94 protein-coding genes, 1 tRNA gene, 3 rRNA genes and 2 pseudogenes (2 of these 100 running past the window's edge) are annotated in these 115,343 nt (G+C 65.2%); 48 read left to right on the forward strand and 52 right to left on the reverse strand.

Features of this window, described 5'->3' with window-relative positions:
- From QNM97_RS23255 to QNM97_RS23275, 5 genes are all read left to right on the forward strand, one after another.
- Positions 1 to 592: the 3' portion of a long-chain fatty acid--CoA ligase gene (locus QNM97_RS23255; RefSeq protein ID WP_283820523.1), read on the forward strand. It extends 1,028 nt beyond the left edge of the window; 592 of the gene's 1,620 nt are visible here — the last part of the coding sequence; its start codon lies off the left edge, out of view; its stop codon occupies positions 590 to 592.
- Positions 593 to 773: 181 nt separating this feature from the next.
- Positions 774 to 2,447 carry an ATP-binding protein gene (locus QNM97_RS23260; RefSeq protein WP_283820524.1) on the forward strand — a complete coding sequence of 558 codons (1,674 nt, stop codon included), beginning with the start codon at positions 774 to 776 and terminating at the stop codon, positions 2,445 to 2,447.
- Between the two features lie 99 nt (positions 2,448 to 2,546).
- Entirely contained in the window at positions 2,547 to 5,306 is a 2,760-nt protein-coding gene (locus QNM97_RS23265; protein WP_283820525.1) for a helix-turn-helix transcriptional regulator, read from the forward strand.
- A gap of 148 nt (positions 5,307 to 5,454) precedes the next feature.
- The gene (locus QNM97_RS23270) at positions 5,455 to 6,069 is read left to right on the forward strand and encodes a hypothetical protein (protein WP_283820526.1); all 615 of its coding nucleotides are present in this window, start codon (positions 5,455 to 5,457) and stop codon (positions 6,067 to 6,069) included.
- A 12-nt stretch (positions 6,070 to 6,081) separates the two neighbouring features.
- Positions 6,082 to 7,503 carry a carotenoid oxygenase family protein gene (locus QNM97_RS23275; protein ID WP_283820527.1) on the forward strand — a complete coding sequence of 474 codons (1,422 nt, stop codon included), beginning with the start codon at positions 6,082 to 6,084 and terminating at the stop codon, positions 7,501 to 7,503.
- Between the two features lie 249 nt (positions 7,504 to 7,752).
- On the opposite strand, the gene QNM97_RS23280 is transcribed toward QNM97_RS23275, so the two are convergent.
- On the reverse strand, positions 7,753 to 8,547 hold the full coding sequence (locus QNM97_RS23280) for an alpha/beta fold hydrolase (protein WP_283820528.1): 795 nt from the start codon (positions 8,545 to 8,547) through the stop codon (positions 7,753 to 7,755).
- 181 nt (positions 8,548 to 8,728) lie between these two features.
- Here QNM97_RS23280 and QNM97_RS23285 point away from each other — a divergent pair, with 181 nt between their 5' ends.
- From QNM97_RS23285 to QNM97_RS23295, 3 genes are all read left to right on the forward strand, one after another.
- Positions 8,729 to 9,877 carry a hypothetical protein gene (locus tag QNM97_RS23285; protein WP_283820529.1) on the forward strand — a complete coding sequence of 383 codons (1,149 nt, stop codon included), beginning with the start codon at positions 8,729 to 8,731 and terminating at the stop codon, positions 9,875 to 9,877.
- A gap of 192 nt (positions 9,878 to 10,069) precedes the next feature.
- On the forward strand, positions 10,070 to 10,309 hold the full coding sequence (locus QNM97_RS23290; protein WP_283820530.1) for a hypothetical protein: 240 nt from the start codon (positions 10,070 to 10,072) through the stop codon (positions 10,307 to 10,309).
- 289 nt (positions 10,310 to 10,598) lie between these two features.
- Positions 10,599 to 12,110 carry an MFS transporter gene (locus tag QNM97_RS23295; RefSeq protein WP_283820531.1) on the forward strand — a complete coding sequence of 504 codons (1,512 nt, stop codon included), beginning with the start codon at positions 10,599 to 10,601 and terminating at the stop codon, positions 12,108 to 12,110.
- A gap of 14 nt (positions 12,111 to 12,124) precedes the next feature.
- Here QNM97_RS23295 and QNM97_RS23300 read toward each other — a convergent pair whose 3' ends face one another.
- Complete coding sequence (locus QNM97_RS23300) at positions 12,125 to 12,424, reverse strand: hypothetical protein (RefSeq protein WP_283820532.1); 300 nt, start codon at positions 12,422 to 12,424, stop codon at positions 12,125 to 12,127.
- 204 nt (positions 12,425 to 12,628) lie between these two features.
- Positions 12,629 to 13,105, reverse strand: coding sequence for a hypothetical protein (locus tag QNM97_RS23305; RefSeq protein ID WP_244332535.1), 477 nt, complete (start codon positions 13,103 to 13,105; stop codon positions 12,629 to 12,631).
- 294 nt (positions 13,106 to 13,399) lie between these two features.
- Between QNM97_RS23305 and QNM97_RS23310 the strand changes: the two genes are divergently transcribed.
- The 8 genes from QNM97_RS23310 (at position 13,400) to QNM97_RS23345 (ending at position 22,511) form a co-directional block, all read left to right on the forward strand.
- A complete protein-coding gene (locus QNM97_RS23310) occupies positions 13,400 to 14,632 on the forward strand; it encodes a quaternary amine ABC transporter ATP-binding protein (RefSeq protein ID WP_283820533.1) in 1,233 nt (410 codons plus the stop codon).
- On the forward strand, positions 14,629 to 15,489 hold the full coding sequence (locus QNM97_RS23315) for an ABC transporter permease (RefSeq protein ID WP_208793478.1): 861 nt from the start codon (positions 14,629 to 14,631) through the stop codon (positions 15,487 to 15,489). The genes QNM97_RS23310 and QNM97_RS23315 overlap by 4 nt, the downstream gene beginning before the upstream one ends.
- A gap of 62 nt (positions 15,490 to 15,551) precedes the next feature.
- The gene (locus QNM97_RS23320; RefSeq protein ID WP_283820534.1) at positions 15,552 to 16,547 is read left to right on the forward strand and encodes a glycine betaine ABC transporter substrate-binding protein; all 996 of its coding nucleotides are present in this window, start codon (positions 15,552 to 15,554) and stop codon (positions 16,545 to 16,547) included.
- Positions 16,548 to 16,737: 190 nt separating this feature from the next.
- Positions 16,738 to 17,829, forward strand: a complete 1,092-nt coding sequence (locus QNM97_RS23325) for a DUF7159 family protein (protein WP_283820535.1) — start codon at positions 16,738 to 16,740, stop codon at positions 17,827 to 17,829.
- Between the two features lie 128 nt (positions 17,830 to 17,957).
- Positions 17,958 to 18,398, forward strand: a complete 441-nt coding sequence (locus tag QNM97_RS23330; protein ID WP_283823302.1) for a 5' nucleotidase, NT5C type — start codon at positions 17,958 to 17,960, stop codon at positions 18,396 to 18,398.
- 46 nt (positions 18,399 to 18,444) lie between these two features.
- Positions 18,445 to 19,947, forward strand: a complete 1,503-nt coding sequence (gtfA, locus tag QNM97_RS23335) for a sucrose phosphorylase (protein WP_283820536.1) — start codon at positions 18,445 to 18,447, stop codon at positions 19,945 to 19,947.
- Between the two features lie 91 nt (positions 19,948 to 20,038).
- On the forward strand, positions 20,039 to 21,235 hold the full coding sequence (locus tag QNM97_RS23340; protein WP_283820537.1) for a TY-Chap domain-containing protein: 1,197 nt from the start codon (positions 20,039 to 20,041) through the stop codon (positions 21,233 to 21,235).
- 94 nt (positions 21,236 to 21,329) lie between these two features.
- On the forward strand, positions 21,330 to 22,511 hold the full coding sequence (locus QNM97_RS23345; protein WP_283820538.1) for a Fic family protein: 1,182 nt from the start codon (positions 21,330 to 21,332) through the stop codon (positions 22,509 to 22,511).
- Positions 22,512 to 22,536: 25 nt separating this feature from the next.
- On the opposite strand, the gene QNM97_RS23350 is transcribed toward QNM97_RS23345, so the two are convergent.
- Positions 22,537 to 22,743, reverse strand: a complete 207-nt coding sequence (locus QNM97_RS23350; protein ID WP_208793473.1) for a hypervirulence associated TUDOR domain-containing protein — start codon at positions 22,741 to 22,743, stop codon at positions 22,537 to 22,539.
- A 99-nt stretch (positions 22,744 to 22,842) separates the two neighbouring features.
- On the reverse strand, positions 22,843 to 23,724 hold the full coding sequence (locus QNM97_RS23355; RefSeq protein ID WP_283823303.1) for an LLM class flavin-dependent oxidoreductase: 882 nt from the start codon (positions 23,722 to 23,724) through the stop codon (positions 22,843 to 22,845).
- Positions 23,725 to 23,930: 206 nt separating this feature from the next.
- Here QNM97_RS23355 and QNM97_RS23360 point away from each other — a divergent pair, with 206 nt between their 5' ends.
- Positions 23,931 to 24,392 carry a DinB family protein gene (locus QNM97_RS23360; protein ID WP_283820539.1) on the forward strand — a complete coding sequence of 154 codons (462 nt, stop codon included), beginning with the start codon at positions 23,931 to 23,933 and terminating at the stop codon, positions 24,390 to 24,392.
- Positions 24,393 to 24,417: 25 nt separating this feature from the next.
- Here QNM97_RS23360 and QNM97_RS23365 read toward each other — a convergent pair whose 3' ends face one another.
- The 3 genes and pseudogenes from QNM97_RS23365 to QNM97_RS23375 all read right to left on the reverse strand — a co-directional run.
- A complete protein-coding gene (locus tag QNM97_RS23365) occupies positions 24,418 to 25,311 on the reverse strand; it encodes an NAD(P)-dependent oxidoreductase (protein WP_283820540.1) in 894 nt (297 codons plus the stop codon).
- A 44-nt stretch (positions 25,312 to 25,355) separates the two neighbouring features.
- Entirely contained in the window at positions 25,356 to 26,168 is an 813-nt protein-coding gene (locus QNM97_RS23370; protein WP_283820541.1) for a hydroxypyruvate isomerase family protein, read from the reverse strand.
- 64 nt (positions 26,169 to 26,232) lie between these two features.
- Positions 26,233 to 26,571: pseudogene (locus tag QNM97_RS23375) on the reverse strand (AIR synthase-related protein); the annotation flags it as partial.
- Positions 26,572 to 26,600: 29 nt separating this feature from the next.
- Here QNM97_RS23375 and hypB point away from each other — a divergent pair.
- Positions 26,601 to 27,341 (forward strand): hydrogenase nickel incorporation protein HypB, encoded by a 741-nt coding sequence (gene hypB / locus QNM97_RS23380; RefSeq protein ID WP_283820542.1) that lies wholly within the window; start codon positions 26,601 to 26,603, stop codon positions 27,339 to 27,341.
- 65 nt (positions 27,342 to 27,406) lie between these two features.
- Here hypB and rrf read toward each other — a convergent pair.
- From rrf to QNM97_RS23395, 3 genes are all read right to left on the reverse strand, one after another.
- Positions 27,407 to 27,523 (reverse strand): 5S ribosomal RNA (rrf, locus tag QNM97_RS23385).
- Between the two features lie 156 nt (positions 27,524 to 27,679).
- A 23S ribosomal RNA gene (locus QNM97_RS23390) occupies positions 27,680 to 30,818 on the reverse strand.
- A 441-nt stretch (positions 30,819 to 31,259) separates the two neighbouring features.
- A 16S ribosomal RNA gene (locus QNM97_RS23395) occupies positions 31,260 to 32,784 on the reverse strand.
- The 16S, 23S and 5S rRNA genes sit together here, the layout of an rRNA operon.
- Positions 32,785 to 33,677: 893 nt before the next feature.
- Between QNM97_RS23395 and QNM97_RS23400 the strand changes: the two genes are divergently transcribed.
- Complete coding sequence (locus QNM97_RS23400; protein ID WP_014358215.1) at positions 33,678 to 33,950, forward strand: GlsB/YeaQ/YmgE family stress response membrane protein; 273 nt, start codon at positions 33,678 to 33,680, stop codon at positions 33,948 to 33,950.
- A 134-nt stretch (positions 33,951 to 34,084) separates the two neighbouring features.
- Here the strand turns inward: QNM97_RS23400 and QNM97_RS23405 are convergent, their stop codons facing one another.
- On the reverse strand, positions 34,085 to 34,402 hold the full coding sequence (locus QNM97_RS23405) for a DUF2853 family protein (RefSeq protein ID WP_014358214.1): 318 nt from the start codon (positions 34,400 to 34,402) through the stop codon (positions 34,085 to 34,087).
- Positions 34,403 to 34,523: 121 nt separating this feature from the next.
- Between QNM97_RS23405 and QNM97_RS23410 the strand changes: the two genes are divergently transcribed.
- Positions 34,524 to 35,279: a DUF72 domain-containing protein gene (locus QNM97_RS23410; RefSeq protein WP_283820543.1), complete on the forward strand. Its 756-nt coding sequence runs from the start codon at positions 34,524 to 34,526 to the stop codon at positions 35,277 to 35,279.
- Between the two features lie 51 nt (positions 35,280 to 35,330).
- Here QNM97_RS23410 and QNM97_RS23415 read toward each other — a convergent pair whose 3' ends face one another.
- Positions 35,331 to 36,707 carry an NAD-dependent succinate-semialdehyde dehydrogenase gene (locus QNM97_RS23415; RefSeq protein ID WP_283820544.1) on the reverse strand — a complete coding sequence of 459 codons (1,377 nt, stop codon included), beginning with the start codon at positions 36,705 to 36,707 and terminating at the stop codon, positions 35,331 to 35,333.
- 227 nt (positions 36,708 to 36,934) lie between these two features.
- Here QNM97_RS23415 and QNM97_RS23420 point away from each other — a divergent pair, with 227 nt between their 5' ends.
- The 3 genes from QNM97_RS23420 to QNM97_RS23430 are packed head-to-tail and all read left to right on the forward strand — an operon-like array spanning position 36,935 to position 39,503.
- Positions 36,935 to 37,495 carry a hypothetical protein gene (locus tag QNM97_RS23420; protein ID WP_283820545.1) on the forward strand — a complete coding sequence of 187 codons (561 nt, stop codon included), beginning with the start codon at positions 36,935 to 36,937 and terminating at the stop codon, positions 37,493 to 37,495.
- A 14-nt stretch (positions 37,496 to 37,509) separates the two neighbouring features.
- Positions 37,510 to 38,511 (forward strand): adenosine deaminase, encoded by a 1,002-nt coding sequence (locus QNM97_RS23425; RefSeq protein ID WP_283823304.1) that lies wholly within the window; start codon positions 37,510 to 37,512, stop codon positions 38,509 to 38,511.
- A 20-nt stretch (positions 38,512 to 38,531) separates the two neighbouring features.
- A complete protein-coding gene (locus tag QNM97_RS23430) occupies positions 38,532 to 39,503 on the forward strand; it encodes a ketopantoate reductase family protein (RefSeq protein ID WP_283820546.1) in 972 nt (323 codons plus the stop codon).
- Here the strand turns inward: QNM97_RS23430 and QNM97_RS23435 are convergent.
- The 6 genes from QNM97_RS23435 to QNM97_RS23460 form a co-directional block, all read right to left on the reverse strand.
- Positions 39,500 to 40,138, reverse strand: coding sequence for a histidine phosphatase family protein (locus QNM97_RS23435; protein WP_283820547.1), 639 nt, complete (start codon positions 40,136 to 40,138; stop codon positions 39,500 to 39,502). The two genes, QNM97_RS23430 and QNM97_RS23435, sit on opposite strands and share 4 nt — an antisense overlap.
- 6 nt (positions 40,139 to 40,144) lie before the next feature.
- Positions 40,145 to 41,269: a phosphotransferase family protein gene (locus tag QNM97_RS23440; RefSeq protein ID WP_283820548.1), complete on the reverse strand. Its 1,125-nt coding sequence runs from the start codon at positions 41,267 to 41,269 to the stop codon at positions 40,145 to 40,147.
- Positions 41,266 to 41,622, reverse strand: a complete 357-nt coding sequence (locus tag QNM97_RS23445) for a hypothetical protein (RefSeq protein ID WP_283820549.1) — start codon at positions 41,620 to 41,622, stop codon at positions 41,266 to 41,268. Before QNM97_RS23445 ends, QNM97_RS23440 begins: the two co-directional genes overlap by 4 nt.
- 9 nt (positions 41,623 to 41,631) lie before the next feature.
- Entirely contained in the window at positions 41,632 to 42,735 is a 1,104-nt protein-coding gene (locus QNM97_RS23450) for a TIGR03857 family LLM class F420-dependent oxidoreductase (RefSeq protein WP_283820550.1), read from the reverse strand.
- A complete protein-coding gene (locus tag QNM97_RS23455; protein ID WP_283820551.1) occupies positions 42,728 to 43,825 on the reverse strand; it encodes a phosphotransferase in 1,098 nt (365 codons plus the stop codon). Before QNM97_RS23455 ends, QNM97_RS23450 begins: the two co-directional genes overlap by 8 nt.
- Before the next feature lie 165 nt (positions 43,826 to 43,990).
- Positions 43,991 to 45,724 (reverse strand): PEP-utilizing enzyme, encoded by a 1,734-nt coding sequence (locus QNM97_RS23460; protein WP_283820552.1) that lies wholly within the window; start codon positions 45,722 to 45,724, stop codon positions 43,991 to 43,993.
- A gap of 248 nt (positions 45,725 to 45,972) precedes the next feature.
- On the opposite strand from QNM97_RS23460, the gene surE reads away from it, so the two are divergent.
- Positions 45,973 to 46,752 carry a 5'/3'-nucleotidase SurE gene (gene surE, locus QNM97_RS23465; RefSeq protein WP_283820553.1) on the forward strand — a complete coding sequence of 260 codons (780 nt, stop codon included), beginning with the start codon at positions 45,973 to 45,975 and terminating at the stop codon, positions 46,750 to 46,752.
- A gap of 35 nt (positions 46,753 to 46,787) precedes the next feature.
- Here the strand turns inward: surE and QNM97_RS23470 are convergent, their stop codons facing one another.
- Together QNM97_RS23470 and QNM97_RS23475 are read right to left on the reverse strand one after the other, a co-directional pair.
- Positions 46,788 to 47,426, reverse strand: a complete 639-nt coding sequence (locus QNM97_RS23470) for a MarR family transcriptional regulator (protein ID WP_283820554.1) — start codon at positions 47,424 to 47,426, stop codon at positions 46,788 to 46,790.
- On the reverse strand, positions 47,423 to 48,964 hold the full coding sequence (locus QNM97_RS23475) for an AMP-binding protein (protein ID WP_283820555.1): 1,542 nt from the start codon (positions 48,962 to 48,964) through the stop codon (positions 47,423 to 47,425). The genes QNM97_RS23470 and QNM97_RS23475 overlap by 4 nt, the downstream gene beginning before the upstream one ends.
- Positions 48,965 to 49,159: 195 nt before the next feature.
- Between QNM97_RS23475 and QNM97_RS23480 the strand changes: the two genes are divergently transcribed.
- From QNM97_RS23480 to QNM97_RS23505, 6 genes are read left to right on the forward strand one after another with little or no spacing between them, the layout of a single operon-like run.
- Positions 49,160 to 50,359, forward strand: coding sequence for a cytochrome P450 (locus QNM97_RS23480; RefSeq protein ID WP_283820556.1), 1,200 nt, complete (start codon positions 49,160 to 49,162; stop codon positions 50,357 to 50,359).
- Complete coding sequence (locus tag QNM97_RS23485) at positions 50,356 to 51,789, forward strand: aldehyde dehydrogenase family protein (RefSeq protein WP_283820557.1); 1,434 nt, start codon at positions 50,356 to 50,358, stop codon at positions 51,787 to 51,789. Before QNM97_RS23480 ends, QNM97_RS23485 begins: the two co-directional genes overlap by 4 nt.
- On the forward strand, positions 51,786 to 52,658 hold the full coding sequence (locus QNM97_RS23490) for a coniferyl-alcohol dehydrogenase (protein ID WP_283820558.1): 873 nt from the start codon (positions 51,786 to 51,788) through the stop codon (positions 52,656 to 52,658). Before QNM97_RS23485 ends, QNM97_RS23490 begins: the two co-directional genes overlap by 4 nt.
- Before the next feature lie 26 nt (positions 52,659 to 52,684).
- Positions 52,685 to 54,160 carry a pyruvate, phosphate dikinase gene (locus QNM97_RS23495; RefSeq protein WP_283820559.1) on the forward strand — a complete coding sequence of 492 codons (1,476 nt, stop codon included), beginning with the start codon at positions 52,685 to 52,687 and terminating at the stop codon, positions 54,158 to 54,160.
- Between the two features lie 11 nt (positions 54,161 to 54,171).
- Positions 54,172 to 54,888 (forward strand): TetR/AcrR family transcriptional regulator, encoded by a 717-nt coding sequence (locus QNM97_RS23500; RefSeq protein WP_283820560.1) that lies wholly within the window; start codon positions 54,172 to 54,174, stop codon positions 54,886 to 54,888.
- Positions 54,885 to 55,961 carry a 2Fe-2S iron-sulfur cluster-binding protein gene (locus QNM97_RS23505; RefSeq protein WP_502874958.1) on the forward strand — a complete coding sequence of 359 codons (1,077 nt, stop codon included), beginning with the start codon at positions 54,885 to 54,887 and terminating at the stop codon, positions 55,959 to 55,961. The genes QNM97_RS23500 and QNM97_RS23505 overlap by 4 nt, the downstream gene beginning before the upstream one ends.
- Positions 55,962 to 55,967: 6 nt before the next feature.
- On the opposite strand, the gene QNM97_RS23510 is transcribed toward QNM97_RS23505, so the two are convergent.
- Positions 55,968 to 57,275 carry a ricin-type beta-trefoil lectin domain protein gene (locus QNM97_RS23510; protein WP_208793464.1) on the reverse strand — a complete coding sequence of 436 codons (1,308 nt, stop codon included), beginning with the start codon at positions 57,273 to 57,275 and terminating at the stop codon, positions 55,968 to 55,970.
- Between the two features lie 193 nt (positions 57,276 to 57,468).
- On the opposite strand from QNM97_RS23510, the gene QNM97_RS23515 reads away from it, so the two are divergent.
- Together QNM97_RS23515 and QNM97_RS23520 are read left to right on the forward strand one after the other, a co-directional pair.
- Positions 57,469 to 58,584 carry a protein kinase domain-containing protein gene (locus tag QNM97_RS23515; protein ID WP_283820561.1) on the forward strand — a complete coding sequence of 372 codons (1,116 nt, stop codon included), beginning with the start codon at positions 57,469 to 57,471 and terminating at the stop codon, positions 58,582 to 58,584.
- A gap of 264 nt (positions 58,585 to 58,848) precedes the next feature.
- Complete coding sequence (locus tag QNM97_RS23520) at positions 58,849 to 59,841, forward strand: TY-Chap domain-containing protein (protein ID WP_283820562.1); 993 nt, start codon at positions 58,849 to 58,851, stop codon at positions 59,839 to 59,841.
- Positions 59,842 to 59,853: 12 nt separating this feature from the next.
- Here the strand turns inward: QNM97_RS23520 and QNM97_RS23525 are convergent, their stop codons facing one another.
- Positions 59,854 to 61,041: a lipase family protein gene (locus QNM97_RS23525; protein WP_502874959.1), complete on the reverse strand. Its 1,188-nt coding sequence runs from the start codon at positions 61,039 to 61,041 to the stop codon at positions 59,854 to 59,856.
- 197 nt (positions 61,042 to 61,238) lie between these two features.
- Between QNM97_RS23525 and QNM97_RS23530 the strand changes: the two genes are divergently transcribed.
- The 3 genes from QNM97_RS23530 to QNM97_RS23540 all read left to right on the forward strand — a co-directional run bounded on the left by QNM97_RS23530 (position 61,239) and on the right by QNM97_RS23540 (position 63,960).
- Complete coding sequence (locus QNM97_RS23530) at positions 61,239 to 62,099, forward strand: ERCC4 domain-containing protein (RefSeq protein WP_283820563.1); 861 nt, start codon at positions 61,239 to 61,241, stop codon at positions 62,097 to 62,099.
- Positions 62,100 to 62,295: 196 nt separating this feature from the next.
- Complete coding sequence (locus QNM97_RS23535) at positions 62,296 to 63,030, forward strand: polyadenylate binding domain-containing protein (RefSeq protein ID WP_283820564.1); 735 nt, start codon at positions 62,296 to 62,298, stop codon at positions 63,028 to 63,030.
- 441 nt (positions 63,031 to 63,471) lie between these two features.
- Positions 63,472 to 63,960 carry a hypothetical protein gene (locus QNM97_RS23540; RefSeq protein WP_283823307.1) on the forward strand — a complete coding sequence of 163 codons (489 nt, stop codon included), beginning with the start codon at positions 63,472 to 63,474 and terminating at the stop codon, positions 63,958 to 63,960.
- 20 nt (positions 63,961 to 63,980) lie between these two features.
- On the opposite strand, the gene QNM97_RS23545 is transcribed toward QNM97_RS23540, so the two are convergent.
- The 13 genes from QNM97_RS23545 to QNM97_RS23605 form a co-directional block, all read right to left on the reverse strand.
- Positions 63,981 to 64,808, reverse strand: coding sequence for a helix-turn-helix domain-containing protein (locus tag QNM97_RS23545; protein WP_283820565.1), 828 nt, complete (start codon positions 64,806 to 64,808; stop codon positions 63,981 to 63,983).
- Positions 64,809 to 64,830: 22 nt separating this feature from the next.
- Positions 64,831 to 66,021 carry an NAD(P)/FAD-dependent oxidoreductase gene (locus tag QNM97_RS23550; RefSeq protein WP_283820566.1) on the reverse strand — a complete coding sequence of 397 codons (1,191 nt, stop codon included), beginning with the start codon at positions 66,019 to 66,021 and terminating at the stop codon, positions 64,831 to 64,833.
- Complete coding sequence (locus QNM97_RS23555) at positions 66,018 to 67,349, reverse strand: FMN-binding glutamate synthase family protein (protein WP_014358171.1); 1,332 nt, start codon at positions 67,347 to 67,349, stop codon at positions 66,018 to 66,020. The genes QNM97_RS23550 and QNM97_RS23555 overlap by 4 nt, the downstream gene beginning before the upstream one ends.
- Before the next feature lie 62 nt (positions 67,350 to 67,411).
- Positions 67,412 to 68,107, reverse strand: a complete 696-nt coding sequence (locus QNM97_RS23560) for a GltB/FmdC/FwdC-like GXGXG domain-containing protein (protein ID WP_006368887.1) — start codon at positions 68,105 to 68,107, stop codon at positions 67,412 to 67,414.
- On the reverse strand, positions 68,095 to 68,991 hold the full coding sequence (locus QNM97_RS23565) for a class II glutamine amidotransferase domain-containing protein (protein WP_283820567.1): 897 nt from the start codon (positions 68,989 to 68,991) through the stop codon (positions 68,095 to 68,097). The genes QNM97_RS23560 and QNM97_RS23565 overlap by 13 nt, the downstream gene beginning before the upstream one ends.
- Before the next feature lie 60 nt (positions 68,992 to 69,051).
- Positions 69,052 to 70,398, reverse strand: coding sequence for a type III glutamate--ammonia ligase (gene glnT, locus QNM97_RS23570; protein ID WP_283820568.1), 1,347 nt, complete (start codon positions 70,396 to 70,398; stop codon positions 69,052 to 69,054).
- A 523-nt stretch (positions 70,399 to 70,921) separates the two neighbouring features.
- Complete coding sequence (locus tag QNM97_RS23575; RefSeq protein ID WP_283820569.1) at positions 70,922 to 72,271, reverse strand: ammonium transporter; 1,350 nt, start codon at positions 72,269 to 72,271, stop codon at positions 70,922 to 70,924.
- 42 nt (positions 72,272 to 72,313) lie between these two features.
- Positions 72,314 to 73,339, reverse strand: a complete 1,026-nt coding sequence (locus QNM97_RS23580; protein WP_283823308.1) for a heme-dependent oxidative N-demethylase family protein — start codon at positions 73,337 to 73,339, stop codon at positions 72,314 to 72,316.
- A gap of 50 nt (positions 73,340 to 73,389) precedes the next feature.
- Positions 73,390 to 74,454 (reverse strand): PDR/VanB family oxidoreductase, encoded by a 1,065-nt coding sequence (locus QNM97_RS23585; RefSeq protein ID WP_283820570.1) that lies wholly within the window; start codon positions 74,452 to 74,454, stop codon positions 73,390 to 73,392.
- A complete protein-coding gene (locus tag QNM97_RS23590; RefSeq protein WP_283820571.1) occupies positions 74,451 to 75,992 on the reverse strand; it encodes a heme-dependent oxidative N-demethylase subunit alpha family protein in 1,542 nt (513 codons plus the stop codon). Before QNM97_RS23590 ends, QNM97_RS23585 begins: the two co-directional genes overlap by 4 nt.
- The gene (locus QNM97_RS23595; protein WP_283820572.1) at positions 75,989 to 76,966 is read right to left on the reverse strand and encodes a PDR/VanB family oxidoreductase; all 978 of its coding nucleotides are present in this window, start codon (positions 76,964 to 76,966) and stop codon (positions 75,989 to 75,991) included. The genes QNM97_RS23590 and QNM97_RS23595 overlap by 4 nt, the downstream gene beginning before the upstream one ends.
- Positions 76,963 to 77,547, reverse strand: a complete 585-nt coding sequence (locus QNM97_RS23600) for a dimethylamine monooxygenase subunit DmmA family protein (protein WP_283820573.1) — start codon at positions 77,545 to 77,547, stop codon at positions 76,963 to 76,965. Before QNM97_RS23600 ends, QNM97_RS23595 begins: the two co-directional genes overlap by 4 nt.
- 33 nt (positions 77,548 to 77,580) lie before the next feature.
- On the reverse strand, positions 77,581 to 77,964 hold the full coding sequence (locus QNM97_RS23605; protein WP_265077220.1) for a cupin domain-containing protein: 384 nt from the start codon (positions 77,962 to 77,964) through the stop codon (positions 77,581 to 77,583).
- A gap of 251 nt (positions 77,965 to 78,215) precedes the next feature.
- Between QNM97_RS23605 and QNM97_RS23610 the strand changes: the two genes are divergently transcribed.
- Together QNM97_RS23610 and QNM97_RS23615 are read left to right on the forward strand one after the other, a co-directional pair.
- A complete protein-coding gene (locus QNM97_RS23610; protein ID WP_283820574.1) occupies positions 78,216 to 79,085 on the forward strand; it encodes a phosphatase PAP2 family protein in 870 nt (289 codons plus the stop codon).
- A gap of 86 nt (positions 79,086 to 79,171) precedes the next feature.
- On the forward strand, positions 79,172 to 80,080 hold the full coding sequence (locus QNM97_RS23615) for an AurF N-oxygenase family protein (protein ID WP_006368876.1): 909 nt from the start codon (positions 79,172 to 79,174) through the stop codon (positions 80,078 to 80,080).
- 770 nt (positions 80,081 to 80,850) lie between these two features.
- Here QNM97_RS23615 and QNM97_RS23620 read toward each other — a convergent pair.
- The 3 genes from QNM97_RS23620 to QNM97_RS23630 form a co-directional block, all read right to left on the reverse strand.
- On the reverse strand, positions 80,851 to 82,089 hold the full coding sequence (locus QNM97_RS23620) for a fatty acid desaturase family protein (RefSeq protein ID WP_283820575.1): 1,239 nt from the start codon (positions 82,087 to 82,089) through the stop codon (positions 80,851 to 80,853).
- A 94-nt stretch (positions 82,090 to 82,183) separates the two neighbouring features.
- Positions 82,184 to 83,296, reverse strand: coding sequence for a ferredoxin reductase (locus tag QNM97_RS23625; protein WP_283820576.1), 1,113 nt, complete (start codon positions 83,294 to 83,296; stop codon positions 82,184 to 82,186).
- 78 nt (positions 83,297 to 83,374) lie between these two features.
- Positions 83,375 to 84,847, reverse strand: a complete 1,473-nt coding sequence (locus tag QNM97_RS23630) for an alpha-amylase family protein (RefSeq protein ID WP_283820577.1) — start codon at positions 84,845 to 84,847, stop codon at positions 83,375 to 83,377.
- An 87-nt stretch (positions 84,848 to 84,934) separates the two neighbouring features.
- Here QNM97_RS23630 and QNM97_RS23635 point away from each other — a divergent pair, with 87 nt between their 5' ends.
- Complete coding sequence (locus QNM97_RS23635; protein ID WP_283820578.1) at positions 84,935 to 85,327, forward strand: hypothetical protein; 393 nt, start codon at positions 84,935 to 84,937, stop codon at positions 85,325 to 85,327.
- On the opposite strand, the gene QNM97_RS23640 is transcribed toward QNM97_RS23635, so the two are convergent.
- The 3 genes from QNM97_RS23640 to QNM97_RS23650 form a co-directional block, all read right to left on the reverse strand.
- A complete protein-coding gene (locus QNM97_RS23640) occupies positions 85,324 to 87,099 on the reverse strand; it encodes an ABC transporter ATP-binding protein (protein WP_283820579.1) in 1,776 nt (591 codons plus the stop codon). The two genes, QNM97_RS23635 and QNM97_RS23640, sit on opposite strands and share 4 nt — an antisense overlap.
- Positions 87,096 to 89,711: an ABC transporter ATP-binding protein/permease gene (locus QNM97_RS23645; protein WP_283820580.1), complete on the reverse strand. Its 2,616-nt coding sequence runs from the start codon at positions 89,709 to 89,711 to the stop codon at positions 87,096 to 87,098. The genes QNM97_RS23640 and QNM97_RS23645 overlap by 4 nt, the downstream gene beginning before the upstream one ends.
- Positions 89,712 to 89,840: 129 nt before the next feature.
- On the reverse strand, positions 89,841 to 90,452 hold the full coding sequence (locus tag QNM97_RS23650; RefSeq protein WP_283820581.1) for a hypothetical protein: 612 nt from the start codon (positions 90,450 to 90,452) through the stop codon (positions 89,841 to 89,843).
- A gap of 283 nt (positions 90,453 to 90,735) precedes the next feature.
- On the opposite strand from QNM97_RS23650, the gene arr reads away from it, so the two are divergent.
- Positions 90,736 to 91,164, forward strand: coding sequence for an NAD(+)--rifampin ADP-ribosyltransferase (gene arr / locus QNM97_RS23655; RefSeq protein ID WP_283820582.1), 429 nt, complete (start codon positions 90,736 to 90,738; stop codon positions 91,162 to 91,164).
- Positions 91,165 to 91,277: 113 nt separating this feature from the next.
- A complete protein-coding gene (locus QNM97_RS23660; RefSeq protein WP_283823309.1) occupies positions 91,278 to 92,918 on the forward strand; it encodes an FMN-binding glutamate synthase family protein in 1,641 nt (546 codons plus the stop codon).
- A gap of 374 nt (positions 92,919 to 93,292) precedes the next feature.
- Here the strand turns inward: QNM97_RS23660 and QNM97_RS23665 are convergent, their stop codons facing one another.
- Together QNM97_RS23665 and QNM97_RS23670 are read right to left on the reverse strand one after the other, a co-directional pair.
- Entirely contained in the window at positions 93,293 to 93,457 is a 165-nt protein-coding gene (locus tag QNM97_RS23665; protein WP_283820583.1) for a hypothetical protein, read from the reverse strand.
- 150 nt (positions 93,458 to 93,607) lie between these two features.
- Positions 93,608 to 93,784, reverse strand: a complete 177-nt coding sequence (locus QNM97_RS23670) for a hypothetical protein (RefSeq protein WP_283820584.1) — start codon at positions 93,782 to 93,784, stop codon at positions 93,608 to 93,610.
- Positions 93,785 to 94,865: 1,081 nt separating this feature from the next.
- Between QNM97_RS23670 and QNM97_RS23675 the strand changes: the two genes are divergently transcribed.
- Positions 94,866 to 95,972: a hypothetical protein gene (locus QNM97_RS23675; RefSeq protein WP_283820585.1), complete on the forward strand. Its 1,107-nt coding sequence runs from the start codon at positions 94,866 to 94,868 to the stop codon at positions 95,970 to 95,972.
- Here QNM97_RS23675 and QNM97_RS23680 read toward each other — a convergent pair.
- On the reverse strand, positions 95,969 to 98,419 hold the full coding sequence (locus QNM97_RS23680; protein WP_283820586.1) for a UvrD-helicase domain-containing protein: 2,451 nt from the start codon (positions 98,417 to 98,419) through the stop codon (positions 95,969 to 95,971). The genes QNM97_RS23675 and QNM97_RS23680 overlap by 4 nt on opposite strands.
- Before the next feature lie 378 nt (positions 98,420 to 98,797).
- Between QNM97_RS23680 and QNM97_RS23685 the strand changes: the two genes are divergently transcribed.
- The 4 genes and pseudogenes from QNM97_RS23685 (at position 98,798) to QNM97_RS23700 (ending at position 100,738) form a co-directional block, all read left to right on the forward strand.
- Complete coding sequence (locus tag QNM97_RS23685) at positions 98,798 to 99,289, forward strand: TIR domain-containing protein (protein WP_283820587.1); 492 nt, start codon at positions 98,798 to 98,800, stop codon at positions 99,287 to 99,289.
- Between the two features lie 59 nt (positions 99,290 to 99,348).
- A pseudogene (locus tag QNM97_RS23690) lies at positions 99,349 to 99,561 on the forward strand (HIT domain-containing protein); the annotation flags it as partial.
- Positions 99,562 to 99,628: 67 nt separating this feature from the next.
- On the forward strand, positions 99,629 to 100,315 hold the full coding sequence (locus tag QNM97_RS23695) for a hypothetical protein (RefSeq protein WP_283823345.1): 687 nt from the start codon (positions 99,629 to 99,631) through the stop codon (positions 100,313 to 100,315).
- A gap of 252 nt (positions 100,316 to 100,567) precedes the next feature.
- Complete coding sequence (locus tag QNM97_RS23700) at positions 100,568 to 100,738, forward strand: hypothetical protein (protein WP_283820588.1); 171 nt, start codon at positions 100,568 to 100,570, stop codon at positions 100,736 to 100,738.
- A 174-nt stretch (positions 100,739 to 100,912) separates the two neighbouring features.
- Here QNM97_RS23700 and QNM97_RS23705 read toward each other — a convergent pair whose 3' ends face one another.
- Both QNM97_RS23705 and QNM97_RS23710 read right to left on the reverse strand, forming a co-directional pair.
- On the reverse strand, positions 100,913 to 102,574 hold the full coding sequence (locus QNM97_RS23705; protein ID WP_283820589.1) for an ATP-binding protein: 1,662 nt from the start codon (positions 102,572 to 102,574) through the stop codon (positions 100,913 to 100,915).
- On the reverse strand, positions 102,571 to 103,182 hold the full coding sequence (locus QNM97_RS23710) for a hypothetical protein (protein ID WP_283820590.1): 612 nt from the start codon (positions 103,180 to 103,182) through the stop codon (positions 102,571 to 102,573). The genes QNM97_RS23705 and QNM97_RS23710 overlap by 4 nt, the downstream gene beginning before the upstream one ends.
- A gap of 75 nt (positions 103,183 to 103,257) precedes the next feature.
- Here QNM97_RS23710 and QNM97_RS23715 point away from each other — a divergent pair, with 75 nt between their 5' ends.
- Together QNM97_RS23715 and QNM97_RS23720 are read left to right on the forward strand one after the other, a co-directional pair.
- The gene (locus tag QNM97_RS23715) at positions 103,258 to 104,331 is read left to right on the forward strand and encodes a hypothetical protein (RefSeq protein WP_283820591.1); all 1,074 of its coding nucleotides are present in this window, start codon (positions 103,258 to 103,260) and stop codon (positions 104,329 to 104,331) included.
- Positions 104,328 to 105,761, forward strand: a complete 1,434-nt coding sequence (locus QNM97_RS23720; RefSeq protein WP_283820592.1) for a hypothetical protein — start codon at positions 104,328 to 104,330, stop codon at positions 105,759 to 105,761. Before QNM97_RS23715 ends, QNM97_RS23720 begins: the two co-directional genes overlap by 4 nt.
- A gap of 224 nt (positions 105,762 to 105,985) precedes the next feature.
- On the opposite strand, the gene QNM97_RS23725 is transcribed toward QNM97_RS23720, so the two are convergent.
- The 5 genes from QNM97_RS23725 to QNM97_RS23745 all read right to left on the reverse strand — a co-directional run bounded on the left by QNM97_RS23725 (position 105,986) and on the right by QNM97_RS23745 (position 114,244).
- Positions 105,986 to 107,467, reverse strand: a complete 1,482-nt coding sequence (locus QNM97_RS23725) for a P-loop ATPase, Sll1717 family (RefSeq protein ID WP_283820593.1) — start codon at positions 107,465 to 107,467, stop codon at positions 105,986 to 105,988.
- Positions 107,468 to 107,654: 187 nt separating this feature from the next.
- A complete protein-coding gene (locus QNM97_RS23730) occupies positions 107,655 to 110,981 on the reverse strand; it encodes a type I restriction endonuclease subunit R (RefSeq protein ID WP_283820594.1) in 3,327 nt (1,108 codons plus the stop codon).
- Positions 110,981 to 112,186, reverse strand: coding sequence for a restriction endonuclease subunit S (locus tag QNM97_RS23735; protein ID WP_283820595.1), 1,206 nt, complete (start codon positions 112,184 to 112,186; stop codon positions 110,981 to 110,983). The genes QNM97_RS23730 and QNM97_RS23735 overlap by 1 nt, the downstream gene beginning before the upstream one ends.
- 53 nt (positions 112,187 to 112,239) lie before the next feature.
- Positions 112,240 to 113,790: a type I restriction-modification system subunit M gene (locus tag QNM97_RS23740; protein WP_283820596.1), complete on the reverse strand. Its 1,551-nt coding sequence runs from the start codon at positions 113,788 to 113,790 to the stop codon at positions 112,240 to 112,242.
- Between the two features lie 368 nt (positions 113,791 to 114,158).
- Positions 114,159 to 114,244 (reverse strand) — tRNA-Leu (locus QNM97_RS23745).
- Between the two features lie 337 nt (positions 114,245 to 114,581).
- Between QNM97_RS23745 and QNM97_RS23750 the strand changes: the two genes are divergently transcribed.
- On the forward strand, positions 114,582 to 115,343 hold the 5' portion of the coding sequence (locus tag QNM97_RS23750) for an FHA domain-containing protein (protein WP_283820597.1). It continues 468 nt past the right edge of the window; the window shows 762 of its 1,230 coding nt (coding positions 1–762); the start codon lies at positions 114,582 to 114,584; the stop codon falls past the right edge of the window.

Here is a 115,343-nt window from a genome sequence, read left to right on the forward strand (position 1 = left end):
CACCGAGGGTGAGGAGCGCTGGCGCTACCGCTACACGCAGGGCCGGTTCCCGGCGTCGGTGCAGGCGCGCATCGTCGACGACGGCAAGGTATTGCCGAATGATGGTGAGAGCGTTGGAGAACTTGAGGTCCGCGGACCGTGGATCACCGGCGCCTACTACGGCGTCGACGCCCCCGAGAAGTTCGACGACGGCTGGCTGCGCACCGGCGACGTCGGCACCATCACCCCCGACGGCTACCTCACGCTGACCGACCGCACCAAGGACATCATCAAGTCCGGCGGCGAGTGGATCTCGTCGGTGGATCTGGAGAACGCCGTCATGGGGCATCCCGACGTCATCGAAGCCGCCGTCATCGGCGTGCCCGACCCCAAGTGGGACGAGCGGCCGCTGGTGGCCGTGGTGCTGCGCGAGGGCTCGGATGCGACGCCGGACTCGCTGCGAGAGTTCTTGTCCCACAAGGTCGCCAAGTGGCAGCTGCCGGAGAACTGGACCGTCATCAACGAGGTCCCGAAGACCAGTGTCGGCAAGTTCGACAAGAAGCGCCTGCGCTCGCAGTACCACGACGGCGGGCTGTCGGTGACGCAGCTCTGAGGGTGGGGGTCCCCTTGTGTGGTTGACGTGAGCTCCGCGCGCGCTATTCCTCACTGACATACTCAGTGATATACACTGAGCGCGTCACTTATATCACTGACATGCTCAGTGATATAAGTGAGAGGATCAGTGACACTCTCCGACAGGGGCAGGCATGCGGCCAACCGAGCTGCGAGAGCTGGTGACCACCGTCCGTCTACCTGGGACCGACACGTCATCAATCGAGGTCAAATCGACTGCAGCAGGAGTCGGAAAGAGCCTTTGGCCGACCTTGAGTGCGTTCAGCAACACCCGTGGGGGCGTCGTTGTTCTCGGCCTCGACGAGGCCACGGGCTTCGAACCCGCAACAGGTTTTGACGCCCGCAAGGTCATGAACCAGATCGCGGATGTAGCGCGACCGAGGGGCGGGAACGAGCCTTCGGGCCCTCTTTCTCCCTCCCCTGTAATGACGGTCGAGCAGATGGAGATCGACGGTTCGCCGGTCGTGGTTGTCGAGGTGGACGAATTGCCGGCCGCGGAGAAGCCCTGCTTCATCACCGCGCAAGGCAAAGAGCGCGGTACCTACATGCGCGTCGGTGATGGCGATCATCGTCTCGACACGTACTCGGTGTTTCAGTTGTCAGTACTGACCATCCCGAGCAACGACGATCGCGAGCCGGTAATCAAAGCTCGGATCGACGATCTCGACGCCGACCTCATCAGACGGACGGTGTCTCGTCTGAGGTCAAACCGCCCGCGCGCGTTGGATGGAGCGGACTCCGAAAGACAAGTACTCGAACGCATCGGGGTAATCGACCGCGATAGCGGCTGCCCCACCCTCGGAGGAGTGCTGGCGCTTGGCAGCTTTCCACAACAGTTCTTTCCCCAGCTCATGATCAGCTTCGCGTCATACCCCGGGGCTCAGAAAGACGTTGTTCTCGGAGACGAGCGTATGGTCGATCGCGCGGTACTCGAGGGATCGATACCTGACATGATCGACGACGCAGTCACCGCTGTTACGCGCAACCTACGCGTTCGACGAGTGTCCAAAGGCGCTGGAGCAAGTGATCTTCCAGAGATTCCAATCGATGCGATACGAGAAGCGATCACCAATGCAGTGACCCACCGTGACTACAGCGAGATGGCACGCGGCGACCAAGTACGTGTGGAGTTGTACCCGGACCGCCTCGAGGTGCACAGTCCCGGCGGACTATGGGGTGGGCGAGGAATCGATTCGATTTTCGACGGCGAATCACGCTCACGCAATCAGGTTCTCGCACGACTACTCACCGAGGTGCCATTCACCAATCGCGACGAGACGGTTGGAGAGAACGCTGGGTCCGGGATTCCTCGCATGCTCGGCGAGATGACTCAGAATGGCTTGCCGGCACCACGTTTCCACAGCACTCCAGCATCGTTTGTCACGGTGCTGGACAGATTTGGACTGCTCAATCCCGAGACACGGGATTGGCTCGATTCCATCGGTGGACGCCGCACGAACACGGGCGACAACGCGTTGGCTCTGATCCATCATCTGGGCAGCGTGACCGTTGACGACCTCAGACGACAGCTGGCGATCGATACATCCGTCGCCCAACAGACGCTGGACGATCTTGTGGCCGAAGGTATCGTCGAGCACAAGCAGGGGGAGTTTCAACTAGCTGCAATTCGTTCTGCCGATCCCCAGCTCAACCCCACTCAGCGTCGCGTAATCGATGAACTATCTGACGGAAGCACGCTCACCGTGCATGAATTGGCCGACAGACTGGCGATACCGGTCAACACCCTCAGGCCTGCGCTTCGCGCGCTGGTCAACGACGGCAGAGTCAGCGCCACAGCGCCGCCATCGAGCAGGCGGCGCGCATACCGTATCTGAGATGCCTCCCGAAAAGCGTTGCCCCGCTCGATCGAATACTCACCGCCTCGCCCCTTCGCGCGCCGTCACGACGATAGCCGTCCGTCTACCCTGAACCCCATGGCGCGAGTGCACAAGCAGGGCCGTCGCGAGCTGATCGACGATCTTCGCGCGGCCCTGTCCACGGCACTCGCGCCGACCGGCACCTCTCGGGGCGCCACAAAGGCCCCGGCGCCGACGACGCTGATCCTCACCGCCGGCCCGGGTGCCGGTAAGTCGCACACGCTGGCGCAGTTGCGGTCCGAGGTCGATGTGCGGACGACGTCGACCTCGGCCCACGAGTTGTCGTGGCGGCAGCCGTTTGCGGTGGCTGCCGCACTCGTCGGCGCCGACCTGCTGGCGGCCATTCCCGACGGTTACGGCGACACCCTCTACGACCACGTCGACGCGATGTGCGCCGACGGGCCACTGGCGCTGTTCCTCGACGACGCGCATCATGCCGATGCGGAGTCCCTCACCCTGCTCACGCGGTTGTCGGCGGCGGCGCGTGATCTGCCGCTGGTGGTGGTGTTCGGTCGCCGACCGCTGCCCGAGCGAGAACTGTTGACCCGCTTGGCCGCTCGCCCGACGGCGCGCGAATGGTCACTACCGCCGATGTCGGGCAAAGAGATCGCCGCAGTGTGCTGCGAGGTCATCGGCGCCGAGCCGGACCGCGCCCTGCTCGGCGCGCTCGCCGCCGCCCATGGCAATCCGATGCACGCGATCTCGCTGCTGCGCACCCTCGACCAGTCGGGCGACCTGATCATCACCGACGGCCGCGCCACCCTGGGCGCCGGGGCCAGTGCCCGCGTGTCGACGGGCGACCGCGATGCCGTCGCCGAGCATCTGGCACTGCTGGATTCGCGGGCTCGCGATCTGACGCAGAAGCTCGCGGTGTGGGGTGGACCGGCGACCCTCATCGACCTCGCCGCCATCGACAACGCGGCGCCGGCCTCTCTGATCGGTGCCGCCCAGTCGGCCACCGACGCCGGCATCCTCACCGCCGACGACGGCGGAACCCTGTCGTTCACCCACGACCTGTACGCCGACGTCACCTACCAGCAGCTCGCGCCGGCATTCCGCACGATCCTGCACGACGCCATCGCCGACCTGCCGCAGACCCGCGGCGATCACCAGCGCGAAACCCATCACCGACTCGCGTCCGGGACCGACCCGAACGCCATCACCGACGCGGTCCGCCGGGCCCGAGACGACCTCACCCACTCACCCGCAGTGGTCGTCGACCTCCTCGATCCCCTCGCCCGGCAGGGCGACACCGCAACGGGCGTGCACCTGCCGCTCTCGGTCGCCCTCGCGCGCACCGGCCAGCTCACTCGCGCGGCCACCACCGCCACCGAGGGGCTCGCGCACACCACCGACCCCGAGGAATTCGCCGGCCTGCGCGGCGTCCAGCTGTTCGCGCTCGTCGCGCGCGGCGAGACCCACCAAGCCCGGGCGCTCGTCGACGAGACCCTGGCCCTGCCGATCGACGACGCCGTCGCCGAACGCCTCGGTGACCTCCGACGACATGTCGGGCTCCTCGAGGGGCTCTCGCCGGTCCCGACGACTCCGTTCATCGACGTCTCCACCGACCTGAGCCGACGCTCGGCACCCGGTTTGACCACCGAAGGGCTGCGTCTGTTCCTCCTGGGACATCTCGACGCCGGGCTGCAGCTGACCTTGCAGGCCTCGGCCCGCGAGACCACCGACCCGGCCGGCCGTGGACCGCACCCCACCTCGGCCGACATCTGGCCGCCGCTGATCGAGCTCTACGCACGCGGCCCGGCCGCGGCCGCCGATCTCCTCACCGGCATGACCCGACTACGGACCAGCCGTGGCACCGACTGGATGACCGCATATCACGAATTCACCAGGGCTGGAATAGAACTCGGATTCGGCCACCTCGACGACGCGGCCGCCACGTGGGATGCCGGGCTGGAGCTCGCCGCCGGTGCCGACATGGGGTGGACGTCGCTGGCCGACGGCGGGCGCACGATGATCGACGTCCTGCGCGGTGACCTCGCCGCAGCAGCCACACGACTCGACGCCTGGGCATCCGGCGACGCGCCCGACCAGTTCGGCATCAAGGTGCACGAGCGCGTGCAGACCCTGCTGCTGGAATCCCGGCGCAAACTGCGCCCCGCCGCCGCGGCGGCCACCGCCAACTGGACCTCGCTGATGCAGCGACGGCTGTTCACCCACGCCACGATGTTCTCCGTCGATTTCGCGCGGATCGGCACCCGAGCCCAGGACCTGGCCCTCGTCGAGGCGGTGGCCGACGGCCTCGCCGCGTCCGGAGCCACCGAGCTGCCCTACCTCGCGGCCATCGCGGCGTTGGCCGGCGCCCGCTGCGATGCGTCGCTCGGGCGCGGCGATCTGCGCGCGGTGGTCGAGGTGGGCCGCGAATCGGCGGAGGTCCTGCACACCGCGGGTGATCAGTTGGTCGAGGCCTCCGCCTGGGAAGAAACTGCTTGTGCCGCAGCGGCTCTGGGCGATACCGAAGCCGCACGCGAGTATGCGCGGACCGCGCTGATGCTCACCCAGGGCATGGGCGCGGTCACCGCGTCATCCCGGATCGTCTCCCGCCTGCGGCCGATGGGTGTGCGCATGGACCCGAACACGGTCCGCGACCGGCCCACCCACGGCTGGGACAGTCTGACGCCCACCGAACGCACTGTCGCCGACCTCGTGGCGACGGGAGCCTCCGGCGCCGACGTCGCCGATCAACTGTTCATCTCTCCGCGCACCGTCCAAACCCATGTGTCGCACGCACTGGCGAAATTGGGGCTGAAAACCCGCGTCGAGCTGGCCGCTTACGTCGCCGGTCGGCATCGCGACTGACCCGACCCGGGTCTCGGTTGGCCGGAACAGCCCCGTGGTTGGCAGAGAAATCTCCGTGATGACGCAGATGTCTGCGTCACCGGCACGGACGAGAGTGGACGACAGAACGGCACACCACCGGCCGACCACTCCGACAAGGACACACGCCATGAACGCACTCCTCATGATCCTGGGGCTCGCCCCCTGGTTCGTCTTCTCGCTCGTCGCCCAGAACACCGGCGACAACGTCGCCCTCGCCGCAGGCGTCGCGTGCGCGATTGCCTTCGCGATGGCCGCGTGGGGCGCCTTCCGCGGCCGCAGCTGGAAGATCCTCGACGTCACCGCCATCGCCGTCTTCGGCATCCTTGCCGTGGTCGGGCTCTTCGCCGGCGATCAACTCAACGACACGCTCGCCAACTTCGCGCGCGGCGGACTGACGTTCGTGCTGGCGGCGATCATGCTGATCTCGGCATTCACCATTCCCTTCACCGAGCAGTACGCCCGCGAGAGCGTCGACCCGGCATTGTGGCATTCACCGATCTTCCGTGAGAAGAACCGTCGGATCAGCCTGCTGTGGGCGGCCGCGGTGTTCCTCATGGGCTGCTCCCACGTCGTCGCCGGAGTTCTCGCCGACAACGCCGCATCCGGCACCGCTCCGGGCAACGTCATCCTCAACTGGGTGATCCCGATCGTGCTGATCGTCCTGGCCGTCAAGCAGACCCAGCGCATCGCCGGAGCCCAGGTCCCCGCCACGGCCACCACCACCTCCTCGCATCAGGCCTGAAAGGCGCCCGCCATGAGTCTCACCTCGCCCTCCACCCGGCCGGCCCCGGTCGACCTCGCTCACCACAGCCACCTCACCGGGGTGTTCGCCCCGCAACGCGAGGAGGTCGACGTCGCCGACCTCACGATCCACGGTGACCTGCCCAACGACCTGCGCGGCAGCTATCTTCGCAACGGTCCCAACCCGCGCTTCGACCCGATCGGCTCCTACGTCTACCCGCTCGACGGCGACGCGATGGTGCACCGCATCAGCATCGCCGACGGCGCGGTGCGTTACACCAACAGATTCGTCCGCACGCCGATGGTTGTCGCCGAAGAGGCTGCCGGACACGCACTCTGGTCGGGAATCACCGATGGCTACGCGCCGGGCGCCGACGAAGTCGGACCGGAGCTCGCGGGCACCTTCCGCCAATTGCCCGACATCAACATCGTCTCGCACTCGGGACGTCTGATGGCGATGGCCGAATCCGACCGCCCCTTTCTGCTCGATCCGGCCGATCTCTCGACGCTCGGCCCGACCGACTGCGCGGGCGCGATGACCGTGGGCAGTACCGCCCACCCGAAGCTCGATCCGACGACCGGCGAGCTGGTCCTGTTCAACTACGCCCTCGACGCGCCGTACCTCACCTGGTCGGTGATCGCCGCCGACGGAACGGTCACGCGCACACCCACTCCCGTCGACGGACTGACCGAACCGGTGATGATCCACGATATGGCACTCACCTCACGGTATGTGGTGCTGTTCGTGTGCCCGCTCGTCTTCGACATCGAGGCGATGCTCACCGGTGGGTCACTGCTGTCGTGGCGTCCCGACGACGGCACCCGGATCGCACTGATCCCCCGCGACGGCGGCCCGATCCGGTGGGTACAGACCGATCCGTTCTGGGTGTGGCACTTCGCGAACGCCTTTGACAACGCGAACGCCTCTGACAACGCCGACGGCACCGTCACCGTCGACTACGTCGAGTGGACCTACCCGGGTGGCTTCGCCGACGTGAAGCGCCCGGCGTCGTCGACGCTGACCCGCGCGGTGATCGACCCGAACCGCGGGATCGTCCGCACCGTCCTGAGCGACCACGCACACAACATCGAGTTCCCGCGCGTCGACGACAGGCTGCTCACCGAAGACCATCGCCGGATCACCACGGTCGGGCACGGACCCCACGACAGCGACGTTCGCGACAGCCTCTGGTTCCACGATCTGGCCGCCGACACCGAAACCTGTTGGACCCCTGGTGATGCCATCGGTGAGCCGATCTTCATCCCGGGCGAGGGCCACGACTACTGGGGTGCGATCGGGACCGATCCCGACTCGATGCGCTCGAGGTTCTATCTCCTCGACGCCGACCGGCCGGCCGAGGGACCGATCGCAACGGTCGACCTGCCGATCCGCGTGCCCGCGGGGCTGCATGGGGCGTGGGTGGCCGGGGACTGAGGGAACGGCAACCCGAAGCGCTCGCGGAGTGTGCGTGCGGGATAACGACGGTGAAACAGCCCGCGTTTCTGCAGGATCGGGACGACGAGCGTCGAGTGGGCCGCCATTACCGTGCCGATGGCGTTGGCCCGCGCGGCGTCACCACCGATGGGCGCATGGCTGGGCGGGCGACTGGCGGCTCCCTGGTGATCTGCGGCGCGTCGGCCCTCGTGGCGTCGATGGCTGCTCCCCCCGCTGCGCGGCGGCCGGTCAGTGCAGACTCGCCGTGACAACCTCGGCCAGGTACGCCGGTCCGGTCACATTCGCAGCATGTCCCTGTCCCGAGAGTATGTGGTGTGCAACAACATCGGGTAGCACATCGCCGAGTTCTGCCAGTCGTCGGCGCAGGTGTGGTGGGCTGTCCTCGCCTTCGATGAAGGTCACCGGCAGCCCGACCGTGCGATAGAGGTCGACCCCGACGCCGAGGCCGTCGATGGCCTCGGTGTCGGCGAGTTGCCCGGCTGCGTGGCGGGTCATGTACTCGGCCGTGGTGGGGTTGCCCAACAGATGCGTCACCAGGTGGTCGGGCATGCCGACGATGTCACGCAGATGGATCCGCATGGCCTGTGCGGCGTCACCGGCATCGAAGGCGGCCCGCGCAGCACTCTCCGCGACGCCACCGATCAGACTCGTGGTCGGGACCGGCGGCTCGTAGAGCACCAACTCGGAGAACAGGTTCAGATGCTCGGCAGCCGCACACAGCAATGCCGTCGCTCCTGACGAGTGCCCCACCCCGACGACCGGTGCACCACTGGCCCGCGTGACCGCCGCGATGTCGCTCACCTCTCGGCTCATCGTGTGCGGCAGCGTGATCACTGCGTCTGGCTCGTAGATCCGCCGGTTCATGATCACCACCCGATGCGCGTCGGCGAGGTGCTCGGCAACGGCGCTCCACGAGGTCGCGTCCCCACCGCCGGGTGACACGACGAGGATCGTGGGACCGGCTCCGTGGACGTGCGCGGACAGGACGTGTCCGTCGTCGGCGATCGCGGTCAGCATTGTCATACAGACAGGGTTGCGCAGGTGGCTGTCGTGGCGCTGTCGTCGGCTTACGCGCAGGGGCAAGCGTTGCAGGGGGTTGCCCGCACCTGGAGGTCGTGCAACGCTCCGCAACCCTGTCACCACCTTGTGATGCAGCTCATAGTGTTGCGGACTGCCCAACGCAGACCTCGAGGAGCGCAGTGCCATGACGATGACCACCGGTGTCGAACCGCCCGCCGACCAGCAGAATCCGGCGCCACCGCCCGACTCCCGCCGATGGCTTCTGTTCGGGGTGTCGAACCTCGTCGTCGTCGTCGTGGTCTCGGCGCTCAGCTGGTATCTGCTCGCCGATCCGACGTCGAGCCCGTGGCACTTCTATCCGTTGCCGTTCAACGCCGCATTGTTCTGGGCGATTCTGTTCATCGTCTTCATCGGCTTCAACTCCGAGTTCGTGGGATTCGACCGGCTCAGCCAGCCCCTGCGCGGCATCGCCGTCCTCGTCTCGACGGCGGTCTTCGCCGTCGCCGTGACCTGGCTGCTCGGTAGCGGACTGGGTGCGCTGTTCGGGGACTTCGCGGGTTCCCGCGCCGGCGGCATGGGCTACTTCTCGGGCGCCCTCTTCGTGTTGTTCGGGTTCGGGACGTGGGTGATGGTGGTGCTCAACTGGCAGCACTGGCCATGGACCGCGCTGGGGATGAAGCAACCGTTGATCGGACTGTGCGAGATCGCATTCGTGGCCATCCCCACGCTGGCGCTCTACATCGTCATCGGACTGCCGGCCGTATCGTCGTCAGTGACCAATCCGATGATGTCGCTCGACACCGTGCTCGGATGGTTCTATTCGATTGTGGTGTCGGTGATCCTGACCGGTCAGACACTCGACAACTGGCCGTGGAAGCTGTTCGGCGGCGGCGGAAAAACGGCGCTTGCCGCGACGATCGGCAACGCCGTGCTGGGGACGGCGATCTACTTCGTGATGCTCCCGTTGGCCAAACTGCTCGTCGGCTCCCAGGCCTCGGCCGAACTGGGCAACACCATCCATCAGTTTCCCGCACAGATCGGCGTGTGCTGGGCGTTCTGGATGATCTTCTGGGCGAACGGCTTCGGCAACCGATTCGCACCCGGGGTCCGTGCGGTGCTGACCCTTGTCCTGGCCGTCGGCACCTTCCTGCTCTATTACCGGTTTGCCGCAGGCCATGTCCTCCACGAACCCGGCGTCGCCTCCGGATTGTCCGGCAACGCATTGGGATTCGTCGACTGGCTGGTGCTGTGGACACTGATCTACGTGGTCGCGTTCCAGTCAATGGGGTTGCGCCGGCTTGTCGACGATCCGGAGTCGGCGGACGTCGGTTAGCGAGGATTCGGCTGCAGCCGAGCCCGGCCTCGCCTGTTTTCAGTCATTTTGCGAGCAGCTCTGCGGCAAAAGCCCAGGTCGCGAGCGCTGGCTACTTTGCGAATGACTGAAAGCAGGCGAGTGGTCGTGGCTTTGCCTCTGAACTGGCCATGAAGTATCGATAACGCACCAGGAGGTCTTTATGCTGAATCGATGTGGCTGGGGATATTCATCGGAGCCGGATCGCTCGTGCTACCCGCCGCCCTCCTCGCGCTGTTTGCCAGACATCTTCGGCGCCGACAACGGCAGCGCACCCTCGGGGGTTACAACAGTGCCGTACTGGGCTACACCTACGGCGGGGTTCCCGCCTACGATCCACCAGCACGCACCGACAGTGCTGCGTGGACAACGACAATCGAGCAGCATCCTCCCGATGAGGATGTCACCACTTGACGACATGCGGGATGCGTCCGACTCCCGGTAGGGATGGACGCGGTACGAAACCAGCTTCGGCACAAGGGGTCTCGAGGCTCGTCGCTGGCGCTCCTCGGCACCTCGACCAGCGGGTGGGGACACCAGCGACAGCGGGACGACGCCGACGAGCGGGCGCTCAACCAGCGGGTGAGGACAACCACAGGCCGTCGATCCCCAGCAAGGGTCGGACTTAGCGCGTATATTGCCCAATTCGCCCATAACGCTTGCGGATTCGCGGAAAGCGGGGATGATTACCTAGGCTAAGAAAATGCCTGATCCTGCACCTGCCGGCCACAGGCCGTCGCCTCTGCACTGGGCGCACGCCCACGTCGTCGAGCGTCACCTGCATTCGTTGGCCGCGCTCATCCGCCGCAAGCCTCCGCTGACACAGGAGTCGATCACTGTTGTCGACCAGCCGATGCTCAAGCGAGCGATCGGGGCGGCGGCGCTGGGAAACATGATGGAGTGGTTCGACTTCGGTGTGTACGGCTATCTCGCCGCCACTCTCGGCAAGGTCTTCTATCCGGATGCGTCGTCGAGCGCGCAGCTGTTGGCAACCTTCGCGACCTTCGCCGCAGCGTTCCTCGTGCGTCCGCTCGGCGGATTCTTCTTCGGCCCGCTCGGTGATCGGGTCGGCAGGCAGAAGGTGCTCGCCGTCACGATGATCATGATGGCCGCCGGCACCTTCGCGGTCGGCTGCATCCCGTCCTACGGCGCCATCGGAATCTGGGCGCCCATCCTCCTACTTGTGGCGCGCATGATCCAGGGGTTCTCGACCGGCGGTGAATACGGTGGGGCCACCACCTTCATCGCCGAATACTCCCCCGATCGCCGACGCGGATTCCTGGGCAGCTGGCTCGATTTCGGCACATTCATCGGTTACTCGCTCGGCTCCCTGATGGTGACCGTGCTCAATGCCGCGCTCGGCGACGACACAATGACGTCGTGGGGGTGGCGCATTCCGTTCTTCATCGCGGGTCCGATGGGACTGATCGGCCTCTACCTGCGGATGCGGTTGGAAGACACACCGGCATTTCAGAGACAGCTCGACGAGCACGACGCCAAGGTCAAACAGACCGAGAGCGCCGGCCGCGAGATCGGCACCATCTTCGTTCGCTTCTGGCGACCGCTGCTGGTGTGTATCGGCCTGGTCATTCTCTACAACGTCACCAACTACATGATCACCGCTTATCTACCAACCTATTTCACCGACGTCGTCGGTCGCGGCCAGCTCAGCTCCGACCTCCTGGTCTTGCTGTCGATGCTGGTGGTGGTCGCCCTGATCGTCTTCCTCGGTCGGCTGAGCGACCACATCGGCCGCCGACCCATCTTCGCGATCGGCGCGATCCTGCAAATCGTGGTCGCCGTACCGTGTTTCATCCTGTTCGGAATGGACACCATCTGGGCGCCGATCGTCGCATGCGTGGTGTTCGGCGTCATCCTGGCATGCTTCGCCGCGCCGACCGCCTCGACGCTGCCCGCCCTGTTCCCGACCTCGGTACGCTACGGAGCGCTGTCGATCGGATTCAACATCGCGGTCTCGGCATTCGGCGGTACCACCCCGCTGGTCACCTCGGCGCTGGTGAGCGCCACCGGCAATCACCTGATGCCCGGCTTTTATCTGATCGGTAGCGGGATCGTCGGTCTGGTTGCCGTCGTGTTCCTCCGCGAATCCGCCCGGCAACCGCTGAACGGCTCTCCACCACAGGTGGATTCACCGGACGAGGCCGAACGCACCTATGTTGCGGCCCGAGAATCGGCGGCGTCGCTGAGTGCCTGATGCGGGCGCTGCTCTCAGACCGAGCAGTTCGGCGAGGTCACGTCCGCTCCGCCGGCGATCCGGCTGACGACGCCATTGCTGATGGTAAACGAGAGTTGTCCACCAGGGACTGTGGCGAAGTAACCCGGCCGGGCGAAGGGACCGTTCTGCGGAATCGGTTGAGCGTCAGGGTAGGCGGCGGTCACGGCACTTTGCGGGTCGCCGAGTCCGACACCCTTCTCGGTGGTGACCGCGGGACCGGTGGCGCTGGTACCGGTGGCCACCACGCACCGGACGGGATGGCCGTCGACGTAGAACTCGTTCTGCCCGCGCACCGCAGGACCGCGTGCTCCGTCACCCTTGGGAACGTCAATCCCGTTGCTGCGACGGCTGCTTGTACCGACATGCCGACCTTGACCACCCCCGATGACGTGGGCGTCAGCTGATTTCCGGACCAGGCACCGGAACCCGATGCGGCCGTTGCTGATGGCGGCTGTCGATGAGCCGGTGTCGGGCGAAGTCGGGTCGACGTAGTCGCCCTAGCAGATCTTGATGGATCGGCTCGGGTCGAAGTGTTCGCCGTGCTGCGGGAAGAACCATTCGATGGCCCGATACCGCTGGGCACCGTCGCAGGTGCCGAGGTCGAAGGCGACGACGGTTGCTTGTTCGGCATGTTGCTCGGCAACGATCTCACCGGAGCCTCCGTACAGGGCCGAGCCGGTTCCGGTGGCCTGCGGGCCGCCCCATGACGACCACACCACGTTGTTGACGATCCCGGTGGGATCACCACCGTTGAAGATCTCCGACGGCCGGACCTCGCCGTATCCCTTTTGATAGGGGCTCCACACCTGGCCGAGCGTCGCGTTGACCACCAGTGGCGCCGTACTCGATGACGCAGTCGGGTCAACGGCAGACGACTGCTCCCCGGACGGCGATCCGTTCACCGACGTGCACGCCGCCGTCGCGGTGAGCAGTGCCGCACAACCAAGAGTGAGCATCGCCCGGGCAAATCGCATCGTGTCTCCTTGAAAGTTCCTGCGGCGCAGGCCCGGAGCGTAACAGCGCAGCAACCCTGCAGCCGGCTGATCGGCCTGGCACGTGCCCGAATTCGTGTGTTCGGACGATAGAACTCACTAGCATTTCCTTGATCTCCGACAAATCCGGCACGGCGGTGGTGGGTCGCTCATTTCCGAGTACCGCCCATGCATCACACAGCTTCTGTTTAGGGTGACTAAAAGGTGCCGCAATTGCCGTGAGCACAGTTTGTTGCGTTATGCGCAACGCCTGGGTGCCTGCTGGAAGGAGGAGATGTGACCATCTCGCCCGAGACCGACAGCGCGGCCACCGCGTCCGCAGCCGGGCCCGCGCTACGCGCCGAGCATGTCTACAAGGTGTTCGGACGCCGACCCGACGAGGCCGTCACCCGCCTGCGCGGGGGCGCTGACGCCGACGACGTGAAGGACCTCGGTACCGCCGCGGTCATCGACGCCACCTTCGATGTCGCGCCCGGTGAGATCTTCGTCGTGATGGGTCTGTCCGGATCGGGCAAGTCGACGTTGATCCGCACCCTCAACGGACTGTGGAAACCTTCGGCCGGTTCGGTGTTCATCGGCGACGTCGACCTCGCCGCGGTGAACGACAAGCACCTGCGGCAGATCCGCCGCGACTCGATCTCCATGGTGTTCCAGCACTTTGCGCTTCTGCCGCACCGCACCGTGCGAGACAACGCCGCTTACGCATTGCGGGAAAAGGGAATTGCCAAGACCGAACGGCTTGAGCGCGCCGACCACTGGCTCGAGACAGTCGGCCTACGCGGGTGGGGCGACCGCTATCCCCGCCAGTTGTCCGGCGGTATGCAACAGCGCGTCGGATTGGCTCGCGCACTGGCCGCCGAGACGCCGATCCTGTTGATGGACGAGGCCTTTTCGGCGCTCGACCCGCTGATCCGCCGGGAGATGCAGGATCAACTCGTCGAATTGCAGGCGTCCCTGGGCAAGACGATCGTGTTCATCACCCATGATCTCAACGAGGCGATGTACGTCGGCGACAGGATCGCCGTCATGCGGTCCGGCCGCATCGTCCAGATCGGTTCGGCCGAACAGATTCTCACCGAGCCCGCCAACGACTACGTCGCCAAGTTCACCGCCGAGGTCGACCGCACCCGCGTGCTGACCGCAGCGTCGGTGCTGCAACCCGCGCCGGTGGTACTGCCCGTCACCGCCGGACCGCGGGAGGCGATCCTCGCGATGCGTCACCACCAGACCGATCGCGCGCTGGTCACCGACGACGGCCGACTGCTGGGTTACCTCACCGACGACGACATCGCCACCATGCCCGACGACCCGCCGGATCTGCGACCACTCGTGCGCACCGACTCGCTGGTCCGGGTCGACGTCTCGACGCCGATCGCGGAATTGTTCGCCCCGTCAGCACGATCCGCAGCGCCGCTGGTGGTGACCGACGACGACGGCCGGCTGCGCGGTGTGATTCCGCGGACCGGTCTGCTGGCCGCGCTCGCCCCGCGTGAGGAGAACAACGCATGAGCTTCGTCAACCCGCGCATCCACGTCGGCGACGCCATCGAGTCGGCCTTCAATTGGCTGACCGACCATGCCGGTTGGCTGTTCGACGCCATCAAGACGGTCATCACCGGTCTCTACGATGCGTTCAACACGGTGCTGTCGAGTCCGCCGTACTACGTGATGATCGTGATCTTCGCGGTGCTGGCGTTGCTGGCCGCCGGGTGGCGGCAGGGGTGGAAGCTCGCGATCTTCGCGGTGATCGGCTTCTACTTCATCCGCGCCTTCGACCAGTGGGTCAACGCGATGAACACCATTGCGCTGGTTCTGGTCTCGGTGATCATCGCGCTGATCATCGCACTGCCCATCGGTATCCTCGCCGCCCGCAGCCGGGTGGTGTCCTCGATCGTGCGCCCCGTTCTCGACCTGATGCAGACGCTGCCCGGGCTGGTCTATCTGGTCCCGGTGATCATCGTCTTCGGCATCGGCCCCACTCCCGGTGTGGTGTCGACTCTGATCTTCGCCATGCCCCCGGGTATCCGCTTGACCGAGTTGGCGATCCGTCAGGTTGATCCCGAAGTGGTCGAGGCCGGACAGGCTTTCGGCTCCAGCCCGGCTCGCATCCTCGGCCAGATACAGATCCCCTTGGCCATGCCCACGATCATGGCGGGTATCAATCAGGTCATCATGCTGGCGCTGTCGATGGTCGTCATCGCCGGATTCGCCGGAGCCGGCGGGCTCGGCGGCCAGGTCAACGAGGCGTTGCAGACGCTCAACCTCTCGCTCGGTTCCGAAGCCGGTCTGGCCGTGGTGATCATCGCCGTCTACCTCGACCGGCTGAGTTCGGCGATCGGCAACCGCGGCCGCGTCGCACAACTCTGAACACCCGAGACCGTGAAGTAGTGAAGTGAAGTAGGGAAAGAGGGTAGGTAGAGATGAGAAAGATGACGAGAAAGCTCGGGGTGCTCGCCGCCGCGGTGACGGTCGGCGCACTGGCTCTGAGCGGCTGTGGTGCGTCGAACTCGAACTCCGACAGCGGCTCCGGCGGAACCGGCAGCGCCACCAACGATCTCGCGTCGAAGTACGCGAACTGTTCGCTGACGCAGGGCAAGGCACCCGCGGGCAGCCTCGGCGCCGGCAGCGACACCAACGTCACCATCGGTGCGTTCAGCGGATGGGACGAGTCGACGGCCACCGCCTACCTGATGAAGAACATCCTGCAACGCAACGGCTACACCGCCGACGTCAAAACCCTGGACGCGGCAGCCGCTTTCACCGCGGCGTCCAAGGGCGACGTCGACGTGCTGACCGACGTGTGGTTGCCGAGCACGCACAAGACCTACATCGACCGCTACGGCGATCAGCTCGAACCGCTCGGCTGCTGGTACGACAACGCGAAACTGACCATCGCCGTCAACGATTCGTCGCCCGCGCAGTCGATCGGCGACCTGAAATCGATGGCGTCGCAGTACAACAACACCCTCGTCGGCATCGAGCCCGGCGCCGGTGAGACCGCGATCGTCAAGGACAAGGTGATCCCGGCGTACGGTCTGCAGGATCTCACCTTCACCACCTCATCGACCGCGGCGATGCTCGCCTCGATCCGCAAGGCCGAAGCCGACAACACCAACGTCGCGGTCACCCTGTGGAAGCCGCATTGGGCGTACTCCGCGTTCAAGATCCGCGACCTGCAGGACCCGAAGGGTGCGCTCGGCGGCAAGGAGGGCCTGTGGAACTTCGCGACCAAGGGCTTCGGTGAGAAGGACCCCAAGGCCGCGCAACTGTTCAAGAACCTCGTCCTTCCCGACGCCGACCTGTCGGAGCTGGAGAATCTGATGACCCAGAAGTACGGCGGCACCAATCCCGACGGTGCGGTGACCGAATGGTTGTCCACGCATCCGCAGTTCGAGAGCCAGATCGTGGCCGGCCAACTCGGCTGAGCACACCGACCGATCGACGAGCACGCCCCCGGCCCAGGGTCGGGGGCGTGCTCGTGCCCAATCCGCAACCTGTCTGCCAGGCAATCCTCACGATGTCGTCAGCCACCCACCAGACCAGAGGCGCATCGTAGATGCTGGTGAGCCACTCCCGGGCCCACCGACGTTCCACCGGCGTCTGCGGAGGTTGATCATGAGTGTGGTTGTCGGACTTCATCTCCAATCCGATCACGTACGCGTTGCGGTCATCCGCGACCCGGTTGCCGGCGGGCGAACGGCCTCCGCCGACCGATCTGTCGGTTCGGTCCGGATCGACTCGCAGTACACCTTCCCGGCCGCGCTGCGCTGGCCCGCGCACACCGCCGCCGCCCTGCCCGATCGGCGTCACGTCGATGCCACCTACCGCCACTTCGTCGACCACCTCGGTGATCCACGTCCGCTGAGCGCACCCGGCGGTCCGGACCGGCTCGCCGACGACCTCGCCGCCCGGCTGCTCGTCGTCGTGGTCGCTCAGATCGAGGCCGCTGTCGGCGAACATGTCACTCGGCTGCTCATCGCGCACCCGACCTATTGGACCGTCCCGCAGGTGTCGCTGTTCCATCGCGGTCTCGTCGACGCCGGACTCACCGACCATCGGGCGCTGCTGCTCGTCCCCGACACCGACGCCGCACTCGAATGGGTGGATCACTGCGACGGTCTCGACCGGGCGCACGGCGTGACCATCTGCGACCTGCGCGACGACAGCGCCGTCGTCGGCTATGCGCGCCGGCCACGCTCGGGACACCTGACGACCATCACCGCGCACCGCTTCCCCGGATTGGGGGTGTGCCACCTCGACGACGGCCTCGAGCATCGTGTCTTGGCCAAGGCCGCCCATGCCGGACATCCGGTGCCGCCGCATCCGGCGCTGCTCGCCCAGGTGCGAGCGCACTGCGCGGAAGTCCGAACCACGTTGCGCACCATGTCGACCCGGATGGAGGTTGTCACACCGGGCATCCGCGGACTCGAACAGCACGGTGTGACGCTCACCCTCGACGACCTCTACGGCCTCGCCCGCCCGCAGGCGGCCGAGATCGTTCGTGCCCTGCAGCGCTGCGGTGACACCGATCCCGACCACGTCGTACTCATCGGCGCTGCCCCGACGTTCCCGCTGCTCGCCGACAGCGTGGCCGCCCGGTTCGACTGTCCCGTCGTCATCCCCGCCGACGCCGAGTTCGTCTGTGCGCGAGGCGCAGCGCTGTTTGCCGCCACCTCGCCGGTGGTGGCACCGATGACGCAGGCGTGAGGAGCACCCCGGCCATGGTTGCCGCGGTTGTCGGTGCCTCGTGATCCACTGGGGCCATCCCGATCGAGGAGTTGCCCGTGACCGCATCGTCAGAGAACAGCCGCCGCAAGAAGATCCTGTACGTCGACATGGACAACACCCTCGTCGATTTCCAGTCCGGGATCGACCGGCTCTGTCCACAGGATCACGCCGCCTACGACGACGCTCCGGGCATCTTCGCGTTGATGGACCCCAAACCGGGTGCCATCGAGGCGTTCATCGAGCTCAGCGAGTTGTTCGACGCCTACATCCTGTCCACGGCACCGTGGCACAATCCGTCCGCGTGGTCGGACAAACTGCTGTGGGTTCACAAGCATTTCGGGGTCGACGAGGGCGCCCCGGTGTGGAAGCGGCTGATCCTCTCGCACCACAAGAACCTCAACCGTGGAGACTTCATCATCGATGACCGTGAACTGCGGGGCGTCAAGGAGTTCGTGAGCGACCACAAGGGCGTCCACATCCACTTCGGTACCGCAGTCGGTCTGCAGGACTGGCCGTCGGTCGTCGCCCACATGCGCACCCTCGCCTGAGCCGGGTTCCCGCCGCAGATGTGCGTCACCCAGTAGCGTTGGCGTCGTGCAGAACACGGTGCATCTGATTGCGTACGCGGATCGGTTCGGCGGTAGCCTCGCCGGACTCACCGCACTCTTGCGAGGCCCCTTCGGCGGTGTGTTCGGCGGCATCCACGTGCTGCCGTTCTTCACCCCGTTCGACGGTGCCGACGCCGGATTCGATCCCGTCGACCACACCCGCGTCGATCCTCGTCTGGGGAGCTGGGCCGACATCACAGAGCTCGCGACCACACACGAGGTGATGGCCGATCAGATCATCAACCACGTGTCGGCGGACTCGGCGCAGTTCCGTGACGTCGTAGCCCACGGCGATGAGTCAGACTATGCGCCAATGTTTCTCACGCTGTCGTCGGTGTTCCCGAACGGGGTCACCGAGGACCAGCTGACGGCCATCTACCGGCCGCGGCCCGGGTTGCCGTTCACGGCCATCGCGCTCGGCGGGCGTGTGCGGTACGTGTGGACCACCTTCACCGCCGCCCAAATCGACATCGACGTGCGGTCGGCGCCGGGCCGGGCTTACCTCGACTCGATCCTCGACGCGGCCACCGATGCCGGGGTGCGCGCGCTACGTCTCGACGCCGTCGGATACGCGATCAAGACACCGGGAACCTCGTGTTTCATGACACACGAGACCATCACCTTCATCGACGAGTTCGCGGCGAAAGCGCACACGCGCGGCGTCAAGGTCCTCGTCGAGGTGCACTCGCATTTCGCGCGGCAGATCGCCATCGCGCGCTCGGTCGACCGCGTCTACGACTTCGCTCTGCCCGCATTGGTGTTGCATACCCTCTACACAGCCGATGCGCGTGCACTGGTGCGATGGCTGCAGATCCGCCCCGACAATGCCGTCACCGTGCTCGACACCCACGACGGCATCGGGGTCATCGACGTCGGGCCCGACCCGGTCGAGGGTCCCGGCCTGCTCACCCCCGAGGAAGTCGACGAGCTCGTCGAGGAAATCCACCGGCGCACCGGCGGCACGAGTCGCCTCGCCACGGGCACGTCGGCAGCGAATGTTGATATCTACCAGGTCAATTCGACGTTCTACGATGCTCTCGGGCGTGACGACGAGCGCTATCTGAGCGCCCGCGCGCTGCAGTTGTTCGTGCCGGGCATCCCGCAGGTCTATTACGTCGGGCTGCTGGCCGGCGGCAACGACATGGAGTTGCTCGATCGGACCGGCGTCGGCCGCGACATCAATCGCCACCACTACACGCATGCCGAGATCGCCGAGGACCTCCGCCGCCCGGTGGTCGGCGCGCTGCTGGCGTTGTGCCGGTTCCGCAACACCCATCCGGCGTTCGACGGGCCGTGTGAGACCACACTCGCCGACGGGCATCTGCGGTTGCTGCGGCGCGGGCGGGCAGTGGCGCAGGCATGGGCGCGCGCCGACGTCGATCTCGCGACCGGTGTCACCGAGGTGGCGTGGGGTGACGGCGAGCGCGAGTGGTCGGCGCCCGCGGCCGAGCTCGCGAGCAGGTGGGGTGTGTCGTCCGAGGTGAGCTGACGGCGGCCGTCGGCCGTTCCGAAAGTGTCGTACCCCTGCCCTATCGTCATCGGTGAAGGGAACGTTCCCTTCGCGACCGGAGGGAGAAACGATGCGCACCAATGATTTCGATGCATCCATCGACGACGCCCAGCAGGAGTTCCGCAGCGAATTCGCCGCATTCCTCCGTGAGCTGACCGCCGCCGATCTCACCTGGATCGAACAGGACCCCAGCATCCCGGAGGGCCCGCACGGGCGGATCGACATCCGGTACACGCGGGCACATCGGGTGCGGCTCACCGTGGACTCGTTCACCTTGCACACCTCCGTCGACTGCTACCGGGTACAGGTCGGACAGCTACGCGCACTCGGCTGGCGCCGGCTGGCCGACGGTTCCTACATTCTCGAGGGTGGACATGCCCGCGCCGACGAGATGGCCGCTGCCATCGTCGACACCTTCCGTCAGGTGTGGGAGACGGTGCATCCGACATTCCTGCGCGCACCGTTCCTCGCCGACGAGCCGCCCCGCGTCGAGCCCACGCTGCGCGCCGGGGTCGTCCCGCACGGTCCGGAACATCTGCAGACTCTCGTCGTCTCGATGCTCGAGGAGGTCACCGGCCAGCACATCGAGGTCGACGACGACGGAGACGTCGTGTTGCCCACCGAGCCACCGTCGTGGTTGCGGGTGCACGAGGATCTGCCGCGGTTGGTGGCGTTCGCGATGCTCACCGATTCCGTCTCCGATCCCCTCGTCGCGGCACCCTACATCGCAGCGCAACCGACCTCGCGCGACGGTATCCGGGTGATGCTGCGTCAACGGCAGGTGTTCGCGCACCGCGTCATCGACGTCACCGTGTTCTCCGGCGACAACCTGCGGGCCGGCCTGGCCGACTGGTTCGGCTTCATCGACGATGACGTGCCGCGCATCGTCGCACGCGTGCGCGCACGCTCCGATACCGTTGGTGCAGAATCGAATTCGCCGGCCGAAGCCGACGATTCGGATCCGCTGCCGGACACCCTGCTGGCGGTGCTGCAACTCGACACCGACAACGCAGTGCTCAGTCCCCGCGAGATCGCCCAGATCTGCGGGTACGACCGCGCGGAAATGCTGCAGCTGATCCGCACATGTGAGGAGCAGTACTTGTCGTGGGCACAGTCCGCCGAGGAGGCCGACGACCCGGAGGAGGCGCAGGCGTGCCGCCACGAGGAGCAGGGCTGGCGGGTGACCACCGACAAGTTCCGTGCCGCGCTGCGGGTGGTGGTCCTGCCCGACGACGAGCCGCGACCCCGGATGCGTCCGGCTGGATGAGGGTAGGCCTCTCCTTATTCTCACTTAGCAGATAAGTGAGGGTATGGTGGGCGCATGCTCTCAGTTATTTCGTTCAGATAGGTGAACGTCGCGAATGTGGCCGGCCATCGACTACGAGTACCTTGACTGGACACCGACAATTCCGGCCGAGTTGCTCACGCGTGCGCAGCGGGACCGTCATCGCGGACCCTACCGCGCCGCCGTCGTGCCGCTCATCGCCGACAAGACTCCGGCTGTCCCGGCGCCGCTGGCGACACTGGTATCCGAGGCAAGTGCGATGATCGCCCGTTTCGACGCCGAGTTCGGCAGCGAGATAGCGTCGTTCGCCACCATCCTGCTCCGCTCCGAGTCTGCCTCGTCATCCCAGATCGAAAACCTCTCGTCCGGCGCAAAACAGATAGCCCTCGCACAGCTCGGGAGCACCGAGAAGCGCAACGCGACCGCCATCGTCGGCAACGTCGCTGCGATGAGCGCGGCGATAGCGCTGGCCGACCGATTGGACGCCGACACCATTCTCGCCATGCATCGCGCACTGCTCGAGAACCACGATCCGGCGATCGCCGGCGCCTGGCGCACCGATCAGGTATGGATCGGTGGCTCTGGAGCGGGTCCACACGGCGCCGACTTCGTAGCACCCGCCGCGCGATACGTGCCCCAACTCATCGATGATCTGTTGACCTTCGCGCGCCGCACAGATCAGCCGCCACTGCTCGCCACCGCAATCGCACATGCCCAGTTCGAGACGATCCACCCCTTTCCGGACGGGAACGGACGCACCGGTCGGGCGCTGGTGCAGTCCATGTTTCGCCACCACGGAATGACCCACACCGTCACGATTCCGGTCTCGGCAGGACTACTCGCCGACACCGGACACTATTTCGCCACCCTCGATGCGTATCGCGAAGGCGATGTCGTCCCCATCATCGAGACGATGGCCAACGCAGCGATGTCTGCGATCGCCCAAGCAACCGACCTGGTGTCGGAGCTTCGGCGAATCCGCAGTCACTGGCGCGATATCGTCCGGGTTCGTGGTGGGTCCTCGGCTCAACGGCTTCTCGATGTTGTTCTGCGCCAACCGGTCGTGGACACCAAGACAGTGGCCGGCGAGCTCGGCATCTTGCCGGCAAATGCCAGCCGGGCCATCGGCCCGCTCGTGGAGGCCGGTGTCCTGGTGGAATTCACCGGCTTCCGACGTAACCGGATGTGGCAAGCCGTAGAGGTGACAGCAACACTCGATGACTTCGCGGCGCGGGCGATGCGCCGCCGCCTGCCGTAATGCTGCGAGTACCTTGCGGCGACCACTACTCCCTCTTCGTCAGCGACGACTCCTTGTGTGCGGCTTTTGCTCCGGTCTTGTCGGATTCGACGATCCAGTAGGGCTCGTCATCGGACGCGTTGAACTTCTGGCCCTCGAACGTGAACGGGGAGGTGCGTTTCTCGCGAGCCGTACCGTGAGTGGTGCCCTGCGAGGTGTTCCATTCGACGGTGTCGTTGGTGGTGATGGACATGAGCCGAGGATGGTCCGCTCATCGGGCGCCGTCACCGGAGAGGCTGAGGTTGATGCGCAGTCGACACCCCGGCGAGCACGTGGTCACGCGCCGGTCACGTCAGGCGGAGTCCGCGGCCACCTCGGCGGCTCGGTGCAGTTGGTCGGGGTCGGCGCTGGTGGGAATCAGCTGGACCTCGTCGGTCCCGATGTCGGCGAACGCCGACAGCACTGTCCGCAACTCGTCCTCGGTCCCGGCCCAGCCGGTGGTCGGGGCCATCGCGTCGACGAACTCCGACGGTATCCAGTTCATGTAGCGACGCAGGTGTCGGTGGATCTGCGCACGCGGCGCGTCACCGTCGCCGAAGGCGAACCAGAACGAGGTGGCCAGGTGCGGCGCCGGCCGCCCGGCGTCGGCCCACGCGGCGCGTGCGATGTCGAAGAGTTCGCGTTGCCGCGTGAGATCGAGGTCGAGGGTCACCCCGGCCACGCCGGACGCCCAGGCGGCGGCGCTGCGGATGGTGGCCGGACCCGTTGTCCCGACGTGTAATTCGGGACCGCCGGCCTGGACGGGCGGCGGCCCGACCGGTCGGGTGGCGCCGGTGAGGTTCTCCCCCGCCCACACCCGGCGCATGATCTGGGCACGTTCACCGAGGACGCGCATACGTTGGGTGGCGAGGTCGGCGCCGACGGCGCGATAGTCCTCGTGGCGGCCGCCGATACCCAGGCCCACGGTGAGCCGGCCGCCGCTGAGCACGTCGCCGGTTGCCAGAGCCTTGGCCAACATCACCGGATCGTGCAACTGCGGGACAACGACCGTGGTCACCAGCCGCACGCGGCTCGTCCACGCGGCGAGTGCGCCGAGCAGCGTCAGGGTGTCGGGGTTGTCGAAGGCGACTCGCTCACCCCAGCACAGTGACGAGAACGGTCCGTCGTCGATGGCCGTCGCCCAGGACCGCAAGACGTCGGCGTCCAGGTCGGGCTCCATCACGGGCAGCGTCATTCCGATGCGCACGAGAGGGATCGTGACACGGCCGACTCACCTGCTCGCCTGTTTTCAGTCATTGCCGTGAGTAGCAATCGATCGCGACCTGGGGTTTTGCCGAATCTCTACTTTCGAAATGACTGAAGACAGGCGAGGGCAACCGCAGATGGGGTGCGGCGGCGCCTGTTGCGGCCGAAGGACGCCGATGTGCGACAGTCCTCGATATGGATTCGTGGACCGCTGCCGCCCTGGACACCGCCGACACGTGCTGGACCGGCATGGTCGCTGTGCTCGAGGAACTCACCGACTCCGGGGTTCACCGACGGCTCCCCGTCGACGGGTCGAACTCGCCGTATGCGGTGGCCCACCACTGCGTGGAGATGACGCGATGGTGGCTCGGAACCTTCGGATGCGGTCTCGCTCTGCCGCGGGATCGGGCCGCGGAGTTCGAGGCGACCGGCTCGCTCCCCGAGCTTCTCGCACGTATCCGAAGCACCCGCACCGACATGGTGACGTGGACCGAACAGATCCTTCGTGACGGCATCGCCGCTCGGGATGCGACGGGTACGACAGCCGACGTCGACCTCGCGACCGTCTCACCGCAGTGGGTGATCCTGCACGTGGTGCACGAACTCGCCCAGCATCTCGGTCAGATGCAGGTCACCCGGGATGTGTTGCGGGCCTGAGGCCGTCGACCTGAGGCTCCTCGCCCTACTCGGCGTCCTCGTCCAACTTCCCCGACAGACGCAGGACCCCTCGCAACAGCGCACTGTGGTCCAGGCCTCCGTCGCCGTTGGCGCGGGCTGAGGCCATCAGCGTCGCCACGAGTGACCCGACCGGGGTGACCACACCGGCATCGCGGGCTGCGGCCGTGACGATTCCGAGGTCCTTGTGGTGCAGCTCGATCCGACCGCCCGGCGCGAAGTCACGCTCGATCATGCGGTGCGCCTTGTGGTCGAGGACGGTGGAGCCGGCCAGGCCGCCGGCGAGAACGCCGACGGCGGCGGAGGTGTCGACGTGGTGGGCTTCGAGGAAGACCACCGCCTCGGCGAGTGCCTGGATGTTCGCGGCGACGATGAGCTGGTTGGCCGCCTTCACGATCTGACCGCTGCCACTCGGCCCGACGTGGGCGATGGTGTCACCGACCACGTCGAGGACCGGCAGTGCGCGCTCGTAGGCGTCGTCGTTGCCGCCGACCATGATCGACAGGCTGCCGGCGGCCGCGCCCTCCTGCCCGCCCGACACCGGGGCGTCGAGGAACGAACAGCCTTGTGCTGCCGCTGTTTCGGCCATGCGGATCGCGGTCGCGGGATCGATGGTGGAGAAGTCGACGACCACGGTGCCCGGCGCGGCGTGGGCGAGGGCCCCGTCGGGGCCGGTGAGGACCTCCTCGACGTCGGCAGACGCCGGGACATTGAGTGCGACGAACTCGGCGCCGGTGACGGCCGCGGCGATCGACTCGGCGGCGTCACCGCCGGCTGCGACGAGGTCGGCGGCCTTGGCCGGGGTCCGGTTGTAGCCGACGACGGTGTGACCGGCACGGACCAGATTGATGGCCATCGGGCTGCCCATCACGCCGAGTCCGATGAATCCTATTGTCGCCACGGGGTTTCCTCCATCGTTTGCTCCCTCACCACACCGTCTCTGCGTCACTGAAATGCGGGAAAGTCCGGCACCCAGTCGAAGGTATCGGAACGGGTGGGTATGTACTCCAGGCTGATCCATCCCGGATAGTCGCGGGCGGCGAGCGCGGCCAGTGGTCGGGACAGGTCGAGGCTGCCGGTGCCGGGTTCACCGCGGCCCGGGACGTCGGCGATCTGAACATGGCTGATCCGGTCGGCGACGGTGTCGATCACGTCGTCGAGGTTCTCGCCGTTGATCGCAAGGTGGTAGAGGTCTGCCAGCAGTGCCGCGTTGTCGACGGCGTGGTCGCGGGCGAGTCTGTCGCAGACGTCGATCGCGTGCGCCGCCCGGGTCAGCGGATAGGTGGGTATGCCGCTAAGTGGTTCGAGGAGAATGCAGGCGTCGATGGTTGCGGCCGCGCGGGCGGCGAACGCGAGATTCTCGGCGGCGAGATCGTCCTGGACCTCGATGGCCAGATCGCCGATGCGGTTGCCGTACAGCGCATTGAAGCCGACGACACCGAGCCGAGATCCGATACCGGTCGCGACGTCGACGCTGTCACGGAATTCGGCGCCGGTGGCCGGGTGCGACAGCAGTCCACGCTCGCCTGCCGACAGATCCCCGGCGGCGAAGTTCAGGTGTGTGAGGCGGACTCCGGCGTCCTCGACCGCGGTGACGAAGGCGTCGACGTCACGGTCGGCGGGGACGGCGGTGGCGAATGGCCACCAGAACTCGACGGCGCCGAATCCGGCGTCACGCGCGGCCTGCGGCCGGTGAAGCAGCGGCAGGTCGGTGAGCAGGATCGAACAGTTCACCGTGATCCGTGAGGTGTCCACCACCCCATCTTCCCCGTGTCCGGCGCCAGGGCGTGGACGGGCCCCGGCGGAGACAGAGCACAGCCGATCAGCAGATGCGCGGCAGTTGTTCGCCGAGGTCGCGTTCGATGACCCGCGTGGTACCGAAGGCGGTGCGGCCCACGACCATTCCCGGGTGCGCGGCGACCACCCGGCCGATGACGGTCGCGCCCTGGCCCTCCGGCCGGGCGTGCATGGCGGCCACCACCGCGTCGGCGTCGTCTGCGGCGACCACGGCGATCATCTTTCCCTCGTTGGCGATCTGCAGCGGATCGAGTCCGAGGAAACCGCACGCCGATGCGACCGCTTCGGGGACCGGGATCCGGGATTCGTCGAGTTCGATGCCGACGCCGGCGGCCGCGGCGAGTTCGGTGGTCGCGGCGACCACCACATGAACACAGCTACGACCTCGCTGCGGTGGAGGCGACGCAGCGCGCGTCCGGCGAGGTGAGCGGCAGTGAGTTCGGGGACATGAGCGCCTATGACACCGGTTCGGAACGGATCGACGTCCTCGAGGCCATCTTCACCGAGAACGACCGTCGGGCATACATCAATCGCCGCCTGTTCACTGAAAGCGGCGTGGTGGCGGTGAATCTGATGAGCTCACCCGGCTCCGGTAAGACCTCGATCCTCAAGGCGACGCTCGACGCACTCGACGGGGAGGTGCCGGTCGGGATCATCGAGGGCGATATCGCCACCGATCTCGACGCGGCCCAACTCGCCGGCCGCGGAGCGCAGGTCTCCCTACTCAACACCAACAATGGTTTCGGCGGGGAGTGTCATCTCGATGCTCCGATGGTGAACCGGGCCTTGCAAGGCCTCGATCTCTCGCAGATCGATCTGGTGGTCATCGAGAATGTCGGAAACCTGGTGTGTCCGGCGGAATTCGATGTGGGTGAGCACGCGAAGACCATAGTGTATGCCGTCACCGAGGGCGAGGACAAGCCCTTCAAGTACCCCGTCATGTTCCGGTCGGTCGACGTGGTCCTGCTCAACAAGATCGACCTGCTCCCGCATCTTGATGTCTCACTCGATGCGTACCGTGATGCCTTACGCCAGGTCAATCCTTCCGCACGCGTGATACCGGTGAGCGCGAAGACCGGCGAGGGCATGGACGCATGGATCGAGTGGCTTCGAAGGATATCGAGCCGAACGTGACATGGGGGTTGAATGGGTGATGCCCCGCAACACGGTGTGTGTTGCGGGGCATCCCTCAAATTTGTGTTCGGCGGTGTCCTACTCTCCCACACTGATTAGGGTGCAGTACCATTGGCGCTGGTGGGCTTAGCTTCCGGGTTCGGAATGGGACCGGGCGTTTCCCCACCGCTATAGCCGCCGAAACTCTGTGAAACCTCCCACGGGGGCTCCGCCCCCGTGCACCCCCACAAAAAGACTGTGGGTGGTGACGGTTTATTTGTTTACCGTGTTGTTTCAGAAGTACATAGTGGATGCGACACATCTTGATTCTTTGAGAGTACGAAAGAATATAAGGATGTTGTTGTAAGTCCTCGGCCGATTAGTACCAGTCACCTACACCCATTACTGGGCTTCCAGTTCTGGCCTATCAACCCCATGGTCTGTGGGGGGCCTTAACCACTCAAAGGTGGTGAGAAACCTCATCTTGGAACAGGCTTCCCGCTTAGATGCTTTCAGCGGTTATCCCTTCCGAACGTAGCCAACCAGCAATGCTCCTGGCGGAACAACTGGCACACCAGAGGTTCGTCCGTCCCGGTCCTCTCGTACTAGGGACAGGTTTCCTCAAGTTTCTAACGCGCGCGGCGGATAGAGACCGAACTGTCTCACGACGTTCTAAACCCAGCTCGCGTGCCGCTTTAATGGGCGAACAGCCCAACCCTTGGGACCTACTCCAGCCCCAGGATGCGACGAGCCGACATCGAGGTGCCAAACCATCCCGTCGATATGGACTCTTGGGGAAGATCAGCCTGTTATCCCCGGGGTACCTTTTATCCGTTGAGCGACACCACTTCCACACGTTGGTGCCGGATCACTAGTCCCGACTTTCGTCCCTGCTCGACATGTACGTCTCACAGTCAAGCTCCCTTGTGCACTTACACTCACCACCTGATTGCCAACCAGGCTGAGGGAACCTTTGGGCGCCTCCGTTACCTTTTAGGAGGCAACCGCCCCAGTTAAACTACCCACCAGGCACTGTCCCTGAACCCGATCAGGGTCCGAGGTTAGAAGTCCAATACGATCAGAGTGGTATTTCAACAACGACTCCACAACCACTGGCGTGGCCACTTCACAGTCTCCCACCTATCCTACACAAACCGAACCGAACACCAATACCAAGCTATAGTGAAGGTCCCGGGGTCTTTTCGTCCTGCCGCGCGTAACGAGCATCTTTACTCGTACTGCAATTTCGCCGAGTCTGTGGTTGAGACAGCAGAGAAGTCGTTACGCCATTCGTGCAGGTCGGAACTTACCCGACAAGGAATTTCGCTACCTTAGGATGGTTATAGTTACCACCGCCGTTTACTGGGGCTTAAATTCTCAGCTTCACCACCGAAGTGATTAACCGGTCCTCTTAACCTTCCAGCACCGGGCAGGCGTCAGTCCGTATACATCGTCTTACGACTTCGCACGGACCTGTGTTTTTAGTAAACAGTCGCTTCTCTCTGGTCTCTGCGACCCACACCAGCTCAAACAGTAAATGTCGTCACCAGAATGGGTCCCCCTTCTCCCGAAGTTACGGGGGCATTTTGCCGAGTTCCTTAACCACAGTTCTCTCGATCGCCTTAGTATTCTCTACCTGACCACCTGTGTTGGTTTGGGGTACGGGCCGTGTACCAACTCACTAGAGGCTTTTCTCGGCAGCATAGGATCATGGAATTCACCACAACGGTTACGCATCACCTCTCAGACTATATGGGGCACGGATTTACCAATGCCCCGTCCTACAGGCTTACACCAGGACAACCATCGCCTGGCCCCACTACCTTCCTGCGTCACCCCATCGCTTGCCTACTACCACCCAAGGTCCCATGCAGCCCCCTCACGTACTCCGAAGAGTATCGATCAGGATTTGGATGGTTAGTACAGATGATTCAGCATGGACGCGGATACACGGGTACGGGAATATCAACCCGTTGTCCATCGACTACGCCTGTCGGCCTCGCCTTAGGTCCCGACTCACCCTGGGCGGATTAGCCTAGCCCAGGAACCCTTGGTCATCCGGCGGCAGAGTTTCTCACTCTGCTTTCGCTACTCATGCCTGCATTCTCACTCCCACACCCTCCACACCTAGATCACTCCGGCGCTTTCACGGATGCAGGACGCTCCCCTACCCACCCACACACCTAGCCGATCCCCCATAGAGAACCGGCGGGCTCACATGTGAGTGCCGCGGCTTCGGCGGTGTACTTGAGCCCCGCTACATTGTCGGCGCAGGATCACTTGACCAGTGAGCTATTACGCACTCTTTCAAGGGTGGCTGCTTCTAAGCCAACCTCCTGGTTGTCTTCGCGACCCCACATCCTTTTCCACTTAGTACACGCTTAGGGGCCTTAGCCGGCGATCTGGGCTGTTTCCCTCTCGACTACGAACCTTATCGCCCGCAGTCTCACTGCAGTGCTCTCACTTACCGGCATTCGGAGTTTGGCTGACGTCAGTAACCTAGTAGGGCCCATCGGCCATCCAGTAGCTCTACCTCCGGCAAGAAACACACCACGCTGCACCTAAATGCATTTCGGGGAGAACCAGCTATCACGGAGTTTGATTGGCCTTTCACCCCTACCCACAACTCATCCCCTCCATTTTCAACTGAAGTGGGTTCGGGCCTCCACGCGGTCTTACCCGCGCTTCACCCTGGCCATGGGTAGATCACTCCGCTTCGGGTCTAGACCCGGCGACTATAGAACGCCCTATTCAGACTCGCTTTCGCTACGGCTACCCCACACGGGTTAACCTCGCCACCGAGCACTAACTCGCAGGCTCATTCTTCAAAAGGCACGCCATCACCCACGATTCACCAAAGAATCCACAGGCTTTGACGGATTGTAAGCGTCCGGTTTCAGGTACTCTTTCACTCCCCTCCCGGGGTACTTTTCACCTTTCCCTCACGGTACTAGTCCGCTATCGGTCACCAGGAAGTATTCAGGCTTACCGGGTGGTCCCGGCAGATTCACAGCAGATTCCACGAGCCCGCTGCTACTTGGGGACACCATCACGCAAGACCACACGCTTTCAGCTACCGGACTCTCACCGCCTACGGCAGACCATTCCAGGCCACTTCACCTAGCATGCAGCTTTCTCACTCACGCCCCGACAGGTAGATCGAGGAAGACAGACCCCACAACACCACACACACAACCCCTACCCGGTATCACATGCGCATGGTTTAGCCATCCTCCGCTTTCGCTCGCCACTACTCACGGAATCACAATTGTTTTCTCTTCCTATGGGTACTGAGATGTTTCACTTCCCCACGTTCCCCCCACACAGCCTATACATTCAGCTGGTGGTAACACGACATCACTCGTGCTGGGTTTCCCCATTCGGACACCCTCGGATCACAGCTCGTTTGACAACTCCCCGAGGACTATCGCGGCCTACCACGTCCTTCATCGGCCCCTGGTGCCAAGGCATCCACCGAACGCCCTCAAACACTTACAACAACACCTAAACCCACAGACGCCCCCGAAACAACGAAGCCGCCCACCAGTTTAGCCATTTGCCTACAAACATTTTTTCAACTCGAACAAAACACACAAACCAAAAACATTGATTCGATATGCATTGCAAAAATAAAGATGCTCGCATCCACTATGCACTTCTCAAACAACACACACCCACAACATCACCGCATCTCCGCGCCCCACCACAGGACACCTCACCAACACGACAACCATTGCAAGCACCAAGACAACACAACCAGTGTGTTCCCTCAGAACCCCGACAGTGTATTAGCAGCACCGCACCAGTCACCCAGCACGATCACCCGCAACCAACCGCACATACGATCAGCCACATGGCGTGTTTGATGTTTCACCCTATGAACACACACCCACCCAACGGACAGACGCCGCCGGCCTGGGAATGTTGCATGCTCCTTAGAAAGGAGGTGATCCAGCCGCACCTTCCGGTACGGCTACCTTGTTACGACTTCGTCCCAATCGCCGATCCCACCTTCGACAGCTCCCTCCCACAAGGGGTTAGGCCACCGGCTTCGGGTGTTACCGACTTTCATGACGTGACGGGCGGTGTGTACAAGGCCCGGGAACGTATTCACCGCAGCGTTGCTGATCTGCGATTACTAGCGACTCCGACTTCACGGGGTCGAGTTGCAGACCCCGATCCGAACTGAGACCGGCTTTAAGGGATTCGCTCCACCTCACGGTATCGCAGCCCTCTGTACCGGCCATTGTAGCATGTGTGAAGCCCTGGACATAAGGGGCATGATGACTTGACGTCATCCCCACCTTCCTCCGAGTTGACCCCGGCAGTCTCCTGCAAGTCCCCGGCATAACCCGCTGGCAATACAGGACAAGGGTTGCGCTCGTTGCGGGACTTAACCCAACATCTCACGACACGAGCTGACGACAGCCATGCACCACCTGTACACCAACCACAAGGGAACCAACATCTCTGCTGGCGTCTGGTGTATGTCAAACCCAGGTAAGGTTCTTCGCGTTGCATCGAATTAATCCACATGCTCCGCCGCTTGTGCGGGCCCCCGTCAATTCCTTTGAGTTTTAGCCTTGCGGCCGTACTCCCCAGGCGGGGTACTTAATGCGTTAGCTACGGCACGGATCCCGTGAAATGGAACCCACACCTAGTACCCACCGTTTACGGCGTGGACTACCAGGGTATCTAATCCTGTTCGCTACCCACGCTTTCGCTCCTCAGCGTCAGTTACTACCCAGAGACCCGCCTTCGCCACCGGTGTTCCTCCTGATATCTGCGCATTTCACCGCTACACCAGGAATTCCAGTCTCCCCTGTAGTACTCAAGTCTGCCCGTATCGCCTGCACGCCTGCAGTTAAGCTGCAGAATTTCACAGACGACGCGACAAACCGCCTACGAGCTCTTTACGCCCAGTAATTCCGGACAACGCTCGCACCCTACGTATTACCGCGGCTGCTGGCACGTAGTTGGCCGGTGCTTCTTCTGCAGGTACCGTCACCCGAAAGCTTCGTCCCTGCTGAAAGAGGTTTACAACCCGAAGGCCGTCATCCCTCACGCGGCGTCGCTGCATCAGGCTTGCGCCCATTGTGCAATATTCCCCACTGCTGCCTCCCGTAGGAGTCTGGGCCGTGTCTCAGTCCCAGTGTGGCCGATCACCCTCTCAGGTCGGCTACCCGTCGTCGCCTTGGTAGGCCATTACCCCACCAACAAGCTGATAGGCCGCGGGCCCATCCCCAACCGCAAAAGCTTTCCACCACAGAACATGCATCCCATGGTCATATCCGGTATTAGACCCAGTTTCCCAGGCTTATCCCAAAGTCAGGGGCAGATCACCCACGTGTTACTCACCCGTTCGCCACTCGAGCACCCTGCAAGCAGGGCCTTTCCGTTCGACTTGCATGTGTTAAGCACGCCGCCAGCGTTCGTCCTGAGCCAGGATCAAACTCTCCATGAAAAAACATCGAAACCAAACAGTTTCAACACAAACCAGGAAAGCAAAACCTGACAAAAACAATCCAAAAAACTGGCAAAAAACAATCCACACCACACCCCACAACAGGATGCGATGCACAAAACTCTAATGCCACAAAACAAATGGCATCAAACAATCCACCAATACACTATCGAGTTCTCAAAGAACACACACCCACCAACACCACCCCACACAAGGGCGAACTCCAGCGAGTTGTCGTTCAGGATTCGCCACCCAATCACGGGCAACTCGTCCAGTGTGCCAGATCCTCGCGGTGTTCGCAACTCGCAGGTCGCGGCCGTTCGGTTCTGGCGACCCCGGGTCCTCGTCCTGGCACATGACTGTGCCCGGATCGATTTCTCGGGGGCGGTCAACGTCTACCCGGTTTCCTCTCCCCTACCGAACTCCTCTCGGAGCCCTCCGGGGCGGCGCCGCGGCGCGCTGACTTCGAATAAGTTACGCACCACGGCGCGAAGTTCCAAATCCGCTGGTCAGATGCCCGCCTGCGCAGCATGCGGTCATTCGGCACGGGTGGATGCATCGCCGATTCAGGACAGCTCAGACGGCACACGATCCGGTACGGACGTACCCGTCGTCCATCGGTGTGCACCTGCGATGCTGCGCTCGGGGGGGATTCGGACCGATCACCCCCGTCGGACAGACGACACGCAGAGCGGACAAGGAATCCCGTTGCGATTGGGTCGCAGTGGAGCTCGGCCGGCGTCCCACGCGATAGCGTATGAAGGACCAGCGTCCGGTTCGCCCGGATGCCCTGGTCAACCGGGAGCACAGTCGCCTCGAGACCGCGGGCCGCTCTTGGTCGTCATCCCGGTCGTGCGTACGCGCGACCGGACATCCACAGAGAGGTGGACACCATGCTCTGGACAATCATCAGCGCCATCATTGTCGGTCTGATCGTCGGCGCACTCGCGCGACTACTGATGCCGGGCAAGCAGGACATCGGCGTGATCATGACCATCGTGCTCGGCATCGTCGGGTCACTGGTCGGATCGTGGCTGACCTACCAGCTCGGCTACAACAACAGCAACGGCGGCTGGGAGGTCATCCCGTTCATCGTCGGCATCGTCGTGGCGATCGTGTTGATCGCCGGCTATCTGGCGATCCGCGGGCGTGCCGTGCGGCAGTAGCTCCCACACACCAGTAGGCGTCCCCAGCGCTGGACGTCCCGACAACGCAGATGACCGCGTCCGGCCGAGGAGGCCGACGCGGTCATCTGTCTGTCACGGGGGTGTTCGTCGTGGGCTTGTTGCCCTACGCCCGGCTACTTGAAGACGTCGAGCTTGCCGAACTTGTCGGCGAGCAGGTAGTACACCGCCAAGCGCGGATTGGACTTGCCGTCCTTCATGCCGGCCAGAACGTCGGCGATGGCCTTGTCGAGTTCGGCGTCACTCTGGGTGAGTCCGAGCTTCTTCTTCAGGAAGTTCTCGCGCACCGTCTTGAGTTCCGCGGGGTCACTGGCCGAGACCAGCGCGGCGTCGCGGTTGCGCAGCGCGAGGGCGTAGGTCGACGCCATCTTGTCGATCACCGCGGTATCGGCGTTCGGTGCGTAAGCGAGAACGGTGTCACGTGCATCGGACATCGGGAGCCTCCATTGGTTGATGTCGGATTTCTTCACGGCCGTGGGTCACGTTACGCGCGTGAGCCTCCCCGGGAGGCCGACTCGAAATGAATTCTCACCTGCGTGCGTAGCATCGACGGTGATGCTGCACATCGGTACCTCCGGCTGGCAATACCGGGATTGGCGCGGACATTTCTATCCGCGTCGAATCACGCAGCGAGAGTGGTTGGCATACTTCGCTTCCCAGTTCTGCAGCGTCGAGGTCAACAACACCTTCTACCGACTGCCCGACAGGGCGACATTCGAGTCGTGGCGCGACCAGCTGCCGGCCGGATTCCGAATGTCGGTCAAGATGAGCCGCTATCTGACCCACGTGAAGCGCCTCAAGGAGCCTGCGGAACCGATTGAGCGTTTTCTCGATCGCGCTGCGGGCCTGGGCTCCCGGCTCGGACCGGTTCTGTTGCAGCTGCCGCCGAACCTGCACGCCGAGCCGACGCAACTCGACGAGGTCCTGGGCCTCATCGGGAATCGAGCGCGCATCGTCGTCGAACCTCGCCACGACTCGTGGTGGTGCGACGAGGTTCGTGACGTGCTGGGCAAACACGACGCCGCGCTGTGCTGGGCGGATCGGCGCAGCCGCACTCTCACACCGCTCTGGGCGACAACCGATTTCGGGTATCTGCGCCTGCACGAAGGTCGGTCGTCGCGGTCGGTCGCCTACGGACAGGGCGCCATCGACTCCTGGCTGCGGCGAATCGCGGAGAACTTCGACGACTCCCACGACGTGTACGTGTACTTCAACAACGACACCGGCGGCGCGGCAGTCGACAACACGCTGACCATGATCCGCCGCGCCCGGGCCGCCGGGATGTCGGTGGCGGGCCCGGCGCGGCGGTGAGGCATTCGCTACTCCCTCAGCTGTCGCTACTCCCTCAGCTGTGCGCGGGGCTCACTTCGAGGAGGTGCGGCGCAAACGGGTGTTGACGAATTCGCGCATCCCCCACCGGCCGAGCTCACGCCCGAAGCCGGACCGCTTGACCCCGCCGAAGGGCAGACCCGGCAGCGTCGTCCCGTGTTCGTTGACATAGGCCATGCCGACGTCGAGCCGGTCGGCGACCTGCGCGGCCTTCTCGAGATCGGTGCCCCAGACCGAACCACTGAGCCCGAACTCGACATCGTTGGCCAGGGTCACCGCCTCGTCCACCGACCGGTAGCGATAAACCATCGCAACCGGGCCGAAGATCTCCTCGGAGTAGGCGTCCATGTCGGGGGTGATGTCGGTGAGCACGGCGGGCTGCAGGAATGCACCGTCCCGATCGAGCGGAGTGCCCCCGGTGCGCAGCGTCGCGCCCTGGCTGACCGCGGTCTGCACTTGTTCGGCGACGGTATCGCGCGCCTCGACCGACGACAGCGGCCCGACACGGGTATCGGTATCGGTCGGATCACCGACCACCGCGTCGTCGAATGCCTTGACCAGCCCGTTGACGAAGTCGTCGTAGAGCGCATCGGGCACGATGAATCGCTTGGGCGAATTACATGCCTGTCCGGTATTCGACAGTCGCGCACGGGAGGCCACCATGATGGTGCGGCCCAGGTCGGCGGTGTCGAGGAGGATGAACGGGTCTGATCCGCCGAGTTCGAGGACCGATTTCTTCAGGTTCTTCGCCGCCTCCTCGGCCACGGCCGCACTGGCCTTCTCGCTCCCGGTCAGGGAGACACCGCGAATCGCGTTGTGCTCCAGGAGCTTCGCCACCTGGTCACTGTTGGCGTAGGCGTTGATGTAGGCATCGTCGAGAACCCCCGCCTCGTGCAGGATCTCGGCCATGAGTGCCGAGGAGGCCGCGCAGATCGAGGCGTGCTTGAGGATGATGCTGTTGCCCAGCATCAGGTTCGGCGCGACGAAACGCGCCACCTGATAATAGGGATAGTTCCAGGGCATCACACCCACGAGCGGGCCGATCGGCTTGTGCTGCACCAGGGATTCGGCGGCACCCTGCGGGTCCAGTGGTTCGTCGACGAGCAGGTCGGGGCCGTGCTCGGCGTACCAGCGGTAGATGTCGGCGGCGAGTTGGACCTCTCCTGCGGCTTCCTTGGTGACCTTGCCCACCTCGGTCGTGATGGCAGCGGCGAGTTCGTCGGACCGCTTCTCGTACAGATCCGCGGTGCGGGCCAACGCTTCTGCGCGATCGATGACGGGCACGTCGCGCCAGCGTTCGTATCCGCCGAGGCTGCGTCGGGCGAGTTCGTCGATCTGATCATCGGAGAGCATCGCGAACTCGCGTTCGGTGATTCCCGTTGTCGGGTTGGTCGTCACATATGCACTCATGACCCGACGCTACGCGCGCCGACCGCGACCCTGTGGGCGATATGTCCGCTTTGTGGTTGCCGTGGCCCGCAGGGGCCGGAGGGGCGCGCGTCGACGATGCACAGATTTCTCCGTGTCCACAGGTCGGGTGCCTCATCGGTCACCGGGGCGCGCAGCGGTCGGCACTCCGCCTACCGTGCGAAGCGAGCCGGCCGGAGTCGGCGCCGCCACCGATGAAGGGAAACCGCATGTACGACAGCATCTTCGGGGAGTCCGAACGACACGGCCACGGCGACATCCCTTCACCGCCGCCACCCGAGGCGGTCATCGACGGGGCCGAACGAACGAGGAGCGCAGCGCACCTGCGGGCGCTGGTGATCGGGTCGCTCGAGGTCCTCGGTTCACTCGACGAGGAGACCGGCCCGATCTTCGAGTTCGATCCCGAGGGCGTGCTGACCATCCCCACCGAACCCTTCTCCCTCCGACTCATGGTCGATCCGTCGGTGCCGGTGATCGAACTGTCGGCGACGCTCGCCGACGGCATCCGCCCCTCGAGTGCTGTGGCCGAACTGATCTGCCGCCCGCTGTCGAATCCGTTCGTGAGCCTGACGCTGCACGAACAGACCGTCCGGGCGCGATTGTCGCTGGAGTCCACGGTCTTCCACATCGAGAACTTCGAGTCCGCGCTGGGTAATTGGGCGGTATTCCTGCGAGAGGAGGCACTCGCGCTGGCGCAGACGCTCGGGGCGTGCTCGACGCTGAGGTCCGACCGGGTCGCGACGACCCCACCCATACCCCGGGCCTCGTGACAAGATGGTCGGTCATGGACCACCGGGCGTTGACGGCCTTACCGAAGGCCGAGTTACACGTGCACATCGAGGGCACGCTCGAACCCGAGATGGTGTTCGCGCTCGCCCGGCGGAACTCGGTGACGCTGCCGTACGCCGACGTCGCCACGCTGCGGGCGGCACACGCGTTCACTGATCTGCCCGATTTCCTCGATCTGTACTACGCGTGCATGGCCGTGCTGCGGACCGAGCAGGACTTCGCCGACCTCGCGCAGGCCTACATACGAACAGCGGCATCGCAGGGCGTGCGCCACGCCGAGGTCTTCTTCGATCCGCAGGCGCACATCGTGCGCGGGGTGCCGGTGGACGTCGTGGTCACCGGGTTGCGGCGCGGGCTGGACGCCGGCGAGGCCGAGACCGGCCTGCACGCCGACCTCATCGCGTGCTTCCTGCGCGACCGCCCGGTCCGGGAGGCGCACGAGACACTCGACGCGCTGACCCCGCATCTCGGTTCGATCATCGGGGTGGGCCTCGACTCGGCCGAAGTGGGTTTCCCGCCCGGCCAGTTCGCTCCGGTCTTCAACCGCGCCCGTGAGGCCGGACTGCATGTGGTCGCGCACGCCGGGGAGGAAGGACCTCCGGACTACATCTGGGAGGCGCTGGACACGCTCGGCATCGAACGAGTCGATCACGGCATCCGCGCCCTGGAGAGTCCCGAACTCGTTCGGCGCCTGTGCGCCGATCGCATGCCGTTGACCGCCTGTCCGCTGTCGAACGTGCGCTTGCGGTGCGTGCCGACACTTGCCGAGCATCCGCTGCCGCGAATGCTGGCCGAAGGTCTGACCGTCACGATCAATTCCGACGATCCGGCGTATTTCGGCGGGTATGCCGGAGATACGTTCATCGCAATCGCCGATGCATTGGATCTCTCGAACGCCGATCTGATCACCCTGGCTCGCAACTCTTTTGCCGCCTCGTTCATCAGCGAGGAGGACCGGAATCGCTGGTCGGACGAGCTGGCGGACCCGCCGGCCTGACGCGTCCTACCCTGGAGGTCATGCATGTGGTGATCTATGGCGCGGGCGCGATCGGTGGGGTCATCGGCGCACACCTGCATGCGAACCGAACCCCGACGACGTTGGTCGCGCGGGGTGCGCATCTGGCGGCGATGCGCGAGCACGGACTCGTCCTCGACACCGCCGACGGACGTCAGGTGCATCGGATTCCGGTGGCCGCCAACGCCGGTGAGATCGAATGGACCGACGACACGGTGGTGTTGCTGTGTGTCAAGAGTCAGCAGACCGCCGACGCCCTCGACGACCTTCGGGCGCATGCGCCTGCGGACACACCGATCGCGTCGGCGCAGAACGGGGTTGCCAATGAGCCGGCGATTCTGCGTCGGTTCGCCCGGACGTACTCGGTGTGCGTGATGCTGCCGGCGTTGCACCTCGAACCGGGCGTGGTGGTGCAGGGGTCGGCGGCGCGTCCCGGCATCCTCGATGTGGGCCGCTTTCCGGCCGGCACCGATGAGGTGTCCGAGCAGATGGCGGAGCGTTTCCGCGCGGCCGGATTCCCCTCCGAACCCCGCGCGCAGATCACGGCGTGGAAGTACCGCAAATTGATCATGAACCTCGTGAACGGGATCGACGCCTGCTATCGCAATGACGGTGCAGCACATCGGGAGTTGGTGACACGCGCACGCGCCGAGGGCGAGGCGGCACTCGCTGCGTCGGGGATCGAGGCAGTCAGTGTCGAGACCGATCGCGAGCGCCGCGCCGACCACATCGTGCGCCGTGACACCGGGGAGGACAGCTATGGAAGCTCGACCTGGCAGAGCATCACGCGTGGTGTCGGCAACGTCGAAATCGATTACCTGGCAGGAGAGATCGTCCTTTTGGGGCGCCTGCACGGTGTGGCGACCCCGGTCAACGAACTCGTGCAGGCGGCCACGACGCGACTGGCCCGCGAACGCCTGCCGGCCGGAAGCCTGGACCCGGTGGAGGCGTTGGCGGGGCTACCCCCAGGCTAAGCCCCGGACTGAGCCGTGCCCGTCGACGAGTGCAGGTGATCGAACTCGTTGACCGACAGGATCTCCCGATATCCGTCGGGCTCGGCAAGCACCCGGGTGACCGAGGTGTAGTGCGGTTGGACGAACACCAATTGCGCCAGTCCGAGCACGTGGGTGAGGTAGGCGTTGATGACCCCGCCATGGCAGACGACGGCCACTCTGGATTCCTCTGCCGACCCAGCGATTGCCGACCCCGCGATCACACCCTCGATACCGCCGACCACTCGTGCGCGAAACTCCTCCGGATCGAAGGTGTTGGCGCCCAACCGTCCGGCGTTCAGATCGAGAACGAGATCACGCCGACGCGCATACGCGTCGAGGGTGATGCCGTACTCCTTCCACCCGCGGTCGAGTTCGGCGAGTCGGTCGTCGATGACGACGTCATGTCCGAGCACCCCACGCAGGGGCTCGGCGGTCTGCCAGGCGCGCCGCATCGGGCTGCTGACGATCGAGTGCACCGGGCCGTACCGTCCCTCACCGACCGACTGTGCCAGACGCTTGGCCTGCAGCCAGCCCTCGCCGGTGAGATCCGGGTCGGCACCGGACTCGTCGACCAGATGAAACGGCTTGGCATGACGAATCAGCAGGAGCTCCACGCCAGGTCAGCCCACACTCAGCACGGAGGTCACGTTGCGTAGCGCCGCCACCGAATGCCAGTCGATCGCCGCCGCGCAGTTACGACGCAGCAGCGCCAGGATCAAGGTGTTGACGACCTCGTTATCGGGGAGCACGTCGATGGCGGCCAACGTGATGTAGAGCCCGCTGAGCAACTGGATCTGGTAGTCGGCCACCGCGGTGGTCTCGTTGTATCCGTCGGACTTGCTCGCGAACTCCTCGACGTACCGGCGGATCAGTCGCATCTCGTGTGTTCGCCGGACCTCGGGTTCCACACTGCCGGAAAGGAAGTAGCCCACGTCGTACATCGGGTTGCGGAGTCCGGTGACCTGCCAGTCGATGATCACCGCACCGACACCGTCGGCGAGGGGCTCGAACAAGATGTTGTCGACCCGGGGATCACCGTGGGTAAACGTGAGCCGCCGGTGCGGGAGCAGGTGCCAGTCACGCACCAGGTCGCCGGCTTCGCGGATCACGTCCAGGGATTCCTCCGACAGATCTCGCGAAAACCGCTCGAGTGCTGCCGTCGCCCCGCGCGTCGCCTTGGACGACCAGTACTCGCACACCTCGGGGAGGCGGATCATCCAGGCCGGCGCGGTGGCGTCGGTCAGGGGGAAGAACTCTGAGTGCAGCCGTGCCAGTTCGACGACGACAGCTTCCGCCTCGGCGGGCCCGCACCCGGTGATCTGGTTGCCGGGAGTCGTCGTGCCGGTGAGATCCTCCATCACCAGATTGATCGTGGTCTCGTCACCGTTCACCCAGTACTTCAACGGAATTCGGCAGGCGAGTCGGTCGCTGATGTCGCGATACCCGCCGATCTCGCGGTGATAGGCACCGCTGTTGAGCCCGTGTTCGTGCACGGCCGGATCGCTCGGCTTGAGTTTGACCACCACCGATTCCGGTGCGTCACCGCGTTCACCGACGTAGTCGATCGTCACTCGCACGGTGTCGCTGACGTTGCCCGCCCCGATGGGCGCACTCGTCACCGACCGTACGGTGGCGCCGGGGATTCCAGATGCTCGCAGAACGCTTTGTATCCAGGCGGCCTCGATCTCGGCGACGCTGTCGATGAGTGCGGGTGCACCGGGGTTGTGCGGCTCGGTCTCGGTCATGACCATTCTCCTTCGAAGTAGCCGGAATTCCAGACGTCGGTGATGATTCCGGCTTCTGTCTTGAATATCTCGATGCCGCACAGCCGTTCGCCGGTGGTGATCCGGTGGGCGTTCCAGGTGAGTGAGGCGTAGGTGTCGTCGCCGATGAGGGTGACGACGGAGAACTTCGGTTCGTGTGCGGCGAGGTCGGCGCGGATTCGTTCGATCTGCTGGACGCGGGTGAGCGTCACGATGCCGCCGGCCGCGTGGCGGACCATGGGATCCGCACAGATCTCGTTGACGACGGCGAGGTCCTGATTGTTGTAGAGGTCGAACAGGTACCGTTCGACCACCTCGACGGGTGTGGGATGCACCGGGTTCTCCTAAGTCGATGACGATCGATCGCGGTGGCCCGCGGTCAGGTCGGTGAAGGCGGCGACCGTGCTCGCGAGCTCGCTCGGGGTGGCGCCGTGCATGATGACCCCGTCGACGCCGAGGTCGAACTGTGCCCGCGTGGCGACGGCACAGGCGTGCGGTGAGCCGGTTGCCGCGCAGGCCAGCCACTCGGCGGGGATCACCGCCTCGAGCGCCTCGAAAGTCGCAGCATCGCCGACAGCGTCGGCCCATCCCGGAAGTTGCTGGACGACTTCGGATTCCCGGAATCTCGCGAGCAACGCTGGATCCCACCGATTGGTGCGAACGAGCAGATCACCGTAGACCTGCAGGTAGGTGGCCAAGCGGCCGACGGTCTTCTTCCGGAACGTCTGTTCGTCGAGTTCGTCGGAGACCGTGGCGAAGCACGACCACACCTTCACCGCGGACGGATCGCGGCCCGCCTGTTCGGCCGATCTGCGGACCTCGCGCACGACGCGGGCGGTGGTCTCGTCGGAGAAGAACGTGTGCAGGACCACCACGTCGTAGGCGCGCCCGGCCATCGCGAGGGTCTGGTCACCGAATGCCATAGTGCCCAGCGGGATATCCTCGTTGAAGGTGGGGTCGAGGCGCAACACCGGGAACCGGCCGAGCGGACCGTCGTAGTCGCGGACCACCTCACCGCGCCACAGTCGCCGCATGAGGTGCGCGAACTCTTCGAGCTGCACGGTGGTGGTCTGCTCCAGACCCATCCCGGCGATCTGCGGGCGCAGTCCGCGGCCCACACCCAGCGTGAACCGTCCGCCGGTGAGCCGGTGCATGGTGGTGGCGAACGCCGCGGTGACGGCCGGATGCCGGGTGCTGATGTTGGTTGCCGCGGTGGTGATCCCGATCCTCTCGGTTGCCGCACCCGCGGCACCCGAGAGGACGCACGCCTCCTTGACGTTGAGCCGCTCGGAGATGAAGGCCTGCCCGAGCCCGAGCTGCTCGGCCTGCCGCAACTCGTCGAACATGTCCCGCGGGCTCGTGACATGTCCACCGAGTGTGTAGAAACCGAGTTGGTCGGTGCCGATCGATGCGTCCTCGAGTACCGCGGCGCCGGTGGGCTCAGACATGTGCGGCTCCGGAATTCGTTGCGGCCGAGAGTATGCGGTCGAGGCCATGGTGATCACGGGCGTGGATGAGGGCGTTGCGGGTCATCGAGACGAACAGGTCGTCTCCCCGCTCGCTGCGCGTCACGAGCATCGCCGCGGCCACCCCGATGACGAGATTCTGGAACGTGGCGATGGGATAGTCGGCGAGCAACCTGTCGAAGGGATAGTCGGCCACGCCCTGCGCGAGCAGTTCCTGGTGGTACACCTCGAGCAACTCGCGTTCGTGGGTGCGCCGCGTCTCGGTGTCGAGCGCGCCGCCGATGAAGTAGGCGACATCGATGATCCCCGGTCCGTAGATGACGGTCTGCCAGTCCAGCACCGCGAGCGGGACGTCTCCGCCGGCGGCGTCGAAGAGCACGTTGTCGGGTCGGAAGTCGCCGTGCTGCACGGTGAACGGGACGGTGCGCAGTGCGGCGTAGTAGGTGTCGATGTGGTCGGTGAAGGCGCCACCCAGCTCGATGTCGGCCTCGCTCAGCCGGTCTCGGTAGCGTTCGACGAAGCCGGCCCACCAGATCGGCATCATCTCGGTGAAACGTGACCAGTAGGTGTCCGAGATGTCGAGCCACGGCAGTCCGGCGAGTTCGTCGGAGCCCCAGTACGGCGCATGGATGCGAGCCGCCTCACGCATCGCCAGACGCACCTCGTCCACGGTGCACCCGGTGAGCTGATCACCGGCCCGGGCCGGGCTGAGGTCTTCCAACAAGAGCACGAATTCGGTGTTGTTCGAATCGATCTCGGCGTGATGGCATTCCGGGACGCGCACCGGCAGGCGTGGCGCGATCTGCTCGTAGAACCGCACCTCACGCAGATAGTTCATCTCGGTGCGCCCGGCTGCCCGGCTCTGCTCGTTCTCGGAGCTGATCTTGGCGACAAAGGACGACGGCGCGGGGGTATCCGCGGAATACGTCAGGCGGGCCTGAACGCTGTCGGCCACTTGTCCGGTCCCGATGGCAGAGGTCTCGAGCCCGCTGACCGTCACATCGGAACTCAGTACACCGTGGTCGTGGAGGATGCGGTCGATCCAGTCGGGGCAGATGTCGGAGGCATGCATGGTTACTCGAGTCCTAAGGATCGGTCGGCGCGGAATCGGTCGGCGCAGAATCAGTCGGTGGGGAGATGGGTCCGCGGGTGCGCGGGGAGATCACGGGCAGGTGGAATCGTCCGGTCCCGCCGAGGCGACTGACGGGACCGGACGAGTCGGGGGGGGCGGACGTCGTCAGAGCAGGGTGACGGTGCCCGCGGTACCGTCGACCTCGACCATCGCACCGTCGGTAATGCGTTTGGTGGCTTCGGTCGCCGAGACCACGCACGGGATTCCGAGCTCGCGGCTGACGATCGCAGCGTGAGAGAACGGTGCACCCACGTCGACCACCACGGCCGCGGCCGCGACGAACAGCGGCGTCCACGACGGGTCGGTGATGGGCGCGACGAGGATGTCACCGGGTTCGAGTGCCGAGGGGTCGTCGGGGCTGGTGATGACGCGCGCCCGACCGCGTGCGGTGCCCCCGCACGCCGGGACTCCGGCGATGCTCTCGCCCGCCGCGGCGATGCTCGCGGTGTGCGCCGATCGCAACGGCCATTCGGTCACCGGCGTCGGGGTGCCGTCGACGACGAACGGCGGCGTGCGGTCGAAGAGGTCGAGGTAGATGCGCTCACGCTCGATGAGCGTGTCGCGATAGGACGCCGGGTCGGCGATGAAGCCGTCGAGTTCGTCGGCGAAGACCATGAAGACCTGGCGTGCGTCTGCGATGGCGTTCTTCGCCGCCGCGCGTCGTCCCAATTCGAGTGCGGGCAAGCGCAATTCGTGGATCAGCATCGCTGCTGTGGTCCGGCCGCGTTCACGCCCGCGCATCCACAGTGCCGATGCGTTGAGCACGGCTTCGAACTGTGCGGAGGCCTCGGGGTCGGCGGCGACCATCTCACGGATCGCGGCCGCAGACGCGTCGCGCTGCGCGGCACGATCGGCCGACTTGCTCTCCGGGGCCTCCGATGCGTCGACCCCGCGCATGCGGTCAATGGTGGCCAATGCCAGGTCCGGATCGATTCCCCAGGTGATGGCCCGGATCTCCCATTCCGCGGGTCCACGGAAGTCCCAGTCGGCCAGGAAGCGGTCGAGTTGTTCGGTGAAGGCCACGACAGCCGGTGACTGCGATTCCTTGAGCTTGGCGTAGAGCCCCCGTGTCCCGGCTTCGAAGAGCGTGGCGATCTCGGGATCGCCTGCGGCGCGGCTCAATTCCCACATGCGCAGCGACGGCCCGGCGGAGTCGACGTTGCCGAGCCCGGCCACCAGGGTCAGTGCCTGCTCGGGTTTGCCCACCGCCTCGGCGAGTTGGGCGATGGCGCCGAGACCGACGCCGCTCTTCAGGCTGGCCTCGATGTGGTGTTTGAACAATCGGCGCAGCAGTGTCTCGAAGGAGTTCATCCGGTCGACGAGTTCCGCATCGGTCATGGCGCTCAGGTCCGGTCGCGTGCGCCGGATCTCCTCCACCTCCACCCGATCGGCGTCATAGGCGGCGAGATCTGTTGCACCCAACACCTGTTCGGCCAGCCAGGCGCCTGCCTTGGCCTCGAACTCCGGGTTCTCGTCGAAGTCGCGCCGCTCGCTCTCGTACGAGGGGATGCCGGGCATGTCGCCGAAGTACTGCAGGTCGACGGCCTCGGCGCTCATACCCGGCACACGAACCCCGAACAGGCGCATCAGCGACATGTTGATGTAGAGGTAACTGCCGAACGCCGGCAGGATGTTGAAGTCCACCTGGGTGTCGTAGAGATCGTGACCCCAGACGCCACACGCGACGAACGCGTCGCGCCACCCCGGCTCGAGCGTGTGCTGGAATCCGAGCGACGCATTCAGCGGAGTGATCGGGTCGGGAAAGATCTCTCCGACATTGGCCCGCGAATACAGCGGGTAGAGCTTCGAGGTCTCGTCCATCAGGGGCCAGCTGTTCATTCGTGGCGTCCTTCCCTGTCGTGTGTTGTCGTCATGGCATCGGGAGTCGAGGTATCGATCCGCAATCGGTTAGCGAATACTGCGTCACATTATTGTGTGATGGCCCTCACGTTGTCAATGGAGTCGCCGCTCGAGTTTCGGCCTGTGAGCGCGACAGATGCCGATCTGCCACCAAGCGCACTGGACACATATGTGATTTGTCAGTCACACTTCAGGGGTCGAGACGCGACGGACGAACGGAGATCGCGATGCGGATTCTGGTGACCAACGACGACGGCTACGACGCGCCCGGGCTGAGTGCCGCCGCGTCGGCCCTCATCGAGGCAGGTCACGACGTGATCGTGGCTGCACCGCTCACCGAACGCAGCGGAAGTGGTAGTTCGCTCGGCAGCATCGAGGACGGCACCCACATCCCGGTGCTGTCCACGTCATTGCCAGGACTGGGTACGACGCCGGTGTATGCCTTCGACTGTCCACCGGCGCTGGCCGTGGTCGCGTGCTGCGCCGGAAGCTACGGCCGCGCACCCGATCTCGTCGTCAGTGGAGTCAATCCCGGCCACAACACCGGGCGCTCGATCCTGTTCTCCTCCACGGTCGGGGCCGTCCTGGCGGCTCGCGTGGCGGGCATCAGCGGGCTCGCGGTCAGTTGCGGATTCCCGCCGGCACACCGCTACGACACCGCTGCCGCAGTGATCACCCGCATCGTCGAGTGGATGACGGAATCGGGATCGCCGCGAATGTCGTTAAATGTCAACGTTCCCGACGTCGATTACGCCGACCTGGGGGGTATCCGGATCACCGCTCTGGCCGCCCGCAGCATGTTCAGCATCCGGATGTCGCCGGCCGAGGGCGGACTGACCCTGCATCGTGAGGAACGCTCACGGGGCTTCACCGAGGGCACCGACAGCGCCGCCGTCGCGGCGGGATATGTGTCGGTGACCGCGCTGAGCGGTGTCGGCGACGAGAACGCAACCCTCGAGCTCGACTCCCGGCACGACGAGATCCTGGGCGCCCTCGAAAGGCTGTGACTCAACGCCTTTCGAGGACACCGGCCCTGGTTGGGTCACTCCTCGTCGGCGGCCTCGCGTTCGCGACCCGTCGTCAGCAGCAGGTCCTGATGCAGCTCCATCCAGATGTCGTGGTAGCTGTCGTACATCGGCCGGGCAAAGGCCGCGGTATCACCCCCGCGGACCTTCTCCAGGGCTGCCCCGAGTCGCCCGGCGTAGCGGTACAGGCGGGGCGCGGCGGTATCGGCGGGGGCGAGGACGACGATGACGCGCTCATGGATCCCGCCCAGGTCGTCGACGACCCCGGCGTCGTAGGCGGCGTCGGAGTGATCGTTCGGCGACCCGTCGGCGGTCATCTGCCAAGCAGCACAGACCTTCTTGAAGTCGGAGTTGATCGGTAGGAACTTCTCGTAGACGTCGAGTACCTGCGCCAGGACGGCGTCGTCGAGGATGGTCTCCGCCGAGCGCCGGTCGTACTCGGCGCGTCCGGCCGGGGTGAGCATGGTGCCGCTCATCCGCGGGGTATCCCGGCGGATCGCCCACCCGTTCTCCACGACGCCGGCGACCGCCGGGGCGAGGGTTGCGTCGTCGAGTCCGGTCATATCACCCAGGAAGGTGTCCGAGGCAAGGCCTTTGACCTTCAGGGCGTGCAGGATCTCGAAGACGGCGGGGTCGGTGGCGTTGATGGCGCTCATACTCTCTCTCCTTGATGCGCAGTCGATTCCGACTGCTGTGTCGGCGGGGTGGCGAAGCGGGCAACCAGGGCGCGCTTGTCGAGCTTTCCGGTGGCCAGCCGCGGCAGATCGGAGGTCAGCTCGACGATCCGCGGAGCCTTGAAATGGGCGAGACGATCTCGCGCGTAGGCGATGATGTCGGCCGGGGCGGCGGTCCGGCCCGGACGCAGCTCGACGACCGCCTTGACCGACTCACCGAACTCGGCGTCCGGTACGCCGATGACCCCGACGTCGGCGATCGCCGGATGGGTCAGCAGCGCCGCCTCCACCTCGTCCGGGTAGATGTTCACGCCACCGGAGATGATCATGAATCCGGCGCGTCCGACGAGGTAGAGGAATCCGTCGTCATCGAGGTGCCCGATATCGCCCATCTGCTTGAGTTCGCCGCCGGCAGCGCCCGGACTGCGGTAGGCCTGCTGCCCGAGCGCCTCGAAACACACCCGGCCGTCGACACCCGCCGGCACGTCGGCCCCGGACTCGTCGACGATGTGGACGCGCGTCGCGCCCAGCGGGCGCCCGACCGAACCCGGTTGTGTGCGTGCCTCTTTCGGGTCGATATAGGTGTGGCCGTATCCCTCGGAGGCACCGTAGTACTCGTGCAGGATGTCGCCCCACCACTCCAGGATCTGCTCCTTGACGTGTACCGGGCAGGGCGCTCCCGAGGTGAACGCCACCCGGTGCGTCGGGGACAGCGGCAGCCGCTCGCGATCGGGTAGGCGCAACAATCGGATCAGCATGGTGGGTACCCACTGGGAATGGGTCACGCCGTAGGTCAAGATCGCGGCCATCGCGCCCGCGGCGTCGAAGCGCTCCATGCACACCACGGTGCCGCCGGCGGCGAGCGTGATGAGTTGGAAGGTGAAGGGCGCGGCGTGGTAGTTCGGCGCCGGCGACAACAGCACGGTGTGCGCGTCGACGCCGAGCTTGGTGACCAGCCCCGAGTGACGTTGCGGCGCATCGGCCGGGTGGACACCGAGCAACTGTTGCGCGAACCGCTTCGGCCGGCCGGTCGTGCCGCCGCTGTAGAGGACACGGGCACCGAGTAGTTCGTCGGCGACGGGGGTCTCCGGCAATCCCGCGGTCGCGGCGTCGAGGTCGGCGCATCCGTCGGGAGCGCCGTCGGCGCACAACACCAGCGGGGTCACCGGCAGTGCGGCCACGGCCGCGAGGACTGTTTCGGCGAGCGCCACACTGGTGACGATCACGTCGGGTGCCGCCTCGTCGAGCAGGACGGTGAGCTCGGTGCCGGTGAGGTGCCAGTTGACCGGGGTCACGTAGAGACCGGTGCGCATCCCGGCGGCGACCACCACCGGCCAGACCAGGTTGTTCTCCATGACGATCACCATCGTCGACCCCGGCGCCACCTGGTGTCGGCGCAGGTAATGGGCCATTCGGTTGGAGCGACGGTCGAGGTCGTCGTAGGTGAGACGGTCCCCTGAACCGGCCATCACATATGCCACGGCGTCGGGGCGCTCACGCGCTGTGGTGGGTGGGTACACGTTCCTCCTGGGGCTGCACACGATGGTGGTCTGGGTCGAATCGTTTGCGAACTGTCAGTCGCATTGGAGCAGGTCTACCGGGGCCTCGCCAACACGTCTTCGGAACATATTAGGTTCTTGCTTGTGGTTCACACCACACCTTAGTCTATGCTTTAGTGAAACCACAGTCGCAAACCACAGCCTCCTGGAGATGAGATGACCATCGCCGACCACATCGACCTGATGGACCTGGCCCCGTTTGCCGCCGGAACCGACGGCGCACTCTTCGCACGCCTGCGCAACGACGACCCGCTGCACTGGAACGAAGAGCCGGAGGGTCCTGGCTTCTGGTCGGTGACCCGCTATGAGGACATCAAAACCGTTGCCGCCGATGCCGAGACGTTCTCGGTGACCGACGGAACCCAGATCCAGAGCCGCCGCGCCGAGGGTGAGGGCGCGCGCAGCATCCATCACGTCGACCCCCCGGAGCACACGAAGCTCCGCGGAATCGTCACACCGCAGGTGCGGCCGGTCAAGCTCAAGGCGCTCGAGGGCGACATCTCCGCCGTCATCGATCAACTCCTCGACGACGCGCAGGGCCACGACGGCATCGACTTCGTCTCGGCGGTGGCCGCGCAACTGCCGCTGGTGATGATCGGACGACTGCTCGGCGCACCCCTGGAGGATTGCCCGAACCTGCTGCGCTGGACCAATCAGATGGCCAGTGAGGACCCCACCTATTCCGAGGGGCCGCAGACCGCCGTGCGCGCACGGGAGGAGGCGTTCGACTATTTCCGCGGCCTCGAGCGGTTGCGGCGCGAGTGCCCGGCCGACGACCTGATCAGCGTCCTGACCGCCGCCGAGCTCGACGGTGTGCCGCTGAGCCGCGGATACCTCGACGCCTACTACCTGATCCTGATGGTCGCCGGTAACGAGACCACCCGGAATCTGTTGTCGGGTGGGGTCAACGTGCTCGCCGAGAATCCGCGATGGTGGGACCACATGCGGGAGAACCCCAACAAGATCCGGGTCGTGGTGGAAGAGATGGTCCGCTGGGTGACGCCGGTGATCTCGATGCGCCGCACCGCAACCCGCGACGTCGAGATGCACGGCAAGACCATCGCCGCCGGGGACAAGGTGGTGATGTGGTTCTGCTCGGCCAATCGCGACGAGCGGGTCTTCGACGACCCGGACACCTTCATCGGCACCCGATTCCCCAACGAGCACCTCGGTTTCGGTTGGGGTGCCCACGCCTGCCTCGGCTCCAATCTGGCCAAACTGGAAGCGAAGTTGTTCTTCACCCGGGTCATCGAGCGCGGCCTGGCGATCGACGTCCTCGACGGCCCGGACCGATTGCAGAGCAACTTCTTCCGCGGTATCAAGTCGTTGCCGGTGACGGTGCGGGCGCATCGATGACCGCCGCCGTGAGCACCCGGCACGCGCCCGCCGCCGTCATCGGGCACCACGAGGTGACGGGCTCGGCCACGATCGATGTGGTGGACCCGTTCTCCGACAGCGTCATCGGCACCACCGGCATCGCCGAGCCGGCGATCGTGGCGCAGGCCGTCGACGCGGCGGCAGACGCCTTTCCCGGGTGGTCGGCGACCCCGGCCGCCGACCGGGCCGCGGTGCTGCGGCGCGCCGCCGACCTGATCGAGAACCACGCCTCGCTCGCCACGACCGTGTCCGCCGAGATGGGCATGCCGATCAGTCTCGCGGGCGTCACACAGCAGTCGATGCCGGCATCGGTGCTCCGCGAGTTCGCCTGCTCGCTGGAGACATTCGCCTTCACCGAGGACATCGACGGCGCGCGGCTGCACCGTGTGCCGGCCGGGGTGGTCGGCGCGATCACCCCGTGGAACATGCCCGTCCATCAGATCATCGCGAAGGTCGGGGCGGCGCTCGCGGCGGGCTGTACCGTCGTCCTCAAACCGTCGGAGGCAACACCGTTCGACGCCCTGCTGGTACGCGAATGCCTGATCGCCGCCGGACTCCCCGCCGGCGCGCTGGCCGTCGTCAACGGCACCGGTGAGAGCACGGGGGCCGCACTCTCGAGCAACCCGGGGGTGGCGCACGTGTCGTTCACCGGCAGTGTCCGGGCGGGTCGGTCGGTGGCCGCCAATGCCGCGGCGTCGCTGCGCCGGGCGACACTCGAACTCGGCGGCAAGTCACCGGCCGTGGTCCTCCCCGACGCCGATCTCGATGCCGTCGTTCCCCGGGTGCTGGCCTCCGGACTGGTCAATTCCGGGCAGGCCTGCAATGCGACCACGCGTCTGGTGCTGCCGGCGAGTCGCGCCACCGAGGCAGAATCCATCATGGCCGAGGCGATCTCGGCGTTCCGGCTGGGCGATCCGGCCGATCCGTCGACCACCCACGGACCACTCGCCTCCCGCACGCACACCGAGAAGGTGCTCGCGCACATCGAGGCGGCCCGTGCCGACGGCGGGCGCATCGTCGCCGGCTCCGGCGAGAGCCTGGCCCTCGGCCGGTCACGGTGCTTCGTCACGCCGGTGGTGTTCGCCGACCTCCCGGCCGACGCCAGGGCCGTTCGCGAGGAGATCTTCGGCCCGGTGCTCGTCACCCAGTACTACGACGACCTCGCCGACGCGATCGCCATGGCCAACGACTCCGACTACGGCCTGTCGGCCGAGGTCTGGTCGGCCCGAACCGAATCCGCCGTCGAGGTCGCCGGCCATCTCGACGTCGGCCAGGTGAAGATCAACGGCGTGCGCACCCGCGAACGCCCGGCGGTGCCCTTCGGCGGCACCAAGAACTCCGGCTACGGCCGCGAACTCGGCGCCGTCGGTATGGCCGAGTTCACCGAGATCAAGGCGGTGATGTCATGAACGAGCATCTCGATGTCTCCAACGACCACGTGGAGGGCACCTCGGACGGTCCCGGGGGACGCACGATCGTGGTGACCGGCGCGGCGTCGGGTATCGGTGCCGCCCTGGTGCGTCGCCTGCTCGACGCCGATCCACAGACCACGGTGATCGCTCTCGATCTCCACGAGAACACGGACCCGCGAGCACGATTCGTCCACTGCGACCTCTCGGATCCGAGCTCGATCGCGGCTGTCGCACTCCCCGACCACATCGACGCGCTGGCCAACGTCGCCGGGGTTCCCGGCACCGCGCCGGCGTCGGTCGTCCTGGCGGTCAACACCCTCGGCGTCCGCGCACTGACACTGCGCGTCCTGGAGCGGATGACCACCGGCGCGGCAGTGGTCAACGTCGCCTCACTCGCCGCGCATCGCAACACCCAACCGCCCGAACGCATCACCGAACTCCTCGCGGCCAAGAGCCGCGATGACATCGACCGCTGGGTCGCGGAGACCGGGGTCGACGGCTCGGCGGCCTACGACAGTTCCAAACGCGCACTGGTGGACTGGACCGTCGCGCTCTCCGCGGCGTTGCAGCCCCGCGGAGTCCGCGCCGCCTCGGTGAGCCCCGGCCCCACCGAGACACCCATCCTCGGCGACTTCGAGCAGTCCATGGGGGTCGAGGCCATCAGCCGATCGGCCGGTGCGGTGGGACGACACGGCACCGCCGCGGAAACCGCCGCCGCCATCGACTTCGTGATCTCCCCGGACGCCTCGTGGGTCAACGGCATCGACATCCCCGTCGACGGTGGGCTCAGCGCCATCCGAGCGGCCTCCGTCGAGAACCCACTGCGCCCCGTCGCCACCGACTCCCGCTCCTCCTCACCCGTCTGAACGCACCGGACCAAAGGATCACCCCGATGACCACCACACACACCCGACACGTACTCGCACTCGATGGTTCGGCCCCCGCCGACCGTGAACTGCTGGGCGGCAAAGCCTTCAGCGTCAACCGGATGCGAGCGCTCGGTCTCCCGGTCCCGCCGGCCTTCGCGCTGGCGACCCCGCTGTGCGGCACGTACCACGGCGCCGGGGGTCACCTCCCCGACGATGTGTGGCACGACACCCTGGCCGCGCTCGAACAACTCGAACGGGAGACCGGAAAGCGCTTCGGGCAGGGCCCTTTCCCGCTGTTGGTGTCGGTACGGTCCGGTGCCGCCCAGAGCATGCCGGGCATGATGGACACCGTGCTCAATCTCGGCCTGACCGAACCGCTGGTGACCGACCTCGGGGCGGCGACCGGGGACCCGGCGTGGGCCCGCGACACCTGGCAGCGGTTCTGCACCGGTTACGGCGAGATCGTGCTCGGCGACAACACCGCACTGCCACCGGCGGATCCCTACGATCAGCTGCGGGAGGCGATCGGGGCGGTCTTCGGGTCGTGGACCAACGACCGCGTGGCCGCCTACCGACGGCGCCATGGTCTCGGAGCGGGCGGTGGCACCGCGGTGACCGTCCAGGCGATGGTCTTCGGCAATCGCGACGAGCACTCGGGTACCGGCGTGGTGTTCAGCCGCGACCCGGCCACCGGTGAACGAACGTTGTTCGGCGAGTGGCTGTCTCGCGCACAGGGCGAGGACGTCGTATCCGGTGAGCGCACACCCGAGACGATTGCGCAGTTCGCCGCGCACGACCCCGAGTTGTATCGACAGCTGGCCGAGATCGCCGAGATCCTCGAGCAGGAGCATCGCGACCTCGTCGACATCGAGTTCACCGTCGAATCCGGACGTCTGTACATGCTGCAGTGCCGTTCGGGGAAACGGTCGGCACGTGCGGCGGCGCGGATCGCGGTGGAACTGGTGCGCGAGGGCGTGATCTCCGAGGCCGAGGCACTCGAGCGGGTCAGTGCCGAGCAGGTACGCACACTTCTCGAGGACTCCACCGTCAGCGGGGCGGCCGAACCGATCGCCCGGGGCGTCGGTGCGGGGCCCGGAGCCGCGACGGGCATCGTCTACACCGATACCGATGCCGCGTGCGCGGCCGCCGCGGAGGGCGAGGCGGTGGTGCTGGTGCGCCCATCGACCTCACCGGTGGACGTCCCGGCGATGTTCGAGTCCGTGGCGGTGGTCACCGAGGTCGGGGGCACCACCTCGCACGCCGCCCTCGTCTGCCGCGAGATCGGCGTGCCGTGCGTGGTCGGATGCGGCACCGGGCTCAGCGCGGAACTCGACGGTCGCACCGTCACCGTCGACGGCACCACCGGAACCATCTACGACGGCGACACCTTGACGGCCGGCGACGGACAGGACGAGTACCTGACGGCGTTGGCGGGGTTCCTGCCCGATCCGACGCCCGCCGACCATCCGCTCACGCTGCTCGTACGGCCCACCCTGTAGGACTCGGCCCGATGACATCCGAGTCAAACAACCCCGGCACCGACGGGATCGACGCGGTCTACACCGCCGCCGGACTGATGGACGAGTCGCCGTCGGTTGCCAAGCGCCCCAACCGGCGTGGCGAGCAGACCCGCGACAAGCTGGTCAAGGCCGCAGTCGAGTGCTTCACCGAGTACGGGTACACCCGCACCAGGATCTCCGACATCACCCACCACGCCGACACCGCGCAGGGCAACTTCTACCGGCACTTCACCAGCCTCGACGACATCTTCCTCGCGGCGCTGCGGCCGTCGCTGAGCGAGCTCGCCGCCGCTCGCCTACGACCGGATCACGCGCACGGCGAACTCGAATCACTGATCGAGGTCAATACGACCTATTTGCAGTCGTATTCACGCAACCGGCACATGCTGCGTCTTCTCCGTGAGGCGGCCGCCGCGAGCGAGAACAAGGGATTCCAGCAGTTGTGGCTCAACCTGCGCGCCGACTTCGTCCGGCGCACCGAGCGGTGGCTGACCCGGCTCGAAGATCAGGGCGTCATCGCGCACTGCGACAAGAACCTGCTGGCCGAGACCCTCGGTTGCGCCACCGAGCAGATGGCCTACGTGCACGTCGGCCTGCCGGTCACCGCCCCGCGTCGCGAACGGATCGAGGATCTCGGTCGCGCACTGGGTGAATTGTGGTATCGCGCACTGCCACTCGCGGAATCCGGTGACGGGGTGCACCGGTGACGGCAGCGACGGCGGGAGCGGGAGCAACGGCGGGGGTCGATCCAACGCCGATCGAATCGGGTTCGCGCACACTGGGTATCGACGTCGAGGTCGTCGGGGTCGTCGACGAGACCGCCGATGCCCGCACCATTCGCTTTCGGCTACCCGACGGGGTCGAGCAACGCCCCGGGCAGTTCGTCACCATCCGCATCCCCAGCGACCGGACCGGTTCGGTGGCGCGCAGCTACTCGTTGAGCACCGCACCCGGGCTCGACGACATCCCGGCCGTGACCATCAAACGCGTCACCGACGGCTACGGGTCGAACTGGTTGTGTGACAACATCTCCGCGGGCGATGTCCTGCACATCATCCCACCGTCGGGGGTGTTCACCCCACACTCGTGGCAGCATCCGCTGACCTTGTTCGCCGCGGGCAGCGGCATCACGCCGATCATGTCGATCCTACGGTCGGCGCTGGAACTGCACACCTGTCCGGTCACCCTCTTCTACGCCAACCGCGACCGGCCGTCGACCATCTTCGCCGACGAACTCGACCGGCTGGCCGCACGCCATCCGGGGCGACTCCGCGTGCACCATTGGCGAGAGGACTCCGACGGGCTGCCGACCGCCGAGGCCGTCGCCCCGCTCTGCGCCGAGGTGTCCGGCGGCGAGGTCTTCGTGTGCGGTCCGGCGCCGTTCATGGATCTCGTGGAGCGCGAAGCGCTCGCGGCGGGCGTGACGCACACCGATCTGCACATCGAACGATACGTGTCGTTGACCGGCGACCCCTTCACCCTGTCGGTGACCGACGAGAGCTCCGCACAGTGCGCGCTCACCGTCCACATCGACGGCAGCGTCTCCGAGATCGGTTGCGCCACCACGACTCCCCTGCTCGACGCGATGCTGTCGGAAGGGATCGACGCGCCGTACTCGTGTCGTGAGGGTGATTGCGGGTCCTGCGTCGCCCGACTGGTCTCGGGCACCGTGGATCACGGGAACGGCATCGCGCTCGAACCCGAGGACATCGACGACGGCTACCTCCTGGCGTGTCAGGCGACGCCTCGCTCGGCCGAGGTGGAGATCGAGATCGAATAGTCGGCGTCAGCCGTTGTAGGCCCAGACCGACACCCAGTCGACCTGCAGGTGCCCGGAGCTGGTGCCGTTGCCGTTGGTCTCGGCCTGCAGTTGCCAGCGCATCGGGCCCGACGGCACCCAGGCGGTGGTGTCGAGGACGACGGTGTTGTCGAGCAGGTAGCGGATGCGGCCGGGACTCCATTCCATCGTGTAGGTGTGCCAGTTGGTGAACGTGGCCCCGATGTCGGTGGCGACGGCCTGACAGCTGACACACGACCCGAGACCGGAGTAGTGGTGATAGCCCTTGGCGGTGCCCGCGAGGGATCCCTCGGGGAAGTCGAACTCACCGCCGGCGGGCCATTGTTCGGACTGTGGCCAGAGCAGGAAGGCCACATAGTATTCGGAGAGTCCCGGACGGTCGACGCGCATTCGCACGGAATAGCGGCCGTAGGTCTGGTACTGGCTCGATCCGGTGATCAGCGGCGACGGATTCGCACCGGCGGGTTTTCCGTCGACCTGATGGAGAAAGAAATCGAGCATGCCGCCGTCAACCGAGAGCACCGCGTCGGGGCGATAGGGGCGTTTCTGGTAGGTGTCGAGATAGCATTGGGGATAGGTGCGCCATTTCTGGCCCTGCGCGCCGGTGTAGACGATCTTGTCGGGCTCACACGAATTGGCCCACGAGCCGAGTGCCGCGTTCTTGGTGAATTCGTCGGCGAAGATGTGGCGCCATCCGGGGAGGCTCGCCGTGGGGGCCGCCTGGCCGGAGGGACTGGTGACCGCTGCCGGGGTGGTCGGCGTGGTCGTGGGTGGCGTGGTCGTGGGTGGCGTGGTGGTGGCAGGAGTGGTTGTGGTCGGCGTGGTGGTGGGTGCAGCCGCGGCCGAGGTGAGTGTCCATCGTTGTGCCGTCGTCCCTGCGCAGGTCCGCAGCGAGACCGCGCCGTTTGCGGCGGTCAGACAGTAGTTGCCGTAGTTGGGTCGTAGCGAGTCGTTGGCGCCTTGACCCCAGACCTGGGACGGCGAGGTCGAGCAGGTCGCGATCTCGAGGTTGCGGCCGTTGGCGATGACCGCCCCGACCGGTTGCAGGCAGAGACCCTGCACACGAGCGCGGCCGTCGGCGCCAACCGTCCACCGCTGGTTGGCCCCGTCGTGGCATTGGTAGAGCAGTACCCGGTTGCCGGGGCGGGCCGCGGCATCGGAGTTGTCGAGGCATTGGCCGTTCAGCACGGATTTGACCGCGAATGTCGAATCGGCGGCCGATGCGGGTCCGTTGGCGAGCACCATTCCCGCAATGCCGAGAATGCTGCAGACAACAACGCACACCGCTTTTCGCACTGGTCCGCTCCTGATTCCTTGTTTCATGCCTGATGATTATTTGGCATTGCTGCCGTGGGAATGATTGCATTTGGGAAAACAGTACGAAACCGACAGAATGCGCGAGCCGCCCCGGCGGCGCGTGTGTCGTGCTGCCGGTGGGCCGAGGCGGTGTCGGCGAGAGCCCGTCGGACCCATGCCCTACCGTGGTGGCGTGACTGGGGCACGTCAGCCGCTCCGTGCGGGACAGATCATCGTCGGCGACACCGGGTATCGCTACCGGATCGACGGGCTCCTCGACGGCGGCGGCTTCGGCCACGTCTATCGCGCATCACGGCTGGCGTCGTCGAGCGATCGGGTGACGCGCAAGGTCTGCGTCAAGGTGTGTGCGAGCGCCGCGGACTGGCACGGTGAGGCGCACATGGGGCATCTGCTCGCCGGCCGGCGGGAGGTGGTCGCGCTGCTCGACGCCTTCGCCTTCGGTTCCGGTCCCGGACGCATGACGCGCTATGTCATCGTCACCGAGTGGATGCGCGAGGGTACGGTCGGCGATCTCGTGGCCGACGGTGTGTGGGCGGGATGGCGTCCGGCACGGGTCCGTCGTGAGATCCGCGGCCTGCTCGGTCTGATCACCGTGATGCACGCGGCCGGCGTCACCCACCGCGACATCAAGCCCGACAACGTCTTCCTGCGCGACGGCCGGCTCGCTCTCGGAGATTTCGGGATCGCCAAACATGCACTGACACCGCGGCATTCACCGCTGGACGCCTACACACCGGCATACATGCCCGCCGATGTCGACGACTACCGTCACTGGGCGACGTGGTTCGACATCTATCAGCTCGGCCTGCTCACCTGCACCCTGTTGACCGGGGCGGACTGGACCAACGACGACGTCTCCCGCATCCGCGACCTCGACGCGCCCGAGGATCTCAAGTGCTGGATCTGGCACGCGACCGCGGCCAAGGGCACCCGCTACGTCGACGGCACGCAGGCCCTGCGCGCACTGACGGATCTGCACAAGGTCGACATGAGTCCCGCGCGGGGACCGGCACGGCTGGCCGGGCACCGCGTGGTGATCACCGGCCGGTTCAGTACCGGCACCCAGCAGGAGCTGACCACGTTGATCGAGGAATCCGGGGCGGCCGTGCAGTCGATGGTCGGCGACGACACCACCGTGCTCGTGCGCGCCCATCAGATCGACGGCGGCCTCGGGGCACACGAGGGCCGCAAGTTGTTCGCCGCACGGGAACGCAAACGGCGCGGCCAGGCACTGCACGTGATCGACGAGGACCGGCTGTGCCGGCTGATCGGGCTCACCCCCGTCTGAGCCCCCGTCTGTCTCCTCCTGCCTGTGTCCTGTAACGCGCAACGGTGTAGGGCCGATCACACCGGCACCGAACTGTGTCGGGTCGCGCTGAACAACGGGTGACGCGATGGCGACGGGCATTCGACATCGTGGTGCCGGCAGGACGGTTGGCCCTGGGTCCTACGAATGGGGGGATCCTCGTGCGCGATGCGGCACTCGGTGGTGGGGAACCGTAACCTCGCAACCAGGTCTCGATGCAGTCAGGGTCACGATGCAGTCCGGGTCATGATGCAGCCAGATCACGATGCGGCCGGGCGTCGAGCAGCCGGATCGTCGAGCAGCCGGATCGTCGAGCGCCGGCCGGACGAGGGTTTTCACCCGGATGAGAGGTGTGCCATGGGTGCAGACGACATGCGTGCAGACGACATGCGCGGGAACGTCGACTTCGACACGGCCGTCAGCGATGCCTGGGCCCGATACCGTCACCTGCTCGCCGCACTTCTGGCCGACCTCGACGACGGAGCGACACTCGTCGTCGAACAGAACCTCGAGATCCCCGAGGGATCGCACGGCGTGCTGAACTTCTGCGCCCACGAGGACCGCATCGTGTGCACGATCGTCGAGGGTGACCTGCATCCACATCCCGACGTGCTGCGCGAGAACATCGCCGATCTCGAACTCCTCGGCTGGGATCGCGACGACGGTGACGGATCGTTGACCTCCGAGGCCGATCGAGCCCAGGTCGACGCTCTCGCCGCGCTGGCCGCCACCACCCTGATCGAGATCTGGGGAGTCGGACATCCGGCCTTCCTGACCGGGGACGCGCCGGCCCGTCACGAGCCGGCGCTCGAGGTGATCGCCCTGCCCGCACGGCACAGTGACCTACGGGCGATGGTGCTCGAGGCGCTCGAGACCATGTCGGGGCATCCGGTGGTGGTCGACGACGACGGCGACATCCCGTTGCCGACCGGTGAGGTGAAGTCGTGGCTGCGAATCCTGCCCACACGCCCGACACTGGAGTTCTTCGGCACCGTCGTCGAGCACGTCACGGATCTGCCTGCGGCCTACCGCTTCGTGGCGACCGAGACGCTGCCCTACACCGGGATCAAGCTCGTCGTGCACGACACCTGCATCGTCGCCGTGCTGACGGTGGAGGCCACCGCGTTCTCCCGGCACAACGTCGCGGCCGGTATCGGCCAGTGGTTACAGTTCGTCGAGGAGGTGCGCCCGGAGATCGTCGCGGCGCTCACCCACGACGCCTGCGGGCCGGATCTCTGAGGCCGTCCCGACCTACCGCGCCCACTGCAGGGTGTCGGCCCACGTGAGTGCCGCGGTCTCGGAGTATGCGCCGAGTCCGTGCTGGTCGTTGTAGGTCTGGTAATCGATCTCGGCGCCGTTGGCGCGGGCACGGTCGACCCATGCCGAGGTCAGTGGAGCCGGCGCGACCACGTCGAGCGTGCCCTGCTGGATGAGCATCGGAGCGCGGTAGCCAGTGTCGGGGACGGCGGAGAGCTCGTGCACCACGCCGATCAGCGGCCCCTCGGCCAGTGGTTTGGTCACCATCTGGCCGACGTTGTACTGCCGCGTCGACGGACTGAACTCCGGATAGCACTGTGTCGCAGCGTCTTCGACGAGTTTCTTACCCAGCGGCGTGAGGTAGGAGTCGACGTCGACGTCGGGGCGCGCGGCCTTCACACCGGCAAGCACGTAGGACACGTACGTCACGTAGTCGGGAACCGCGACGGGCGGGACGCCGGGCGCGACGACCTTCAGTAGCTGTGAGGTGTCGACGGGCACCGAGCTGGCGGCCACACCCACGTTGTGGAGTTCGGGTGCGTAGGTGGGTGCGAGATGTCCGGCCCAGACGGCGCTCTGGCCGCCCTGGGAACCACCGGAGGTGAGATAGTCGGTGCCGGCTCGGGTGTCGGTGTACTGCGCGACGACGGTCCGCGCGGCGCGTACCGAGTCGATCACGTTCTTGCCCTGCATCTCTCCGTCGGCGTAGGGGTGTACGCCCGGTCCGCCGACGCCCGCGTATTCGGTGGCGGTGATGACGTAGCCGTCGTCGAGCCAGGGGCCCATCCAGTCGTGCCAGCGTTCCTTGCCGTCGACGCGGACGCCCATCCGGTCGGTGACCGTGCAGCCGTCGCCGAGTCCGGCGGTACCGTGCGCCCACGCGAAGATGCGGTAGTCACCGCCGTGCGGGTTCTTCTCGGGGATCGAGACGGTGGCGCGGACCGGGATCAGCGTGCCCTGCGCGTTCTCCGACAGGTAGGTCATCGCGATCACCTGGCGGGCGCCGGTCATGCGGGCGTCCTTCTCGTCGGTGATGTCGGTGGAACTGAGCACCGTGCCCGCGCCGGCCTTGGACGTGAGACTCGGCGCCGCCTGTGCAGTTGGTGACCCGGGCGGGGGCGACCACAACAGGCCGACCACCCCGATCAGTAGTGCACCCAGCACCAGTCCTCGTCGACGCACTGCAGCGGTCCCCTCTCCCTCTTCGGCTGCGGGCTGCGGCCCGCAGCACACCGGACTTCCCCAATGCCGGTTAGGTTAACCTAAGCGGCCGAGGGTCCGGTCGGGCGGGATCGTCGAGGGCAGGTTGTTGCAGATGAGAGCGCTTCCCCGGCCGGTCGGGGGTGACTGCGCCCCCTCGATCCGGCACCCTGGGTGCTGTGCCGGACGACCTGCTGATCGCGCGTAACCCCGAGGAGGGCACATCGCTGCCCTACCTCGTGCGACTGCCCTTGGGCGCCGACGGGATCGTGTTGAAGACCCGGGAGACGTGGCCGCGCACCACCAAGGTGTATTGCCAGCGGGTCGCCGAGTGGCCGGACGACCCCGAGATCGTCGAATGCCTGGCGGTGCGTTCGATCAGCCGTCGCGGCGCGGCCATCGATCTGGTGCTCGAACGCGGACGGGAGAACCGCTCGCAGTTCGTGCTCACCCGCGCCCGCGGACGCGAGATGGTGTTCTGGCAGTCGCGACGCACCGCCAAACAGGCCCGACCAAACGTGACCATCCCCAAGGCGCGAGCGCACGGTCGCGTGGTCGACATCGTCGTCGACACCCGAGAACGCTACGGCTACAAGTTCTCTGCGCAACAGGCGCAGACCAGCAAGCGGGGCCTACCGGTCGGCGACTACGCGGTCTTCGACGGCGACGACCTGGTGGCCACCGCCGAACGCAAGAGCATCGAGGACCTCGCGTCGAGCCTGTTGTCGGGAAAGATGACCTACCTGCTGGCCGATCTCGCCGCACAGCCGCGCGGGGCGGTCATCGTCGACTCCGGGTACTCGAAACTGTTCAAACTCGAACACGCACCGGCCTCCTCGGTGGCCGATGCCGTCGCCGAGGCGCAGGTCCGGTTCCCGACGGTGCCGATCGTGTTCTGCGAGACACGCGCACTCGCACAGGAATGGCTGTACCGCTGGTTCGGCGCCTGCCTGGCCGAGTGGGATCTCGACCGGGCGGGAAAGAGTTCGCCGACGCAGCTCAGCGGCGGGGATGCGGGTGCGCCGGCGTCGATCGAATGAATCCCGGTCGGACATTTGCCGCAAACCGGTTCGATTGATCGCCGCGCGCCGCGCACGGGGCTAGATTGGCCACAGATCGTGGCCGCTTCTTTCATCCCGAAGTGGCCGCAAACCGTTGCTGCGCAACCGTCATCGCGTAGATTGACTGCCAGCCACGATGGCCCGACGCCGCGCGGCTCGCATGATCGAGGGGGACATGGTGAACACTCCGAATCCGCCCTACGGGCAACCCGGCCCGTACGGGCAACAGCAGCCGGGCCAACCCCGGTACGGGCAGCCGCCCGGCCCGGGTCAACCGTCGTACGGCCAACAGCCCCACTACGGGCAAACCCCGTACGGGCAACCCGGCCCGGGATACGGCGCTCCCCCGGCAGGCTCACCCCGGTACGGTGCTCCCCCATCTGCTCCGCCCCAGCCACCCCACTACAGTCGGCCACCGGCGCCACAGCCCCCGAATCCTGCCCCACTGCAGAAGAATCCGGCTCCGGGTGCCTATCATCCGGGCGGTGGGCAGGGCGCGCCGCCGGTGCAAGCGGGTCAGCAGCAGGGTGTCGCCATCGACGCGAAGTTCTTCCCGTTGATGTGGTTGCTGTTCTTCATCAAGCCGAAGATCGTCGTCGACGGCCACGAGCTTCCCGGCACGTGGGGCCGCAACGAGATCCCGCTGCCGCCGGGACAGCATCACGTGCACGTCCACGTTCCGTACTTCCTGCCCCCGCGGATCGGGCCCGCCGATTTCCCGGTGCTCGTGCAGCCCGGACAGGGCGTCGAGCTGGAGTATCGCGCGCCGGTGTGGGCGTACTCCCGCGGTTCGCTCGGCCCTGCGCCACAGCAGTACAACGGCGTCGGTCTGGCGATCGCGATCTCGGTCATCCCGATCGTGCTGATCGTGCTCATCGTCATCCTGAACGTGGCGATCGCCACGAGTTGATCGCGCCCGCAGACACACACGAACAACCCCGCCCGGCGTCCTCGGGCGGGGTTGTTCGTGTCGCGCACGGGTCAGCGCGCAGAGCGCTGTCTCACTGCCACACCCAGAGCCACCGACGCGAACGCGGGTCGTAGCGACGGACGCGGCGGCGACGCTGGACCGGGGCGGGGTTGTTGTTGCGACGGGGTTCGGCCATGATCGGCTCCTCTTTCGTTGACACTTCCGAGATCCGCTGTGTGCGTTTCTCTCTGACGTGTTCCACGATGCACGGTCAGGCTTGACGCACGATGCCCGTCGCCTTGGGAGTTGCTGTTCTCGCGAAATGTGGCGTGGGTCACCGTGATCGGAGTGTCGGCGAGCCGACGCGCGGATCTTGACGACATCTTGGCGCCGGAATGCCTGTTGCTGAGCCATAGAGCCGGGTAAACCGAAGAGGTGAGCTTGTTCGAGCTGCTGCCCTCTCTGAAAGGCGTTCTGGTGTCCCGATCTTTCGATCCCACGCTCTGGCCGGTCCCCATTCACTCGTCGGGGACGGATCTCTTCATCGGTGAGACCGACCTGCGCGCCGAATCACTGCGTCACACAACGGGATTCTTCATCGACGCGACGGGTGAGCCGCGCTGCCCGTCGACCGACGGGTGCGATGCAGCTCACCCGGTTCTGGTCACCAGGATCACTGCAGCGCACGTCGCGGGTGGACGCGCGGTGGTGCGTGTCGATGCAGCGTTGCCGCTGACCACGGCGATCGCCGACGTGGCGTTCGTCGGCGTCGGCCTGGCCGGAGCGACCATGGCCGACATCACCGTCGTCGACGCCGCTGGGCATCGGCGGACGGTGCATGCCGAGTTGCCGGCCGGCGTCATCGCCACCGGGACACTGGTGATCGCGTTGCGTCCGGTCCCCGACCGGGCAGCCGTCGTCGCCCGATAGCCGGCCGACCGGGACCGCCGTCAGACCGCCGAATCCGGGAACGCGATGACCGACAGGAAGCGGATCGGCAGTTCGATGAGGGCGACCGGCCCGTGCGGGGCCTCCCCGTCGAGCTGCATGGAATCGCCGGGCGCGAGGCGGTACACGCTGCGCCCGTGCGCGTAGTCCATGACGCCGTCGAGCATGTAGAGGAACTCGGTGCCGGGGTGCTGGAACAGCGGCTGGGTGATCGAGTCCTCGTTGAGCGTCACGAGAAGGCATTCGAGACGTTTGTGCTCGCCGCGCAACGACCCGAGCAACTCATACTCGTGGCCCTCCTTGGACCCCGAGCGCACGATCCGCGAACCCTCCCCCGCCTTGACGTACACCGCCGATCGCTCGACGTCGGCGCCGCGGAACAGCGAGGTCACGGCGACGTCGAAGGCCGTCGCCAGCCGCGCGAGAGTGCTGAGACTGCACGAGGTCTGGGCGTTCTCGATCTTCGAGAGCATCGCCTTGGAGATGCCGACGCGTACCGCCATGTCGCCGACGGTCAGACCCTGCTGCTGACGCAGGCGCCGGACGTTGGCGGCGATCGCGGTCTCGAGCTCGAGCTCCTCGACGGACTGGTCGGTGGGCCGGTCACGGGCGATACCGGACTGGTTACGGATCAGCGGATCATCGCCGGCACCTGCCGTCTGTACCGCCACTGCCTGATCGATCCCTGTCGATTCGTCGGACTCCGCCACCGGGACAGCATATCGGGAGACGTCGTCCACTGTGGGGAACCGTGGCAGCTCGGCGATGAGTCCCGACCGCCGGTCCTCGGGCAGCTCGGAGATGCGGACCCCGCCGTTCAGGGCGCACATGCCGCGCCCCGCACGATAGGCCTCACCGCATCTCCCCCGCGCCCACGTAGGGGAAGCGGGTCTTGAGCAGGTCGCCCTCGGCGAACCGGGACAACCGGAAGTCCGACTCCGGGATGCGCGGATCGTTGCTGCGACCGTCGACGACGAGGTCGGCGACGAGCCGCCCGACCGCCGGTGAGATCTTGAACCCGTGCCCGCTGAAGCCCGCGGCGATCACCAGTCCGCCGAGCGGACCGGTGGAGATGATCGGATTCCAGTCCGGGGTGACGTCGTAGCACCCGGCGTAGCTGCTGGTGATGGCCGCGTCGGTGAACTGCGGGAAGCGGGTGCCGACCTTGTCGACGGTCAGATCCAGGAACGCCTCGTCGGCACGATTGAGGTAATTGTCGGGGTCGGCGATCTCCAGCTCGGCGAGATCGCTGTTACCGAACAAGATCTCACCGCGCACGTCGGGCCGTACGTACTGCAGCGAGACGAGGTCGGAGAACACCGGCACCTTGCCGAGTTCCATCCCGGGGTGGATCATCACGATCTGCTCGCGGTGGACCTCGATGGGGACGTCGATGCCGTGGGCGGCGAGGAACGGTCGAGTCCATGCGCCGGTCGCAACGACGACGGTTTCGGCCGAGATCGTCGATCCGTCAACCAGTCTCACGCCGGTGACGGCATCGCCGTCGACGATGAGGCCGGCGACGGGCGTGCTCTGGCGGATGCGGATGCCACCGGCGCGCGCCGATGCGGCGAAGGCCTGCGCGGTCTGATACGCATCGCCGTACCCGCCGCGTTCCTCCCAGCCGAACGCCGCGAACGGCTCGAGATCGGCGGCCGGCCACATCGCGGCGACCTCGTCGACACCGATCTCCTCGGTCTGTACGCCGACCTCACGTTGCGCGGCAAGACTTTTGCGGAGATTGCCCACATTGGCCTCGCCGACGCCGACGACGTAGCCGGTCTGACGGAACCCGATGTCGGTGCCGAAGATCTCCTCGGCCTTCTCGAACACCTCGAGCCCGACGGCCGCCATCGCCGCCAGCGAACTGACGCCGTAGTGGCAGCGGACGATGCCCGATGACTTGCCCGTCATGCCCGCGCCCACGGTATCGCGTTCGCAGACAACCACATCGGTGACGCCGCGTTGCGCCAGCGCCCACGCGGTGGCCGCGCCCTCCAGGCCGCCACCGATGATGACGATGGATGCGGCCTCGGTACTCACAACACCGCCCCTGCTCCGGGAATCCAGCTGGTGCCGGCCAGCGGGACGCGCGCCATCGCTGCGGCCTCGATCGAGATCGCCACCAGGTCTTCGGGTTCGAGGTGCTGCAGGTGTGCCTTGCCGCAGGCGCGGGCGATGGTCTGGGCTTCCATCGTCGTCACCCGCAGGAAGTTGGCCAGGCGCTTGCCGCCGACGATCGGATCGAACCGGGCGGACAGTTCGGGATCCTGGGTGCTGATGCCGGCCGGGTCGCGGCCGTCCTGGAAGTCGTCGTAGAAGCCGGCCGCCGAGCCGATCTTCTCGTACTCGTCGGCATACCGGGGATCGTTGTCGCCCAGGGCGATCAGCGCGGCGGTACCGATGGCGACGGCGTCGGCACCGAGCGCCATGGCCTTGGCCACGTCGGCACCGTTGCGAATCCCACCGGACACGATGAGCTGGACCTCGCGGTGCACACCGAGCTCCTGAAGAGCCTGCACGGCTTGTGGAATCGCGGCGAGCGTCGGGATGCCGACGTGTTCGATGAACACTTCCTGGGTGGCCGCGGTGCCGCCCTGCATGCCGTCGACGACTACCACGTCGGCACCGGAGTGCACGGCGAGCTTCACGTCGTAGTAGGTGCGGGTCGCGCCGACCTTGACGTAGATCGGCTTCTCCCAGTCGGTGATCTCGCGCAACTCGTTGATCTTGATGGCGAGGTCGTCGGGGCCGGTCCAGTCGGGGTGGCGGCAGGCGCTGCGCTGATCGATACCCTCCGGCAGGGTGCGCATGTGAGCGACCCGCTCGGAGATCTTCTGCCCCAGCAGCATTCCGCCGCCGCCGGGCTTGGCGCCCTGCCCGAGGACGATCTCGATGGCGTCGGCCTTGCGCAGGTCGTCGGGGTTCATGCCGTAGCGCGACGGCAGATACTGGTAGACCAGGTTCTTCGACTGGCCGCGCTCCTCCGGTGTCATTCCGCCATCGCCGGTGGTGGTGGAGGTACCCACTTCCGACGCGCCGCGCCCGAGTGCCTCCTTGGCGCCGGCCGACAGCGCGCCGAAGCTCATGCCCGCGATGGTGACCGGGGTGTCGAGGTGCAAGGGGTACTTGGCATTTCGGCTGCCGAGCACGACGTCAGTGTCGCAGCGCTCGCGGTAGCCCTCCAGGGGGTACCGCGACATCGACGCACCCAGGAAGAGCAGGTCGTCGAAATGCGGCAGCTTGCGCTTGGCGCCCCACCCACGGATGTCGTAGACGCCGGTGTCGGCGGCACGCTGGATGGCGGCGATGGTGGTGCGGTCGAAGGTCGCGGATTCGCGTAGACCGCGCTGTTCGTTGCTGAGGTTCATGATGTCTCCGGGTGCGGCGCTGGGTCGTCGGACGAGGGGCCGAGCGGTGGGTTCGCCGGGGGTCAGTATGCCGACGTGTTGTCGACGTGGAAGTGGTAGAGCTCGCGGGCCGATCCGTATCGCGAGTACTCGGTCGGGTCGTCATCCTTGAAACCCGCGGCCTTGAGCAGGCCGGCGAGCTCGTCGAGGTGTTCGGCGCGCATGGGTTTCGCGATGCAGTCGGCGCCGAGGGAGGCGACCTCGCCGCGGACGTAGAGACGGGTCTCGTAGATCGAGTCACCCAGGCCTGCGCCGGCGTTGCCGCGGATCACCATGCGGCCCGCCTGGGCCATGAAAGCGCTGTTGTGACCGACGTTTCCGCCGACGACGATGTCGATGCCCTTCATCGAGATCCCGCAGCGCGCGGCGGCGTCGCCCTCGATGACGAGCAGGCCGCCGTGTGCGGTGGCACCGGCCGACTGGGAGGCGTTGCCCTTGACGACGACGGTGCCGCTCATCATGTTCTCGGCGACACCGGTACCAGCGTTGCCGTTGATGGTGATCTCGGCCTGCTGGTTCATGCCGGCGGCGTAGTAGCCGACGTGACCGTTGACGGTGATCTTCACTGGTGCGTTGACCCCGGCGGCAACGCTGTGCGCGCCCGCCGGTGAGTTGATCTCGATCTCTCCGGTGATCTCGCCGTGCAGTGCCGAATTGACTTCGCGCAGCGAGGTTTCGGACAGATCGAAGACGGTGCGATCGGTGTTCAGCGGGTCCATGCGTAGACCACCTCCGGTTCTGGTTCCCAGATTCGTGCGTTCTCCACGCCCGGCAGGTGCGCCAGGGCTCGGTATTCACTGGCCATCGCCACCCAGTCGTCGGTCTCGGCGATCACGGCGGGTTTGCAGGCGATGGCGTCGCGGACCACCGCGAACGAGTCGCGGTTGGACACGACGAGTGTGTAGAAGCCGTCGAAGGTGGCGCAAACCTCTTTGAGTGCGATCTCGACGTCCTTGCCCTGCGCGAGCTGGTGGGCGACGAAGCGTGCGCCGACCTCGGTGTCGTTCTCGGAATCGAATTCGACTCCCTCCTCACGCAATTCACGGCGGATGGTCGCGTGGTTGGAGAACGATCCGTTGTGCACCAGGCACTGCTCGGGTCCGACGGCGTACGGGTGCGCGCCGGCCGGGGTCACCGCGGACTCGGTCGCCATGCGCGTGTGCCCGACGCCCTGCCAGCCCTGTGCGGCGGCCAAGCCCCACTGGTCGGTCAGATCTCGCGGTGCACCAACACCTTTGAGCACGGTCAGGTCGCTACCGAATCCGGCGACCAGGGCGCCGGGGTAGGTGGCGCGAGCGGCGCCGAGCAGCTCCTCGGCGGGTACGGGTGCCGACAGCACGAGGGTGGCGTCGACGTACTGGGCGGCGACCGCACTGCCGAACACCTCGGTGACGGCGGCCTGCGCGTCGTCGGCGTCGACGTCGATTTCGAGAAGGGAGACGCAGGCGTGGTCGGCGGGCACCCAGCTGGGGTTGCCGTAGACGGCGATGCCGGCCGAATCGGCGCCGCGGTCCTGCATTTCGCCGAGCATGCCGGTGAGCAGTTCCCCGAGGCGGGGATACAGATCGGGGTTGCGTAGATGCAACCCGACGATTCCGCACATGGTGTGGGCCTTTCGTGGTTCAGGGGGTGGACGGATCAGGGATGTGACGGGAATGTGTGGTCAGAAAGCGGTGAGATACTGATCGACCTCCCACGGGGAGACGGCCGAATGCCAGGCGAAGAACTCCTCGCGCTTGAGCTTGCTGAAGTAGTCCGAGACCGACTGCTTGTCGGCGGGCCAGTCCTCGGTCATCGCGGCATCGAGGGTGCCGGCCACGACCGGGTCAGCCTCGAGCGCGTCGACCGCGTGCAGCAGCGTCAGCGGCAGGGTGCCGACGTGCTCGGGGCAGGTACCCAGCGCACCCGGGTCGAGGCTGCGCTTGATGCCGTCGAGGCCGGCGCCGAGGGCGGCGGCGATCGCGAGGTACGGGTTGGCCGATCCGTCGCCGCCGCGCAGCTCGACGCGCTGGTCGTCGGGGATGCGGATGTAGTGGGTGCGGTCGTTGCCGCCATAGGTGGGCACGCGCGGTGCCCAGGAGGCGCCCGAGCGGGTGGCGGTGGCGCCGGTCCGCTTGTAGGAGTTGACCGTCGGAGCCATCACCGACTGCAGCGCGCAGGCGTGCTCGAGGACGCCCGCGACGAATCCGTAGGCGGTGGGCGAGATGCCGAGCCCGCGGTCGTCACCGAACTCGGTCGGGAAGACCGGCTGACCGTTGGAGGTCAACGAAAGGTGCAGGTGCAGGCCGCTTCCGGTGCGTTCGGCGAACGGCTTGGGCATGAAGGTGGCGACCATGCCGCGTTCGGCGGCGATCGTGGAGAGCAGGTAGCGCAGGGTGATGACGCGGTCGGCGGTGGTGAGCGCGTCGGAGTAGGCGAAGTTCTGCTCGAACTGGCCGTTGCCGTCCTCGTGGTCGTTGGCGTAGTTGCTCCAGCCCAGCTGATTCATCGCAGTGGACACCGCGGTGAGGTGCTCGTACATACGGGTGAGGCCGCGGACGTCGTAGCAGGGCTGATCGGAGTCATCGGCGTCGTCGGCGGTCACGAGTGTGCCATCGGCGGCCCGCTTGAGCAGGAAGTACTCGACCTCTGCGCCCACCCACGGCTCGAAGCCCGCGTCCTCGGCCTGGGCGATGAGTGCCCGCAGGATGTTGCGTGGGGCGAACGGCCACGGCTTGCCCTCCACGTGCGGGTCGCAGTGCACGATCGCCAGCCCCTCCTTGATGAAGGGGATCGGCAGGAACGACGAGGTGTCGGGGATGGCCATGAGGTCGGGGTCGCGGGGCTCCTGCCCGATTGCACCGACCGCGTATCCGGCGAAACCCACACCGTTGGTGGCGAGTTCGTCGACAGCCTCGACGGGGACGAGCTTGGCGCAGGGCTTGCCGCGCAAGTCGACGAACATGGCGAGGATGAACTTGGTCCCCGACTTCGCGCAGAGTTCGGCGAGATCGTTGGTGGTGTCAGTCATGGCAGTGCTCCGGTGGTTGTGTTGGCTCTAGTATGTCCACTCCGATGAACTTTTGTCTACCTGTAGTAGACTCCCGTTGTGTTGCGATTACGTTTCGGGGCTGTGAGGTGCAGGTATCGGGTTGGGTGGGGCGGTCGTCGGTGGTCGAGGTATGCCCACCGGTGGCCGCACTGCCTACTCCTGCGCCACCCCACCCGATGGTCGAGGTGTACTCACCGGCGGCCGCACCACCTACTCTTGCGCCACCCCACCCGATGGTCGAGGTGTGACGAGCCCCCTGGGCGAGGAGCCTCGAGACCCCCGCAGGCGACGCTGGAACCCGAAACCAGCACCGGTGCAAGGGGTCTCGAGGCTCGGCGCCTGGGGCGCCGAGCACCTCGACCATCGATCAAAAAGGGGGCCGGCCATCGAAAGAAGCGCTCGGCGATCGATCAATAGGGGCTCGACCATCGGGGGAAAGCGGCCCGAAATGGCAGCGGGGACGCACCACGATGTGGTGCGCCCCCGGTGTCGTGCACAGCGATCAAGTGCGAACGGGCTGCGCGGTCTCGGAGAGTCCGTGCTCGACACTCTGGGTGGCCAGTGCCGGCGACATACCCGAGAGGCCGCCGTGACCGACGCCGGCCGCGGGGATCTCGTAGGCGGTTTCCGCGTGGATCGAGGAGTCGAGTCCCTGGGTCTCGGTCTCGGCGTCGACGCGCAGGCCGATCGTCTTGTCGAGAGCCTTGGCGATCAGCCACGTCATCACGAACGAGAAGGTGCAGGTGATGACGATGCCGGCGAGTTCGCGCCACAGGATGTCGATCGGGCCACCGAAGAGCAGACCGGTCACCCCGGCCGGGGCACTGCCGGCGGCGAACAGCACGACGCACAGGGTGCCGACGATGCCGCCGATGCCGTGGACGATGAAGGCGTCGAGACTGTCATCGACCTTGAACTTCGGCTTGAAGCTCAGGAAGAACGCGACGACGCCCGCGGCGAGGATGCCGACCATCAGTGCGCCGATCGGCGTCACGGTGTTGGCCGACGGGGTGATGCCGACGAGTCCGGCGATGGCACCGGTGATCGAACCCAGCGCGGTGACGTGACCTTCACGCCACTTCTCGATCGCCCAGAACCCGAGCATCCCGGCGCCTCCGGCGAGCAGGGTGTTCAGGACGACGAACTGGGTGACGAAATTGGCTCCGCCGGCGCAACTTCCGTTGAATCCGAACCACCCGAACCACAGGATGCCGCCACCGAGGAGGACGATGGGCACGTTGTGAGGGCGCTCGGCACGGCGACGCCGGGCGCCGAGGACCAATGCCAGGGCGAGCGCGGCCACACCGGAGTTCATGTGCACCGCCGTACCACCGGCGAAGTCGTGGATGTGGATCTTGTTGAGCAGGAAGCCTCCTGCGCCCTCGTCGGAGTCGGCGGCGAACACCCAGTGTGCGACCGGGAAGTACACCAGGGTCAGCCAGATCGGAACGAACACCAGCCATGCGCTGAACTTCATCCGACCGGCCGCACCACTGGCCACGATCGCCACGGTGATGGCGGCGAACAGGATGAACCACGCCGCGATGTAGAGCACCTGAATGCCGCCGGACTGATCGTCGGTGAGGTGCTCACCGAGCCCGAGGTAGTGCACGGGATTACCGATGATCCCCCAACCGTGTACGGACGGCCCGGACACCAGGCCATAACCGTAGAGAACATAGATGACACAGGTGATTCCGAGGGTGGCGAACACCATCGACATCATGTTCAGGACGTTGCGTCCGCCGAGCATGCCCCCGTAGTAGAGACCCAGGCCGGGGATCATGAGTACCAGAAAGGCGAATGCGGCCAGCATCCATGACAGATCCGCGTGTGCGGCAACTACTTCCATGACAGTCCTTGGTAGAGAGGGATATGGAGGGTGATGGGGCGGTCAGTGCCCGCGGAGGTAGGCGACGACGTTGTCGCGGTAGTCGAGGAAGCCCTTGTACGCGGCGATGCGCTCGTCGAGGGTTTCGATGACGGTGGCCAACTGCTCGGCCCACGCCGGGATGCGCCGGACCTCGTCGAGCGAGGCCATGAACGTGCGGATATTGAACGTCACCGCACCGGAGGTCGGCAACCGGACGAAGTGCTCGAGTTCGATCCGAAGCCGCGCGCGACCGTAGTCGCCGTCGGCGATCATCGTGGGTATGTCGCGACCCCACTCGGGCAGTTGTTCGAGGCTGACGTCGAGCTTGTGCGAATCCGATGCGGACAGCGTCCAGTTGACCCGCCGATAGACCGCGTCGGCGGGTAGCCGCCGGAGGAACTGTTCGGCGCGGGCGACGATCCCGTCACGGATCAAACCCGGTACCGGAGCGTGGATTTCATACATGTCCATGCCGACGTCGAAGGCCACCGACCAGGCGGCGGCGAAGGTGACGATCCCGGCGTCGAAGTAGAGCCGGCCGTCGCGTTCGACGACGAGGAGCAGGTCGTCGGGGACCTCGCGCGCGAGGAACTCCAGCGGATGGCACGGGAGGCTGTCGAGGTCGCCGAGAACGAATTCGGTGTCGGTGCCGAGTAACTCGTTGCGCCAGTGGAACCGCCGGTCGGCGCCTTCGGTGAGATGCATCACGGTGGGGTAGGCCAGTGCCAGATCGCGGAGGTAGTACAGCAACAGATCCCAGCAAGCGACGTCCATTCCGGGCATGATCCGCACACGCGACGGATCCTCGTCGAGGATGCGCCGCCGCTCGCGCATGTAGTCCAGATACTCGGCACCACCGAGGTCGACGAGGTGGCGTCCCCATTCCCCACCGCGCGTACGCCGCGGCACGCGGGCGGGCTCGACGTTGACGGTGTAGGAGAACTCGGAAGCGTCGTCGGGAAACGGCCACGGGATGTTGGCGCAGTGATCGACGGGCTGCGAAAGATACTCACGCGCAGCGGGAGTCAGTGAGTCGAAACTCGGCAGATCAGGGCTCGGCGGAGTGGTTGTCGATGCGGTCAGGGACGGGGTGAGGGTCACAGGTCCACCTCGATCTCAGGGCTGTCGGGGAGGGCACGCGAAACACAGCACATCATCGCGGTGTTCGCGGTCTTGTCCTCGTCGTCGAGGACGAAATCACGGTGCAGCACTGCACCAGCTCGCACCGGGATGCGACATTCGCCGCACACTCCTTGCCGGCACAGGTTGGGCACCGCGACGCCGTGGTCGAGCAGTCGCTCGAGCAGTGAGACCCCGGAGGGGACGTCGAGGCGCTCACCGGTGGAGGCGAGCCGAACCGAGAACGGGTCGCCCGGGTCTTGTTCGGGTGCGGCGAATCGTTCGAGATGGACACGCGCCGCCGGCCAACCGGCGTCGGCGGCCAATTGCGTGTAGGTGTCGAGAAGCGCCGCGGGCCCACAGGCATAGGCGTGGGTACCCAACGGTTGCACAGCCATTCGCGATCGGATGGTGGCGATGGTCTCCTCCACCCCGCAGGCCTCATGGACGGTGATGCCGTCGTGGGACGCCACCGCACGCAGGTCGTCGAGGTGCGCGCCATGCCCGGGCCGATAGGAGTAGATGACCTCGGCGGTCACCCGAGAATCGCGTGCCAGCGCCCGGACATGAGAGAGGATGGGCGTGATCCCGATGCCGCCGGCGACCAGCAGCGCGTGCCGCTGGTCGAGGACGGGCGCGAACATCGAACGGGGGCCTTCGATCTCGACCGTCGATCCCTCGGTGACGGTGTCGTGCAGCCACTCCGACCCGCCGCCCTCGCCGCGTCGCAGGACCGAGATGCCGTAACTGGTCGGCCAGAGACCATCGTCGACGAGGGAATAGGCGTTGCGCACAGTGCTTCCGGACGCGCCGATCGTGACGATGAGGTGACTGCCCGGCTGATACGGCACCAGTGACGGACCGGCATCGTCGGCCGGCACGAACCGGAAGTGGGTGACCGACTCGGTCAGTGCGCGTTTTTCGACGACGCGCATCAGTCGGGGTCCGGTCCGATAACCCGGGTGCAGATGCGTGCCCGCCGCCGAAGCGTCGGCGTTGTCGACTCCGTTCACAGCAGCTCGGGTCACCACGGCTTCGGTCATGACAGCTCCCCGGCATCGGCGGCGGAGGCGAGGAAACTGCCGCGCGTGGCCGAATGATGCTCGTGGATCTCGACTCTCATCGAGCATTCCGGGCATTGCACGATCTCGCCGGGGCGAGCGAGGATGCGGCTGGTGGTGTGACAGTGTGCGCAGTAGACCGGCAGATCGTCGGTGCTGGTGACATGGGCGGACAGCTCGTCGGCGATCGCTCCGGCCGCTCGTGCGACGGCGAGTGCGGTCATCACGTCGAACTGACCACCGGTGACCATGACCCTGGTGCCGGTGACGGATTCACCGAGTGCGCGCCGCAGCGTCGCGACATCGTCGGCGTCGGTGAGGGTGTCGAGGACCAGCAGTCGGGTGGCCCCGGATTCGCTGGCCTTGGCGACCCAGGTGCGCGCGGTCTGAGCGGCACCCGGATCAGCGCCGATGGACACGATGAGGAAGGCGCCGGCCTCGACGTTCACCTCGGGTGGGGTGGCCGGCCACCGCGGCAAGCCGGGGTGCGGCTCGGGACTCGGTGGCGTCGGCGCGGTATCGCGGAGCCATTGGGCGGCACGGTCTTTGTACTTGATGATGCCCTTGTAGTCGGCCATGTCTGTGGGCAGTTCGGCAAGCACGTCGGCGGTGCGGCGGCGCCAGGGCTCGACGCCGGCGAGTTGTTCCAGCGGGAGCAGGTAGGTGCGGATGAGGAACATCAGCGCACCCGAGTCGGGCAGTCGGATCAGGTGCTGGACCTCGACCCGAAGGTGCACCAGGGCGCCGAATTCGGTGTCGTCGACGTGGGCGATCGTCTCGCGGTCGGGACCCCATTCGGGGTAGATCTCGGTGGAGACGTCGAGTCGGCGGCCGATGGTCAGCGTCCAGTTGGTGCGGCGATAGGGCTGATGTGGCTGAAGGCGTTTGAGGAATTCGTGGGCCCGGGTGATGACACCCATCTTCTTCACGCGCGGGACCGGCCCGTGGATCTCCAGGAAGCTCATGCCGACGTCGAATCCGAAGCTCCAGTCGGCGGCGAAGGTGATGACTCCGGCGTCGACGAAGAGTTGCTCGTCACGCTGATCGAGTAGGGCCACATCCTCTTGGACCTGAGAGGTGATGTAGCGCAACGGTTCCTCACCCAGCGTGGCCTGGTCTCCGTAGCGGAAGTCGGCCTCGACACCGAGTAGATCGTTGCGCCACTGCCAGGTGTCGGGGCCGGTGGCGGTCAGGTGCATGTGGTCGGGGTAGGCGACGGCGAGCTCGCGCATCACGGTGAGCATCGCGTCCCAGGCGGCGGGCGCCATGTGCGGCAGGACGGCATGGCGGGATGGATCGGACGCGAGAACCGCTGCGCGAGCATCGAGTTCGTGGCGGTACTCGGCGTCGATGTCGACGACCGCGGCACCCCACTGACCGGCCGCGGTCACGCTGGGCGTACCCGCAGGCTCGACGTTGGTGCTGTAGCGGTAGCGATCCTCGGGGAAGGGGAACGGGAAACCGGTGACGAGGTCACCGGCGGCGTCGGGGGCCGGGGCAGGTGGCAGATCGATGGTCACAGTGGTATCTCCAGGGTGCATCCGTCGGCGGCGCGCGAAACGCAGGGCATCACTGCGTCTCCCGCGTTCTTCTCCTCGGCACTGAGGTAGAGGTCTCGGTGGATCGGGGTGCCTGCGGTGACGGGGATGCGGCATTCGCCGCACACACCCTGACGGCACCGGTTGGGTACGGCCACGCCGGCCGCTTCGATGGCCTCGAGCATGCTGGTGCCCGACGGGACGTCGAGTGTGGTCTCGCTGCCGGTCAGGTGCACCCGAAAGGGATCGCCGGCATCGAGGGCGTCGATCCCGAAGCGCTCGAAATGGATTCGTGACTCCGGCCAGCCTGCGGCCTTCGCGGAGTCGACGACGTGGTCGATGAGCCCGCCGGGTCCGCACACGTACAGATGGGTTCCCAGCGGTTGCGTGGTCAGGACCTCGGCCAGCCGCGCCACGAAGTCGGCTCGCACGGTGTAGAGCTCGGCCCGGCCGTCGGTGAGGGTGGTGACCTCGTCGACGTGCGCGGCGTTCTCCGGCCGGAAGGTGTAGAGCACCTGGGTGTCACGGTGCCAGCGGCGGGCCGCCCGCAGGTGCGAGAGGATCGGCGTGACACCGATACCACCGGCGATCAGCAGGTGTTTGGTGGCGCGAGCGATCGGAGCAAAGGCGCTGCGCGGCAACCACACCCGGATCTCGTCACCCACTTGGAGCCGACTGTGCATCCAGTGTGAACCGCCCGCGCCGTCGGCGACGCGCAGGACCGAGATCGAATACTCGGTGGGCGCGGTGCCGTCGGACACGAGACTGTAGGCGTTGGTGTGCGGGCCGGCCTGCACCACCAGGTGGCTGCCCGGGACGAAACCGGGTAGCGGCGCACCATCGGCGAGGGTGAAGGTGCGGATGTCGCGGCCGCTCTTCACGATCGAGGTGACGCGCAACGTCATCGTGCCGTCCTCGGGGACGGAGCGGGCGGGCCGACTGGTCGTGAGGGTCATGCGGTGTCCTCTCGATTCGGGGTCTCGGCGTCGGCCATGAACCCGAGGAAGGCGCCGCGCCTGCGGGAGACGTGGTAGTACACGAGAAGTCCGCGGCCGCAACCGGTGCAGTCGACGATGTCGTCGATGCCGGCGAGCGCCGAGGTGACCGTCCGGCAATGCGTGCAGAACACGTCGATCGGGCCCGCACCGACGGGTTCGACCACGAGTTCGTCGTCCTCTACCCCGGCGGTGACCGCCGCCGCTCGGACCGTCAGGCAGGCACCGACCGGTCCGGCCACGTGTACGCGTACCCCGACCGTCGCGGAGGCGAGCGCATCCCGCAGTGCGTCGGTGGCCTCGGCGGGCGATTCGACGCAGATCAGCGTGCTCGGCCGGCCCGACGGCAGGGTGGCGACCCGCTCGGTGGCCCACGCGTGCGCGGGCTCACCGATGCCGATCACGAGGTACGACGCGCCGTCGGGTGTGAGGTCGGCGGTCGGCGGGGTGACCCCACCGACCGCGGCGGGGCGCGCCCACGCCGGAATGCTGCTGAACGGGATCTGGGCGGCGGTCTCCGCCGAGATCTCTGAGGTGGTCATGGCAGAACTGGTCCGTTCCGGAGGTCGGGCGGTTCAGAGCAGGGTGGAGTCGCGATGTCCGGCGTAGAACGCGAGCGCGTAGCTCGGGGTGCTGAAGTAGATCTTGGAGCCCTTCGGGAAGAAGATCGCGTCCTTGGCCTTGGCCACCGTCTTCTGTCCGGTCTCCTTGTTCTCCAGCAGGAACTCGCCCTCGAGGACGACCTTCATCTCGTCGTAGGCGTACTCGTAATACAGCGGCGCGTCGGTGTGGCGAAGCTCGAAGTAGCCCGAGCACATCTCGCTGCCGTCAGGGTTTTCATAGACGTCACCGATGAAGCCCTCGGTGCCGGGATACTCGGACTCGGGCATCTTCGGAAGGTTCTCCCAGGCTCCGCTGGTAACCCGGAACTCGAGTGCGTTGCTGGTTTCGACGGTCATATCTACTCCTTCTGTTCAGTTGGCTCTCCAGCGATCTGGATCACCGTAGGAAACTTGTTGCCTGTGATTAGACTCTCGGACTGTTTCGAGAGTGTGACGGCTGTGTTGAATGACATGCAACATGTCCAGCGGTGGGAAATTCGGGCGTGCTTCGCGGCGCTGCGTCGGCGTCGGAGAACATGCGGAGTGTCGCGACTCGCCCGATTCCCCGACCCAGCCTTTTCCCAGATTTGTCGCCTAGCCTCGGGCACATGAGTGTCCTGGCAACGACGCCGCCCGGCGACGTGACGCCGCGCCGAGAGGCTCGTCGGCCGACGGGCCTCGGCGCGGCGGTGGTCACCGCGGTCATCGCACTGCTACTCGCGGCGGCGGTCTACGGCGTCGCGGTCCGGACGTCATGGGGACAGCTCGTCGACCAGTACGTCCTCGATGCGGCGCGGCGCGCTTCGGCCGTCGCCCATGTGCCGCACATCCTCACCGTGCAGGCGGTCACCGATCCGCGGGTCTGGGTGATCGCGGCGATGCTTGCCGTCGGCGGGTCGGTGATCCCGGCGGTGACCGGACGTACGCCAGTCGGCATCGCGCTCGTCAAAACCGCTGCGCTGCTGGTCTTTCCGGTGATCATCGTGGTGCTCACCCGTTACCTGCGCGATGGTGTGCTGGTCCGGCCGCGGTTGCATTCCTGGATCGCCGAGACGTCCAATTCGGCGCCGTCGGGTCATGCCGCGGCGGTCACATCGTGCGTGGTGGTGTTGATCGCCGCGTCGCCGAAGTGGCTGCGCCCGATCGTCGTCGCCCTCGGTGCGACGTGGGCGTCTGTCATCGAATTCGGCCTGATCGCCGACGGCTGGCACCGACCCAGTGATGTGGTGATCTCGGTGCTCATCGTCATCGGTCTCGGTGCCCTGCTGCCCGATCCGTGGGCGGACTCACCGACGCCTCGGGGCTCGTTCTTGATGCGCAGCCTGGCGTTTCTCGTGACCGTCATCGCCACTCCGCTGATCGTCGGCACGTCGTACGGCGACCCGCGACAGATCGCGACGGCGGTCGGCGTCGCGATGGTCATGGGTATCGCGCTGGGCGGATATCGCCCGTGCGCATATCGCTCACGGCTGGGCTGACTGCGGCTCAATGGTCTCCGTCTGGGCAGACGCTGCGCCCTGAAGATGCCATTGACTAATGTCACGGTTGATGCTGTCATGGACTCATGACCGTGGCACCCCTCACATCCACCGTCGACTCGGGCCCGGACGAGGTCTCCGCCCGTCTCCTCGAATCCGCGGCGCGCCTGTCCCGCAACGCCATGACCGAGATCGATTGGGACGCCCCGATGGATCCGACGAAGTACGGTTGCAGCCCCGAATGGTCGACGCTGTACGGCACTCCCTATTGGGAGGAGATGACCGAGGAGCAGCGGATCAAGCTCACTCGCCACGAGTTCGCGTCGATCATGTGCATCGGGATCTGGTTCGAGATGATGCTGCAGGGCGTGGTCATCCGCGATCAGTACCTCGCCGACTATCACCGACCCGAATTCCAGTTCGCGCTCACCGAGATCGCCGACGAGTGCCGCCACTCGATCATGTTCGCCAAGGCCAGCGAGAAGATGGTCGGCACGTCGTACAAACCGCATCCGCGGCTCGGACGCTTCGGCAAGTTCTTCATGGCGACGGTCAAGGACGAGGTGGCGTACGCGGGCATCCTCGTCGCCGAGGAGATCCTCGACGTGTTCCAGCGCGGGTGCATGCGTGACGAGCGGGTGCTGCCGTTCATCCGCACCGTCAACGAGATCCACGTCCTCGAGGAATCACGACACATGAAGTTCGCCCGCGAGGAAGTGCGGAAGTCGGTGCGCGACATCGGCTTCATCAAACGACAGTGGAGCGCCTTCTACCTCGCGACCGCCGCCTCGTACATCTTCACCAGCCTCGTGCGCCCGCAGGCCTACATCGACGCCGGACTCGATCACCACCGCGCCATCGGCGAGATGCGGCGCAACCATCACTTCCAGTCGATGGTGCGCACCGGGTGCGCGCACCTCATGGAGTTCCTCGACGACGTGGGACTGCTCACCCCCGCCGCCGCCCGCGTGTACCGCAAGGTGCACATGCTCTGAGTGGTGTGTGCTCTGGGAATGCTTGTGGTGCAGGGAGTCTCGAGGAAAGCACCGGTCGGAGATCATCGGTCGACGTAGACACTCCAGCGGGGGGCGCGACCACCCGTCGGTGATGGAACGCGAAACGGCGGGAGATACCAATATAACTTCCACCGATCCGGAGCGACACACCGTGAAATCTCGGTCGGCGGCCCGCTCACGTGGAATCTGTATTTGCATCCCACGTGAGGCGCGGCGACGCTGACTGGACCACCGCCATCTTCGGTTCTCGCAAGCCGGCGCCGAACCTCGGCATCTGAGTAGCCATGCGGTTGGGATCGTTTGTAGCTCCACGGAGACACCCCGCCGACGATCGGTGAGGACCCGGAACGGCGGGAGATACCAATATAACTTCCACGGATCCGGGGCGACACGCCGTGAAATCTCGGTCGGCGGCCCGCTCACGTGGAAGCTGTATTCGCATCCCACGTGAGGCGCGGCGACGCTGACTGGACGGGCGCCTGTTCGAGTTCACGAAGCGCGCGGTACGCAAACCTCGGCATCTGAGTGACCGTGGGATTGGGACCGCTTGTGGCTCAGGGGGTCTCGAGGCTCCTCGCCCCAGGGGGCTCGTCGCACCTCGACCATCGGTCGAAGAAGACCCAGCGGGACAACCCGGAGCCGCGGGAGATACGAATACAACTTCCACCGATCCGGGGCGACACGCCGTGAAATCTCGGGTGCCGGCCCGCTCACGTGGAAGTTGTATTCGTATTCCGCGGAAGCGACGGCTACGCGGGCTGGACGGGCGCCTTCTTCAGTTCGCGTAGTGCCGTGCGCAGACCTCGGCGTTTGCCGGTGTCGGGGTCGACGCCAAAGTGGTTCGACATACCGCCACGGATGGCGAACCGCAGTTCCGACGCGGTCTCCGGGGCGTCGTCGGAGGTCGCCTTCAAGAGCGCATTCGGCAGGGCCAGCTTGAGAATCGTACGGAACGACTGCGCGTACTGATTCAGGATGCTGCCGGTGGTGTAGGGCAGGTCGTACTTGTCGCACAGTTCGCGGACGCGGACGCCGATCTCCTCGTACCGGTTGCTGGGCAGGTCCGGGAACAGGTGGTGCTCGATCTGATGACTGAGATTGCCGCTCATGAAGCGCATGATCGGTCCGGCCCGGAAGTTGGCCGATCCCAGCATCTGTCGCAGATACCAGCGTGGCTGGTCCTCTTCCTCGTACTCGGCGACGGTGAACTTCTCGGCGCCGTCGGGGAAGTGACCGCAGAAGATCACCATGTAGGACCAGTAGTTGCGGATGAAGTTGGCGGTCAGGTTCGCGGTGATCGTGGTGCGCCAGTTCGGACCCGAGAGCGCCGGGAAGATCAGGTAGTCCTTGGCGGCCTGCTTGCCGACCTTGCGGCCGATGATCTGCAGATCCTTGGCCGCCTGCCGGTAGGTCTTCTCCTTCTTGCGGAGCTTCTCGGTCTCGAGATGGTGCAGCGCCACACCGTATTCGAAGAACGTGCCGAGCGTCAGGTTGTAGATCGGGTTACCGACGTTCCACCATTCCCACGGCTGGTCGCGGGTGACGCGAAGGATTCCGTAGCCCACGTCGTCGTCCATCCCGACGATGTTGGTGTATTTGTGGTGCACGAAGTTGTGTGAGTGCTTCCACTGCACGCTCGGGCACGTGGTGTCCCACTCCCACGACGACGAATGGACCTCGGGATCGTTCATCCAATCCCATTGGCCGTGCATCACGTTGTGGCCGAGCTCCATGTTCTCGATGATCTTGGCTGCGCCGAGCAGTCCGGCGCCGAGTAGCCATGCGGGTTTGCGGTTGCTGAACAGCAACACCACCCGCCCACCGGCGGCCAGTGCTCGCTGAAAGGTGATGGTGCGCTTGATGTATCGTGCATCGGCCGCTCCGCGCGATTCTTCGATGTCGCGTCGGATGGCGTCGAGTTCGGCGCCGAGCGCCTCGACGTCGGCCTCGGTCAGATGGGCATAGGTGTCGATGTCGGTGATCGCCATGAGCATCGTCCTCCCGATGATCGGACTGGTGTGCGGCGAGGTGTGCCGCGTGATGGGATGCGGCCGCGGGCTGGACCGGCATCAGTGGTTTCTTCTACAGGTCGAGCGTGCATTCCCCGGATACGGCGCTGATACACGTCTGGATACGTTCGCCCTCGCGACGTTCCTCTCCGGTGCGCAGGTCACGCGCGTACCCCTGGGCCAGCGGGACCACACAGGTTTGGCAGATGCCCATCCGACAGCCGAAGGGCATCTGGATTCCAAGATTCTCGCCGGCCTCGAGGAGTGTGGTGGCACCGTCGAGTTCTGCGGTCTTCTGGGATTTGGCGAAGGTGACGGTGCCGCCCTCGCCGCCGAAGTCGGTCCGCGCGATGGCGAAACGTTCGATGTGCAACTGATCGCGGAGGTCGGCCGCCGAGTACGCCGACTCGATCTCGTCGAGGAAGGCGACCGGCCCACATGCCCAACAGGACCGTTCCCGCCAATCGGGGACCTGCGCGTCGATGTCGTCGATGGAGAACTTGCCGTCCGACCGAGTCAGTTGCAGCGCAAGCGAATACGTCGGTACCTGCTCGTCGAGGGACTCGAGTTCGTCGAGGAAGATCACCTCGTCGCGGGTTGGCGCGGAGTGCACGTGGACGGTGTCGGGGATCTCGCCGCGTGCACTCATCGAGCGCAGCATGCCCATGACCGGGGTGATCCCGCTGCCCGCGGTGAGGAACAGGATCGACTCGGGCAGCGGCTCGGGTAGATGGAAATCGCCCTTGGGCGCGGCGAGGCGGATCACCGTGCCCGGGGCGACACCGTCGACGAGGTGCGTCGACAGGAAGCCGTCGGGGTTGGCCTTGACGGTGATGGAGATGGTGTCGCCGGTGTTCTCCCCGAACGACGTCAGCGAGTACGAGCGCCAGTGCCATCGTCCGTCGACCTGTAGACCGATGCCGACGTACTGGCCGGCCTTGTAGTCCGAGGGGAATCCCCAGCCCGTCTTGATGACGACCGTCGCCGAGACGTCGGTCTCCTTGCGGACCTCGACGATGCGTCCGCGCAACTCGCGCGCCGACCACAGCGGATTGATCAGGTGCAGGTAGTCGTCGGGCAGTAGCGGTGTGGTGGCCCGTGCGACCAGTCCGCGCACGACGTTGGCCTGCGGGTTCTTTGCGTTGACCCCCGCGGCTGGGCGTTTGCTCCAGCGGAGAAGATTCATCGGCCTCCCTCCGGCAATGTGTGTGCACGACTGTACACCCACTTGGTGGTGCGCATCACAGACTCCAGGCTGCCCGCATCACGGATGGATGTGGACCTCCAGCAGATGTGCGCCCCACCCCGGCAGCATGACGAAGACGTACTCGTCGGGGTCGGCGGGACGGTGATGGTCGATGCCGGTGAGCAGGTCGGTGAGGGTGGCGGTGGACCCGGTGAGCTGCGGCCACGGGGTCTGCACACGACCGGCGGCCGCGGCGTCGTCGAGGTTGACCACGATCAGGTGGCGGCACCCGCCGCCTGGGGCGTCACGCGCATCGGTCCACGCCCAGGCCACCAGTCCCCCGGTGGGCCGATCCGGCCAGCCGTGAATGTGCAGTGGGTCGAAAGTGCCTGTGCTCATCGGACTTTCACTGATCGCGCCCAGAAGGATGCGATAGAAGTCGCGGAGGTCGGGGTCCACCGGTTCGGCAGGTTCGCGCCGCAGTTGCACCGGTAGGCGGGTGGTCCGACCGTCGGCCTGGCCGTCGTGGACGAGGCGGGCGCCCGGCTGGGTGAGTGCGGTCAGCGCCGCAGTCCGGTGGCGGTGACCGAACACCGATTGCGCGCGCGGCTCGTCGTGATTCTCGACGAAGCGCACCTTGCCGGCGGGGTCCGGGTCGTGGTGGATGAGGCGGGCGACCTCGTGCGGATGGTGCTCGAGGGCGTCGGTGAACGCCTTGTCGTAGCAGTGGTCGAAGCCCTGGATTCGTAGCAACTGTTCTGTACCCCAATAGGACTCGGCGACGAACAGGAAGTCGGGGTGCTGCTCGCGGACCGCGGGGATGACCCGCGTCCAGTAGTCCTGCGCCGGTGCCGGTCCGACCCGGTCGCCCCAGGTCCGGGTGAAGATGTCGGTGCTCATGAGCATCGCCATGTCGCAACGCACGCCGTCGCAGCGCTCGGCGATCCCGCGCAGTTCGTCGATCGCGGCGTCCACGGTCTCCGGGTGGAAGGCGTTGAGCTGCAGAACATCTCGCCATGGCGGAAAGTGGGGGTCGCGGCCGTTGGCCAGGACCCGCCCGCCGACCCCGACGAACTCGGTCGGGCGGGCGGCGAGGTCTTCGGCGGTTCCGGCGACGAAGCGTTCGGGGTGCGCGGTGACCCACGGGTGGTCCGTCGCGAGATGGTTGGGGACGTAGTCGAGGATCAGTCCGATCCCGCGGGCGGCGAGGGCGGCGCGGGCGGTGGCCAGCCCGTCGCACCCGCCCAGGTGCTCGTCGACGACATAGTCGCGGATGCAGTAGGGCGAGCCGACGACGTCGTCGGAGGTGTAGTCGGGCAACGCGGAGCGGAAGGTCTCGACGAGCTGGCCGTCGGCCAACGCGATCTCCACGCCGGCGGGACTGCGCTGCCACACGCCCATGAGCCAGACGGCGTCGACGGGTCCGACGGCGATGCTGTCCCACACGTCCTCGGGCACCGTGGCGAGGGTGACGGGGTGGCCGAGCCGCCGGCCGATCCGCTCCAACCACGGCCAGGTGTTGATCTCGTAGATGACCGGGTGGGGCTGCACAGCGTTACTGTGCCAGATCTCTGGCCGTCAGCCACCTCGGCGGTCGGGTTCGGCGGCCCCAAGGATCGCGGTCCTTACCCTGAGGGGGTGGTGGACCTGAGGTGGCAGTACTGGCAGGTGCTCGATCCGGCGGACGAGAGTCTGCGCTGGCTCGCGATCACCCGGCCCAAGGCGCATGCGCGGATCGACCGGACCAAGATGTGGACCCTGCTCGCCGACAAGGCGGTGCTGGTGGCCAATTGGTTCGTTGCGGAGGATCATCAGCGCCCCGAGGCGCAGCGCCGGTGGATCCACGACAGCATCACCGGATGGGACTTCTGCGAGGCGGCCGTCGAGGTGGGCCTCCCGACGGCCGACGAGCTGGCGCGGATCGCTCGTCCGGAGGCGATGCTGACCGTCGATCAGATCGACCGCATCCCGCTGGTCGGTGTCGTCGGCAAGCGAGAAGCGGAGCGGATCTGGGTGGCGCGCCGGGGCTAATCCTGGCCGATCGTTCCCGCGTCGCCGCTCGTTCCCACCCCGGTCAGCCTCCACCGGCCCGCGGCGCTCTGATGCTCCCAGAATCGGGTGAAACGTCCACCCGCGGCGAGCAATTCGTCGGGACTACCGTCCTCGACGATGCGGCCCCGGTCGAGCACGATGACCCGGTCGGCGCGCCGGATGCCGGCCTGCCGGTGGGCGACGATGACGCGGGTGCGTGGGCGGTCCTGCGCCGACAGGGCATCGACGAAGGCGCGTTCGTTGCTGTTGTCGAGGGCACTCGTTGCTTCGTCGATGAGCAGCACGGGAGCGGGTTTGACCAGGGCTCGGGCGATGCTGACGCGTTGGCGCTCACCGCCGGAAAGGACCGAACCTCCTTCTCCCACCGCTGAATCGACGCCATCGGTCAGCCGGTCGGTAATCTCGTCGACCCGGGCGAGCGCGGTGGCGCTGCGCAGGCGCTCGGGTGTCGCCGACGGATCACCGGCGGCGACGTTGTCGGCGATGCTGCCCTCGATGAGATAGGGCTGCTGGAACACCACACTGGTCAGCGCGCGGCGGGACTCGTGATCGAGGTCGGCGGCATCGACGCCGTCGAACAGGATGCGCCCCGACGTCGGCTGATGCAGGCCGGCGATGAGTCCGAGGATCGTTGACTTCCCCGATCCGGACGGGCCGACGATGGCGGTGGTGGAGCCGGGTTCGATGACGAGGTCGAAGTCGTCGAGGACGGGGTGTTCGGGGTCGTCGTAGTCGAATCGGACGCCCTCGAACGTGATCCGCGGTGCCGTGGTCGGAGCCGGCCGCGACGTCGGTCCGTCGATCAGCCTCGGGGCATCGAGGACGGTCCGGATGCGCCGCAGGGTCAGACGCACACTCTCCAGGCCGCCGGCGAGTTCGCCGAGCGCGGTGAACGGTTCGAGATAGCGGACGGCCACCACGATCAGCGCGACGGCCTGCGCTGTCGACAGATCACCGCGCACGGTGAGCCATGCGGCGGTGCCGGCGAGCGCGAACAGTGCGATCTGTGCGGCGAGACCGAACAGCAGTTGGCCGGGGACCTGCAGCAACAGCAGCCGCAGCGTTGCGCCGTGTTGGCGGGTGAGAGCGTCGCCGGCGAGGCTGCGCTCCGGATCGGCACGACGCGCGACGCGCAACGCCGGTTGCGTGCGGGCGAACTCGACGACACGCTCGGTCAGGGCGGCATTCGCGGCGTCGGCCGCGTGGTCGGCGCGCCGACTGATGGCCCCACTGGCCCACAGGGCGCCCAGGAGCAGCGGGACACCGGCCAGCGCGACCAGCGCGAGTTGCCACGAGATCGCCAGCAGTGCAAGGCCGATGACCACCGGCAGTAGGATCGCGCCGAGTAGCGGCACCACCAGATAGACGACGACGCCGACCAGATCCGGTCCGGTCGCGGCGATGGCCTGCCGGGCGGTGGCGGTGTTCTCCGCGCCGAACCAGGTCGGCCGGATGCGCGACAGTCGCTCGGCGAGCGCATGTTGGCCGCTGCCCAGCAGGGTGAATCCGAGGTCGTAGGCCACCCGCGAGCCGACCCAGTCGGTGAGCCAGCCGGCCACGGTGGCCGCAGTCAGTGCGGCGAGCCAGACCAGCGCGTCGCCGTGGCGGCCGTCGAGCAGCGCCGACACCAGCGGCACGAGCAACACGACGCCGACCGCGCGCAGCAGCACCGAGAGCACACTCAGCGCGACGAACTTCCGCACATCCGGACGGGACCGATCCGGCAGCAGCGAGATCAAGGTGGTGATCATCGGCGGGCTCCCTCGGTCGGTGCGGCCTGCTCGGTCGGTGCGTCCCGCTGGACGGGTTCGGTCGCGGCCCACAGTGTCGCGTAGGTCCCGCGCTCGGCGAGAAGCTCACGGTGCGTTCCGGTTTCGACGATCCGTCCTCCGTCGAGGACGACGATGGCATGGGCGTCGGCGATGGTGTGCAGCCGATGGGCGATGACCAGCACGGTACGACCGGCGGCCAGGCGGCTCAGCGATTGCTGGACGAGGAACTCCGACTCCGGGTCGGCGAAGGCGGTGGCCTCGTCGAGGATCAACACCGGGGCGTCGGCGAGGATGGCGCGGGCGATCGTCAACCTCTGACGCTCACCACCCGACAGTGCGGCGTCGGGTCCGAGTGGGGTGTCGTAGCCGTAGGGCATAGCGAGAATCCGCTCGTGGATGTTGGCGTCGCGAGCGGCCTGCTCGATGTGCGTGCGACTCGCGTCGGGGACCGCGAGCGCGATGTTCTCCGCAACGGTCCCGGTGACGAGTTGGGTGTCCTGCAGCACGAATCCCAGTTGGCGGTACAGCTCGTCGGCGTCCATGGTGGCGATGTCGCGACCGTCGATCCGGATCGTTCCGGCGCCGGGGTCGTGGAACCGGGCCAGCAGCGCCGCAAGGGTGGACTTGCCCGAGCCGGACGGGCCGACCAGCGCGGTGACGGTCCCCGGCGCCAGATGCAGTGAGATGTCGTGCAGGACAGGAACTGCGGGGCGATAACCGAAGGTGACCCGATCGAAGACGACGCCGGGGTCGGTCGATCGCGGCGGGGTGGCGTCGCGGGTGACGAGTTCGGGTTCGTCGAGGGTGATCTGGATGTCGCGCGCGGCGAGCATGCCTGCCTTGAGCCCGCTCAGACCGTAGCCGATGCCGAGGAGACGGGCGCCGAAGGTGGTGCCCAACAACAGGAACGGGATGAGATCGATCGGTTCGATCCAGCCCCAGATGACGAATCCCGTACCCACCAGCGCGATCAGCCACAGGAAGGTCGTGGGGCGGGTGACGAGGTCCATGACGGTCTTGGTACGGACGAAGGGCCGTTGCCACTCTTCGAGGAAGTCGATGTACTCCTCGAGCCGGGCCCGGAACCGCGAATCCATCGAGCCGCCGAACACCCGGATCACCGGTTGCGCATCGAGATACGACGCCGCCTCGCCGTTCATCCGTTCTTCCCACGCGTGCGCGACCGGGATCTTGGAGCCGGACGCGATGATCATGCGGTACATGGTGAACACGTAACCGAGGACGGGTAACAGCAGAAACAGTGCCACCCCCCAATCGACGACGAACAAGTAGATCAGCACCGCGATCGGCGCGACGACGGCCGACACCGCGTCGAGTACCGCGTGTGTGACCAGATAGTGCAGCGAGAGGGTGTTGTCCTGGACGAGTGACTTGATGCCGCCGGAGCTTCGAGAACCGAACCAGCCCAAGGGAAGTCGTGCGAGCTTGCGCAGCAGCCGGCTGCGCAGATCGCGGGAGAAGCGGGCGTCGACGGTGTGCAGCCACAACAGCAGCGCCGACTCCAGCAGGATGCCGAGCCCGATCAGGGTGACCGCGAGCGTGCCCACGAACCACAGCTGTCCGGAGTCGGCGCCGGCCAGCAGGCGGCGGGACAGCTCGACGAGAAGGACATACGGAGCGAGTTGGAGCAGCGTGACGATCGCCTGCAGGACACCGGCGATGGTGAGCGTCGGCTTCAGCGGGGCGAGCAGTTTGCCCGCGGCGTTGGCCCGCCACTGGCCCTGTGGGGCGGCGTCGGCGGGAGCGGCCGCACCGGTGGCGGCGGGTGGCTCGATCGTCTCGACCACCGGAGTCTCCTCGGTGGAGGTTCCGTCGGGGGACTCCGCGTCGGGGTCACGCTCTTTACCCATCGCCTTGCCCTGCGCCCAGTAGGCCTGGACGTGGGTTTCGGACTTGGGGAATCCGAACTCCTTGAGTCGTTTGCGGATCTCTTTGAGCGAGTTCGATTCCGGGCCGGCCCAGGCGTACCAGTCCGACCAGTCGCGGGACTCCAGGGCGGACGCGAGTGCGGTGGCGTCGGTGCGTGGGACCCAGTGCAGCCGCATCCGCGGGTGGCTGTTGAGCGGGATCTCGCGGTCGGCGGGCTCGTGCTGCTCGAGGTAGGCCTCGATCGGGATGTCGTGCGGCACGGCGTCGATGATCGAGTTGATCGCCGGGATGGACGCCGAGTCGCCGATGACCAGGTAGCCGGCGGGCGGGTTCTCGTCGGGCACCTCGAACGGCACCGAACTCATGTACATCGCCGAGATGGACTGTCCCGGTTGTGCTTGTCGCGCCCATTGCGAAGCCGGGCCGGACGGCTCGTGGAGCACGAAGTCGAGGGCGAAGGTCCCTGCGTCGGCGTCAGCCTCGGCAAAGGTGTAGCCGCGCTGGTGCTCACGACCGTCGTCGTCGGGGAACCAACCCCGAATCCACGAGGTGGGCCCGGTCAGCGCCTCGGAGAACAGGGTGTCGGAGTGGAACCGCACACGAACGAGGTGTGAGGCACGTTGCTCGACGCTCGTGACCGTCGCCAGATGATCGCGCGCGCCGAACGCACGCATGACCGCTCCCCCGAATCCACGGGACATCTGCCCACCCCCATCGTCGTTGCGTTCTCAGTGCGACCGGCTCGTATCGGGCGTGCGTCCGATATGCCGCGCAGCTTAGGCAACGCTAACAAACCAGGAGTGGAGTGCACAGGGTTCTGGGTCGGTCGTTCAAGTTCGCTTGACGATCGCAGCAACTCCCGCGAGCGACATCACGATCCCGGCGAGAAGGGTCAGCCACAAACCGATGCCGACGGTGATGCCGAGTGCGGAGAGATCCCCGACGCCGGAGATGTCGGCGGCGGCGATCAGCACCGTGACGGCGCCGAGAAGCAGCGCGCCGATGCCGGCGATCAAGTGCAGGGCCGACCTCCTGCCGAGAAGTGTGCTGACCGTGCCGGCGACGAGCGCGATCCCGCCGAGCACGACGGTGATGACGCCGTCGGTCGCACCGACCTCGGAGTTGCCGACGCCGGTGACCGTCACGAATCCGCTGACCCACGGAAGGAACGCGGCGAGCACGGTGAGTGCCCCCGTGGTTGCGATCAGCGCGGCGATGATGCGGACCGCCGGTGAGACCCCTATGGCGCCGGCCGCCGGCGCCATCGGCATCGGCATTGCGGAACGCTGACTGTACCCGCCGGGTACGGGTGGCGCGGCCGGGGTGATCACCGTCGGGGCGTCGGGACCGTACGAGAATGATTGCGGCCCATGGGCATGCGCGGGATGGGGTGGATGGGCGGTGAAAGCGGAGCGCTGCGCGCGAGGATCGGGGTATGACATGGGTGCTCTCTCGGGTCGGGGGCGGTCCCCTCAACCTTCGGACACCCCCGTCCGATTTGCACCACTCGGTCATCTCGAGGGACTACGGGTGCCGGCGAGCGCGAAACGCAGGTAGTGCACTACTCGTGCCGTGCCGGCGGCTCGGTGTGCTTCTCATTTTCACCAGTGTGCTTCCCCTTTCACCATACGACCGCAGGTGGGGCTTGCGGCAAGGGCCGGTGGTGGGTGCACACTCGGTGCGCTGGCACAGACCCACCACCAACCCGCCCGCGGAAGGCCATTGATGACCGCTGCTCCGACACCCTTCGAAGAACACGAGTCCGGCGCCTACCTGCACGGCACCAAGGCCGTGCTGAACTCCGGTGACCTCCTGGTGCCGGGATACGGCTCGAACTACGAGGAGGGACGCATCGCCAACCACATCTACTTCACGCGGACTCTCGACGCCGCGGCGTGGGGTGCCGAGCTGGCTCTCGGCGACGGACCGGGCCGCATCTACCTCGTCGAGCCGACCGGACCCGTCGAGGACGATCCGAACGTGACCGACAAGAAGTTCCCCGGCAACCCGACCCGCTCGTTCCGCTCGCGTGACGCGGTGCGGGTGGTCGGCGAACTGACCGACTGGGTGGGGCACTCTCCCGAGCTGATCGAGGCCCGGCGCGCCGGGCTAGCCGATTTGCGCCGACGCGGCGCGGCGGTGATCTATGACTGATCGGTGCAGGTGCGCACCGCGGCGACAGCGTCGGCGGCTAGACTCGTGCCAGGCCGCCGTCAGCCCGAAACCGGTTGGGCTGCAAATGGTGTGCCCGGAGAATGAGGCACCGTATGGTCCGGTTTGCCGCAGTAGCCGTCCTCGTTGTCGCGGCGGTGGCCGCGGTGATCGCGGCCGTCGAATGGTCGTGGGCGTGGATCGTCGCCGCGGTGGTCCTGGTGCCCCTCGCGGCGGTGGCCGTCTACGACATCACGCAGCGCCGGCATTCGATCTTGAGGAACTATCCGGTGCTCGGCCACATGCGGTTCCTGCTCGAGGCGTTGCGCCCGGAGATGCAGCAGTACTTCGTCGAGCGGAACTTCGACGGCCGGCCCTATGATCGCGACACCCGCTCGCTGATCTACGAACGCGCCAAAGGCACTGCCGCCGAGCTCGCCTTCGGCACCGAGCGTGACATCGACCGGCCCGGCTACGAGTACCTCGTCCACTCGACCGCCCCGATCGAGAATCCGCCCGAGCCGTTTCGCGTCCGTATCGGCGGGCCCGACTGCACCCGCCCGTACGACATGGCGCTGCTGAACGTGTCGTCGATGAGCTTCGGTGCGCTCTCGGCGAATGCGCTGCGCGCCTTGAACAAAGGCGCGATGAAGGGCGGGTTCGTCCACGAGACCGGCGAAGGTGGTCTGACGCCGTTTCACCTCCAGGGCGCCGACGTATTCTGGGAGATCGGCTCCGGCTACTTCGGAACCCGCACCGCCGACGGGCATTTCGATCCCGACACGTTCGCGGAGAAAGCCGCCGACGACCGCGTCAAGGCCATCAACATCAAGCTGAGCCAAGGCGCCAAGCCGGGCATCGGCGGCGTCCTGCCGGCGGCGAAGGTGACCGCCGAGATCGCCCGCTATCGCGGTGTGCCGCAAGGACAGAAGTGCGTGAGTCCGGCCGCGCACTCGGCGTTCTCGACGCCGCGCGAGTTGATCCGCTTCGTCGCGAGGCTGCGAGAGTTGTCGGGCGGCAAACCCGTGGGTTTCAAGCTCTGCGTGGGCTCGCGGATCGACGTCCTCGCGATATGCAAGGCGATGCTCGCCGAGGGCACCACCCCGGACTTCCTCGTCGTCGACGGTGCCGAGGGTGGAACCGCTGCTGCGCCTTTGGAATACGAGGATCACGTCGGTCTGCCCCTGACCGACGGGTTGATGACGGTGCACAACGCGCTGGTCGGCGTGGGGCTGCGCGACCGCATCCGGATAGGTGCGAGCGGAAAGGTTGCCTCCGGCAACGACATCGTCAAACGCCTGATCCAGGGTGCGGACTACACGAATGCCGCCCGCGCGATGATGATGGCCGTCGGGTGCATCCAGTCGCAGCGCTGCCACACCAATCACTGCCCCGTCGGCGTCGCCACCCAGGACCCGCAGCGGGCCCGCGCCCTCAACGTCACCGACAAGAGCGAACGCGTCTACAACTATCAGAAGGCGACCGTCGCCCAGGCCATGCGGATCATGGCGTCGATGGGCGTCGACGACCCGGCCCAACTGAGCCCGCACCTGCTCCGAAAGCGGTTGTCGGCGACCGATCAGCGCTCCTACGCCGAGATCTTCGAATGGCTCGACCAGGGTGTCCTGCTGACCGATCCACCGGCGTCGTGGCGGGCGGACTGGGAGCGCGCGGATGCGGACTCGTTTCGGCCGTATGTGGGCAGCCGGATGTGGACCTCGGCGGGCATCTCGGGTGAAAAGAATCGATCAGTATGACGAAGTGCCCGGGATCCGGGTGAAACGTCATACTGATCGTTTGTGTCGATCCGTGGTGAGCGGTTCATTGTGCCTGTGTGTAGATGATGCGGAGAGCCGCTATCCGATCAGTTGATGTCGGATTTCCGACGAGTTTCGCGTCGCTGACCATGGGTTTTCGTGTGCAGGCTGGGGCGCCCGGGTTGGTCGATGTGGGCACGGCGGCTGGATGTGATCATCCGGGCTGGAGGTCGGCTTTCTTATTTCAGGGGAGCGCACACAGTTCTGACACTTCGAAGTCGTGTTGATCTTCGATTGGTTTTCGGTGCCGGAGGCGCGACTGAGGACGGCCCGGATTCGGGGCCGCCCTCAGTCGCGCTGTGGTTGGTGGTAGGTCAGGTGCGGTTGGGCATTCGGATCGGTGGATATCCGAGGTCACGTTCTAGGCGCCGCCATTTTGCGGCGATGGATTCTGGGCGGTCGCGGTTTGCCGATTCGAAGCGCTCGATCTCACGCGTGTTCACGACGGCGAAGGCCATCGCGATGATGATCTTGACCATTGGTTCGCGGCGCGGCCCGTACTTGAGGTGGACCAGGCCGGCGACCGTCCGTGATTTGATCAGTTTGAATCGTTGCTCGGTGAGCGCTCGTGCGGCCTCGTGGTAGATCGCGTGGTCGTTGGATCCGGGTGCCCACTGCCTGAGCTGTTGTCATTTGCGTTCGTCGTCGGTCAGTGTGATCGTGACGCTGCGCTGTGTGCAGCACGGATACAGCGGCGTGTCCGGCCCGGGTTCGATGTGAGGCAGATCGAGCCGGTCCTCGGTGTCCGGGTTGTGCCAACGGGAACAGCGGACGTTGCCGAGGCTGGCCGGGCAGCTCAGCACCATCTTGACCGCCTTGTCGGGCTGTGCGCCTTCAGCGGGGCGTCCTGGTCGAGTGTTGCGCTCGATGAGTCACCTGTCGACGCCCATCAGCCTCGGCAGGAGCCGACGGAGTCGGCGTTCGCGAGCCTCCCATTCGTCTGTGTCGAGCACGTCGCCCCGGCCTTCCCACGGCACACACCTCATCGGTTCTCACGCAGAGCAGAGGTGTCCATGCGAACGTCGAGTCTGAAGGCGATGAGTCTGAACGCGATCACTCGACGCGAAGGTAACAGGGTGGGGGAATGCCCCGTTGCGGGCACCTCCACGCCACGCCTACAGGTGTCACCGCCAACACAGAGCGAACGTGCGCCACGACGGCACTACGATGAGCCACGCGGGCTCCCTCCAAGACGGGTGCCCGAAGGGGGCGGGCGCTGTTGGCGCAGCGTCTGCCTCCGCCCCTATGAATGAGCACTTCACGCACCATAAGACACCAAGCAAGGTGAATCATTGAATCGCGAGATTCTCGGCGTGTCGGGGACTTGAGCCTGCCGTAAGGGTGCGCAAATCTGGTTTTTCCTCGCCAGCCGTATAGCCTGGACGCATAAATCGAAGCCCAGTCGAATGAGGGGAAGGGTCAACCGTGAGCCATCACTGACGTAATCTGTCGGTGTTGCCACGTAGACCATCAGCCATGAACCTGCGCGTGCTTAATGAACCCGAATCCGTCACCGATCTGTGCGCCCACAGAGCTCTTTACCCTTCCGATGCACCCTGTATGCACCCCCGCTGCTCGCAGCGTTGTCACTATCCTGAATCAACCCGCGGCCGGCGCCAGATGTTCTGCTCGTCGAACTGCGCTAAAGACTATTCAGCACAAAGACTCTCGCTGATCCGCGAACTCCAGTACATCGACACGGCCCTGGAGCAGGGCGGCACCCGCGGTAGTCTTGCCTCTCAACTCCGGAGGCAGCGCGCGCACGCCCGATGGCACCTCGCGCGCTTCGGCGGCGAACCCACCCCGGCAATAACAGCATCGTCGCCCGCTGGAATCACGCGCGGCTGACGGCACCGGTCATTAACGAATGACACCCGGGAATGCTCAGTGAACAAACCAGCAAACCATGGCAGGTCATGGGACCTCGACGAGTACGAGCAACTGGTCGAAGCCATAAGGGACGGGCTCTCACTCGATGAGGCTGCCGATCAACTGGAGCGAACACCAGGAGCAGTTGATGCCCGGGCCGACTATCTTATCCTCGGCACCTTGCCTGAACCGTCTGCGCAACGCTCCCCCGGCGGCTACGAACGAGCCTTCACCGTGCTATCCGATCCTGACTACGAGTGGATGGAGGTTCTGCTCGAGAACATTCAGTCTGCCGGTCAACACCTTTGGGACGCAGAGTCTGATTCACTGTGCGCCTCGGCGTGGGCTGATCGTTCACCAGCTCTTGAGAAACTGGCCGCTTCATTTGGCGTCTCCGTGGCGTCTGTTGTTCGACGATTCGTTGATCTGGGGTACGGCGACACCACCGAAGCAGTCCGCGCGCGGTTTGGCATGAAGACCAGGCGCAGCAATCGTTCCAAACGACCGTGGACGCTGCTCATCACCACGGGCGCTGGCAGGGTTTACCACGTCAGTCAACATCTTGAGCAGTGGGATGCTGTTCTCGAGCGGGACTCGTTGATGCCCAACCAGGATGCGCACCTAGATGTTTCAGTGACATGGAGGTGGGAGATCGTGTGGTCCGCCGATCCCGACGAGATCCCCTGGGCTGCCTCGCGGGGCACGTTCCATCCCGACGCAGCCCACACGCTCGGGTCAGAGTTCATCGACGACCAGCTAACCAACGGCGGATTCAAGGTCATGTGGGGCGAGCTCGAGGGCGGCACCGCGCCTGTTTTTATGTGTCCGACGTGTGCTTCACTTGGCCTGTGGAGTGTTGAAATGCATTCTCTGGCAGCGTCACCCGATGGTTCGGAGAAGACAGATGTCTACCTTCGGTGCCTGCGCGGGCATGAAGATTGCGGATCCATCCCCAACGCCATCGCAGGCGAATGGCTCGCGCTCCTTCCGCAAGTGCCGCAGGACACTGACAAGGAGACCGCTCCTGGAGGCAACGCACACACGCACTCTGAACCAGCAGGTGGTGCAACTCATGTAGAGGTACATGAGGACGATATCGATATTGCCGACGAGGATTTCTTCTAAACCCGGTCACTCATAGACGCGGCTTGACGAGCACTCGCGCGACCGACGATCGCATTCGCGAGATCGATCGTTGGTGCAACCGTGGTCCGGAAGTACTCTGATCGCGGATTGCTCCACCCGTGTGGGTCACTCGCGGACGGATGATTGAACGCCGCGACAAGGCGTCGCGTGTTGTCGACGCGCCCTAGGTAGAGCGGAAGGTCTGCGCGGATTCTCTTTTCGAAGTTGAGCGCGGACTGCACGTTTGGCCAGAGTCGCTTTCCCTGGATGATTGTCAGCGTCGGTTGCAGGATGCGGACCGTGGCCGCGAGATGGGTTTCGCAGTTCTTCGACATCTCTTCGATCTGCGCCGACTCACGTCCCCGTGCGGTTCGCTTCACGGCGGAGCACAGCCGGAGGTTGATCAACGCGTATGCGTCCAAAACGTGAGTTGGTCCCGCGTTCTGGATACCGAGGTACTCGTCGTTCCAGTCTGTGTCTGGGATTTCCATCGCGCACTTCAACGCATTCATGACACCGCGCATGTGGGGGTTGCGGTTGCTCGGGACTTTCGCTCGGTCATGATCACGGCTCCGCGCTTCGCGATTATGGAAAGAGGGGCCCTCGCCGCGTTCCATTCCTACGATCAAAATGCGACGATGGACCCCGTCCACCTGCATGTCGTAATGGGTTCCTACGTAGCCCATTTGAGCCGGGTAGTAGTCACGATCGGTGCGTTCATCGCCCTCCGGGCCCATCGCAGCCGCGTGGCACTGGAAGAACGATCGGCAGATGATCTCGGAATCGCCCAGAACGTTCCTGGCCATGTACTCGTCGTACTGCGCGATGCGGCCTGCCGTGCGGGTCGGGTTACTCGACCACTTGGGTCCGCCGTCTACTTTCTCTGCATCGTTCCACTGATCCTCGGAGCCCTCCGCAGTGGCTCCGGGATTCGGGAACACGAAGTCCGGACGAGTTGGCTGGGGTTTCGCCACGGGAGCGAGAGCCTCCGGTGTCGGCCTAATATGTTGATCTATCCAGGCAAGGCCGCCCACGTCCAGTTCTTCTCGCGCGCGGGTGACTGCGACGTAGGCAAGCATCGCTTCTGGCGGCCAGATGGGCTTGAGTTCTGTTGGCGCGCCGTCCTTGTCGGTGGTGGCCCGGTTGAAGTCGTCAGAGATCTGCACGTTGGTCCACTCTCGGCCTTTGGCCTTGTGCGCGGTGGAGATGACGACATCGGCGCGCTCCTCCGAGGTGAGGGAGTCGACGACTCGGACGATCTCGGAAGTACCGTACTTGTCGACCAAGTCGACAAATGTGCGCATGTCGGCACCCGCTGGCTCATCGGCGAACTCACGGACCTGTTGCCACGACGAAAACAAGTAAAGCTCAGGATGATTGGTTGATCCTGTGCCGTTGAGCTGATCGGCAGCATCAGCTAGCCGACGCACTTCTGCGCCGCCACCCACGATCGCCACTTTCCTCCCCTCGCTGAGCTCCGTGATCGCATGGCGGACGGTCCCGCTGTTTGTGCGGCAGAGCACAGCGCCTGGGCGCTTCAGAGACACAAGGCGACTGGGATGCGCCGCGACACCTGTAAGTCGCTTGTGACTGTTCAGGACGGACAACCACTTGTTGGCCTCATCGGCAATCTGCGGGCCGAATCTCCATGACTGGGTGAGTAATAGTTCGCGATCTGCGGGCCAGGTGGCAAGCGCGTCCACCGCGCCCCGCCATTGGTAGAGTTGTTGATCGGAGTCACCAACTACGACCTGCTGCGCATTCGTCTGTTCACGAACAATCTGTGCGACAACAGGATTTGTGTCCTGTGCTTCATCGAGCATGACGACGTCCGCAGGAAGCCTCGGATGTTGAAGAGCCCAGATCTTCAGGTAGTGATCGTGTGTGAAGCGGAGTCGTCCTTCGACATTGCAGATGTCCTTCCACGCACGCTCAGCGTAGGGAACGATCAGTTCGGCGAGGTGGTTGTACTCGGACTTGCTGAGAAGCGGTTCCGGTGGGACGTGGTGGACGGTGATCTGCTCGTCTGCACTAATGCAAAATCGGTTGACCGCCTCAGCGACAAGCCGAGCCCCACGCAGTCGGTCGATAATCCGACCGTGGCGAAGGAGTGCCCTAAGTGGAAGATCGATCGCACCAATGCCGAGGACGTCGGCAGCGTCCCGGACGGTCTGGCGTGGTCCGTTCAGTCTGGCCGCGTAATCCTTACCGACTGCTCGAAACGCGAGGGAGTGCATCGTCCGAGAGTCCACATGCCGGGGGAACTTCCGCCGTGCCTCATCAGCGGTCACCCGGTTGTAGGCGATGTAGATTGTCTGCTTGCGGACATGCTCAGAGACTTGCTTGAGCGTGGTCGTCTTGCCAGTCCCAGCGCCGGCCTGAACGACGAGACTGGATCCCTGGCGTGCGGCATCGATGATCTCGCCCTGCTCACTCGTTGGTTGCATCGCGGTCCGTTCCTGACTCTGCCAGCCAGCGCACTCGCATGCCTGGCAGAATCCTGTAGCAAGTAGATAGGCAGTCTATGGTGCGGGTCCTGCCGTTTCGACCCATTCAACCCGGAGCGATGCCGCGGTGCCGTAGCTCGAAGCTCTCCCACGTGGGCGAGGTTGATACTGCCGCGAACCCACCGATGAACTTATCGAGTGAAGCTGTGACGAATTGCCGACCGTGGGTTTGTGGCGGCCCCCATTCGTCTTCCGTGTCATCCGACAGGGTGAACCCGCCGAAGGCTCTTGAACGCGGACGTTCGTGTCGCCCCTCGGAGCTAACCTCAACGAGCCGTCCTTCCGACAGGACGCCGAAAGCCTTGAAAGGAGCCAACGATGGCCACCAAGACCGTGTTCTACTCCTTCCACTACGAGCGCGACGTGCACCGAGTGCAACTCGTCCGACAGATCGGGGCGCTTGAGGGCCAGCCTCTTCTTGGCGCCCAGCAGTGGGAGGCTGTGCGCCAGCAGGGTGATCAGGCGATCAAGAACTGGATCCACAAGGAGATGGCCTACAAGCGCGCCGTTGTCGTTCTGATTGGTCAGGAGACCGCCTCTCGGCCGTGGGTTTTGTACGAGATCGAGAAGGCGTGGGACGACAAGAAGCCGCTCGTCGGTGTGCGCATCCACGGGCTAGCATCGATGAGCTCCGGCGCAGACAGCCGCGGGGCGGACCCATTCGCCAAGGTTTCGGGTGTGAGCGGCGTTCCCGTGTTCGACCCGACACAGACGAATTGGCAGGGACAGATTGACACCAAGGCCACCTACGCGAACCTGTCCAACAACCTGGAGAGCTGGGTTGCGCAGGCCAAGACTCGCCTGCTGTGAGCTCCGAGCAGTGCCCGTTCTGCGCCATCGTCGCCGGCAACGATCCAGGCGTTCGGGAGGTGTACCGGAACGAGCATGTCGTCGCGTTCTTTCCGACGGAACCCGCTGTCTTGGGCCACGTACTTGTGGTGCCGAGGCGGCACGTGGAAGACATCTGGGGACTGCGACCGGAGGAATCGGCCGAGCTATCGACCGCAGCAGTGTTCCTCTCGGCGGCACTACGCTCCGCCCTGCTGCCGGAGGGACTCAACGTCATCCAGTCCAACGGCAATGCCGCTACCCAGACGGTCCCACACCTTCACGTGCACCTGGTTGGTTCCTCGACGAAGCGGGGACGCGATGGGACCGATCTGGCCACCAGAGACCGACTACACGGAAGCCAGCAAGGACGACGCGCTTCATCGCGTGATAGCTGCGGTCCGGTCCACTCCGCCGCCCGCACAGCCGGAGTTGTCGCCCGAGGATCGACGCAAGCACCTCGACTACATCCAGGCGGTGGTGACGCGACAGTCCGCGGCGTCTTCGTCCGCAAAGGGATGGCTTCTTCCGGTCACGACAGCAGCCTTCGGCTTCGCTCTAACCCAGCACCTATGGCCACTCGCGCTTCTCGGTGTTATCGCGGTGATTCTCTTTGCGTACCTCGACGCCAACTACCTGCGCAGCGAGAAGGCGTTCCGGAAGCTCTACAACACCATCGCGCGAGCGGAACGCATGGTCCCACGGTTCACTCTGGATCCGACAGATGCTGACGAGCCGCCAGCGGACGGCACGCCGGAGAAGACGAGGTGGCAGAAGCTCAAGCAGTCATACGTCCCGGAGTGGTCTGTCTGGCGGTCATGGTCGATCGCCCCCTTCTACGTCGCGATGCTTGTACTCGGGGTCGGCGTACTGATCGCCGCAGCCGTTACCCGTCCCGCACCGGCAAGTACGCGGGAGAACCTTGAATCCCCGCCGACGACGCAGACCACGGTCACCACCTCTGTGCCCATCCCGGCAAACGTTGTCCCCGTGCCGCCGCGGCCGTAGCGGAGCTACGATCCCCCTCCGGGTCAGCCTTCCCGCTGTGAGGATTCGGCCAAACGCTCCACCCGCCGTCGCAGATCGAAGTGCTTGCCCTCCGCTCGGCCGTGACCGGTCACCGCGTACGCGCGAGCCTGACTCGCGGAGAAGTCGGAATTCAGATGAGCATCGCTAGGGAATTTCGATGAGCGCCATCAGCGCTGGGTGCGACCGCACCTGTAGACGCAGCGCAGTTCCTGAAAGCGGGCAAGACCGACGATGGGCGTAGAGGTCGAGGACTTCATCAAAGAACTGCGCCATCTCATGGGCACTGCGGAATCCACCGCGTCGGACATCGGACGGATCTGGGCGGGCAACGCACTGCGTCCGCGCGATGCCGAGAACACGACGTCCTTGCGAGGACCCGATGTCACTTCGGCGATCGGCTAGACCCAGCCTCGCGAACGGCCTCGACGAGCCGGCCGGCCCGTATCACCTGTGGCGACGTCGTCGTGGGCAATCGCCAGCGCTCCTAGAGGTCGTACCGGACGGCGCCAGGCTGCTCGATACCAAGTACGCCGCCAGATCGGTTTGCCTGCAACAACTGTGAAGAGTCGAATCTGATCAGACTGCGTACAGTGCTCCGGCGTGTGCCCACACTCGCCGCAGGGCGTGACGGATCTCGTAGGTCGCGTCGCTTGAATTCAGTGCCGGGTCGCGCTCAAACTGCAAGTCAGCGAGAGCCACGGCGTAGGCAGTGAACGCGATCTCATAGATGAGCCGACGGTAGGTTGCCTCATCATCCGGTAACGCCTTGGCGGCCTTGACCACTGGATGGTCCAAGTTGATGATAATCTTCCGTTCTTCCTGCTCCCAGTGGTAGCGGTCGTAGTCTGCGCCGTAGTGGTCGTAATCGATGCTCAGACCACCGCGAAGACGGCGGTGACCCGCACCTGCCGGTGCGATCTTCTCATCCCCTCCGGGGTCGGCTTCTGCCGCTGGCGAGGCATTGTCGCCACCGCTGTTCCCGCCGCTCCCGCCACACTGCGTGCTACCTCCGGGTACAGGCTTGTCGATACTCTCGCCGCCGACACCGTCCGCGCGGCCGGCCTTCGTACCCTTCGGGTCCACGACCTTGTCCGTCGGATCCTCCTCGTCGCCCCCTGATTCGCCGGCGATCGGGGTACGACGTCGGGTGTTATTACCCATGCCCTCGATCTGTTCACGGAAGTCTTTGAGATCGGTGTTGAGGATCTCCTCGATCTTGTTCGTCGTTTCCTTGAGGCGCTTGCGGTCAGCGTCTGCTTTTGCCTTGCGGCCCTCCTCAACGAGCTCCTGTCGAAGCTGTTCAAGACTGGCGCCGATGAAGGGGATGAGTGCCTGTACCACGGGATGCGCCGGGTTGAGCTTCATGCTGCGGTCGTTCGTGTACGCGGCGACAGGGTCGTACTTTGCGTCGTCAAGCGCGGGGCAGTCGATATGACCGAAGAGGAGCTTTCCGTATTCCTTGGCGTCGACACCGGCCGTCTCGACGGCAACAAGGTTGTCGGTACCAATGGTGATCTGCACGCCGCGATGAATGTCTTCGAGTGGCACTGTCGCTGCCATCGCGGTGAGCTCGATGTCTCCCAGTACAGCGGCTTGAGCTGGCGTCGGCTTGAAGACCTTGGTGATCGCGGGCTTCGGGCGCACGATCTCGCAGAGGCGGCCATTGACCGTGACAATCGGGCTCCCCTGGAATGCCGAAAGGTGGCGTTCGATGAGTGCGACGATGGGTTCCTTGGCCAGGCGGACGCTGATACCGCTGATCGTCACCGTCGTGCCGTTGGGGTTACCGGATGCGTCGACATTGTCCTCGATGAACTCGACAGGGACCGAGGTGCCATCGGAGCTGTCGATGGCCTTGCGGGTGAGCTCAACCGTCTGTCGTTTGCCGTCCTTGGTGGTCGAGACCATCAGGCTCGAGCCTATCCCGTAGGCCGCCGACTTGCCGGTGCCGAACTTCCCTCGACCCGGAACGCCGACGCGGCGCTGCTGATTCTCCCCGTGCATGGTGAAGAAATGCTGGAGGTCCTCGCGGTCCATCCCGAAACCGTTGTCCTCGATGGTGATCTTCTTACCCGGTACATCGACAGTGACGCGAACATGCGGGACCACGTTCGGCTTGACGTACTGAAGGGAGTTGACCACGTACTCCCAGACGGCGGCTTCCGGCGTCTTGAAGAGTTGCGCGGACTGGAGGATGTCGCGGCCGACGTGGGATTTCACCACAAGGTTGCTGTTCATTCGTTGCCCTTCTGCTGGCGACCTACGGGTGCCCGAAGGTCGAGCGCGGCCGGAATCGCAGTCTTCATGAATGCTTCTATGTCGCCGTGGCCGCGCGTCAGCTCCTGTAGCTGCGCGGCCTTGCGTGTGCGGTCTTTGCTCGGGGTGTACTCGTCGATGCGGAAAACCCCTGCCGCCTGACGGGAGTTGAACTCCTTGCCCTGACTCCACAGCCGGAAGGCCTCGGAGGTGCGCACCCGATTGACGGCGGATCCGGTCTCACGGGTCTCGGCTCGCCAACGTTGCGTGGCCGCAGAAGTCGCGGCGATGGTGATCTCGCCGTCGCCGAGGAGGGTGCGGTTGGCCTCGATCCACGCGAGGCCGTGCGGTGTGAGATGCCAGCCGTTCTGCACCGATCCTTCGATGCGAGGGTTCTTCGCCTCGCCCTCATGGCGGAGCGTGGTGCGGACGGCATCGAGGTCGACGCGCTCCGGGTACTTCTTCCACCCGAAGGCGTCGCGGTCGATTGCGTGGGCCGCAATCGCGGCATCCTCGGTGTCGATCACAGTGCTGGCGCCGCCGACCTTGGCGAGCGCCATCACCGCTACGTCTTTCTTGGTCAGCCTCATCCGCCCTCTTTCGCTCGCACACTTACTACCGAATGCGACCTTTGCACACTTGCTACCCTGTGTCAAGATGTAGATGTGAAGTTCACGCATGGCTCCGAGATCGACGGTCTGCGTCGTGCTGCGCTCGAGGTCACTCGGAACTGGTCGTCGAACAAAGTGGCCATGGCCCTGCGAGCCACCGGCCTGGACACCGGCCGCGAAGGTCGCGAGACTCTCGATGCCATCGCTGCCGATCTCGGCGTCTCGCGGGAGACCGTCCGTCGAGCGCGCAAGGACCTGCTCCGCATGATGGACCTGCCGGCGGGAAGCGCGAGCAACTCAGTGAGTTCGTCGCCTACGCTTCGGGCGCCTCGAGAGCCGTCGGCCGACTCACCCGCTACCGCCCGGGCGGTTCGTCGACTGCTCACCATGACCGGCCCGCTCCCGTACGACGAGGTCCTCAACGCCTGGGCACGGGCAGGGGGCAAGCCGCCGTACTCACCGCTACCCGACGACATCGACGCTTTTCGCGACTGGGCGAACGATGTCGGCGGGTTGACCGTTTCGGCCCGATCCGGCGCCGGCGAACCGCCTATCGTCGGTGCAGTACTCCCCGAGGATCTGGACCAGGTCGGCCGGTTCCTGTCGCGAGCCCTCGCCAACGAGCCGGGTGGCGTCGATCGAGAGGTACTGCTCGATTCGGCCGAAGAAGCGGGGCTGAAACCGACGACCGTCGCCACCGCTTTGAGCATGCACCCAGCAGTTACTCGGGTCAGTCGCGGACGGTGGGCGCTGCGGGGCCGGCGGCCTGCTGAGGTCGACGAGCATGTTCGAGTGACCGAGCCGCGCCGAACCGCGCGCAGCCGTCCGACGTCCTTCGCATGGAGCGCGGACGGGTCGCTCCAGATCGAGTTCTCCGTTCCGCGCGGCCCGAGTCCTGTTATCGCGGTGCCCAGAGCGGTGTCGGAGATCGTTGAGGGCCGCGAGTTCAGCGTCGCGTCGGTGACGAAGTCGACGCGTGTGACGGTGCGGAATGCGAGAATCTGGGGCTTCGGCCCGCTGCTCACCGAGTTGGGTGTGTCTGTCGGGACCCGCGTGACACTGGCGTTGAACGTCCTCGTCGGCACAGCAGCCATCATGACCACAGAAGGGGAGGGCACGTCTTCATGACAGAGCCGACGTTCGAGGACGAGGTCGAGGCCGCGATCGTGCACGCATACACGACTGCATTCACAAAAGCGCCATCCGAGGCCTGGCTCAAAGCCATGACCATGCGTGTCGGCACCGCCGGCGAGGCCGCGACGCTCGATGAAGCGGGCGCCGCGATCGGTGTCACCCGGGAGCGTGTCCGCCAAGTCGTGGCGAAGATCAAGCCGCACCTAGATGGCGTCGCGGTCGCACAAGCAATGGAGATCGCCAATGTCCTCGTTGCGGATTCGCCGGTACCCGAACCGATCGGTGATCACCTGGCTTCGTTGGGTCTGACGCGTCCAACTCTCACCGGTGCGGCGTTCCTCAACATCCTCGGCATCACCGGAACCTCGCCCACCGGACTTGTCGGAACCGACCTTGTCTGTATGGACGGCTGGGTCGTCGAGGAGTCAGAGGTACCGCTGATGAAGGCGCTGTCGACAGCGAGCAAGCACACGAGCGCCCATGGCTTGACCACTGTCGAGGAGATCCGTCAGGACCTCGCCAGCCCCGGCATCCCGCTCGACTGCGCCGACATCGAGATCGTCCTCAGGCGCGAGCCGAGCGTCCGTTGGGCGGGAGAATGGCTGTGGGTTGAGAAGGACAACGATGGACTGCATGCCAACCGTCTCGTCAATACCGCGCGGTCGATTCTGTCCGTCAACTCCCCGCAAACTGTGGCCTCGATACACGAAGGCGCGCGGCGCATGTGGAAGTTCCGCAAGATCGACGTACTTCCGCCCGTCGCCGCGATGACGGTGTTCTTCGAAGACAGTCCGCATTTCGTCGTCGACGACGAACTCGTGCGGCCGGTGGAACCGCTCGACTATCACGACGTCCAGGGCAGTATCTCCGCCACGATGATCGATGTTCTCAAGGAGTCGCCGTACCAGGTGATGGACCGCCGGTCGCTGGAGGAGGCGTGTATTGACGCAGGTATCTCGAAGGGGACCTACGGGGTGTGGACCACCTACGCGGAGTGGATGGAGAAGTTTGGTTCCAATGTGTGGGGCCTCCGCGGCAGTACACCGAACCCCGCGGCGGTGCAGGTGATCCGACAAGCTGCGAAGGCACGGTCGGCGGCGGAGCCGCGACGAAAGTCTTGGGCGTGGGCGCACGACGGTCGGATCGTCCAAACCATGGATGTCACAACCTCGTTCATGAACACAGGAGTGATGACTTTCGTCTCCGAGATCCGGAACATGCTCGCTGGCGATGCGTTGAAGGTCGAGCTTGACGGAGCAACAGTCGCGACGGTGAAGCTTGGCGCCGAGCACACCTTCTGTTGGGGATGGTTTCCTGCAATCAAGGCCATGGGGACAAAGCCCGGAGACGTGCTGCGCATCGCAGTGGACGTTGCGGCAAGAACGGCCGAACTCCAGGTCGGTGGTCAGGAACTGTGGATCTGAGCGCTTCATACGTGGCATCAGGTCAGGACTGCCCGACGCTGAGGCCCTCGCCTTCGGTATACCGTTCTCGGTTGGGTCATGCCGTGTTGGGAGAAGCCCTCGGCTACACCACGTCGTCGCATCGCTGCGAACAATGCTCCATCGACCCCTGTGGCAGGTTCCCCGATAGCCGATCCAGGCAGTTCTAGCTAACTAACTAGATAAGGCCTGGCGCACCCTTCTAACTAAATGCCGAATGGGACGTTCCAGGCATGACACAAGGTTCCATGGAGAATCAGTGGGCCGCGCAGGTAGATTTCCGAGTCGTCTCGGCGATGATAGAAGCGCATATAGCTATCATTTCCAACTAGGTTTCCAATAGCTCCAGCGAAAAACAAGAGCTTGAGCAAGCGGTCAACATCTGGCTCTATCACTGAAACGCCTTTTGCATCCGATAGGGTACGTTTAAAGTCATCTCGACTAAACTTCTGAGACCCCAGGTATTGAAGAGCTGTAACCGCATCCTGTGCAGCCTCTGGCCCGCCTTCATAGCCGGCGAACTCGTTCTTAACTGCGTTTACAAAGTACTTTGTAGAATACTGGACAACCCCTTCTCGAATGGCGCTATAGGAGAGACGGTCGGGACTGCTTGGAATCACTTGTGCCGCTGCAACCTTTCGAATTTCATCGAAAAGGCGCAGTAGATCTCTCGGGGTGTGCCGCGTCAGATTTAGAAGATACTGCATGGTCGGAATCTCTCTATTCCGATTGCTGCCGACTCGCATCTTCTGCGGAAAGTAGTCCAATACTTCGAGATTCACACCTGCCGCGGCAGAGACTTTGTCGTTTACGAGCTTAAATAGCGGCGCATGCCGCCCGGCGGATCCAGTGAGTATTCTCCAGTCCAAATCCACACCAAAGTCATCGCGCATCTTCTGAGAGTCGGGCAGTCGTAGCGAGACCCTTGAGAATACATCGTTTCTCAGAAGCAGCACTATTGATCCCGTAGCTCCGGCTGCACCCAATGATTGGTTCAGTCTATAGGATGCCTGAACCAATGCCGCCAAACTCTCGTCGTAGCGTTGATCGTTCAGATATATCGAGTCGAGCCCGTCTACAAACAATACGTGCCTATTCGGTGACTCCGCCGAAGATACCCAGTCCTCTAAGTACGGAATTAGCGAGAATATATTCAGTACCGATTTTGATTCTTTCTTGTAGATGCTTCCAACCTTAGGAATTGGAATCTCTACCGTGGTTGTGGCGACCTTAAGAAGTGCCTTGCCGGAAGCGTCGCCCATAAATCCGTAACCACGGAGAAGACGTGTCACACGATCAACCTCACGCGTATTCTTCAATTTGCATGCATTGTCTCGGCGCAGTAGCGCGATATAGTTACAGAGAAGGATAAACTTCCATGCAGTCACAGTGCGCTCCACACCCGCGGCTTGACCCGTTTGCAGATTGGGGATATCTGCCAACGGCAACGTCGCAGCGTCCCTAACTTGCGCGCAAACGTCATCCACGTCGGACTCGACCCACAACCCAAGAGCCGACTTTCCAGTTCCCTTGGGACCAAATACGAAGGTTCGATTTCCCGCAATTACATCTTCGACGATGTTATCAATATTAACGTAACTCTTGAAGAACTGATCTGGATCCTTTTTGGCCTCGTTCACGGCGTCGCTTAGTCCGAAGTACAGATCTGCATACGCGGGTCTATCCACAATCGTCCTCCTTCTGTTTGCGAAATCGGGCTATAGTGATTCTTCCTTATTGACAATCCGTAGTATAGGTCCCGCGACCACCACGCAGTAGGAGCCGGTGATCTGTGTCTGACGATGTCGCCGATCAGCACGGCACTGCACACACCCAATTGCGAAACCAGCCGGGCAAGCACTCGCTCCACCACGATCACTGACTACCAGCTGACCGCTGCCCGAGCTGTTGGGCGATATGTACGGCAAATGCCGGATCGGCGTGGATGCGAGCCACGACATCATCAGCGATCTTGTCCACGTCAATCGGACCCCGCGGAACCGTCACCACCGTCTGGTCGGTAAAGGCAAAGTCAACGCGTCGGTTGTAGACGCTCTCTCCGTCATCTCCGTAAGCGCTGAGTACGTGGTCGTAGACGAGCTGAACCTTCTCGCGGAAAATGTCGATGGTGTAGGGCGCTGCGGGTAGACCTGCATCGAGGACGCGGCGGATGGTGCTGTTGACGTCGTTCATCACGTCAACCTTCCGGCGCCAATCCTGCACGAGCTTCTCATGTAGATGCTCCAGTAGGGCCTTTGCGCTTCCCTGAACCGTCTTGCGTTCCTCTGCAGTGAGCACGGGGTCGGGCTGAGTGAGCAGGTCAAAGATCGCGAGTTCCTCCTCGCTCATTCCTTCGCGAACTGCACGCTCCTCCTCTGCGGTAAGCGTATTCGACAGCTCGATCAGACGGCGCAGGTACTCATCGATGTTGACGCTGCCAGCGTTGTAGTCCGCAATCAGCTGCTCGATCCGCTCGACCAGCTCATAGCGCGTCGGGTTCCGCAATGCTGCGCCGACGGCTTGCTGCCGAAGAAGTTGAGCCATTCGGTCTGTCTCGGCGCGCTTGCGGCCAGCCAACTTCGCTGCTAGCCCGTCAAAATCAATCTGCGACAAGTCGATCAGTGGGTCGGGCTCGCTGCCCTCAGCCGCAGCGCGGATGACGTACTCCTCGGCGCCGACCGAGCGATCCAAGAGCGCGTCCACGGCGTCGGCGACGGTTCCGATGTCGGGGGTAGGCGTCTTGGTGACTTCATGGATGCGTTCAGCCAGCACCCGGATTGCTGCGACGTTGCGCTGCTGGGCTGCGGCTTTCGGGTTTGGGAGGAGTGCCTTGAACAGTCGTCGGACCTGCCGTGCCTTGACGGTGAAGTCGTTGCGAGTCTGCTCGTCGACCAGCAGGGCCTCGACAGCGGCATCGCGTTTCGCGACGTGGTCGAAGCCCTCGGCATCGCGCATCGCAATCAAGTCAAAGCCGGCAGAAGCGCAAAAGGTGATCACGTCTACCACAGCCGAATCGAGCTCGCGCACAAGTGCATCGATGATTTCGATCGGCGAGCCACCTTCCTTCGCTGCCCCGTAGACTGCAAGTGCCTTCTCCAGGTTCCGGAAGACACCGACGTAATCGACGATGAGACCGTTGTCCTTCTCGGGGAAGACTCGGTTGGCACGCGCGATGGTCTGCATGAGGGTGTGGTTCTTCATCGGGCGGTCGAGGTAAATCGTCGACACGCTCGGTGCGTCGAAGCCGGTCATCCACATCGCGCACACAAACACCAGCCGCAGCGGATCGTCCGGATCTTTGAACTTCTCGGCAAGATCCTCGCGGTTCATGCGCTCGCGGTGGGGTCGAATGTCGAGGCCGAGGTCGTCGAGCATCTTCAGCTCGTTCTGACTTTGCGAGACGACGACAGCCATATCCATCGTCTCCATCAGCTCGATCCGCGACGCCAACCATGGTCGCTCCAGCGGCGGCAATGCGTCGTGTTGACGCTTCAGATCAGCGAGATACTCGGCCCACGCTTCCTGGACGAGGTCATACATTCTCACGGCGGCCGCTTTGTCGAGTCCGACGTACATTGCCTTGCCGGAGAAGCCACGTCCGACGAAGTGCGAGACGAGGTCTTTGGCGAGAGTTTTCAGGCGTTCAGGACGGGTCAGAAGGGTGTACTGGGTGCCGAATTGGCGTGCCAGGGCTCCCTCGGCGTCTTCGTCGAGCTCGGCTTCCTCAAGGAGCGCATCCAGATCATCGGCGAAGTCCGCGTTCGTGAGTTGTAGCTCTGGGATGCGGTTCTCGTAGTAGAGCGGGACCGTGGCGCCGTCTTCGATGGCGTCGCCGAAGTTGTAGATGCTGACGTAGTCGCCGAACTGCTGGCGGGTCGCCTGCTCTTCGCCGGCGATCAGCGGCGTCCCCGTGAAGCCCATCATCGAGGCGTTGGGCAGTGCCGTTCGCATGTTGAGTGCGAGAGTGTCGTACTGGCTCCGGTGGGCCTCGTCGGTGATGACGATGATGTCGGACCGGTCGGATAGCACCGGCATCTGCCGTTCACCCTTAGACGGCTGGAACTTCTGGATCAGGGTGAAGACGTAGCGGTGGTCTGCTGTCAGTAGTTCCCGGAGATGCACGATGGAGTCGGCATGGACCCGCGCCTCAGGCGGGACCGCACCTGCATCGGCAAACTCTCCATGGAGTTGCGTATCGAGTTCGGATCTGTCCGTGACCATTACAAAAGTCCACTTGCCTCGGACGTGACGAAGCACCTTCTGGGTGAACCACAGCATCGACAGGCTCTTGCCCGATCCCTGGGTGTGCCAGAAAACTCCGAGGCGTTTGTCGTGGACCGCGCGAGCACGATGAAGATTCTCGATGGCGGCGTTGACACCCAGGTACTGATGCGAACGCGCAACGATCTTGATCAGCCCGCCGGGCCGCTCCATGTAGGCAACGAAGTTCTCAAACAGGTCCAGAAGACTCGCCGGGTCGCAGGTGCCGCGCAGTGCCGTCTGCAAAGCGATCTCGCTGCGTGCTCCGAAGGCGTCGATGACTTTCCAGTCCGAGAAGAAGTCCCACCGCGCGTATGTCGAGCCAACTTTCGCTTCGCTGCCATTGGACAGCAGGACAAGGCAATTGGGTATGAAGAGCTGCGGAATAGTGTCCCGATAGTCGGTCAGGTTGTCGTCGTAGGCCGACTTGACCGGCGCATTAGGCTCCTTGAACTCCAGCACCACCAAAGGCACGCCGTTGACGAAGAGGGCCACGTCAAGGCGACGGCTGTGCAACGGCCCCTTCACCCACATTTGCTGGACCGCCAGCAGGTCGTTGCTCAGAGGGTCTCGCAGATCGACGTATCGGAGGACCTCAATTCGCTTGTCTCCGTTATCGTCTAGCCACTCAGCCTGATAACCGTCGCGCAGCAGGTCATAGACTTCCCGGTTGGCGCGAACTCGATCCATCACCGAGCGATCTTTGGTTAGCGCCTCGACTGCCTCCTCGATCGACAAGTCGGGCACGTCCTCCCCATTCAGTTTGCGCATCGCGAAACGCAGACGGTGAGTGAGGATGACATCGTGCTGGGAGTCACGGCCCAAGGTGCCCGCGGCACCAAGGACTTCGTGGAACGCATCGACGGGGGTCCACCCGAGTTCTTCCAACAACTCCATGCTGGGCTTCTCGACGTAGTCGTACTCCGGACCCCGTGCCATCATCACGCCACCTGCTCTCCCACCATTGCGTCCAGGTCGAGTGTGGACACATCGATCTGCCCGGTCACCAGCTTTGGCAGCAGGAGGTCGCGCAGCTCCCGAAGCTGCTCGGTCCCGTCTGTCAGGACTGCGACCTGCGAAAGCAGCGGTTCCATCGATCTCTCAAATGCATTGGATAGATCTCGGGGCGGGATGGGGAGGAGGTAAGAATCGAAGCACTCGTTACGAACCCGCTGACGTCCGCTGGCACCGCTCATGCTTGCGATTGCGTGCTTTCGGAACTCACTCTCTCGCGCAAGGCAATACGTGAACGCTGATCCGACATCCCGGCCACGAAGGACCACAAACTCTGTGGATCCGAGGCCAACTTCACCCTCTACCAAAGACTGCACGAGTCCAGTCTTGCCGTTCTCGAGACACGGCGTTATACGCGCAAATAGGGTGTCGCCTCGCATGAACTTGGCGCCTGAGCCTCCTGCACGTACCTGGCTTGGGCGACAACTCATTGTGCTTTCGTCGAGGTCACCCATCGCAATGAACTGGTGCTCAACAGATCTGTCCAACTTGATGCGCGGATTCACCGTGATCGCTTCCGATACAGGCGCGATGCTCCAATTCTTCGGAATCGGACCGAGGGCGGAATCGACCAGGGGCACGTCTTCGTGGCCGGGGTAGCGGAACTTCACGAACCACTCGCGGTAGATGGCCCGCGCCATCTCCTCCAGTACCTCCACCCGCCGTCGGTTGTTCTCGATGAGATCGTCCAACGATCGGAGAATCGAACCGATTCGTTTCTGATCGTCCAGCGAAGGACAAGGAATAGTGATCTTCTCGCAGTCCGGCACCCTCAGGTGCTCAACCGTCGACCCAGAGCCGAGGCTCTTAAGTTCGGCCTGCACGGTCGGTCCCATCATGCTGTACATCAAGAAGTTGGGATCGCACTCCAGGGGATCAGGGCGGTACATCACAAGTCGCTGGCCAAGAAAAACCTGGTCATTGCTCCGGAGCATTCCGACGTCGCCGAAGGGCGCTTCGCGGGTCAAGATGATGTCACCCGGTTCCGGAACCATTCGTCGGGTCCACTTCGCATACGTCGGCTCATCGACGTACTTCACGTTGGTTGTGTCGACCCATCCTCCCCGCACGTTTGTGGTCCGAAGCATCTTGTAGGGAGTGGGTTCCGCCTGTGACGGCGCAGTCTTGTTCACGCAGTCCACGACCGCCGAGCACAGATCTTTGACGGGTCTACCAGTCCATTGGCTCATGGCTGGAGAATTCGCAGAAGGGCGGTGTCGACGCTCGACCGCAGACCCTCGGCGTCGTCACTGAGCCGCGTGAATTCTTCATACAGCTCTTCGAGTCTTGCTGTGAAGTCCTCGTCGTTCTCGGCCACGACGGCGGAGCCCGTGTAGCGCCCGGGGTTGAGGCTCCATCCTTGATCTGCAATCTCGGTGCGCGCCGCGACCTTGCACAAACCAGCGACATCGACGTACTTACCATCGGGAAAATGCTCTTTGAGCAATACCTCGCTGCCAGCGAGCGTTTCGACGTTTTCTCCTCGGTAAAGCCGCACTACGTTGGCGAGGAACTCGATCTGCTCGGGCATGAAGTCGCGGTGCGCGCGGTCAATCTGCCGGTATGTATGTCTGGCGTCGAGAAACAGCACAGAGTCCTCGCGCGGCGTTCCTGCCTTGGCCTTGTCCAGGAACCACAGTGTCACCGGGAGGGTGACTGTATAGAAGAAGTTGGAGCTGATTGCGACCATCACATCGACCGCGCCCGATTCGATGATCTGCCTGCGGATTTCCTTCTCCGAGTGACCAGCGTCGCCCGCAGAGTTCGCCATGACGAAGCCCGCTCTACCCGTCGGGCCGAGGGCGGCGTAGAACTCCTGAATCCACAGGTAGTTGGCGTTGTCGGGCTTGGGTAGCCCGAAGGGGAATCGTTTGTCGCCTGCGATCTGGTCCTTCTTGACCTTGTCGACGTTGAACGGGGGGTTGGCCATGACGTAGTCGAAGGCGCCCACCGCCTTGTGTGGGTCTTCGTAGTAGCTGTTGGCCTGCCGGATGTCGCCGGAGAGTCCATGCAGGGCGAGGTTCATCTTGGCCAAAGGGACCGTGTCTTCAGTCTTCTCTGTGCCGAAGACTGACAGTTTACGCGAAGCTGATTCATGGTGGCGCTCAACGAATTTCGCGCACTGAACGAACATGCCCCCCGATCCACAGGCTGGGTCGAACACGCGCCCTTCGAATGGCTCCAAGATGTCGACGATCAGCCGGACGATCGAGTACGGCGTGAAGTACTCGCCGCCACCTTTGCCCTCCTGCGCGGCGAAGTTTGAAAGAAAGTCTTCGTAGATGAACCCGAAGGCGTCGCCTTCGAGCTGGGTGGGCAGCGGCGCGAACAAGCGCAGCAGCTCGATCAAGGTGGAGCGTTCGAGCTTCTGGTAGCCGCGCGGCAGGATGTCCTTGAGTTCGGGATTTGCGGCCTCGATCGCCTTGATCGCCTCATCGACGGCCTTACCGATGTCGTCACCCTCGGGCAAATCGTTCAGGTACGAGAGCCGAGACTGGTCTGGAACGTACAAAACCGACTTGGCCTTGTAGTCGGCGATCGTCGCGGGGTTACGGGCCGACGCCTTCGCCTCGACCTCGCCACGCACAGCCTCGAAGCGGTTCTCTGCATATGCCAGGAACACCAGTCCCAGTACCGGATTGCGGTACTGCACCGGCGTCAGCTTCGAGTTGGCTCGCAACTCATCGGCCGCGGCCCACAGCGTGCTCTTCACCTTCGCCAGATCAGTCGTCTTCAACCCGTATTCCGTTCTCTCAACGCGAAGCACTCGCGCCCCACCGTGAACTACACACGAAGAACCGGGTGGGCGCTGTCCTCTCCACGCGCAACAGTCTCCTCAGACTTGCGTACCGACAGCCGCTTGCGCGGCTAATCGTATCGGCGTGGCGCGAAGAACGAGGGCGGGATGCCTCGTGTCCGGCATGAGGCCAGCTGAAGGCATTTGGTTTCGGATGGACGCACAATCTAGCGCGCGGGGGGACTGCCGACGGACTATCCCCAAAACCCCAAGGTCTGCGGACCCATCGGGGTTGGCGACATAAAACAAAAGGTCAGGCCGCATTTCCGCAACCTGACCTGATGTACCGATTTGAGCTGAACCGCTCGTGGTGGGCGAAGGGGGACTTGAACCCCCACGTCCCGAAGGACACTGGCACCTGAAGCCAGCGCGTCTGCCATTCCGCCACTCGCCCGTGGCCGCCGAGTTCTCGGCGGGCATGACCGTGAATCGATGGGTTCGATCAACGGCCTGGACGACGATAGCACGCACCCCAGTACAAGTGAAAAACGATAACTTTGACCCGTCGGACAACCCGCGTCATTCAGCTGCGCGCCACCTAGGGGGTGGACGCCAAAGCGCTGGTCAGGGATGATTTCAGGGGTAGGCGCACACCACATGACGGTGGTGATGCGTATGTTGCAGACGGTACAGCAGTTGCTTCATGGCAGCCTGGGCCGTCAGTATCGGTATCATCTGTAAAGGCCACACGCACGGCGACACGCCACACAAGCCGCGAAGGGAGGTCGACGGTGGGGATTTTGCAACGCATCGAGCGCAAGCTCGAGGGTGCTGTCGATGACGGCTTCGCGCGCGTTTTCGGCGGCGAGGTCGCCCCGCAGGAGATCGAGAACGGCCTGCAGCGAGAAGCCGAGGAATCGTTGGAGAATCTCGGTGACGGTACAATCCTGGCCGCGAACAGCTACACGTTGCTCTTCAGTCCGACCGACCACGATCAGATCGCGGCCGAGTACGAGCTGAACCGCAAGAGGTTCTCCAAACACCTGGAGAATTTCATCAAGGACAACGGGTGGCAGACATACGGTCAGGTCGTCGTCGAATTCGACCAGTCTCCGTCCCTGCACACGGGTATGTTCCGTGCGCGCGGCGCGGTCAACCCGGACGCCCAGCCGCGACCGGTGCGTGACGGAGGCGTACCCCGACCACAGTCACAGCCGCATCCACACGATGCGGCCAAACAAGTAGGAGCCCCAGAGATGACGCAGAACCCCGGATACGACCAGCGCAGGGCACCGGAACCTGCGTACGACCAGGGCTACGGCCAGCAAGGCGGGTACGACTACCAGCAGGGCTACGGCCAACCGGGCCACGAGCAGGCCGGCTACGGACAGCCCGCCCATGAGCAGAACGGTTACGGACAGCCCGGATACGACCAGGGCGGCTACGGCCAGCAGGGTTCTGGCCAGCAGGGCTACGAGCAGGGCGGCTACGGCCAACCGGGCTACGACCAGGGCTATGCGCAGCCCGGTCAGGGTTACGAGCAGGGCGGCTAC

It is taken from the genome of Gordonia sp. L191, assembly GCF_030077625.1.
Lineage (GTDB): Bacteria > Actinomycetota > Actinomycetes > Mycobacteriales > Mycobacteriaceae > Gordonia > Gordonia polyisoprenivorans_A.

What these genes read in the sequence shown, in the direction of transcription:
- QNM97_RS23665 (WP_283820583.1), bottom strand. Translation starts at nt 93,457, where the DNA reads ATGGTCAAGATCATCATCGCGATGGCCTTCGCCGTCGTGAACACGCGT.
- QNM97_RS23305 (WP_244332535.1), bottom strand. Translation starts at nt 13,105, where the DNA reads ATGCGATTTGCCCGGGCGATGCTCACTCTTGGTTGTGCGGCACTGCTC.
- QNM97_RS23330 (WP_283823302.1), top strand. Translation starts at nt 17,958, where the DNA reads ATGGACAACACCCTCGTCGATTTCCAGTCCGGGATCGACCGGCTCTGT.
- QNM97_RS23490 (WP_283820558.1), top strand. Translation starts at nt 51,786, where the DNA reads ATGAACGAGCATCTCGATGTCTCCAACGACCACGTGGAGGGCACCTCG.
- QNM97_RS23270 (WP_283820526.1), top strand. Translation starts at nt 5,455, where the DNA reads ATGAACGCACTCCTCATGATCCTGGGGCTCGCCCCCTGGTTCGTCTTC.
- QNM97_RS23325 (WP_283820535.1), top strand. Translation starts at nt 16,738, where the DNA reads ATGAGTGTGGTTGTCGGACTTCATCTCCAATCCGATCACGTACGCGTT.
- QNM97_RS23615 (WP_006368876.1), top strand. Translation starts at nt 79,172, where the DNA reads ATGACCGTGGCACCCCTCACATCCACCGTCGACTCGGGCCCGGACGAG.
- QNM97_RS23340 (WP_283820537.1), top strand. Translation starts at nt 20,039, where the DNA reads ATGCGCACCAATGATTTCGATGCATCCATCGACGACGCCCAGCAGGAG.
- QNM97_RS23355 (WP_283823303.1), bottom strand. Translation starts at nt 23,724, where the DNA reads ATGACGCTGCCCGTGATGGAGCCCGACCTGGACGCCGACGTCTTGCGG.
- QNM97_RS23605 (WP_265077220.1), bottom strand. Translation starts at nt 77,964, where the DNA reads ATGACCGTCGAAACCAGCAACGCACTCGAGTTCCGGGTTACCAGCGGA.
- QNM97_RS23400 (WP_014358215.1), top strand. Translation starts at nt 33,678, where the DNA reads ATGCTCTGGACAATCATCAGCGCCATCATTGTCGGTCTGATCGTCGGC.
- QNM97_RS23730 (WP_283820594.1), bottom strand. Translation starts at nt 110,981, where the DNA reads ATGATGGCACGGGGTCCGGAGTACGACTACGTCGAGAAGCCCAGCATG.
- QNM97_RS23650 (WP_283820581.1), bottom strand. Translation starts at nt 90,452, where the DNA reads ATGTCATACCCCGATCCTCGCGCGCAGCGCTCCGCTTTCACCGCCCAT.
- QNM97_RS23640 (WP_283820579.1), bottom strand. Translation starts at nt 87,099, where the DNA reads ATGATCACCACCTTGATCTCGCTGCTGCCGGATCGGTCCCGTCCGGAT.
- QNM97_RS23500 (WP_283820560.1), top strand. Translation starts at nt 54,172, where the DNA reads ATGACATCCGAGTCAAACAACCCCGGCACCGACGGGATCGACGCGGTC.
- QNM97_RS23705 (WP_283820589.1), bottom strand. Translation starts at nt 102,574, where the DNA reads ATGAACAGCAACCTTGTGGTGAAATCCCACGTCGGCCGCGACATCCTC.
- QNM97_RS23535 (WP_283820564.1), top strand. Translation starts at nt 62,296, where the DNA reads ATGGTGAACACTCCGAATCCGCCCTACGGGCAACCCGGCCCGTACGGG.
- QNM97_RS23545 (WP_283820565.1), bottom strand. Translation starts at nt 64,808, where the DNA reads ATGTGCGCCCTGAACGGCGGGGTCCGCATCTCCGAGCTGCCCGAGGAC.
- QNM97_RS23560 (WP_006368887.1), bottom strand. Translation starts at nt 68,107, where the DNA reads ATGGACCCGCTGAACACCGATCGCACCGTCTTCGATCTGTCCGAAACC.
- QNM97_RS23585 (WP_283820570.1), bottom strand. Translation starts at nt 74,454, where the DNA reads ATGACCGAAGCCGTGGTGACCCGAGCTGCTGTGAACGGAGTCGACAAC.
- QNM97_RS23555 (WP_014358171.1), bottom strand. Translation starts at nt 67,349, where the DNA reads ATGAACCTCAGCAACGAACAGCGCGGTCTACGCGAATCCGCGACCTTC.
- QNM97_RS23710 (WP_283820590.1), bottom strand. Translation starts at nt 103,182, where the DNA reads ATGAGGCTGACCAAGAAAGACGTAGCGGTGATGGCGCTCGCCAAGGTC.
- QNM97_RS23275 (WP_283820527.1), top strand. Translation starts at nt 6,082, where the DNA reads ATGAGTCTCACCTCGCCCTCCACCCGGCCGGCCCCGGTCGACCTCGCT.
- QNM97_RS23315 (WP_208793478.1), top strand. Translation starts at nt 14,629, where the DNA reads ATGAGCTTCGTCAACCCGCGCATCCACGTCGGCGACGCCATCGAGTCG.
- QNM97_RS23290 (WP_283820530.1), top strand. Translation starts at nt 10,070, where the DNA reads ATGTGGCTGGGGATATTCATCGGAGCCGGATCGCTCGTGCTACCCGCC.
- QNM97_RS23410 (WP_283820543.1), top strand. Translation starts at nt 34,524, where the DNA reads ATGCTGCACATCGGTACCTCCGGCTGGCAATACCGGGATTGGCGCGGA.
- QNM97_RS23405 (WP_014358214.1), bottom strand. Translation starts at nt 34,402, where the DNA reads ATGTCCGATGCACGTGACACCGTTCTCGCTTACGCACCGAACGCCGAT.
- QNM97_RS23610 (WP_283820574.1), top strand. Translation starts at nt 78,216, where the DNA reads ATGAGTGTCCTGGCAACGACGCCGCCCGGCGACGTGACGCCGCGCCGA.
- QNM97_RS23485 (WP_283820557.1), top strand. Translation starts at nt 50,356, where the DNA reads ATGACCGCCGCCGTGAGCACCCGGCACGCGCCCGCCGCCGTCATCGGG.
- QNM97_RS23670 (WP_283820584.1), bottom strand. Translation starts at nt 93,784, where the DNA reads ATGGTGCTGAGCTGCCCGGCCAGCCTCGGCAACGTCCGCTGTTCCCGT.
- QNM97_RS23295 (WP_283820531.1), top strand. Translation starts at nt 10,599, where the DNA reads ATGCCTGATCCTGCACCTGCCGGCCACAGGCCGTCGCCTCTGCACTGG.
- QNM97_RS23425 (WP_283823304.1), top strand. Translation starts at nt 37,510, where the DNA reads ATGGACCACCGGGCGTTGACGGCCTTACCGAAGGCCGAGTTACACGTG.
- QNM97_RS23470 (WP_283820554.1), bottom strand. Translation starts at nt 47,426, where the DNA reads ATGAGCGCCATCAACGCCACCGACCCCGCCGTCTTCGAGATCCTGCAC.
- QNM97_RS23720 (WP_283820592.1), top strand. Translation starts at nt 104,328, where the DNA reads ATGACAGAGCCGACGTTCGAGGACGAGGTCGAGGCCGCGATCGTGCAC.
- QNM97_RS23360 (WP_283820539.1), top strand. Translation starts at nt 23,931, where the DNA reads ATGGATTCGTGGACCGCTGCCGCCCTGGACACCGCCGACACGTGCTGG.
- QNM97_RS23430 (WP_283820546.1), top strand. Translation starts at nt 38,532, where the DNA reads ATGCATGTGGTGATCTATGGCGCGGGCGCGATCGGTGGGGTCATCGGC.
- QNM97_RS23645 (WP_283820580.1), bottom strand. Translation starts at nt 89,711, where the DNA reads ATGTCCCGTGGATTCGGGGGAGCGGTCATGCGTGCGTTCGGCGCGCGC.
- QNM97_RS23700 (WP_283820588.1), top strand. Translation starts at nt 100,568, where the DNA reads ATGGGCGTAGAGGTCGAGGACTTCATCAAAGAACTGCGCCATCTCATG.
- QNM97_RS23345 (WP_283820538.1), top strand. Translation starts at nt 21,330, where the DNA reads ATGTGGCCGGCCATCGACTACGAGTACCTTGACTGGACACCGACAATT.
- QNM97_RS23575 (WP_283820569.1), bottom strand. Translation starts at nt 72,271, where the DNA reads ATGGAAGTAGTTGCCGCACACGCGGATCTGTCATGGATGCTGGCCGCA.
- QNM97_RS23320 (WP_283820534.1), top strand. Translation starts at nt 15,552, where the DNA reads ATGACGAGAAAGCTCGGGGTGCTCGCCGCCGCGGTGACGGTCGGCGCA.
- QNM97_RS23600 (WP_283820573.1), bottom strand. Translation starts at nt 77,547, where the DNA reads ATGACCACCTCAGAGATCTCGGCGGAGACCGCCGCCCAGATCCCGTTC.
- QNM97_RS23480 (WP_283820556.1), top strand. Translation starts at nt 49,160, where the DNA reads ATGACCATCGCCGACCACATCGACCTGATGGACCTGGCCCCGTTTGCC.
- QNM97_RS23695 (WP_283823345.1), top strand. Translation starts at nt 99,629, where the DNA reads ATGGGACCGATCTGGCCACCAGAGACCGACTACACGGAAGCCAGCAAG.
- QNM97_RS23455 (WP_283820551.1), bottom strand. Translation starts at nt 43,825, where the DNA reads ATGCATGCCTCCGACATCTGCCCCGACTGGATCGACCGCATCCTCCAC.
- QNM97_RS23450 (WP_283820550.1), bottom strand. Translation starts at nt 42,735, where the DNA reads ATGTCTGAGCCCACCGGCGCCGCGGTACTCGAGGACGCATCGATCGGC.
- QNM97_RS23680 (WP_283820586.1), bottom strand. Translation starts at nt 98,419, where the DNA reads ATGCAACCAACGAGTGAGCAGGGCGAGATCATCGATGCCGCACGCCAG.
- QNM97_RS23265 (WP_283820525.1), top strand. Translation starts at nt 2,547, where the DNA reads ATGGCGCGAGTGCACAAGCAGGGCCGTCGCGAGCTGATCGACGATCTT.
- QNM97_RS23280 (WP_283820528.1), bottom strand. Translation starts at nt 8,547, where the DNA reads ATGACAATGCTGACCGCGATCGCCGACGACGGACACGTCCTGTCCGCG.
- QNM97_RS23625 (WP_283820576.1), bottom strand. Translation starts at nt 83,296, where the DNA reads ATGAATCTTCTCCGCTGGAGCAAACGCCCAGCCGCGGGGGTCAACGCA.
- QNM97_RS23685 (WP_283820587.1), top strand. Translation starts at nt 98,798, where the DNA reads ATGGCCACCAAGACCGTGTTCTACTCCTTCCACTACGAGCGCGACGTG.
- QNM97_RS23620 (WP_283820575.1), bottom strand. Translation starts at nt 82,089, where the DNA reads ATGGCGATCACCGACATCGACACCTATGCCCATCTGACCGAGGCCGAC.
- QNM97_RS23460 (WP_283820552.1), bottom strand. Translation starts at nt 45,724, where the DNA reads ATGAACAGCTGGCCCCTGATGGACGAGACCTCGAAGCTCTACCCGCTG.
- QNM97_RS23520 (WP_283820562.1), top strand. Translation starts at nt 58,849, where the DNA reads ATGATGCAGCCAGATCACGATGCGGCCGGGCGTCGAGCAGCCGGATCG.
- QNM97_RS23415 (WP_283820544.1), bottom strand. Translation starts at nt 36,707, where the DNA reads ATGAGTGCATATGTGACGACCAACCCGACAACGGGAATCACCGAACGC.
- QNM97_RS23660 (WP_283823309.1), top strand. Translation starts at nt 91,278, where the DNA reads ATGGTCCGGTTTGCCGCAGTAGCCGTCCTCGTTGTCGCGGCGGTGGCC.
- surE (WP_283820553.1), top strand. Translation starts at nt 45,973, where the DNA reads ATGCGGATTCTGGTGACCAACGACGACGGCTACGACGCGCCCGGGCTG.
- arr (WP_283820582.1), top strand. Translation starts at nt 90,736, where the DNA reads ATGACCGCTGCTCCGACACCCTTCGAAGAACACGAGTCCGGCGCCTAC.
- QNM97_RS23440 (WP_283820548.1), bottom strand. Translation starts at nt 41,269, where the DNA reads ATGACCGAGACCGAGCCGCACAACCCCGGTGCACCCGCACTCATCGAC.
- QNM97_RS23285 (WP_283820529.1), top strand. Translation starts at nt 8,729, where the DNA reads ATGACGATGACCACCGGTGTCGAACCGCCCGCCGACCAGCAGAATCCG.
- QNM97_RS23595 (WP_283820572.1), bottom strand. Translation starts at nt 76,966, where the DNA reads ATGACCCTCACGACCAGTCGGCCCGCCCGCTCCGTCCCCGAGGACGGC.
- QNM97_RS23420 (WP_283820545.1), top strand. Translation starts at nt 36,935, where the DNA reads ATGTACGACAGCATCTTCGGGGAGTCCGAACGACACGGCCACGGCGAC.
- QNM97_RS23495 (WP_283820559.1), top strand. Translation starts at nt 52,685, where the DNA reads ATGACCACCACACACACCCGACACGTACTCGCACTCGATGGTTCGGCC.
- glnT (WP_283820568.1), bottom strand. Translation starts at nt 70,398, where the DNA reads ATGACTGACACCACCAACGATCTCGCCGAACTCTGCGCGAAGTCGGGG.
- QNM97_RS23565 (WP_283820567.1), bottom strand. Translation starts at nt 68,991, where the DNA reads ATGTGCGGAATCGTCGGGTTGCATCTACGCAACCCCGATCTGTATCCC.
- QNM97_RS23350 (WP_208793473.1), bottom strand. Translation starts at nt 22,743, where the DNA reads ATGTCCATCACCACCAACGACACCGTCGAATGGAACACCTCGCAGGGC.